Source organism: Ruminococcus bromii (assembly GCF_002834225.1).
Classification (GTDB): Bacteria; Bacillota; Clostridia; order Oscillospirales; family Acutalibacteraceae; genus Ruminococcoides; species Ruminococcoides bromii.
Genome location: NZ_NNSR01000038.1, coordinates 1 through 101,235 on the forward strand (window position 1 = coordinate 1; position 101,235 = coordinate 101,235).

The 101,235-nt window shown below is 41.9% G+C and carries 100 protein-coding genes, 1 pseudogene and 1 other annotated feature; of the genes and pseudogenes, 27 read left to right on the forward strand and 74 right to left on the reverse strand.

Annotated elements, in window-relative coordinates; all coding sequences use genetic code 11:
• Positions 1-262: 262 nt before the first annotated feature.
• The 23 genes from RBATCC27255_RS10425 to RBATCC27255_RS03535 form a co-directional block, all read right to left on the reverse strand.
• Positions 263-424, reverse strand: a complete 162-nt coding sequence (locus tag RBATCC27255_RS10425; RefSeq protein ID WP_169923235.1) for a hypothetical protein — start codon at positions 422-424, stop codon at positions 263-265.
• Complete coding sequence (locus RBATCC27255_RS03425) at positions 417-2,144, reverse strand: phage minor capsid protein (RefSeq protein WP_101028753.1); 1,728 nt, start codon at positions 2,142-2,144, stop codon at positions 417-419. The genes RBATCC27255_RS10425 and RBATCC27255_RS03425 overlap by 8 nt, the downstream gene beginning before the upstream one ends.
• Positions 2,137-3,744 (reverse strand): capsid protein, encoded by a 1,608-nt coding sequence (locus RBATCC27255_RS03430; protein WP_187128351.1) that lies wholly within the window; start codon positions 3,742-3,744, stop codon positions 2,137-2,139. The genes RBATCC27255_RS03425 and RBATCC27255_RS03430 overlap by 8 nt, the downstream gene beginning before the upstream one ends.
• The gene (locus RBATCC27255_RS03435; protein ID WP_101028754.1) at positions 3,731-5,092 is read right to left on the reverse strand and encodes a terminase large subunit domain-containing protein; all 1,362 of its coding nucleotides are present in this window, start codon (positions 5,090-5,092) and stop codon (positions 3,731-3,733) included. The genes RBATCC27255_RS03430 and RBATCC27255_RS03435 overlap by 14 nt, the downstream gene beginning before the upstream one ends.
• On the reverse strand, positions 5,085-5,480 hold the full coding sequence (locus RBATCC27255_RS03440) for a terminase small subunit (protein WP_169923236.1): 396 nt from the start codon (positions 5,478-5,480) through the stop codon (positions 5,085-5,087). The genes RBATCC27255_RS03435 and RBATCC27255_RS03440 overlap by 8 nt, the downstream gene beginning before the upstream one ends.
• Before the next feature lie 155 nt (positions 5,481-5,635).
• Positions 5,636-5,998, reverse strand: a complete 363-nt coding sequence (locus RBATCC27255_RS03445) for a polymorphic toxin type 24 domain-containing protein (protein WP_101028756.1) — start codon at positions 5,996-5,998, stop codon at positions 5,636-5,638.
• 155 nt (positions 5,999-6,153) lie between these two features.
• Positions 6,154-6,564 carry a DUF1492 domain-containing protein gene (locus tag RBATCC27255_RS03450; protein WP_101028757.1) on the reverse strand — a complete coding sequence of 137 codons (411 nt, stop codon included), beginning with the start codon at positions 6,562-6,564 and terminating at the stop codon, positions 6,154-6,156.
• Complete coding sequence (locus RBATCC27255_RS03455) at positions 6,561-6,791, reverse strand: hypothetical protein (protein WP_101028758.1); 231 nt, start codon at positions 6,789-6,791, stop codon at positions 6,561-6,563. Before RBATCC27255_RS03455 ends, RBATCC27255_RS03450 begins: the two co-directional genes overlap by 4 nt.
• A 4-nt stretch (positions 6,792-6,795) precedes the next feature.
• Entirely contained in the window at positions 6,796-7,695 is a 900-nt protein-coding gene (locus tag RBATCC27255_RS03460; RefSeq protein WP_101028759.1) for a hypothetical protein, read from the reverse strand.
• Positions 7,696-7,701: 6 nt separating this feature from the next.
• The gene (locus RBATCC27255_RS03465; RefSeq protein ID WP_101028760.1) at positions 7,702-8,040 is read right to left on the reverse strand and encodes a hypothetical protein; all 339 of its coding nucleotides are present in this window, start codon (positions 8,038-8,040) and stop codon (positions 7,702-7,704) included.
• Positions 8,018-8,236, reverse strand: a complete 219-nt coding sequence (locus tag RBATCC27255_RS03470) for a hypothetical protein (RefSeq protein ID WP_101028761.1) — start codon at positions 8,234-8,236, stop codon at positions 8,018-8,020. Before RBATCC27255_RS03470 ends, RBATCC27255_RS03465 begins: the two co-directional genes overlap by 23 nt.
• The gene (locus tag RBATCC27255_RS03475) at positions 8,233-8,625 is read right to left on the reverse strand and encodes a RusA family crossover junction endodeoxyribonuclease (RefSeq protein WP_101028829.1); all 393 of its coding nucleotides are present in this window, start codon (positions 8,623-8,625) and stop codon (positions 8,233-8,235) included. The genes RBATCC27255_RS03470 and RBATCC27255_RS03475 overlap by 4 nt, the downstream gene beginning before the upstream one ends.
• Positions 8,615-8,863 carry a hypothetical protein gene (locus tag RBATCC27255_RS03480; protein ID WP_101028762.1) on the reverse strand — a complete coding sequence of 83 codons (249 nt, stop codon included), beginning with the start codon at positions 8,861-8,863 and terminating at the stop codon, positions 8,615-8,617. The genes RBATCC27255_RS03475 and RBATCC27255_RS03480 overlap by 11 nt, the downstream gene beginning before the upstream one ends.
• A 299-nt stretch (positions 8,864-9,162) precedes the next feature.
• On the reverse strand, positions 9,163-11,397 hold the full coding sequence (locus RBATCC27255_RS03485) for an AAA family ATPase (RefSeq protein ID WP_423242035.1): 2,235 nt from the start codon (positions 11,395-11,397) through the stop codon (positions 9,163-9,165).
• Positions 11,378-12,988, reverse strand: a complete 1,611-nt coding sequence (locus RBATCC27255_RS03490; RefSeq protein ID WP_101028763.1) for a DEAD/DEAH box helicase — start codon at positions 12,986-12,988, stop codon at positions 11,378-11,380. Before RBATCC27255_RS03490 ends, RBATCC27255_RS03485 begins: the two co-directional genes overlap by 20 nt.
• Positions 12,988-13,539, reverse strand: a complete 552-nt coding sequence (locus RBATCC27255_RS03495) for a hypothetical protein (RefSeq protein ID WP_101028764.1) — start codon at positions 13,537-13,539, stop codon at positions 12,988-12,990. The genes RBATCC27255_RS03490 and RBATCC27255_RS03495 overlap by 1 nt, the downstream gene beginning before the upstream one ends.
• Before the next feature lie 20 nt (positions 13,540-13,559).
• Complete coding sequence (locus RBATCC27255_RS03500) at positions 13,560-14,660, reverse strand: AAA family ATPase (protein ID WP_101028765.1); 1,101 nt, start codon at positions 14,658-14,660, stop codon at positions 13,560-13,562.
• Entirely contained in the window at positions 14,660-14,929 is a 270-nt protein-coding gene (locus RBATCC27255_RS03505; protein WP_101028766.1) for a hypothetical protein, read from the reverse strand. Before RBATCC27255_RS03505 ends, RBATCC27255_RS03500 begins: the two co-directional genes overlap by 1 nt.
• Before the next feature lie 2 nt (positions 14,930-14,931).
• Entirely contained in the window at positions 14,932-16,221 is a 1,290-nt protein-coding gene (locus tag RBATCC27255_RS03510) for an AAA family ATPase (protein WP_101028767.1), read from the reverse strand.
• A gap of 104 nt (positions 16,222-16,325) precedes the next feature.
• Positions 16,326-16,610, reverse strand: coding sequence for a hypothetical protein (locus RBATCC27255_RS03515; protein ID WP_101028768.1), 285 nt, complete (start codon positions 16,608-16,610; stop codon positions 16,326-16,328).
• Positions 16,611-16,612: 2 nt separating this feature from the next.
• A complete protein-coding gene (locus RBATCC27255_RS03520) occupies positions 16,613-16,810 on the reverse strand; it encodes a helix-turn-helix domain-containing protein (protein WP_101028769.1) in 198 nt (65 codons plus the stop codon).
• A 1,280-nt stretch (positions 16,811-18,090) separates the two neighbouring features.
• A complete protein-coding gene (locus RBATCC27255_RS10430; protein ID WP_169923237.1) occupies positions 18,091-18,378 on the reverse strand; it encodes a hypothetical protein in 288 nt (95 codons plus the stop codon).
• Between the two features lie 47 nt (positions 18,379-18,425).
• Positions 18,426-18,629 carry a helix-turn-helix domain-containing protein gene (locus RBATCC27255_RS03535; RefSeq protein WP_101028772.1) on the reverse strand — a complete coding sequence of 68 codons (204 nt, stop codon included), beginning with the start codon at positions 18,627-18,629 and terminating at the stop codon, positions 18,426-18,428.
• Between the two features lie 163 nt (positions 18,630-18,792).
• Here RBATCC27255_RS03535 and RBATCC27255_RS10435 point away from each other — a divergent pair, with 163 nt between their 5' ends.
• The 3 genes from RBATCC27255_RS10435 (at position 18,793) to RBATCC27255_RS03550 (ending at position 22,195) form a co-directional block, all read left to right on the forward strand.
• Complete coding sequence (locus RBATCC27255_RS10435) at positions 18,793-19,428, forward strand: LexA family protein (RefSeq protein WP_169923238.1); 636 nt, start codon at positions 18,793-18,795, stop codon at positions 19,426-19,428.
• A 311-nt stretch (positions 19,429-19,739) separates the two neighbouring features.
• Positions 19,740-20,825 (forward strand): Fic family protein, encoded by a 1,086-nt coding sequence (locus RBATCC27255_RS03545; RefSeq protein ID WP_169923239.1) that lies wholly within the window; start codon positions 19,740-19,742, stop codon positions 20,823-20,825.
• A gap of 170 nt (positions 20,826-20,995) precedes the next feature.
• Positions 20,996-22,195, forward strand: coding sequence for a tyrosine-type recombinase/integrase (locus RBATCC27255_RS03550; RefSeq protein WP_101028774.1), 1,200 nt, complete (start codon positions 20,996-20,998; stop codon positions 22,193-22,195).
• 466 nt (positions 22,196-22,661) lie between these two features.
• On the opposite strand, the gene RBATCC27255_RS10285 is transcribed toward RBATCC27255_RS03550, so the two are convergent.
• From RBATCC27255_RS10285 to RBATCC27255_RS03575, 6 genes are all read right to left on the reverse strand, one after another.
• Complete coding sequence (locus RBATCC27255_RS10285) at positions 22,662-22,826, reverse strand: prolipoprotein diacylglyceryl transferase family protein (protein ID WP_147639958.1); 165 nt, start codon at positions 22,824-22,826, stop codon at positions 22,662-22,664.
• A 21-nt stretch (positions 22,827-22,847) separates the two neighbouring features.
• Complete coding sequence (locus RBATCC27255_RS03555) at positions 22,848-23,549, reverse strand: response regulator (protein ID WP_101028775.1); 702 nt, start codon at positions 23,547-23,549, stop codon at positions 22,848-22,850.
• On the reverse strand, positions 23,542-25,518 hold the full coding sequence (locus RBATCC27255_RS03560; protein ID WP_101028776.1) for an ATP-binding protein: 1,977 nt from the start codon (positions 25,516-25,518) through the stop codon (positions 23,542-23,544). Before RBATCC27255_RS03560 ends, RBATCC27255_RS03555 begins: the two co-directional genes overlap by 8 nt.
• A 63-nt stretch (positions 25,519-25,581) precedes the next feature.
• Positions 25,582-25,836, reverse strand: a complete 255-nt coding sequence (locus tag RBATCC27255_RS03565) for a hypothetical protein (RefSeq protein WP_101028777.1) — start codon at positions 25,834-25,836, stop codon at positions 25,582-25,584.
• A gap of 15 nt (positions 25,837-25,851) precedes the next feature.
• Positions 25,852-26,499, reverse strand: coding sequence for a potassium channel family protein (locus tag RBATCC27255_RS03570; RefSeq protein ID WP_101028778.1), 648 nt, complete (start codon positions 26,497-26,499; stop codon positions 25,852-25,854).
• A gap of 15 nt (positions 26,500-26,514) precedes the next feature.
• Positions 26,515-27,852, reverse strand: a complete 1,338-nt coding sequence (locus RBATCC27255_RS03575) for a TrkH family potassium uptake protein (protein ID WP_101028779.1) — start codon at positions 27,850-27,852, stop codon at positions 26,515-26,517.
• A gap of 178 nt (positions 27,853-28,030) precedes the next feature.
• Here RBATCC27255_RS03575 and RBATCC27255_RS03580 point away from each other — a divergent pair, with 178 nt between their 5' ends.
• Positions 28,031-28,429 (forward strand): recombinase family protein, encoded by a 399-nt coding sequence (locus tag RBATCC27255_RS03580; protein WP_242958570.1) that lies wholly within the window; start codon positions 28,031-28,033, stop codon positions 28,427-28,429.
• A gap of 195 nt (positions 28,430-28,624) precedes the next feature.
• Here RBATCC27255_RS03580 and RBATCC27255_RS03585 read toward each other — a convergent pair whose 3' ends face one another.
• Positions 28,625-29,464, reverse strand: coding sequence for a zinc ribbon domain-containing protein (locus RBATCC27255_RS03585; RefSeq protein WP_101028781.1), 840 nt, complete (start codon positions 29,462-29,464; stop codon positions 28,625-28,627).
• A gap of 408 nt (positions 29,465-29,872) precedes the next feature.
• Here RBATCC27255_RS03585 and thiM point away from each other — a divergent pair, with 408 nt between their 5' ends.
• From thiM to cytX, 5 genes are read left to right on the forward strand one after another with little or no spacing between them, the layout of a single operon-like run.
• Positions 29,873-30,694, forward strand: coding sequence for a hydroxyethylthiazole kinase (thiM, locus tag RBATCC27255_RS03590; RefSeq protein WP_015522707.1), 822 nt, complete (start codon positions 29,873-29,875; stop codon positions 30,692-30,694).
• Positions 30,681-31,325 carry a thiamine phosphate synthase gene (gene thiE / locus RBATCC27255_RS03595; RefSeq protein ID WP_101028782.1) on the forward strand — a complete coding sequence of 215 codons (645 nt, stop codon included), beginning with the start codon at positions 30,681-30,683 and terminating at the stop codon, positions 31,323-31,325. Before thiM ends, thiE begins: the two co-directional genes overlap by 14 nt.
• Positions 31,318-31,980: an HAD family hydrolase gene (locus RBATCC27255_RS03600; RefSeq protein WP_046433653.1), complete on the forward strand. Its 663-nt coding sequence runs from the start codon at positions 31,318-31,320 to the stop codon at positions 31,978-31,980. The genes thiE and RBATCC27255_RS03600 overlap by 8 nt, the downstream gene beginning before the upstream one ends.
• A gap of 26 nt (positions 31,981-32,006) precedes the next feature.
• On the forward strand, positions 32,007-32,825 hold the full coding sequence (thiD, locus tag RBATCC27255_RS03605) for a bifunctional hydroxymethylpyrimidine kinase/phosphomethylpyrimidine kinase (protein WP_021882611.1): 819 nt from the start codon (positions 32,007-32,009) through the stop codon (positions 32,823-32,825).
• The gene (gene cytX, locus RBATCC27255_RS03610; RefSeq protein ID WP_101028783.1) at positions 32,822-34,018 is read left to right on the forward strand and encodes a putative hydroxymethylpyrimidine transporter CytX; all 1,197 of its coding nucleotides are present in this window, start codon (positions 32,822-32,824) and stop codon (positions 34,016-34,018) included. The genes thiD and cytX overlap by 4 nt, the downstream gene beginning before the upstream one ends.
• 55 nt (positions 34,019-34,073) lie before the next feature.
• Here the strand turns inward: cytX and RBATCC27255_RS03615 are convergent, their stop codons facing one another.
• Positions 34,074-35,477: an ATP-binding protein gene (locus RBATCC27255_RS03615; protein ID WP_101028784.1), complete on the reverse strand. Its 1,404-nt coding sequence runs from the start codon at positions 35,475-35,477 to the stop codon at positions 34,074-34,076.
• 283 nt (positions 35,478-35,760) lie between these two features.
• On the opposite strand from RBATCC27255_RS03615, the gene RBATCC27255_RS03620 reads away from it, so the two are divergent.
• Both RBATCC27255_RS03620 and RBATCC27255_RS03625 read left to right on the forward strand, forming a co-directional pair.
• Positions 35,761-36,303, forward strand: coding sequence for a stage V sporulation T C-terminal domain-containing protein (locus RBATCC27255_RS03620; RefSeq protein ID WP_101028785.1), 543 nt, complete (start codon positions 35,761-35,763; stop codon positions 36,301-36,303).
• Positions 36,304-36,462: 159 nt separating this feature from the next.
• Positions 36,463-37,563: an LEM-3-like GIY-YIG domain-containing protein gene (locus tag RBATCC27255_RS03625; protein WP_147639959.1), complete on the forward strand. Its 1,101-nt coding sequence runs from the start codon at positions 36,463-36,465 to the stop codon at positions 37,561-37,563.
• Between the two features lie 425 nt (positions 37,564-37,988).
• On the opposite strand, the pseudogene RBATCC27255_RS03630 reads toward RBATCC27255_RS03625, so the two are convergent.
• From RBATCC27255_RS03630 to RBATCC27255_RS03650, 5 genes and pseudogenes are all read right to left on the reverse strand, one after another.
• A pseudogene (locus RBATCC27255_RS03630) lies at positions 37,989-38,488 on the reverse strand (cysteine hydrolase family protein).
• A gap of 5 nt (positions 38,489-38,493) precedes the next feature.
• Positions 38,494-40,236: an Rqc2 family fibronectin-binding protein gene (locus RBATCC27255_RS03635; RefSeq protein ID WP_101028787.1), complete on the reverse strand. Its 1,743-nt coding sequence runs from the start codon at positions 40,234-40,236 to the stop codon at positions 38,494-38,496.
• Positions 40,237-40,250: 14 nt separating this feature from the next.
• Positions 40,251-40,736 carry a 23S rRNA (pseudouridine(1915)-N(3))-methyltransferase RlmH gene (rlmH, locus tag RBATCC27255_RS03640; protein ID WP_101028788.1) on the reverse strand — a complete coding sequence of 162 codons (486 nt, stop codon included), beginning with the start codon at positions 40,734-40,736 and terminating at the stop codon, positions 40,251-40,253.
• Between the two features lie 21 nt (positions 40,737-40,757).
• Positions 40,758-41,546 carry an MBL fold metallo-hydrolase gene (locus RBATCC27255_RS03645; protein ID WP_101028789.1) on the reverse strand — a complete coding sequence of 263 codons (789 nt, stop codon included), beginning with the start codon at positions 41,544-41,546 and terminating at the stop codon, positions 40,758-40,760.
• Positions 41,547-41,670: 124 nt separating this feature from the next.
• Positions 41,671-42,963: a UDP-N-acetylglucosamine 1-carboxyvinyltransferase gene (locus RBATCC27255_RS03650; RefSeq protein WP_101028790.1), complete on the reverse strand. Its 1,293-nt coding sequence runs from the start codon at positions 42,961-42,963 to the stop codon at positions 41,671-41,673.
• Between the two features lie 719 nt (positions 42,964-43,682).
• Between RBATCC27255_RS03650 and RBATCC27255_RS03655 the strand changes: the two genes are divergently transcribed.
• From RBATCC27255_RS03655 to ilvC, 6 genes are all read left to right on the forward strand, one after another.
• Positions 43,683-44,000: an ArsR/SmtB family transcription factor gene (locus tag RBATCC27255_RS03655; RefSeq protein WP_015523431.1), complete on the forward strand. Its 318-nt coding sequence runs from the start codon at positions 43,683-43,685 to the stop codon at positions 43,998-44,000.
• Positions 44,001-44,010: 10 nt separating this feature from the next.
• Positions 44,011-46,335 carry a heavy metal translocating P-type ATPase gene (locus tag RBATCC27255_RS03660; protein WP_169923240.1) on the forward strand — a complete coding sequence of 775 codons (2,325 nt, stop codon included), beginning with the start codon at positions 44,011-44,013 and terminating at the stop codon, positions 46,333-46,335.
• Positions 46,336-46,533: 198 nt separating this feature from the next.
• Complete coding sequence (locus RBATCC27255_RS03665) at positions 46,534-47,769, forward strand: hypothetical protein (RefSeq protein WP_101028792.1); 1,236 nt, start codon at positions 46,534-46,536, stop codon at positions 47,767-47,769.
• A gap of 196 nt (positions 47,770-47,965) precedes the next feature.
• Positions 47,966-49,588: a biosynthetic-type acetolactate synthase large subunit gene (ilvB, locus tag RBATCC27255_RS03670; protein WP_021883769.1), complete on the forward strand. Its 1,623-nt coding sequence runs from the start codon at positions 47,966-47,968 to the stop codon at positions 49,586-49,588.
• Between the two features lie 12 nt (positions 49,589-49,600).
• Positions 49,601-50,092 (forward strand): acetolactate synthase small subunit, encoded by a 492-nt coding sequence (gene ilvN, locus RBATCC27255_RS03675; RefSeq protein ID WP_101028793.1) that lies wholly within the window; start codon positions 49,601-49,603, stop codon positions 50,090-50,092.
• Positions 50,093-50,173: 81 nt separating this feature from the next.
• The gene (gene ilvC / locus RBATCC27255_RS03680; RefSeq protein WP_101028830.1) at positions 50,174-51,193 is read left to right on the forward strand and encodes a ketol-acid reductoisomerase; all 1,020 of its coding nucleotides are present in this window, start codon (positions 50,174-50,176) and stop codon (positions 51,191-51,193) included.
• A 409-nt stretch (positions 51,194-51,602) separates the two neighbouring features.
• Here the strand turns inward: ilvC and RBATCC27255_RS03685 are convergent, their stop codons facing one another.
• The gene (locus RBATCC27255_RS03685; RefSeq protein ID WP_147639960.1) at positions 51,603-53,438 is read right to left on the reverse strand and encodes a fibronectin type III domain-containing protein; all 1,836 of its coding nucleotides are present in this window, start codon (positions 53,436-53,438) and stop codon (positions 51,603-51,605) included.
• Positions 53,439-53,649: 211 nt separating this feature from the next.
• Positions 53,650-54,807, reverse strand: coding sequence for a hypothetical protein (locus RBATCC27255_RS03690; RefSeq protein ID WP_101028795.1), 1,158 nt, complete (start codon positions 54,805-54,807; stop codon positions 53,650-53,652).
• A gap of 314 nt (positions 54,808-55,121) precedes the next feature.
• Between RBATCC27255_RS03690 and RBATCC27255_RS03695 the strand changes: the two genes are divergently transcribed.
• A complete protein-coding gene (locus RBATCC27255_RS03695) occupies positions 55,122-55,331 on the forward strand; it encodes a ferredoxin thioredoxin reductase catalytic beta chain (protein WP_101028796.1) in 210 nt (69 codons plus the stop codon).
• A gap of 82 nt (positions 55,332-55,413) precedes the next feature.
• On the opposite strand, the gene RBATCC27255_RS03700 is transcribed toward RBATCC27255_RS03695, so the two are convergent.
• From RBATCC27255_RS03700 to RBATCC27255_RS03720, 5 genes are all read right to left on the reverse strand, one after another.
• On the reverse strand, positions 55,414-57,132 hold the full coding sequence (locus RBATCC27255_RS03700) for a sensor histidine kinase (RefSeq protein WP_101028797.1): 1,719 nt from the start codon (positions 57,130-57,132) through the stop codon (positions 55,414-55,416).
• Entirely contained in the window at positions 57,129-57,809 is a 681-nt protein-coding gene (locus RBATCC27255_RS03705; RefSeq protein WP_015522697.1) for a response regulator transcription factor, read from the reverse strand. Before RBATCC27255_RS03705 ends, RBATCC27255_RS03700 begins: the two co-directional genes overlap by 4 nt.
• Before the next feature lie 133 nt (positions 57,810-57,942).
• Positions 57,943-58,341 (reverse strand): CBS domain-containing protein, encoded by a 399-nt coding sequence (locus tag RBATCC27255_RS03710; protein WP_015522696.1) that lies wholly within the window; start codon positions 58,339-58,341, stop codon positions 57,943-57,945.
• A gap of 99 nt (positions 58,342-58,440) precedes the next feature.
• Entirely contained in the window at positions 58,441-58,899 is a 459-nt protein-coding gene (locus RBATCC27255_RS03715; RefSeq protein WP_101028798.1) for a hypothetical protein, read from the reverse strand.
• A gap of 12 nt (positions 58,900-58,911) precedes the next feature.
• A complete protein-coding gene (locus RBATCC27255_RS03720; protein WP_101028831.1) occupies positions 58,912-59,436 on the reverse strand; it encodes a BUD32 family EKC/KEOPS complex subunit in 525 nt (174 codons plus the stop codon).
• Positions 59,437-59,741: 305 nt separating this feature from the next.
• Between RBATCC27255_RS03720 and RBATCC27255_RS03725 the strand changes: the two genes are divergently transcribed.
• Positions 59,742-60,890: a lysylphosphatidylglycerol synthase transmembrane domain-containing protein gene (locus RBATCC27255_RS03725; protein WP_169923241.1), complete on the forward strand. Its 1,149-nt coding sequence runs from the start codon at positions 59,742-59,744 to the stop codon at positions 60,888-60,890.
• A 151-nt stretch (positions 60,891-61,041) separates the two neighbouring features.
• Here RBATCC27255_RS03725 and hcp read toward each other — a convergent pair whose 3' ends face one another.
• From hcp to RBATCC27255_RS03745, 4 genes are all read right to left on the reverse strand, one after another.
• Positions 61,042-62,715, reverse strand: a complete 1,674-nt coding sequence (hcp, locus tag RBATCC27255_RS03730; protein WP_101028800.1) for a hydroxylamine reductase — start codon at positions 62,713-62,715, stop codon at positions 61,042-61,044.
• A gap of 71 nt (positions 62,716-62,786) precedes the next feature.
• Positions 62,787-63,359, reverse strand: a complete 573-nt coding sequence (locus RBATCC27255_RS03735; RefSeq protein ID WP_101028801.1) for a hypothetical protein — start codon at positions 63,357-63,359, stop codon at positions 62,787-62,789.
• Between the two features lie 165 nt (positions 63,360-63,524).
• Positions 63,525-65,129, reverse strand: coding sequence for a hypothetical protein (locus tag RBATCC27255_RS03740; protein WP_101028802.1), 1,605 nt, complete (start codon positions 65,127-65,129; stop codon positions 63,525-63,527).
• A complete protein-coding gene (locus tag RBATCC27255_RS03745) occupies positions 65,122-65,835 on the reverse strand; it encodes an ABC transporter ATP-binding protein (RefSeq protein ID WP_101028803.1) in 714 nt (237 codons plus the stop codon). Before RBATCC27255_RS03745 ends, RBATCC27255_RS03740 begins: the two co-directional genes overlap by 8 nt.
• A gap of 243 nt (positions 65,836-66,078) precedes the next feature.
• Here RBATCC27255_RS03745 and trhA point away from each other — a divergent pair, with 243 nt between their 5' ends.
• Positions 66,079-66,726 carry a PAQR family membrane homeostasis protein TrhA gene (gene trhA / locus RBATCC27255_RS03750; protein ID WP_101028804.1) on the forward strand — a complete coding sequence of 216 codons (648 nt, stop codon included), beginning with the start codon at positions 66,079-66,081 and terminating at the stop codon, positions 66,724-66,726.
• 115 nt (positions 66,727-66,841) lie between these two features.
• On the opposite strand, the gene RBATCC27255_RS03755 is transcribed toward trhA, so the two are convergent.
• From RBATCC27255_RS03755 to RBATCC27255_RS03790, 8 genes are all read right to left on the reverse strand, one after another.
• Positions 66,842-68,638, reverse strand: a complete 1,797-nt coding sequence (locus RBATCC27255_RS03755) for a Na/Pi cotransporter family protein (protein WP_101028805.1) — start codon at positions 68,636-68,638, stop codon at positions 66,842-66,844.
• Positions 68,639-68,888: 250 nt separating this feature from the next.
• A complete protein-coding gene (locus RBATCC27255_RS03760) occupies positions 68,889-70,544 on the reverse strand; it encodes a sensor histidine kinase (RefSeq protein WP_169923242.1) in 1,656 nt (551 codons plus the stop codon).
• A 1-nt stretch (position 70,545) separates the two neighbouring features.
• Complete coding sequence (locus RBATCC27255_RS03765) at positions 70,546-71,217, reverse strand: response regulator transcription factor (protein WP_101028807.1); 672 nt, start codon at positions 71,215-71,217, stop codon at positions 70,546-70,548.
• Between the two features lie 174 nt (positions 71,218-71,391).
• On the reverse strand, positions 71,392-72,039 hold the full coding sequence (phoU, locus tag RBATCC27255_RS03770) for a phosphate signaling complex protein PhoU (protein ID WP_101028808.1): 648 nt from the start codon (positions 72,037-72,039) through the stop codon (positions 71,392-71,394).
• Positions 72,039-72,788, reverse strand: coding sequence for a phosphate ABC transporter ATP-binding protein PstB (gene pstB / locus RBATCC27255_RS03775; RefSeq protein WP_015522687.1), 750 nt, complete (start codon positions 72,786-72,788; stop codon positions 72,039-72,041). Before pstB ends, phoU begins: the two co-directional genes overlap by 1 nt.
• A gap of 23 nt (positions 72,789-72,811) precedes the next feature.
• Positions 72,812-73,648, reverse strand: a complete 837-nt coding sequence (gene pstA, locus RBATCC27255_RS03780; RefSeq protein WP_101028832.1) for a phosphate ABC transporter permease PstA — start codon at positions 73,646-73,648, stop codon at positions 72,812-72,814.
• Positions 73,649-73,730: 82 nt separating this feature from the next.
• Positions 73,731-74,600, reverse strand: coding sequence for a phosphate ABC transporter permease subunit PstC (pstC, locus tag RBATCC27255_RS03785; RefSeq protein ID WP_101028809.1), 870 nt, complete (start codon positions 74,598-74,600; stop codon positions 73,731-73,733).
• A complete protein-coding gene (locus tag RBATCC27255_RS03790) occupies positions 74,597-75,514 on the reverse strand; it encodes a substrate-binding domain-containing protein (protein ID WP_101028810.1) in 918 nt (305 codons plus the stop codon). The genes pstC and RBATCC27255_RS03790 overlap by 4 nt, the downstream gene beginning before the upstream one ends.
• Before the next feature lie 282 nt (positions 75,515-75,796).
• On the opposite strand from RBATCC27255_RS03790, the gene RBATCC27255_RS03795 reads away from it, so the two are divergent.
• Entirely contained in the window at positions 75,797-77,170 is a 1,374-nt protein-coding gene (locus RBATCC27255_RS03795) for a TrpB-like pyridoxal phosphate-dependent enzyme (protein ID WP_101028811.1), read from the forward strand.
• Positions 77,171-77,516: 346 nt separating this feature from the next.
• Here RBATCC27255_RS03795 and RBATCC27255_RS03800 read toward each other — a convergent pair whose 3' ends face one another.
• The 8 genes from RBATCC27255_RS03800 to RBATCC27255_RS03835 form a co-directional block, all read right to left on the reverse strand.
• Positions 77,517-77,939 carry a hypothetical protein gene (locus RBATCC27255_RS03800; RefSeq protein ID WP_101028812.1) on the reverse strand — a complete coding sequence of 141 codons (423 nt, stop codon included), beginning with the start codon at positions 77,937-77,939 and terminating at the stop codon, positions 77,517-77,519.
• A gap of 29 nt (positions 77,940-77,968) precedes the next feature.
• A complete protein-coding gene (gene gatB / locus RBATCC27255_RS03805) occupies positions 77,969-79,381 on the reverse strand; it encodes an Asp-tRNA(Asn)/Glu-tRNA(Gln) amidotransferase subunit GatB (RefSeq protein WP_046431881.1) in 1,413 nt (470 codons plus the stop codon).
• Positions 79,378-80,832, reverse strand: coding sequence for an Asp-tRNA(Asn)/Glu-tRNA(Gln) amidotransferase subunit GatA (gatA, locus tag RBATCC27255_RS03810; protein ID WP_101028813.1), 1,455 nt, complete (start codon positions 80,830-80,832; stop codon positions 79,378-79,380). The genes gatB and gatA overlap by 4 nt, the downstream gene beginning before the upstream one ends.
• Before the next feature lie 12 nt (positions 80,833-80,844).
• On the reverse strand, positions 80,845-81,123 hold the full coding sequence (gene gatC, locus RBATCC27255_RS03815) for an Asp-tRNA(Asn)/Glu-tRNA(Gln) amidotransferase subunit GatC (protein ID WP_015522682.1): 279 nt from the start codon (positions 81,121-81,123) through the stop codon (positions 80,845-80,847).
• 89 nt (positions 81,124-81,212) lie between these two features.
• On the reverse strand, positions 81,213-82,961 hold the full coding sequence (aspS, locus tag RBATCC27255_RS03820; RefSeq protein ID WP_101028814.1) for an aspartate--tRNA ligase: 1,749 nt from the start codon (positions 82,959-82,961) through the stop codon (positions 81,213-81,215).
• Between the two features lie 135 nt (positions 82,962-83,096).
• On the reverse strand, positions 83,097-86,516 hold the full coding sequence (locus RBATCC27255_RS03825; RefSeq protein ID WP_101028815.1) for an FtsX-like permease family protein: 3,420 nt from the start codon (positions 86,514-86,516) through the stop codon (positions 83,097-83,099).
• Between the two features lie 23 nt (positions 86,517-86,539).
• Positions 86,540-87,241, reverse strand: a complete 702-nt coding sequence (locus tag RBATCC27255_RS03830; protein ID WP_101028816.1) for an ABC transporter ATP-binding protein — start codon at positions 87,239-87,241, stop codon at positions 86,540-86,542.
• A 180-nt stretch (positions 87,242-87,421) separates the two neighbouring features.
• Positions 87,422-87,997, reverse strand: coding sequence for a uracil-DNA glycosylase (locus tag RBATCC27255_RS03835; protein WP_101028817.1), 576 nt, complete (start codon positions 87,995-87,997; stop codon positions 87,422-87,424).
• 118 nt (positions 87,998-88,115) lie between these two features.
• Between RBATCC27255_RS03835 and RBATCC27255_RS03840 the strand changes: the two genes are divergently transcribed.
• Positions 88,116-88,685 (forward strand): PduL/EutD family phosphate acyltransferase, encoded by a 570-nt coding sequence (locus RBATCC27255_RS03840; protein ID WP_015522677.1) that lies wholly within the window; start codon positions 88,116-88,118, stop codon positions 88,683-88,685.
• 91 nt (positions 88,686-88,776) lie between these two features.
• Here RBATCC27255_RS03840 and RBATCC27255_RS03845 read toward each other — a convergent pair whose 3' ends face one another.
• Positions 88,777-89,559, reverse strand: coding sequence for an alpha/beta hydrolase (locus tag RBATCC27255_RS03845; RefSeq protein WP_101028818.1), 783 nt, complete (start codon positions 89,557-89,559; stop codon positions 88,777-88,779).
• Between the two features lie 126 nt (positions 89,560-89,685).
• Between RBATCC27255_RS03845 and RBATCC27255_RS03850 the strand changes: the two genes are divergently transcribed.
• Positions 89,686-90,114, forward strand: coding sequence for a DUF305 domain-containing protein (locus tag RBATCC27255_RS03850; protein WP_101028819.1), 429 nt, complete (start codon positions 89,686-89,688; stop codon positions 90,112-90,114).
• 112 nt (positions 90,115-90,226) lie between these two features.
• Here RBATCC27255_RS03850 and pckA read toward each other — a convergent pair whose 3' ends face one another.
• The 9 genes from pckA to RBATCC27255_RS03895 form a co-directional block, all read right to left on the reverse strand.
• Positions 90,227-91,831: a phosphoenolpyruvate carboxykinase (ATP) gene (pckA, locus tag RBATCC27255_RS03855; RefSeq protein WP_101028820.1), complete on the reverse strand. Its 1,605-nt coding sequence runs from the start codon at positions 91,829-91,831 to the stop codon at positions 90,227-90,229.
• 306 nt (positions 91,832-92,137) lie between these two features.
• Complete coding sequence (rplL, locus tag RBATCC27255_RS03860; protein ID WP_101028821.1) at positions 92,138-92,515, reverse strand: 50S ribosomal protein L7/L12; 378 nt, start codon at positions 92,513-92,515, stop codon at positions 92,138-92,140.
• A 53-nt stretch (positions 92,516-92,568) separates the two neighbouring features.
• Positions 92,569-93,129, reverse strand: a complete 561-nt coding sequence (gene rplJ / locus RBATCC27255_RS03865; RefSeq protein WP_101028833.1) for a 50S ribosomal protein L10 — start codon at positions 93,127-93,129, stop codon at positions 92,569-92,571.
• Positions 93,130-93,158: 29 nt separating this feature from the next.
• Positions 93,159-93,297 (reverse strand) — a sequence feature (ribosomal protein L10 leader region).
• A gap of 26 nt (positions 93,298-93,323) precedes the next feature.
• A complete protein-coding gene (gene rplA / locus RBATCC27255_RS03870; protein WP_101028822.1) occupies positions 93,324-94,019 on the reverse strand; it encodes a 50S ribosomal protein L1 in 696 nt (231 codons plus the stop codon).
• Positions 94,020-94,075: 56 nt separating this feature from the next.
• On the reverse strand, positions 94,076-94,501 hold the full coding sequence (rplK, locus tag RBATCC27255_RS03875) for a 50S ribosomal protein L11 (protein WP_015522670.1): 426 nt from the start codon (positions 94,499-94,501) through the stop codon (positions 94,076-94,078).
• 113 nt (positions 94,502-94,614) lie between these two features.
• Positions 94,615-95,142, reverse strand: a complete 528-nt coding sequence (nusG, locus tag RBATCC27255_RS03880; RefSeq protein ID WP_101028823.1) for a transcription termination/antitermination protein NusG — start codon at positions 95,140-95,142, stop codon at positions 94,615-94,617.
• A gap of 44 nt (positions 95,143-95,186) precedes the next feature.
• Entirely contained in the window at positions 95,187-95,444 is a 258-nt protein-coding gene (gene secE, locus RBATCC27255_RS03885) for a preprotein translocase subunit SecE (protein ID WP_101028824.1), read from the reverse strand.
• Between the two features lie 12 nt (positions 95,445-95,456).
• Positions 95,457-95,606: a 50S ribosomal protein L33 gene (gene rpmG, locus RBATCC27255_RS03890; RefSeq protein WP_015522667.1), complete on the reverse strand. Its 150-nt coding sequence runs from the start codon at positions 95,604-95,606 to the stop codon at positions 95,457-95,459.
• Positions 95,607-95,813: 207 nt separating this feature from the next.
• Positions 95,814-96,602: a DUF7674 family protein gene (locus tag RBATCC27255_RS03895; RefSeq protein WP_101028825.1), complete on the reverse strand. Its 789-nt coding sequence runs from the start codon at positions 96,600-96,602 to the stop codon at positions 95,814-95,816.
• A 138-nt stretch (positions 96,603-96,740) separates the two neighbouring features.
• Here RBATCC27255_RS03895 and murI point away from each other — a divergent pair, with 138 nt between their 5' ends.
• The 4 genes from murI to RBATCC27255_RS03915 all read left to right on the forward strand — a co-directional run bounded on the left by murI (position 96,741) and on the right by RBATCC27255_RS03915 (position 100,157).
• Positions 96,741-97,559, forward strand: coding sequence for a glutamate racemase (gene murI, locus RBATCC27255_RS03900; RefSeq protein WP_101028826.1), 819 nt, complete (start codon positions 96,741-96,743; stop codon positions 97,557-97,559).
• Positions 97,560-97,570: 11 nt separating this feature from the next.
• Positions 97,571-98,035, forward strand: a complete 465-nt coding sequence (locus RBATCC27255_RS03905; RefSeq protein WP_169923243.1) for a YwiB family protein — start codon at positions 97,571-97,573, stop codon at positions 98,033-98,035.
• A gap of 1 nt (position 98,036) precedes the next feature.
• On the forward strand, positions 98,037-99,773 hold the full coding sequence (gene argS, locus RBATCC27255_RS03910; RefSeq protein WP_101028828.1) for an arginine--tRNA ligase: 1,737 nt from the start codon (positions 98,037-98,039) through the stop codon (positions 99,771-99,773).
• 189 nt (positions 99,774-99,962) lie between these two features.
• Positions 99,963-100,157, forward strand: a complete 195-nt coding sequence (locus tag RBATCC27255_RS03915; protein WP_278292331.1) for a transposase — start codon at positions 99,963-99,965, stop codon at positions 100,155-100,157.
• Between the two features lie 209 nt (positions 100,158-100,366).
• Here RBATCC27255_RS03915 and RBATCC27255_RS03920 read toward each other — a convergent pair.
• Positions 100,367-101,235, reverse strand: an 869-nt coding sequence (locus RBATCC27255_RS03920; RefSeq protein ID WP_101028655.1) for a leucine-rich repeat domain-containing protein, incomplete at its 5' end; no start/stop codon positions are given.

Below are 101,235 nucleotides of genomic sequence, written 5' to 3' on the forward strand. Positions count from 1 at the left end.
AGCCGTTCTGCCTGTCATTAAATGCTGTTGTTACTCTGATTTTCATTCTGTCACCACCTTTCTAAACCGGTCGAAATCGACGGGTTTAAATGCAATAAAAAAGCACTCTGATTTCTCAAAGTGCTGATTTGATGTATTAAGTTTTGCTTTGGCAAGTTGCAGGCAAGTTAAATAATGCCGTAAACAAGCCGTTTTTCTTACTCTGAACATATTCTCGGCAAGTTAAACAACAAAACCGCCCTTTTTACGGAGCGGTTAAGATTTATGCTGTTTCTCTTTGTGTTCGTTTTATCTTCTCGTTTTTCACAATCATAATTTCTGATTCAAGTCTTTTTATTTCGGCATCTATTTCTTCATTTGTCATATTTTTTATTTCATCAGGAATAATAATTCTATCATCAATGAAATACTTCTTATCAGCCATTATAAGACACCTCCCAAAAATTAATATCAAATGACTGTGATAATTTTTTAATAGTTTTTACTTGAGCTTCCATTTCAGAAAAACCGCCATTCATATATTTTTGAATGTACAAATTATAAAGCTTTGGGTTAATCATTTCATTGGAGTGATACCCGTAAAGTACGCCATTGTGACAAGCCACAAAACATTTAGCATATCCGTTATTAGCACAGGAATTAAAGTCTTCAATGCTTGGTGGCATACTACTTGGGTGTGTATGAATTGTTACAACATTATTATTTGTCTGAATACATTTCTTTATTCTATCGGTATATGTTATTGTTCGTTCATCAGCACTGTCGGTTACAGATAACATAACTCTTCCTGTTTCACCGTCAATCCAATACATATCCTCAAAAGCCGTTCCGCTTCTGTGTTTTAATGCTTTTTTAGCACAATCGTAAAGTGACTTGTTGACTTCTTTATTATCAGTAGCACTATCATACTTGCGTTTATATTCGCCGCTGTCAACATAAGTTTTATTAACAAGCGTACTTTTATTGCGTCCATAACGCTGATTTTCAAGAGCCACAACATCACTTCCTGATTTCATTATAACAGTTTTTTGAGATTTTGCAACAGATTCAGGCAAACTATTCCCTGCTTTTTTCGCCTTTTCTTCAAGCATATCAGCCCTATCGTGCCACTCATCGGCTCGGGTTTGGGCAATGCGTTTATTGTCCTCGTCAAGACTGTATTCGGCACGGCGGTCAAAGCGTTCTGCCTGTCGCTGTGCATACTGCTGTTTTTCCTCAATTCCTCGCTGACGGTCAAGCTCTTTGATTTCATCTTCAGACAACGGTGCGTCCAAATCATCAAGTTCGGGATAATATGTACTTGTGCTGTCCTTACATCTTGGATGAAACAAACCGTTCTTGATTGCGGTTGAGAGGAGCGGATAGTTTCCGTCTGACTTTTTGCCGTTTGAATAAACATCGTCAATAAACACCTTGCCGATATATTTTGCACAATCGGGGCAACCGCCCTGTCTTGAGTTCACAACAACAAGGGATACTCCCCATTCGGCTCGCTTTTCGCCCTCGCCACGAAGATAGGCTCTTTTGTTGGCTGTTTTAACCGCCATATCCGCATAATCGGAGAGCGTGTGCCTTGCACCGTTTTTGTATTCCACACAATTAAGACCTGCGTTGAGCATATCTTTACAAGCCATATCAACGGCTTTTTCGTATGTAACCGCACCCGTGTTCATTGCAACCTGTGCGTTAAAAATCGCCTTGCGGTACTTGTCGTTGCTCATACGCAAAACTGCCGTTTCTGCCCTCTTTAAATCGTCTGTGGTCGATTTTATGAGTGCGTCAAGTTTACGGTCATTCACCTTAAAAAACTCGGCTGTGCTGTGTGCTGACGGCTTTTTCGGGGCTTTGAAACCGTCCTTGACAGCTTCAAGAATTTCTGCCTCCTGACTTGCATTTCCGTCAGCTTTGGCGGTGCGAATCATCTCTTCAACCTTGCTGTTAATGGTTTTGAAACGCTTGCCGAATTTCTTTGCGTTGTGCTTACGGTACTCTTCAAGACTTTTGAGCTGTTCAGCCTGCCATTGTGTCCAGTTGTAACCCTCTTTGGTTTCTTCGGCTCTGTGACGACTGAAATTTCTCATCATGCTGTCAATCAGTTCATCTTCGATTTTTTCAAAGGCTTCTCTGATATTGTAATCACTCATTGTTTACCTGTGTATCATTCTGTTCGGGATTGCTTTCGGTTTTTTCTGCATTATTTTCCGCATTTTCTTCATCATCTGCGTTATTGTCATGTTCTTCTGTGTCGGTAAGGTCCACATCGTCAAGCTCCGATTTTTCTTCTTCGCCTGCAATGCCCTGTTCTTCCTTAATTCTCTGAACCTCTTCGGCTTTCCAATCCTCCGACTTGCTGTCGCCGTAAAGCTCGTCAACCGAGGTTTCAACTGACATCAAACCGCCCTGTCTTGCTTTTGACACGGTTTCAACCTGACTTTCAAAGCTCGGATTTGCATATTCGCCGAAGTTTACGGACACTTCCAAGCCCTCAACAATACCCTTGCCGTTAAGTTCACCGTCTGCATTGAGTACAACTTCAACAAGGCTTTGAAGTGCGTTCTGCGTGATTTTGACAAGATTCTGCCTTGTGTAAAGGGTTGTCTTTTCCTTTTCACGCTGAGCGTCTGCATTATCAAGCTTCTTCGTATCAATGCCGAGAGTTGACGGCGATATAATGCCCTGCAAACAAAGGTCGAGGGCAGTAATGTATGAACTCAAATAGCTTTCGTGCTGAATCTGCGGACTTTCGGTGTAAATCCTGTTGCCGTTGCCGTTTTCAGACATATCGTTGCCCACGGTGATAAATCGGTTGTCAAACGGATTTGGCGATATCGGCTGACAGGTTTCGGGATTTCTCGGAACAAGGCAACCAGGCACATACTGCTTTGTTCGGCAGGCTCTGAGTGCGTCCATCCACTGTGACCACACTTCATCAAGGCTGTCGAAAGCGTCTGTTTTTATGCCGATAATGCCCGCACCTCTGCCCTTGTGGCACGATTTGCCGTAAAGGACAGGTACAGCCCACATATATGATTCGTCAAATGTAACGCCCTTTGAATCAATCCACGAAAGAGCGTCAACCGTGTGCAGGTCAATCTCTTTGCCGTTGTCATCATACAAAGCATAGTGAATATAGCCGTAACCGTATGTTTCTTCAAAACGGTAACGGCGGTGTTTTTGCGTGTAATCGGTGTAAAACTTAACCTCTCGGATTCTGCCGCGCACATATGTAAAGTCGATGTTTTCGGCAGGATACCATTCAACAATCGGAACATCTGATACAGCCGTGTCAAAGCTGACCTTAAAAGCACCGTCACCAACAACACATAGGTCACGGAGCATTTGCTTAACCGTGTCGGACAGCTTGTTCTGCTTTTCAATATCTTCCCAACGCTCTGCATAAGCGGTTGAATTTTTACTTGTAACATCTGTGCCGTTGTAGTCGGCAATTACGATATTCACAAGCGTTTCGCAGATGAGTGCCGGCAAGCCCGTGTGTATTTTACGGATTTCAAGCCCCTTTGTGCTTTTTGCCGCCCAAAACATAGTTTTGTTTGTATCAATCTGCTTGTACAGCTCCGCAAGCTGTCTGCTGTTGCCCCAATACCAAATGCGATTGATAAAGCACTCGGTCAGATGATTGCTTGTTTCGGTGACGGTAATTGTTTTGTCGCTTGCAGGAGTAATCTGCAAAAAGTTTTTAATTCCCGATCTGATAGATTCAGCCATTCTGTTAATCAGCCCCATTTATTTCACTTCCAATAATATTTTTAAACGGCAGCCACGCATATTGACCGCTGTTAATGCAATGGTCGTGACCGTCCTCGGGTGTGTTGTCTTTATCCTCTCGCCAGCTGTAAATTTCAAACTCGGCAATCGTGTTTTTACAATGTTCAAGCACAAAATAACAGTCGGTGGCAAGCCAGCCGAGTACAAGATTGATTCGGTCGATAATCTTCGTTTTCTTCCATGCATTTGCAAAGTCATAGACACAGCCGTGCTGTCGCTTATACTTTTGAAATTCGGTAATAGTCGCTTGGTCGGCGCTGTCAATAAAAGCCGTGCGTGCAAAGCCCCATTCATCACGGTTGCGGTCAAGAAAATCAATAAAATTCTTCACCGTGTCACTCGGGGCAATAGGCGTTTGCATTTCAGCGTTGTTATAAACTCTTTCATCAAGCTGAACACACTTGCCGTGATTGGTAATGCCGTAAAATGTCATTGCGATAGTGTCAGGCGACTTCTGCGAATAGGCGGTATCAAGACCTGCGGTGAACTGAACAAAGTGTTCCGACTTGCGGTTACAGTTCAAAAACTTTCCTGCCCACTCTTTTGATTTGATATGTCTTGCCCTCTCAAAATTCGGGAACACAAGACCTGTTGCTCTGCCTCGCAAACCTAAGATTTTATTTTTATAGAGCTTTGTACATTTCGGTGCAGAGTTCTTTTTCTTTTCAATCTGTTCGGGTGTAAGACTTAAATTGTCGGCAAAAGAAAAGAACCAATACCGCCAATTCGGTACAGGTTCTTCGGTAAGCTCCGCCGTAATCTCGGAAGGAACATCGTTTTCATATTTTTTAAAAGGACGGGAGCGGTTGACAAACTCCTTATACACAGGCAGGCTCGGATCATCGGGATTCAGCGTTGCAAGCATATAGTCATTACGGGTTGACATCTCTCGGATAAACTCGATATCGGCGGTGTTGATTTCGTCAATATAAACGCACCCAAACTGCGCACCGAGAACCATTTCCCACTTATCCCGACTGCTGTAACCGAGAATATAGATAATTTTGCCCTCAAACTTGATATGCGGCAGCTTGTAATCCTTGTCGCCGTTACCACAATAGACAGCGTTGCGGTGCAAGTCGAGAATACCGTTGTCCTGTTGAATTATAGTTTCCTCAGCCTTGCCCGTAGTTTTGGCGGCAATTGCGTGAAGCTTCTTCGGTGACTGCGACACCATTCGCATAAACTTAACGCCTGCTCCGACGGTAGTTTTGCCGGACGCTGTAGTTCCTTCAAGAAATTCAGCCGACACATTCGTTGTGTTGATGAAGTCAATGTATTTTTGCGACAAAGGAAAGCTACTCACTCAAGCCCTCACCGCCTAACTGTCTGAACACATCAGAGAGCTTTTCGGACTGCTCAACCTTTGCGTCAACCTTAACGGTGTATTCGCCCGTCATCTTGTTGAGCGTGTCAATCGCCCTGATTCTGTCGGAGGTGTCCTGCCCGTCATTTCTTGCAATGTCGGACAAAGCAACCTGTCTGTCCTTTGCACTCATAATGCGCTCGTCCTTGAGCTTATCGGAAAGCTCCTTGATGTATTTTGAAACTCCAACATTCTCCAACAATTCATACGCTCTTGCGTTTGCGTAATTCTCGGAATATCCTGCCATAATCGCACTCTGAACGGTGTTACCGTTCTGTGCATAATATTCCGCAAACTTCCTCTGCCTTGCATTTAATTTGTCTTTCACGGTATCACCGCCCTTTCTAAAAATCAGCAAAAGAAAAGACAGCACATTTCTGTACTGTCTTTAAACACAGGTTTCCGGAGTTGCACCGGAATCTGTAAAAACTGTTTTCCTATTTAAACTATCCCCTGCGTTTATAATATTATATCAATAAATTTCTAAATATTCAAGTGTTTTCTTTTTCTTTCCCATTTATTCAATAATACACTTACATATTTCTGTTCTTTATCAGTCAATTGACGATCTCCAATTTCATTATGTTCATAGCCCAAATGGGTATGTGGCATCATTCCATTATGAGGTCTACCTTTAACGTCAATTTGTTTTATCCTTTCGCCGTAGTTGTCATAAAAAGTAACACTTTTGATGTTGCTCTGTTTGTCAAGAGTAGCATACACTCTATTTTTTGTCATAGTTTCCATAGGAGCTTTTATCGAAGTATTACCATTCATACGAATTACTTTTATTTCACCAAATTGAGCAACTGTGTGATATTCTGTACCGCATTTGTCTTTATACATCAATTTCACCTCACAACACAAAACCGCCCTCAAACGAGAGCGGTCTGTGCGATTTTTTATCTTAAGAGAGTTTTTTATATGTCCTGTTTGTCAAACTTTCATAATACCATTATACGCAGGGTAAGGGTGACATTCAATGACATTTCAAAATAATTTTACGAGAAATCGAACTTTTTTCGGAACGCCTGTAACGCTTCGCCGTGCAATCTCAGGGTATGCCTTACGCTCATTTCCATACTCTCGGCAATATCCTCCCACCTCTGACAATTTATGTAATACTCGGTCAAAATTGCAATGTAACGGTAATCGTCAAGTGCATTGATTTTACTGCGGATTTCAGTTTTCAACCGCACAAGATTGTCGATTTCCCGATTGATTTCAGTCTGCAGGTCTGCAATCCTGTCAACAATCCGCATAGGGTCATTCACTCCTGATGTCTTAACAGGCTCGTTCTGCTTAACTGATACCTGTGCAATATTCAGCCTAAGTTTCGACAGCTCGTGTTCTTTCGTTCTGATCAGCTTATCCGAAACCCTGACCGAATATAAATAATCTTTAACCGTCAATCCGTATCACGCTCCTCCTCGTCAAGCATACCAAGTTTCTGTGCCAACGCAATAACAGCGTTTACAATCAAATACAAATCATTGCCTTTAATATCGCACATACGATAGCTGACCTTGATAGTTTCTTCTTCGTTGTCGATTTCATCAAAACCAACAACTACACCTTTATTTAAGGTTTCTATTTCGCCGTTATCGTAATTAACGGTGATATTTTTAATACCTTTCATTCTTCTACCTCACTTTCAATTCTTTAATCACTCTCTCCAACGCAAAATTTGCGTTGTCAGTAAGTTGTCTTTGCCATACACCGTTAGATGGCGACCATCGAAATCCGTTTTGTTTCAGAACGGTTCTTGTATCTGCATCAGGCTTACCGTCAAATCTAAGCTGTAAACGCATAATATCAGCATTTTCAATAACCTCAAATAAATCTGTATTATATGTTTCATTCGTCTGTTCTGTAGCCGTTTCTTTCAGTCTTTCAAGTTCGGCAATTCTTTTCCGAGTGTTTTTAATTTTTGCATTGTTGTTTGTCAACGCATACGGCGGGAATGGTACGCCGTACATACTTTCTTTGATAGCCTTGTCAAGCTCTGTGGCTCTTTCATCTGTATAATCTTTATAGCCTTTCATTGTTTTGTGCTTACGATAATAGGCGTTTGTAGCTTTCATTTCTGTCTGCAATGCTTCGGCTTTTGCAAGTTTATTCCGCAACTGCTCTATGGCATCTGCGTCACCCGATTTAATGATATTAGTACCATTCACAAGTGTTTTAATCTTATTAGGTATCTTCTGGATTTCATTATATAATTGATAGTGCTTATCTCGTGCGGCGTTCTGCTTTTCTTTCTTTCTTACGGGGAAATTACTACCGCCACTAATCATCACGGACGGACACATCATTTCAATTCTGAATTGCTTGTTATACCATTCAGCAAGGCGACGGGCGTATCTGTCTGCCATTGTCGTCCCTTTTTCTTTCAAGTCGTCGGGTAACTTATCAACAAGACTGTAACACTCGTCAACTTTTGCTTTATATTCTGCTGTTTTACTGCCGTGCTGATAATCTCTAAAAGACCAACATTCACGGGCTTGTCTTGCGGCGGTTTCGTTAATTTCATAGTATTTCATTTGCTATCATTCTCCTTCAAAATTAACAACTTTTCCATTGTCGGTATAGTCCCGTTTGTCAAATTCAAGTTTCAGCTTGTCGATGACAACCCTGTCGATATGCTCCCAAAACACTTCGTCAGTGTCGGAGTGTTCGACTATCTCGGTCATCGACCTCAAAGCTTTCGCACATCTGTCACGACCAAAGCCGAAATCCTTATACAAGGCATACAGCATTGTTTTAAATACTCTGCGTGTGATGTCTTTGTTTTCTTTCTCTCGGATCTGTTCATATGCGCTTTTTGCAATCCGTTCAGCTTCCTGTTTAAGCTGTTTCGGAATCTTAGGCGGTATTCTCGCTTTCAATGCTTTCTCTCCTTTCGTCAATCTTATCAAGTGCAGTTACAATCAACGAGCTTTTGGCTTTGGTGTCCATAAGCTCTACCTGATAGTAAAACCGACCCGTTGTATTCCGTCTGATGATACAGCCTTTCAGAACGTATTCTGCACCGTTGTACAGCACGGTTCTTTCAAGGTTGCGTTTAACTTCCGAGATATTCACAGCATTTCCACCTTGATGTAAATACCCGAAACCTCTGCCCAAAACTTTTCACATATCTCACTTGCAACAAGTGCGTCATCAGACCAAAATCCGAGAGCGGTCATACAGTCTTTTAGCATTTTTTGCAAATTGTCTGTGTCGGGCTTTGTTGTACGATATTCGCCGTCCTGATGTTTACCGCGAGGGAAGCACCACTTTGTTATCAACCTGACACCCGACTTGTACGGTTCTGACGGTTTAAACTTTGCCAAATGTGATGTGAGCTTTTCTCTTGCCTGTTTCACCTCGGGCGGATTGTAAAAAACAGGTTTGCCGTTTTTTACCATAACCTTATGTTCCTGTGCAGTTACGGTCGGCGGTATCATCGCCATAAAAAATTCAGTCTTCATTTTCTTCAAAATAATCAACTCCATACCACAACTTTAATTTCGGGTCATAAACTATGTATCCGTTAGCTACTAACTTATCCAACACATAATCAATCAATGCCGGTCGCTTAGAAATCCAATCCATTACCTGATCGTTTTTGTAACTGTAACTTTTATTTGGAAGTTTTCGCCTCAAAGGTGGCATTCCCTTAGCAATTTTCAATCTTTTATCTTTTGAAGTCGATTTGCATTTTGCCATTTTTTACCATTCCTTTCTTAACTTTAAAATTTTGCTTTTAGTCACAGGTCAGGGGAAGGAGTTGTTGTGCGTAAGCTTCGCACAACTACTTCACCCCTGTGACCTTAGGGAACGGAAATACTCCTATATATATAGAATATATATATAGGTTTTTTCTTTCCCTCGGAAAATTTCGAGAAAAAAGTCATTTTCCGTCATTTTTAGAAAAGGAAAATCTCGGGAAATTTTCCCTATTTTCCCTCACGGAAAGGGAAATTCCCGATAAAATTTTCCTTCCAAATTTGACGGAAAGGGAAAAATTATTCGACTTTTTCCTTTTCCCTCAATCCCGTTTTACCGCCGTCAATCCAAAATCCGCCGTGTTCTTTTAGTCGATTTCGGACTGTTTTTTCGGTAACTCCAAGATATGTAGCAATGTCATTTATATCTGCCTGACCGTTATTTTCTTCTGCAGTAAACGCTGTCATAATAGATTCTGAGCGTTCTTTTTTGCGTTCCGATTCACTTTTTTTCTTGCTAAAATTCTTTTTGTAGGGCGAGCCTTTGATGTTAAAATCGCCCTCAAAATTACAGTCTTTCAACACACCTGTTGTATCTGATTTGTGTATCGGATAATCAAACCAAAGGTTAAGTGCATCAAATGCCGGAAACTCTCGCAGAGTACCCTCTATTCTCCACGCTGACATCCCTTTTACGGTTTTTTCGGCACGGGCAACATCTGACATCATCAGCTTAAAAGACTGTTCAGGAAGCGTTTTGCGTGCGATGTCAATCATATTATTTGCCATTACCAAATCGTCCTGCGAACACACTTCACTGATTTTGTTGAAACGACCTATCCAGTCTTTGCAGATTTTACAGGTTCTTTCATCCTTTTGCTGTTTCATCAAATCATCGCTAATTTCAAGTCTTGTAAGGTCAAGAAGTGCGTCGGGGTCACGAGCGAAAACACCCGAGCCCGAAACTCTGTCCATTGACTTTTTTCCGCCCTGAGCACCTTTTGAATGGTGGTGACAGTAGATTACCGCACAACCGATTTCGGTACACACCTTATCAAACTGATTGCAAAAGTGTGCCATTTGGTCAGCACTGTTCTCATCGCCTGTAATAACCTTGTATATCGGGTCAATCACAACAGCTATAAAGTTGCCTTTTAAAGCTCTGCGTATGAGCATAGGCGCTAACTTATCCATAGGCACGGACTTGCCACGCAAGTTCCAAATATCAATTCTGTTTAAGTTCTTTGGTTCAAGTCCAAGTGCTTCGTATACGTCCTTGAATCTGTGAAAACAGGACGCACGGTCAAGTTCAAGATTCACATACAAGACATTGCCCTGCGCACACTTAAAGCCGAACCATTCTGTTCCCTCGGCAATTGCAATACACAATTCGATAAGACCAAATGACTTACCTGCTTTTGAGGGTCCGCCGAGGAGCATTTTATGCCCCTGTCGCAATACTCCCTCAATCAGAGGCGGAGCAAGTTCGGGAGGATTTTCAAAAAAATCTGCGAGGTTGTCAAGGTCGGGCAAGTCATCGTTGATACTTTCCACCCAGTCTTTCCACTCGGCAAAATCGGATTTACCGATATTGGTGTCAATGATAAACTGCTTTTTGCCGTCGCGGATAACACCGGGCATACGGCTCAATCTTGACGGATTGCGGTTCTGCTTGTCGATTTCAAAGCCGTTTTTATGGCATACATTGTAGAGATAATCAACCCTTTTGCGGTATTCGTCATAGTTTGCGGCATCAATCTTAACAATAGCGTGGACTGATTTTCCGCCCGAATAAACAAGCACCGCAACAGGCAATTCAAGTTCTCTGATGATTGCATTTTGTTCTTCAAGAGCCATACAGTCAGATTCCACCAGAGCGTAACGATAATCGGTTACATTCTCGTTTTTAACACCCTTACCGTCCAACGGATTAAACCTTATCCACGCACCTGCTTCAGGCTTGTAATCACCGAATACATTTGATATATCGCCGTCACAATTGTTGAGGGCGGCAATAAGCTCACCTGCCGTACGGTCACAACTGCCTTGTGTTGGCGAATATTTAACCTTGCCGTTGTCATTTTTTTTATAAGTTTCAGTAACATAGCCTACATTTTCCGAGCTATCAAAGAGAGTTTCAATGTAGGTCACAATCTCATTTACCGGGTTCCAGTTTGTAGGCTCGTGAAACTTTACACCCTCACAGGTATTTACACCAATATCGCCCTTATCACCCTGCTCAAAAGCAATTTCATCATTCCAGCCGAGTTCTTTCGATTCACGGAAAGTCATACCTCTGTCTTTTGCCATTTGGACTATCGTGCCTGCTGTGACAGGTGAGGCGGAGCCGTTAAAGCTCTGCCATTTCTTTTCACACTCACCGCTGTGATATCGGCTGTCTGCTCTGCTCCAATCGTCCCAGTCCTTTACGCTGTATCCCTCTTGTTTGAGTGCCATTCCGACATTTACCCAGTCTTGGTAGTCGAGCTCTGACGGACTGATGTATTCAAGTGCATTAAGTAAGTCCAACCGTATTCACCTCGCTTTGCGGTACATATGTTTTCGGGTTAATGTTTTTCGGAGTTCTCCAACCGTTTGCGGCAATCCTTGAAATCAAGGCTGACGCTTCGTCAAACTGCCATTTGCCCACATGCTGAAAACCTCTGCTTTCAAGCATACGGATTTGTTTAGGTGTGGTTAAGCCCTCAATTCTTCGCTTTTCGAGCCTGTCAAGAATAAGTTTTGCTTTGCCGGCACTCTGGATTTCATCGGGGAATATTCCGAGCTTTTCAAGTTTTGCTTTCTGTTTGTCTGTAGGCGGAGAACACTCCCAGCCGAATGCCGGAACATATCCTGCAAGGTCCTGCGCCTGAATTGACATTTCGTACTGCAACGGATCTACAAGTTTGCGTTTGCGTGTTCGCATTTCCGCAAGCTGATTTGCAAGCGCTTCTTCACGCTGAGCAACAACATCTTCACTTGCTTTTTCCTCCGCTTCTTCAATGTCAATCGGATAACCTGCCTGTTCTGATAAGTTTTCTGTCATTTTTTGTGCAACTTCTTCATTGTCGCAAATGAGATGTGCAGGTCTGCAAAGCTCGTGTCGCTCTGTATGCCACAAAAAGTCGAGTAGCAAAAGCTCCGTCTTGTTTGGAGCAAGTCTTGTACCTCTGCCGACCATTTGGCAGTAAAGTCCACGCACCTTTGTAGGTCTTAAAACAACAACGCAGTCAACACTTGGGCAGTCCCAACCCTCGGTTAAAAGCATTGAGTTACACAAGACATTGTATTTATCGTTTTCAAAGTCCTGCAATATCTCTGCTCTGTCCTCGCTGTTACCGTTTACCTCTGCCGCTTTAAAGCCTTTTTCGTTCAAAATATCTCTAAATTTCTGCGATGTTTTTACAAGTGGTAAAAACACAACAGTTTTACGGTCCTTACAGTATTTTTTCATTTCCTCGGCAATCTGATAAAGATATGGATCAAGTGCCGTGTCAATATCACTTGCTTTAAGATCTCCTGCCTGTGTGGCAACTCCCGAAAGGTCAAGTTTAAGAGGTATAGTCACAGCTTTAATCGGTGACAGATATCCCTCTTTGATAGCCTTAGGGAGTGTGTACTCATACGCAAGCGAATCAAATACTGTTCCTAAATTTTTCATATCTCCTCGGTCGGGTGTTGCTGTAACACCCAACACTTTTGCATTGTCAAAATGCTCAAGCACACGCTGATAGCTGTCGCTGATTGAGTGATGTGCTTCATCAATGATGATTGTGTCAAAATAATCGCTGTCAAAGTTTGACAGCCTTTTCTCACGCATAAGCGTCTGTACAGAGCCTACAACAACCCTGTTCCACGAACCTATGCAACTTTGCTCGGCTTTTTCGACTGACGAATTAAGCCCTGTTGCTTTTTGGATTTTGTCCGCCGCTTGGTCGAGCAATTCTCCACGGTGGGCAAGTATCAGCACCCTGTCACCTCGACGGACACATTCTTCGGTGATTTTTGCAAAAACTATCGTCTTGCCACAGCCTGTAGGCAAGACAAGTAATGTTTTTAAATTGCCGCTTTCCCACTCGGAGAAAACGGCATTCTTTGCTTCATTCTGATACGGTCGAAGTTGCATTAAAAGCTACCCGGTGTCCAGTTATTCGGCATCGCAGTATTTGGCGTTGCAGGCTGTGTGTTATACTGTGGCGGATATGTAGGCTGTACATACTGCTGAGGTGCAGACTGTGCTACGGCAGGCGATATCGTTGTCACCTGCTCATCGTATGCATAAAAATACTTGATGTCATTTGTTACGCCCTCTGTGCCGTCATTCTTGGCATATTTGCGGATGATAACCTGACATTTACCTTTCTTGCCGATAATGCCTGTCCAGTCCATGCGGAGCGGTTCGCCGTGCTTTTTCATTGACACGGACAAAAAGAGCTGTGACAGCTTCCATTCAAGCGAGGAGTGCAGTACGAAATTAACTGTAATTTCTCGCTTGTCATCTGCTCCCCACACATCAAAAGTCACTTTCGCCATATTGCATGGTGGCAGTTTACCTTTACCCTGTGAGCGAGCACGCTCAACCTTTGCTACTGTAAAATCATAATCACCCTCGGGGAGCGGTTCATAATTTCCGCCCTCTTCGGTTATTTCGTCGTTCCAACCAAATTCTCTATCCATTTATACATCTTCCTTTCTTATTAAAACGGTAAGTCACGGTTGCTCTGTATCACTTCGAATACCTTATTCCACGCTCCCACAAGGCAACCGTTAATAAATCGTGGGTCATAGTTTGTGATTGGTGTATCGTAAGGGTAGTGTCCCTGTGTAAACACCGCCTGTCTGATTTCGCTTTCATCAACACCGTTAGCTCTCATAAGGTCGGCAAGAGCTTTTGGTATGCCCTCGGGAATATTGACAGATTTATCATTCTGTATCTGAGGTGTTGGCAGCGGTACAGATTCGGGAGTTTTTTCAATTTGCGTAGTTTGTGGTACAGGCTGTGTCACAGGCTCTGCCTTAGGCGGCTGAGGTATCGGATTCTGCGGAGCAGAAGCGTTATTTGCAGGTGCGACATCATTAAAAATATGGGCAATGCCTGCATAGCTAAAGTCCATTTCTTCGGGCAGTCCGTGACGATTCTTTGCGTCCCAGCAGGGATGATGAAGCGTATACATTACTCTTCCTCCGCCTTGCGCTTTGTACTTTCTGCCGTCTTTGTCGGTTGCTACCGCTACTGTTTTATAGTTTGCGAAAAGCACCATATCCGCCCATTCTTTTACAAGCGGAGAAATCTGTGAAGCAGTCTTTTTGCCGAGTTTTAGCTCCCAACGGTCATACTCGCCGATTTCATCAGGCTGTGAAAACTTGCGGAGCTGTGCGTGTGCGGTAAGCACAACATTGATACCTCTGTCAATCAAATCTTCAAGGCTGTTCAAAAATCTGCCGAACTCCTCTTTTTCGTAAACATATCCGTTTCCGTAGCCGAAATCTTCAATGCCTTTCTTGCCGTACTTTGCACAGATGTCATCAATGCAAAGCTGTTCTGCCCAGTCGATTGTATCAATAACAACCGTCTTGCATACAGTCGGATTGCTTTTGATATATTCAAGCTGACTCTTTAGCATGGTCCACGATGTCGGCTTATCCATTCTCGCAACATCAAGGTTTTTTGTGCTGCCCTCCGTGTCGATAAACAGAGGATTCGGAAACTGCGAAGCAAAAGTTGACTTGCCGATACCCTCGGGACCGTAAATTACAACCTTTTGAGCCGACTTGATTTTACCTCTTGTGATGTTCATTATCTTACCCCCTGTACATCTGAAAAATTGATTTTATTGCCGTCAACATCAATGACAACATAGTCGATTGCGTAGTTGAGCAGTTCGTTTGTCAAATCCTGTATTGACTTGCCTGTCATACCTGCAATCAAAACAATTCTTGAATAGTTTTCAGGCATAATCTTGACCTTGGTATAACCGCAGGCAAGCTCTCTGTGCGGATTGCATTTGATTACACATTCATTTGTATTTGTTTTTGCTGTTGTTTTAGCTGTAGTTCTTGTAGCCATAATTAAAACTCTCCTTCTGTCCAAGTCGGTGTTGTAACAGGTGTGGTTGTTTCGGACTTAATATAGCCGTCCTCAATGATTATTGAACATTCATCGCCGTTTGAAACTCTTGTTGCAATAGCCTGCAATCCCTCTGATTCAAGCCATTTTGCAAAGTCTTTGAGTGTGTCGGTATCCATTTGTTCGAGCTTGTCAAGCAGGACAAATCCGCATTCAGGATTGAGTTTGCGAACAATTGCCGTAGCGACACGAAGCTGTTCCGAACCGCTCATGTTGTCCCACTTAAAACCGTTATATGTAAGCTCGCCCTTTTCAACCGATAAGCCGTCAAGGGGCAAGTTCGCGTTATTGAGTAAGTCATATTTAGTTTTGCGGATTTCTTCAAGCTGTGCCGTCATATCGGCATACTTGCCGTAATATTCCTTTGCGTCCTCATCAGCTTTCGCTTTATCGAGGTTGGCTCTGACTTTGCGGTTAATTTCATCAATCTCGGTAATGTTTCTTTCAAGCTCTGCCGTGCTTTCATCGTGCAGTTCGGCAACGGTCTTTCTGCTCCGTTCAAGCTGTGCAAGCACTTTTGTAAGTTCGGAATTGTATTTTCTCAAATCCTCGTTAAGCCTGTTGATTTCGCTCTGCAAATTGTTGGCACGGCTTTCAAGGTTATCTTTTTCTGCTCTCAGGCGGTTATTTTCACCGTTGCGTGCAAGAATTTCCTGTTGTTTATTGATAAGCTCCGAAGCTGACACAGGTTCATTCGGCACGCCTTCGTATTCGGGCATTTCGGCGGCGAACTTTTTCTTTTGGTCTGCAATCTGACCGATAGCACGGCGCTCGTTATACACCTGTGTTTCCTGCGTTTCAAGCTCGTAAACTCTGTTGCCTACACCGATAATCTGCAGGAGCGTGTCAGCCTTTTCCTTGCCGGTTGCATTCATAAATTTCGGCAGGTCAAGAGCAAAGTTACTGACAAATGCGTCAAGCAAAGCCTGTCCGCCTTTGTTGCCTGCGGTGTCAATTACTTTAAGACTGCTGTTCTTACCGCTACGCTCCACAACAATACCGTTTGAGAGCTTGATTTTGAGATGTGGCGGAATTGTTGAACCCTCACGGTACGGAGCAGACGGAGCGAAACGATTACCGCCGAGAGCCCACGCAATTGCGTCAAGAACAGATGTCTTGCCCTGTCCGTTTTTACCGCCCAACACGGTAAGTCCGTTTTCGGTCGGTTCATAAGCAACCGCCTTTACTCTTTTAACATTTTCGATTTCAAAAGCTGATATTTTTACTGACATATTAAAGTCCTCCTTGACAATTCGCTTAAAATTGTCTATCATTTAATTAAGGTATTTTTCTTTGTCCGTTGAGGCTTTGCAGAGCTTCAGCGGATTTTTCTTTTTTAGTTGACATTTGAAACACCCATACATTCAAAATTGAATGCTTCGGATTCAGGCGTTTCAAGGGCTTTGAGTTTTCGGGTAAGCTCTGCGTTTTTCGCTCTTTCGGCAACATATAAGGCTGTCACCTTGTTAAGCTTTGCTTTTGTTTTTTCAAGACGGCTGTTCGCAATGTCACGCTCCTGCTCGGTGCTTGCAAGACTTTTTTGCGTGTATTTAAGCTGGTCTTTGCTGTCACGGTACTTTTTTCTAAGCGACCTTTTTGTTTCTAAATCTTTAAATGCCATTTTTAATGCTCCTTTATGTATTGTCTGATTTCTTCCTTATCAAATCGCCAAAGCTTTCCGATTTTGTGGGCAGGAAGAACGCCCCTTTGTGCAAGCCGCGTTGTGTAATCAACATTAAGCGCAAGCAATCGTGCCACATACGGCACATCAATTATCACAGGCACTTCATCCCAGTTGACTATTGGTCTTTCTCTCGGCATATGTACACCTCCTTAATTTTCGTTGGTAATTTTGTCTGAAACGATTTCGACTGATTCAACATCAGCTACGCTTCCTTTGTGTCAATAAGTTTAAGTTTTGCCATTTTCTCACCTGCTTTTCGATATTTTATTGCTTTACACGACCTTAAATGTTATGATTAACTATGAAAGGGGGTGCAAAGCGTGGCAATTGTATTGCAAATTTTACTTGTTGTATGGGTATTTAGATTGCTTACAAATGTTTTTAGACTATGTGCAACCAAGTTTTATTTCTATCTTTTCAAGAATAATTACAAACATCTAAACAGATGTTCAAGACCTGTTGGAGTTTTATTTAGCAAAGCCAACACTCAACAATATGTAGTTTGCACCGAAAGAAGATATTCGGTAAAAGAAATGTATCAAGATTACATTTCCAATTGTTTGACTGATAGGCATTCAAGCAATAAAATATCCAAAATTTTTAACAATACGATAGGCGTTTACAGTTACAGAATAAGACAAAACTTTTACCCTGTATTTTGGCTGACTGCTCCTGTAAATGCTTTAAACTCGGTTAATGTACATCCGAATACGATTTTATCGGTCCTCATTAACATTTTGTTTTGGCTTATTAACTTTTCCGCAGGATATTTCCTTGAAAAGTTTTTAGACAACAATCTTCCGACTAATCTGCTTTCAACTTTTGATAAGCTGATATAATAAAATTTCTTATACTCTGGCGTTCTTTTTTATTTCTGCAATTGTCAAGTCTGTTTACTTCATTGAACATTGCAGTATATAAAAGAGCGTCAATCTTTTTTTGACTTACTTCAACAAATACAGGTTTTTCCGTCTTTCTTCACCTCTTTTCAGCAAAGTCCGTTTAATGGGACTGTGATTGTGGTATTATTGATTGTGTTGCAAATATCTTTTGCGAATGTTATAATCGAGCAAAGGAGCTGATTATATGTGGGTAATAATTAGTGGTATTTTAGGCATTGCAGGCTTTTTAATATCTTTAATAAACCTGATTAACTATTTTGTTTCGCACAAAGTGAATTTGGAAATCACAATGCTTGAATACGCATACAAATTAGGCGTGCAGGGAAAGAAAAGACTTTTCATTCATTATAAACTTAACAATAAATCGCAACTGCCTATTTCTGTTACCGACATTCAATTAGTTCTGAACGGCATAGAGTACACCGAAGATTACAACACCCACGAAGTTAATTCTTATCATCACAAGGCAAAAGGTGTTGATGAGTATGTTCCGACATACAATGAACATCTGCCTATCAATCTTGAGTGCCTACATTCTCATTCGGGTTACCTCGTTTTTGTAATTCCTGAAGATAATTCTCCAAATCTCGATAAAGGTCTGACTTTTCAAATTCGCACCAATCGGAATAAGGAAGTACAAAAGAAAGTGTCATTGAATGAGGTGGTAACGCTCCGCTCCACTCTACCTTATCAAAAGTATAAAAATCTTTTTCTAAAGGATAAGGCGGAACATAAGGTGCACTGACAGTCTTGTTGACTGTTGGTGCTTTTTCTATGTTGAATAAATTATTAAAAAATCCCATTTTCTCACCCCCTTAGTTTTGGTTGGGTTGCAGTTTCCTTTAAGAAACTACATCAGCAAAAAAATAGACATAATCTTATCTGAATTAAGTCCGAGAATTTTTGCAAGCTGTGCGATTTCTTCCTGCTTGAAACAAGTGACACCATTTATCCTTGTATAAAGTGTCTTTTTATCAATTCCCATTTTTTCAGCAAGTTTTGGAATTGTAAAATTGTTTCTTGCAATTTCAGCTTTAAGATCACTTGTATTCACTTTCTATCACCTCGTTTCCTTTAGGACACTTAAATTATATACTGCTTTCAGTCCTTTGTCAACCACTTTAGGAAACTTTTTTATATTTTTTCGGTTTAGTAGTTGCTTTTTTGAAACTTTGTGTTAAAATATAGTTACAGACCTCTTATAAGGAGAGACAAAAATGGATATAGGAAAAATGATTAACCAAAGAAGAACTGAATTAAAACTAACTCTTGAACAGGTAGGGCAAGCAGTTGGTGTCGGCAAGAGTACCGTCAAAAAATGGGAAGACGGTTATATATCTAATATGAGAAGAGATAAAATAGCTTTATTAGCCAAAGTCTTAAAAATGAACCCTGTTTCTTTTATTACTGGTGAATTTAAAGAAGAAGAAGACCAAGCAACCCCCCTTCCGCAAACAAATGTATTTATGCGACCGGTATATGACAGCATTTCGGCAGGGTTCGGAGTGATAGCTCAGGATGTGCCTGTTGACTATATGCCTACATACATCACCTGCCCCTCAGAACAGGATAAATATATATGGATAAATGTTCACGGTGATTCTATGAGCCCTCTGATTGATGACGGCAGTAAAATTCTTATTAAAAAGCAAACCTCCGTTGACAGCGGTCAGATTGCCGCAGTCCTCGTTGACGATGAAGAGGCTGTTGTTAAAAAGGTCCTTTACAACGATAACACCGTTGAGTTGCATTCAGTCAACCCCTACTATCCCCCACGAGTGTTCAAAAATAACGACGTCACCCGTGTTCAAATCCTCGGTCTTGTAAAAGAAGTCAGTAAATCGTTGCAGTGAGAAAAGCTGTTTTACTGTAACAGTTAAATTTGTAAAAATATATTGATTTTGTGAATTTCTCGGTGTATAATTATACTCAATTCGTAAAAACAGCCTATTTTTACGAATTGCTTTTCTGATATATGCGTATAATTGTTAAATTACGGCATATAATACTTATTGGAGAGGTGATACATTTGGGGTATAAATCTTTAGATAAGCTGTTTTATTCTGACAAAGAAAATTATGAAAAAATTTACAACGAAAGGTATAAAAGCGAATACGCAGTACACTTAGATTTTCTGATACACGATAACCCTGCTTTTTTTGTGATGATACCCGAATTTATTACGAAAATTCGTGACATTTATAAAACCGATAAGCAAATCAAAGCTTTAAGGGATTCATTACCCGAAAAAGCAATTGACCATTTCGCTATCAGATGTTTGGTTGATGAAATTGTAAAGACAAATGATATTGAAGGTGTTTACAGCTCAAGAAGAGAAATTAACAGTGTCTTGTCAGAACTGGAAACAAAGAGCCACGGGAAGCGTTTTATGGGGCTTGTGCAAAAATATCTTATGTTGCAAAAAAATGAAACTATGTCCTTTGACACCTGCGAAGATATCCGCAACCTGTACAATGATTTAGTATATTTTGAAATCGAAGAAGATAACCCGTCTGATTTGCCTGACGGTAAAATCTTCAGAAAAGATTCAACAAGCGTCCTCAGTGCGACGCAAAAAGAACTTCACAGAGGAGTTAATCCCGAAGAAAAAATTATAGAGTGTATGAATAAAGCGTTGGCAATACTTAATGACAAAAGCATTGAGTGTGTTTTCAGAATATCAATTTTTCATTACCTCTTTGGTTACATTCATCCTTTCTATGACGGCAACGGAAGAACATCCCGTTTCATCAGCAGTTACTTGTTGTCAAAAGAATTTGAATCAATTATCGGTTACAGAATGTCTTATTCTATTAAAGAGAACATAAACGATTACTACAAGGCATTCAAGGTGTGTAATGACCCGAAAAACAAGGGAGATTTAACTCCTTTTATAATTATGTTTACCGATATTATTGATGATTCGTTGCACAAGTTGGTATACGCTTTGGAGAAAAGATTAGAGCAACTGATACATTACAGAAAGTGCATTATCTTTCTGCCTAAAGGCGCCGACGAAAAATATAGTAATCTGTATTTTTTGCTTATTCAGGCAAGTTTGTTTTCCGAAAGCGGAATAAGCACAAAGGAACTAATGGATGTTATGAAATTAAGCAGAAGTACAGTTACAAACCGGTTAAACACCCTGTCTGATTACGGTTTAATAATCAAAAAAACTTTAGGCAATATCCGTTGCTGCAGTCTCGACATAGATAAAATAGATACAATAATGGAAGAGATAAATAAATAAATAAAAAAACCGCCCTGACCTGTTGGCGCAAGTCGGAGCGGAAACCACCACACAGGGTGCAGTGATACTACTAAAAGCAATAATATTGTATCACACTCCCCTGAATTTTTCAAGTTTTGAATATCAGGGGATTTTTGCACCCTTTTTTAAGCAAAAGGAGTGTATATATTATGGCAAAAGCAAAACTTAAAAAGCGTGCAGACGGACGCTATCAAAAGTCTGTATATCTTGGCAAAGACGAGGACGGCAAACGCAAATACAAAACCGTCAACGGTTACTCTGTCAAAGAGGTTGAAGAAAAGGCACAGCTTATCAAGTTACAAATCGGCAAGGGTATGGATGTGCTAAACGCAGGAATGAAATGGGGGAAACTCGTTAACTTATGGCTTGCCTACAAAAAATCCATACTTTCCGAGGGGCAGTACAAAACCTATTCAATTTATCTGAGCCACTTCTCTGCCCTGAATGACCGACCGATTAACAAACTTGTCAAATCCGACTTTCAGCAGATAATTCTTGACGAATACGCTTGCAATTCACACACAGGCAAGCCGACCGCAAAAAAGACTTTGCGTGATTGGCGTGGTGCAGTAAGGCAGGTGTTCAATTATGCCATAGAAAACCGTGTAATCGAATTTTCACCTGCACAATACATAGAGATACCCCGTGACGCAAAAACCTCAGAACGACGAGCATTGACCGCACAGGAACAATTGTGGGTGGTATCAACAGAACACCGTGCACAATTGCCAGCTATGATAATGATGTTTGCAGGCTTGCGACTTGGTGAATGCCTTGCCTTGCAATGGCGAGATATAAACCTAACCGAACGAACAATAGATGTTCATCAGAAACTTGTGACCAAAGGTAAGGCGCATATTGAGCAAGGAGCAAAAACTATTTCGGGAGTGCGTACTGTTACAGATGTTCCGAAAATTCTTATTGATTTTTTAAAGAAACAACCTGAGCATAAACCCGATGATTTTGTTGTGACTTCCACAAAAGGTACTCTGATGAGTGATACAGCGTGGCGGCGATTATGGAACAGCTATATGGCAGATCTTAATATTAAGTACGGCGATTTTTCGGACTATGAAAGACAGCCTAAAAGTAAGTATGACCCTAAAGGTGTACCGTTTGTGATTGATAGATTTACGGCTCATTCGCTCCGTCATACCTGCGCTACAAATCTGCTCTACACAGGTCACGAACTCCACTATGTGCAAAAACAAATGGGACACGCTAAGCCGTCAACTACGCTTGACATTTATACACACTATGTCGAATCACTACCGAAACGCAAATCAAATAAAATAATCAGTATTGACACATTGATTAAGGAGTTTAAACCTGCCCAAAAGCAAGCATAAGCGCTATAAAATTGCGTGCATTGCACTAAAATTTAAAAAAGCCGATAAATACTAAGTTTTTCAGTGTTTTATCGGTTTACTCCTAAGCGAAAGGTCGGGGGTTCGAATCCCTTTTGGCACGCCAAAAATTCCGCCGGAAAACCCGGTAAAAAGGCAGGCTCACATAAGGATACTTTCAAAAAGTGACCGATTGAGAGCAGCACAACGCCACAGAGTTTTAAAAACTCTGTGGCGTTGTGCTTTTTTATAGCTAACAGGAAAATGATTATAAAAAATTTTGATCTTTGATTAAGGTTGCGGGCGTAACAGTTACTGCAAAGTGATTTATTCTACAATGGCGGCGTCCGTCAGTCCGGAATAGTAAGCAGTGTATTTCCGTAAAAATAGAAATCAGGTCGTTTTTGTAATTATCCCATTCGAAAATCACATAGTAGGCTCTTGCACAAATAATGCATACGGGGATCAGCTAAAGAGCAAGATCGTATATATGCTCCTTGTTGATGCCGGTTTTTCTGCATCGGCATATCGCCAAAGCAAAGCCAAGCACCATACCGCAGGCGATAATGTGTCCGTACCAAGCGATATTCAGCCCTTCAATTCCGAAAAGATTTTCTATTGCATATCGTTTCAAATCCTTGTTTCCTCGCTTTTCTCAGTCTACCCGCAGCATACGGTAACCGACGCCGATATGCGTCTGAATGTATTGCGGACCGTCCTTTTGCGGCTCCAGCTTTTTGCGCAGGGTCGCCATAAACACCCGCAGAGAAGCAATATCGTTTTCCCAGCTGCTGCCCCAAATCTGCTGCGTGATATAGGTGTGCGTCAGCACCTTTCCGACATTATGAGAGAGCAGACACAAAAGCTTGTATTCAATCGGGGTCAGGTGCAATTCCTCCCCATTTAGATAAGCGCAGCCGGCGGCATAATCGATTTTAAGCTTGCCGTTTTGGAAAACGGGTGAGTCGGCGTCGCCGCTTGCCTGAAGCAGCAGCAGCCGTCTTTGCGTGACCCGAAGGCGTGCCAAAAGCTCCTCTATGGAAAAGGGCTTTGTCAGATAGTCGTCCGCCCCGGCATCCAGCGCCGTGATTTTGTCTTTATCCTCGCTGCGCGCACTGATCACAATAATGGGCATATTTGACCATGAGCGGATGCTTTCGATCACCTGTGTGCCGTCGATATCCGGCAGCCCCAGATCCAGCAGAACGATATCCGGGTTATGGGAGGTCGCTTCTATAATAGCGCTGTGTCCGTTCTCTGCGGTCAGGTAGTGGTAATCGTGAGCCTTTAGCGTTGTTACGATCAGATTGCGGATGGGGCGGTCGTCCTCCACGACGAGTACAAGGGGTTTATTCATTCAGAGTCACCTCGCTAAGCGGTAAAGTAAAGGTAAATATGCAGCCGTGCGGTACGTTATCCGTAAGCGTCAGCGTTCCGCCGTGCAGCTCTACAATAGATTTACACAGGGTAAGCCCGATCCCGAAGCTTCTGCGGCTGTCTGCGACGGTATTTTTTCCGGTGTAAAACATCTCAAAAATATGCGGTTTCATATCGTCTGCAATTCCGTTTCCGTTATCGGTGACTCGGATCACGGCATCCCCGCCCTGTTTTTCCGCACTTACGCAGATTTCGGAGCCTTGTTCGGTATATTTCAAAGCATTATCAATAAGGTTGACAATGACCTGCACGATAAGCTGTGCGTCCATACGGGCAAGGATCAGATCGTCGCACCTTACCGTCACCTTGTGTCCGACGGATTTTTTCTTCAAATGCGAAACGGCTTCGTTGACCACTTCGTCCACAAGCTGGTCGGTAAGCTCCAGCTTCAGGCGTCCGTCATTCAGCCGTGTAACATACAGCAGATTTTCCACCACGCCGATCAGCCATTCGGAATCGTCATAAATATCTTTATAGATCTGCTGCTTGGTTGCTTCGTCCAGGCAGTTTCCGTTATGCAAAAGCGTGTCCGCATTACCCGAAACGGAGCAAAGCGGCGTGCGCAGATCGTGTGAGATCGACCGCAAAAGGTCGGCGCGCAGCTGCTCGCTTTTTGCAAAATCTGCCGCCCGTTCCTTTTCGGCGGCGTTGTGAGCATTATCCATTGCCAGCGCACATTCGTTCACAACCGACAGTACGATGCTGCTCTCAAATGAATCGGGCTTTTCGGGTTTCATCGGTATCCCAATTACACCGTAGACTCTGCCGCCTGCACGGATCGCAAGATAAAGACATTCGGATTTTCCAAACTGTGCTGTCGCTGCTCCTGCACGGCGACCGTTTTGAAGCACCCATTCTGCGGTCTGCCGCTCTGCATCGCTTAGCAGCTTTTCAGCGTATGTATCCTTTTTTTCGGCATACAGCCGCCCGGACAACATTCCGTTTTCGCCTTTCATATAGGCAACAATACTGCGGTCAAGCAGCCGCGAGAGCTGCATACAGGTCACGCTTAAAACATCATCGTTGCTTTTTGCTTTTTGCAGCAGACGGTCAGTGTCAAACAGCACCTGCACACGGAACGCGGAGCGAGCCGAGAGCCTTGCATGATCTTTCAGCTTCGAGGCAAGCGTGCCGGTGAGAACGGAAGACGCCAGCATAACTGCAAAGGTAATGGGATAGCCTACGGCATAGGTCTGAAAGGACAACCTGGGTTCGGTAAGGAAAAATCCGAACAATACAACACTTAGAAGTGAGCCTGCCATACTGCAAAGGTATCCTTTGGTCAAAACGGAGATCATCAGCACACCTAGGATGTATACCGTAACGATATTGGTATCGGGAAAGTCGAGATGGTCGAACAGAAACCCGATCGCCGTACATACGGCAAGCGCCAGGACGGTCACGGCAATATCCCGCAGCGACGGTATCTCTGCACCAAAGAACAGACGGCGTCTGTGCGACTTTGTGTAGTTCAGTGCGTCGGGAATAATATGAATGTCAACATCGGGGGCGGAGGAGATCAGCTTTTCGGTGAGAGTCGGTCTTCCGAACAGCCCTCTGCGTCTGGCACTGCTTTGCCCGATCACGATTTTTGTGACATCGGAAAGCCTGACATATTCCGAGATCTGCAGCGCTACATTCTCGCCGTGCGTCATAACGATCTCGGCGCCGAGCCTTTGCGCGAGCTGTATGTTCTGCGAAAGCCGGGACTGATCCTCATCATTTATGACCGTATCCGTCTGCACATAGATGGCGGTAAATCTTGCATGAAGGACCTTAGCCATCTTTGCGGCGGTGTGTATGATCCTTGCATTGGACGGCGAAGAGGATAGGCAGACAAGGATATGCTCGTCTGTATCGAATTTTGACTGTTCGGTTTGTACTTTCATCGGTTTCACCGCCCTTTTTATTTTATTATTATACAGTAAAACTGTAAAAAAATCTACCGCAACCTAAAAATCATTCTTCTGCCCATCGGAAAGAATAATATCGACATTTCCGTGCGTTTCAAGAAAACGGCGGATCTCACATAATATTTCACTTTCGGACAGTCCATGCGGCAGCAGGACTTCGGAAGGCTCGCAGGATTCGTTTTCCTTTAACAGTGCCTTTCTGTTTTCTTCAAGAAATTGATCCAGCCTGCTCATAAGATAAAATCCGAAAACAAATACGGCAAGCAGGCTGACAATCAGCAATAGCTCAGCCATCCTCATTCACCTCTGTTAAATGCGAAAACACTTTTGCAGTTCTTTGTAAGCACCGAGAACCAAAAGAGTGATCTTGTCCGTAAGAACGGTTTCCGGTGAAACTGCCATATTGATTTTTCCGTTCTCCTTGGTTGCCATAATATTGATGCTGTATTTTCTGCGGATATCCAGTTCTCCGACGGTTTTGCCGATCCATCCCTCCGGCACCTCTACCTCAAAAATGGCATGACCCTCATCAACCTCAATGTAATCCCGAATGTGGTCGGCGGTGTACCGAATAGCAGCCCAATTTGCTACCTGTTTTTCCGGGTAAATGACCTCGTCCGCTCCGTTCCGCAGAAGGAATTTTTCCTGCACATCACGCTCGGCACGGGATACAACTAATTTTGCGCCGAGTTCTTTCAGCAAAGAAGTGGTTTCCAGCGAGTTTTGAAAATTTCCGCCGATGGTGACGATGCACACATCAAAGTTTCCGATGCCGAGCGACCTTAAAAACTCCGTGTTTGTGCTGTCGCCGATCTGTGCATTGGTGACAATCGTCAGACTTTCATTGACTCTTTCTTCGTTGATGTCTACCGCCATCACCTCGTGTCCGAGCTTATTCAGCTGCAAAGCAATATGCCTACCGAATCTGCCGAGACCTATTAACAATATGTTTTTCATAATATAGTAACTCCTTTATCCGACTGTGATTTTTTCGAGCGGCAACTTTGCTCCACTATGATTTTTGTTGGAAACCGCCGCGTAAATCAGGGTAAGTCCGCCGACTCTGCCGAGATACATCAAGACGATCAAAATAAGCTGAGAAAGAACACCGAGCTGCGGTGTGATTCCAAGGGTAAGCCCGACCGTTCCGACAGCGGACGCCGTTTCGTAAAGGCAGGTGCTAAGCGGCAGACCTTCTGCCGTGCTGATAACAATGCCGCCGACAAAAAACAGCAGGAAATACATTACGGCAACGGCTGCGGCGTTTTTCACTGCCGAACCGTCAATGCGCCTGCCGCAGACTTCGGCATCGTCCTTTTTGCGACAGACGGAGAATGCACTCAGAATCAGAACGGCAAGCGTGGTCGTTTTCATACCGCCTGCCGTGGAGCCGGGCGAGCCGCCGACGAGCATGAGCAGGATCATAATTGCCTTGGAAGAACCGGTCATAGCAGGAAGATCAGTGGTATTGAAACCGGCGGTTCTCGGTGTGACAGACTGAAAAAGCGACGCAAGAATCCTTTTGTCGAGCGGCAGCCCCGTAAAATCGCAGAAGAAAAAGAATACTGCGGGAGCGATAATGAGGATTGCCGTTGTTACCAATATGACCTTACTTTGCATAAGGTATTTTTTGAAATGCCACTTGTTTGTGTAAATATCGTCCCAGGTCAAAAATCCAATACCGCCCACAATAATTAAAAGCATAATTGTAATGTTTATCGCCGGATTTCCTATGTATCCCGTAAGTGACGGGTATTTGTTTTCGGCGGTGCCGAGTATGTCAAAACCGGCGTTGCAAAAGGCGGAAACCGAATGAAACGCCGCCATCCAAATTCCCTTAATACCGTAGTTTCCGCAAAATGTCGGCAGCATGACGATCATCCCGATAAGCTCGATCAAAAAAGTTCCCCGCACAATAAAACGAGTCAGGCGGACAATCCCGCCGACCTTCGGGGCAGAGATGGCATCCTGCAAGGTACTGCGCTGCATCAGCGATATTTTTCTGCCGGACAGCATAGCGAAAAATGCCGCAACTGTCACAACACCGAGCCCGCCTATCTGAATCAGCAGCAGTATTACCGTCTGCCCGAAAGCGGACCAATAACTGCCCGTATCCTGCACGACCAGCCCCGTAACGCAAACGGCGGAGGTCGATGTGAACAGCGCCTCGTGAAACGGCGTAACAACTCCGGCAGTCGATGAAAACGGCAGCATCAATATCAGCGCTCCAAGCACTATGACGCCGGCAAAGCCCAAAACGATCAGCTTAAAGGATGACAGCCGCTTTTTTCTATGTGTAATTTTAGGCATATATACTTCTCCTATTTCTACTTGTTTACAAAGAGTATACCGTGAAATATAAAAAAACGGTGTAATGATTCGGCACTCTGTATTAAGATTGCATTAAGGCGCTCATTCTTTAAAAAAACAGCGCAGAGCATAGCAAACGGCACAGACAAATGCGGATCGTTTGTAACCGTTGTGCGGCTTGAAACAAAGCTCAGAGCCACTCTCACAGAACAACAAAAGGCTCTGTTCGAACAAATTAAAAAACGGCTTTGAAAACGCACAGGTGTTTGCGGATGACGGTTACAGCGGAGTGAATTTTGAAAGACCCGCCTTTCGCCGTATGCTCCATCTGATTGAGGACAGAAAAATCGGAATCATCATAACAAAGGATCTGTCCGGACTCGGAAGAAATTATATTGAAGTGGGTTCATATACCGAAATATACTTTCCGAAAAACAATGTGAGGTATATCGCCGTCAATGAGTTCCTTTGCTCTCTGCTCGGAGCATTCAAGAACTTCATTCACAGGTCGGGTTACATAGCCGTTCTGAGCTTGTACTGCCATTCAAGGCGGATGTTTATGTCCCAGCCTTTATGACGGTTGTTGTAGCCGACCCTTGACAGTCTTGAAAAGTATTTATATTCGGGCGGCGGAAAGTCTGAGTAAACAAGCTGACCGTCTATACAATACAGGACTCTTTACGCTTCTCTGCTCTGAATATTCAACCGATAAAAACGGGGCTATCACAGCATTCTGCCACAGCCCCTTGTTTTTAGTTATTCAACATAGTTGTCAGCTATTAACTCTTGTCAGCTTTGTGCCGGCAATATAGAGATTATCTCCGTCAATACCCCATGTATCCGAACCGCCGTTTGCGGGATCATCCGACCATTTGAGTGACTGCGACTGACTTTGATTGATAAAAGACACCTCAAAATTCACCGAAAGGGTCTTTTGGTCATCAATGCTGTATGTCAGTTTAATCATATTAAAAATCTCATCATAGTTTATGAAATCACTGTAATCGGAACTGCCGGCATAACTTGAAATAAGCTTGCCAAGCTCTTTTGCATTCGGAATATTGATTGTACCGTCGGGCTTGAACTCGAGCTGAATTCTTACGCCGTCCTCTTCGGCAACCCATGTACCCTGAATCTGACCCTGAGGAGTCGCCTTGTTAAGATTTGTAAAGATAAAGAACACAGCAATTGCGATAACCAGCGCAACCGCAACTCCGCAGGCAGTGATTATAAACGGTGTCTTTGACTTTTTCTTTGGAATCGGCTGTGCATACTGTGGCTGAACGCCCTGATTGTTATAATCATAAGAATATCCGCCCTGCTGTCCGTTCTGATACTGATTATATCCGCCCTGTGCATTAACGGTCTGATACTGCGGTGCGGCATAATCGTTTGCTGCAGTCTGATTATTAAACGCGTCAGTCTGCTGAACTTCAACAGGCTGTGTCTGCTCATTCCGAACATTCATATCGGCAGTCTGTTCAACCGACTGATTTTCTGCAATCGGCTGTTCGTTCTGTACAGCTGATTCCTGTTCGGATACAGGTGTTCCGCAATCGGCACAAAACTTTTCATTTGGCAGTAACTGCCTTCCGCAATTTTTACAAAACATACTTTCTCTCCTGTTTAATAAATATTTAATCAAAGGTAGCCCCTTTTAACAACAAAAGTCAACCTTATCTTCTGTCATTTTTATTGTACTGTTTTTTCTTCTCCAAGTCAACTGATATTTAAAAATCAGTGTTTTTTACATAAAAGATATACTGAATACAGAAGATTTTACTGAGGACAGATTCGTACTAATCGTTCTCGGTGACTATTTGTCAAGTTTTCATTGACAAATTACGACACAAATTGTATATTATAAGTAAGGGAGCTGACAAGTTAGTCGGCTGAGAGGAGGCTGAATGCCTCGACCTATGACCTGATTTGGATAATGCCAACGGAGGGAAACAGCGAGCCTTTACGGACACACCTTTTGTTGGTGCGTCCGTTTTATTTTTATAAAGGAGAATCCGCTATGATTGGAAATTGTCTTGAAAATGTAAGAAAAAATGTACCGCTTGTACACAACATCACAAACTATGTAACAGTAAACGATGTTGCAAATGTACTTCTCGCTTGCGGAGGAAGTCCGATTATGTCAGACGAACCCGATGATGTTGCCGACATCACAAGCATTTGCGGCGGTCTTAACATCAACATCGGTACACTTAACAAAAACTCAATTGAGGGTATGTTCATTGCAGGCAAAAAAGCTAACGAACTTTCTCACAAAATTCTACTTGATCCTGTCGGCGCAGGCGCAAGCAAGCTTCGCACAGACACAGCAGTTAAGCTTGCAAAAGAAATCAAATTTGATGTTATCAGAGGTAACATCTCGGAAATCAAAACTCTTGCACTCGGAAGCGGCACAACAAAGGGTGTTGATGCCGATGTATCGGATGCGGTAACAGAAGAAAATCTCGATAACGCAGTTGCATTTGTAAAGGATTATGCCAAAAAGTCAGGATGCGTAATTGCAATCACAGGCGCTATTGACCTTGTAAGTGACGGCGAAAAATGCTATGTAATCCGCAATGGTCGTCCCGAGATGAGCAAAATCACAGGAACAGGCTGTCAGCTTTCGGGTATGACAACTGCATTTATCGTTGCAAATCCCGACAATGTTCTTGAGGCAACTGCCGCAGCAGTTTGTACAATGGGACTTGCAGGTGAAATCGCTTTTGCAAATATGGCAGAAACAGACGGCAACTCAACATACCGCAACCGAATTATTGACGCTATCTATAATATGGATGCCGAAACACTTGAAAAAGGAGCAAAGTATGAATTGCGATAAAAAAGATTTGTTGCTCTATGCCGTAACCGACAGGGCATGGCTTAACGGTGAAACACTTTGCAGTCAGGTTGAAAAGGCTATTAAAGGCGGTGCAACATTCATTCAGTTAAGAGAAAAAAACCTTGACCAAAAGCATTTTCTTGAAGAGGCTCTTGAAATTCAGAAACTCTGCAAAAAGTACAATGTTCCCTTTGTAATCAATGACAATGTAGAAATTGCAAAAGAAATTGACGCTGACGGTGTTCATGTCGGTCAGAGTGATATGGAGGCAGGCAATGTCCGCAAGATTCTCGGTGACGACAAAATCATCGGTGTTTCGGCTCAGACTGTTGAACAGGCTCTTCTTGCTCAGAAGCACGGAGCAGATTATCTCGGAGTCGGAGCAGTTTTCAAAACAGGCTCAAAGGACGATGCAGACGATGTTTCACACGATGAACTTCAGAAAATCTGTGAGGCTGTTGACATTCCTGTAATCGCAATCGGCGGAATCAGCTCCAAAAATGTTACGGAACTCAAGGGCAGAGGTATCGTAGGCATTGCCGTTATCAGTGCTATTTTCGCTCAGCCCGATATTACAAAGGCAACAGCAGAGCTTAAAGCACTTACGGAAAAGACGGTTGCAAATGATTAAATCTGCAATATTTGATGTTGACGGCACACTTCTCGATTCAATGAAGATATGGGATGACGCAGGAGAGCGTTACCTCTCGTCTGTCGGCAAAACAGCCGAAAACGGACTTTCCGAAAAGCTCTGTGATATGAGTCTGACGGAGGGTGCGGAGTATATGAAAAAGCAGTATGCTCTTTCCTTTTCAACTGATGAAATAGTTTCGGGTGTGCTGAAAATCATTGAAGATTTTTACTTTTATGAGGTCGGTTTAAAAAATGATGCAAAAGAAATTTTGCAGTTTTTGGAATCGAACAATATCAAAATGATTATTGCAACATCAAGCGACAAAACGCATATTAAAAAGGCATTTGAAAGGCTCGGTATTCTAAAATATTTTACGGACATTGTGACCTGTTCACAAATCGGAAAAGGCAAAACAAGTCCCGACATTTACCTTGCCTGTGCAGATAAACTCGGAACAGCTCCGAGTGAAACGCTTGTATTCGAGGATGCTGTTTTTGCCGCAGAAACTGCTCACAAGGCAGGTTTCAAAACGGTGGGAGTGTATGACGAATCGAGCAGGAATGACAAAAACAGAATAAAAGCCGTTTGCGATTACTACGCAGACAGCTTTGAAAAAGCGGCAGATTGGGGGCACCACCTTTTGTCGCTGTAAAAAATTAATGCAAAGAGGAGATTAAAATGAAAACAGCATTAACAATCGCTGGCAGTGACTGCAGCGGAGGCGCCGGTATTCAAGCGGATATCAAAACTATGATAACAAACGGTGTTTATGCCATGAGCGCAATCACCGCACTTACCGCACAGAACACAACCGGCGTTACGGCAATTATGGAATCCACACCCGAATTTCTGGGTGAACAGCTTGAAAGTATCTTTACGGATATTTATCCCGATGCCGTAAAAATCGGAATGGTTTCTTCATCAAGCCTTATCAAAACAATTTCGGACAAGCTGAAAAAGTACGATGCAAAAAATATTGTTGTCGATCCGGTTATGGTGGCAACAAGCGGAGCAAAGCTTATCAGCGACGAGGCGGTAAGCACTCTCAAAGAGCATCTCTTTCCGCTTGCAACAGTTCTTACACCGAATATTCCGGAGGCGGAAGTTCTCTCTGAAATGAAAATTTCAAATGAGGAAGAAATGATAAAAGCCGCTGAAATAATCAGCGAAAAGTACGGTTGTGCGGTTCTCTGCAAGGGCGGACATCAGATTAACGATGCAAACGATTTGCTCTTTAAAGACGGCACCTACACATGGTACAACGGCAAAAGAATCAACAATCCCAACACACACGGAACAGGCTGTACACTTTCAAGTGCAATAGCCGCTAATCTTGCAAAAGGCTTTGACCTTGACGCTTCCGTAAAGCGTGCAAAGGATTATATTTCAGGCGCACTTGCGGCAATGCTTGACCTCGGCAAAGGCAGCGGTCCCATGAACCACGCTTTTGACATTCAAAGTAAATTTACAAAAGAAAATTCGGAGGCAGAGCAATGAAAAAGCAGACAAGTGTATTTGAAAACAGTTTGATATGGTTCGGAGCAGGCGTTTCAATCGCCGAAATTCTCACAGGTACATACTTTGCTCCGTTAGGTTTTGAAAAGGGCATTTTAGCCGTAATCATCGGTCACATAATCGGATGTGCAATGCTCTTTTGTGCAGGACTCATCGGCGGTAAGTGCCGTAAAAGCTCAATGGAAACCGTAAAAATGAGCTTTGGCAACAAGGGCGGACTTCTTTTCTCTGTCCTCAATGTTATTCAGCTTGTCGGCTGGACAGCCATTATGATTTATGACGGCTCACTTTCCGTGAACAGTATTCTGAATATGGGCGACACAGGCAGGTGGATTGCCTGTATCGTAATCGGCGCATTGATTGTACTTTGGATTCTTGTCGGCATTTCAAACCTCGGCAAGCTCAACACAATCGCAATGGCGGCACTGTTCATTCTCACAATCGTGATGTGTTTCTTTATTTTCGGAAACGGCAACGGTATGGGTGCGGCAGGCGATGACTCAATGTCGTTCGGTGCGGCAGTTGAGCTTTCGGTAGCAATGCCGCTTTCATGGTTACCGCTCATCAGTGACTACACAAGAGAGGCGGAAAAGCCGTTCAAGGCAACTCTCGCAAGCACACTTGTTTACGGTGCGGTAAGCTGTTGGATGTACATAATCGGAATGAGCGCATCTATCCTTACAGGCGAAAGCGATATTGCAAAAATCATGCTTAAATCAGGACTCAGCATTGCAGGTCTTGTAATTGTAATCCTTTCAACAGTTACAACAACCTTCCTTGATGCTTACTCGGCAGGAATTTCGAGTGAGTCGATATTCTCAAAACTCAAAGGAAAATATGTTGCCGTTGCAGTAACAATAGTAGGTGTAATCGCCGCAATTGTTTATCCTATGGATGACATTACCGATTTTCTCTATCTCATCGGTTCGGTATTTGCTCCGATGATTGCCATTCAGATTGCAGACTTTTTCATTCTCAAAAAAGACAGAGCAAACAAAGCCGTTGACATCTGCAACATTATAGTATGGCTTGCAGGCTTTGCGGTATATCGTTTCCTGATGAATGTTGACATTATCGTCGGCAACACTCTGCCCGATATGGTTTTCACAATCATCCTCTGCGTCATAGTTACCAAAATTGCAGACAAAATCACCTCAAAATCCAAGAAAGCGTAATCGCTTACAACAAAGTCAAATCCCCGTCAGATTTCTCCGACGGGGATTTTTACATTTAATTTTCGTTATTATATTTTAAAATATCATCATAAGCAATCAGGCTGACATTTCCGAGTTCATTTGCCTTATCAATGCAACCCTTTGTAAAACCGGACTTTGAAAAAATATAAAAATGCTTTTTGTCGAAATTAAAAAGTTTACTGCGTTCAACAAGTGTTTCAAGAATACCGAGGTCAACACTTTCATTACGCCACTTACATTCACCAAAAAGAGCCGTATTTTTATCTGCCGAGCCGATTATATCAATTTCCTCCTGTTGTCTTGTTTTTGGATTTGTTCCCCACCATCTGCCGATATCCGTAAAATCAATTTCGGAATCACCGTTCAGCAGCCTTTTCCACAAATACTGCTTGCAGATTTCTTCAAACACAGCACCCATATAATCCGACAAATACGGTGCAATTCGACTGTACGCAAGTTCAACCGCACCTCTTGAAATTATCGAAGAATTTTCCGGCACAAAACGATACCAAAATCTGAACATATTATCCTCAATAGAATAAATTGTTTTCTTTGTGGATTTTTCACCGTATGGCACTTCTTTTCTCACAATTCCGAGAGCAACAAGATTCTTGACATAAGCAACACAAGTGCTTGAGGTTTCTCCAACCTTTGTTGAAATCTCCGATATTTTTGATGCACCCGTAGCAATTGCCGTAATCACGGCATTATAAATAGCCGGCTCTCTTACCTCTTGTTTCAAAAGATTGTTAGGTTCTTCATACAGAGCCGATACAGGATTCAGAAAAATATTTTTTATATTATCCTCTATTGAAATTTTATTGTTAATCTGCAAAAGATATTGCGGTGTACCCCCCACAAGCCCGTAGGCAAGCGCCTTATCTTCAGGTGACATTCCGTTAAAATACTCACAAGCCTCGCAAAATTCAAACGGCAAAATCTTAAACTGAGCCGTTCTTCTGCCATACAAGGGTGCTTTGTATGCAAGCACATGGTCCTCAATATATGACATTGATGAACCGCAGAGAATAAGAAACAACTTTGAACTGTCTTTATATTTATCAATTAACATTTGCAGTGTTGAAGCAAGACTTCTTGACGCTCTTGCTACATATGGATATTCGTCAAGGCAAAGAACAAGTCTTTTGTTCTCTGACAATTTAAAAACATATTCAAGTGCCGACTGAAAGTTTGAAAAAGCAGTATCCGTTTTCATCCCTGTTGAAAATTCAAGAATACACTCGCTCAAATTTTCAAGATTTTGCTTTGCATTTGTTTCAACTCCTGTGAAACAAATTGCGTTTTTATCCTTGACAAACTCGTTTATGATAGCCGTTTTTCCTACACGGCGGCGACCGTATATGACGGCAAATTCAAATTTTCCGCTGTTATACAATCTGTTAAGCTGTAAAAGCTCATATTTTCTGCCTATAAACAAAATCCTCACCTCTGACCGTTTGCAAATTACTCATTTATAATTTAGTTATTTACGATTAACTAAATTATAAACCACTGTTTTTGCTAAGTCAAGATTATTTTGCAATTTAGTTGGTTACGATTAACTAAATCGTGATAAAGTTATATTTTTTATATGTTGTAAAAATATGTCACCAAAGAAAATTTCGGTATAAAAAACTGTATGAATCAAACAATATTACTGCAAATAATTTGCTGAATATCTATCAGACAAGGGACAGAACTGTCCGAAGGGAGTTTTAAATATGAAAGCAACAGGAATCGTCAGAAGAATTGACGATCTCGGCAGAGTGGTTATACCGAAAGAAATCAGGCGGACGCTTCGTATTCGTGAGGGAGATCCGCTCGAAATTTATACCGCAACGGACGGCGAGGTTATTTTTAAAAAATATTCGCCTGTCGGAGAGCTTGCGGAGTTTGCGTCACAATACGCAGATGTGCTTGCAAAAATCAGCTCAATGCCGACAATCATAACAGACCGTGACCATGTAATCGCCGCCGCAGGAGTTTCAAAGCGTGAATTTCTTGAGCGCAGGGTAACAGCTGTGCTTGAGGGATATATGGAAAACCGCAAAACTTATTCGGCAACACAGCAGACGCTCGGCGATATTCAGCCGATTGAGGGCATTGAACATTATGCATCGGTAATCTATCCGATTATCGCCGCCGGAGATGTTTCGGGTGCGGTAGTTATGCTCACAGGCGAACAGACCAAAATCCCGTCAAATGCCGAAATCAAGCTTGCACAAACAGCCGCCGCATTCCTCGGAAAGCAAATGGAAGAATGATTTTTAAAAATAGGTAATAATAAAAAATGCGGTCGGGAAGACAGGTGTAAAACCATACACCGAATTTTCCCGACCGTATTTGTATAAATCAAGTACACAAAACAACGCTTTACCGTATTTAACATTTATGGTATCATTAAATAAATTAAGTTGAAAGGTATGTTTCTTATGAATGGCTTTTCCGAAAAGGTAAAACAAAAATTAGGTTACTATGTTTATGCCCTTGCAGATCCAAGAGATAACAAAATTTTTTACATAGGCAAAGGAATTAACAACCGTATTTTTCAACACGAAGAAAAACTCAATAATTCAAATAAGTCAAATCGTATAAAAGAAATACTCTCATCGGGTAACAAAATCAAAAAACTAATTATATCATATGGTCTTTCGGAAAAAGAGGCATTCGTTGCCGAATCGGCTTTGATAAATATAATGAACTACATTGACTCTCAAGCACTGACTAATGTAGTTTCGGGACACCACACAGCACCTGTTATTACAGCTGAAGATTTTGAAAAAATTTACGGTGCCGAAATTCTTTCAAAAGAAGATATTTTCCGCAATCTTTTAATTGTTAAAATAAATTCACTTTATAAATACGATATGTCAGACAGCCAAGTTATGGAATGTGCGAGAGGTCATTGGATAATCGACACCAAACGAGCAGAAAATTGCGACTATCTTATTGCTGTAAATCACGGACTGATTGTCGGAGTTTATGAAAATATGAAGTGGTATTCTTCAGGTGTGGAAACCCCATTCTATCCACGATTGTGCAAAGAAAATCTTTCAAGGTCAAATCGCAAATACTGCACCTGTCAAGCAGTTAATAAGCCGAATATCTACATAAACAAAAACATTGCCGATTTAGTAAATATGACGCAAAATCCTGTTTCATACATAAACGGAAGAAAAAACACCGCTAAGGTGCTAAAACCATACTACGAAAAATTCATCAATAATTCTATGGATATTCATGATTTTGAAATGAATTTCGGTAATGATTTGGTAAAAATGGGATTTAAATTAGGCAGTTTCAATGATTCAAAATATGAATATAATAACAAAAACATTTTAAATATTACCGATTACAAACAGCTTAAAAAAATGCTGAAACATACGGATTACAGCACAGCCACATCATTGTTGATTTCAAAATGGAGATATATCACACATTGGAGTTGTATGGATTATCAGCAGGAAAAAGATTTACCATTTTTCAAAGCTGTTATAGAAAGAATATTTGAACTTTCCGAGTAGCTTCATACAAAAAATTTTACAATTGATTTATTTTGAATAATCTTCAATTTTCTAAAAAACTTGCACATACAAAAAATAAAACTTCAATCTCTTGTAAACCGAAATTGAAGTTTTTTATTGACATAATTATTCATCAATGATAATATATAAGTAAGGAAACGGCTTTAGCTGTTTCGCAAGTTTGAACAATAAAATCAATTAAAGATTAACCGCTCTGTTCACGACACAGGGCGGTTATTTCTTTATGGTGAACACAATAAAAAATGTGAAGATGATTATCACAGCTATGTATTCCACGCAATCACCCCCTCTCTGATAAGGGAGTCGAAACAGCCGCCACCGTTTCCTTACCGAGTAATTATAGCAAAGTATTTTAATATATTCAATATCACGAACTTAAAATCACAATATATTTTATTATTAAATCACACCACATCAATCTGGCACATTTTCATTGTTGCGAGGGCGGAATTATGGGTTTCGGGGGTTACGCCGGCACAGCAAGCCGAATCAACGCTGTTTCAGCGTTCGGGAAAAGTGCCTTTAGAATCAACGCATTTGACACAACGCAGATATCGGTGCAAAGTCCTGCAAGCTCAATTTTTTCAAAGCAGAATTTATCCCAATGAGTATAGCCGAATGACGGTTTGTCAATATGGATTGCGTCGGGAACATCAAGTCCGTCTGCAATCTGCCAGCCGTGAGTATTTTTTACGCAATGTACAACGGGCAGTTTTTTGCCCTCGGGAGTGCTTAGGTAATCTTCACCGTGAGTATCCCTTGTAAAAATAATTTCATCACCGTTTGAACGGTATTCTTCAATCTTTTTGCGTACATTAGGCACAATTTTCACAGTCTCGGCAGTGCCAAGACTGCCGTCAATAAAATCGTTCTGCATATCTATTACAATCAAAGTTTTCTTCATACAAATCACTCCGTTTTTATTTTGGACTGTGACGGCTTAACATACAGCGTCTTGTTATTGACATAAATCACCATACCGGGTTTTGAACCGTTTGGCTTTGATACATAACGAACGAGTGTGTAGTCAACGGGAACCTGACTGCTGTTTCTCGCCTTGCTGTGATATGCCGCAAGCTGTGCCGCCTCACAGATAGCCGTGTCGGAAATCTCTTTGCCGTCCGAAACAACAATTACATGAGAACCGTGAATGTCCTTTGTGTGCAGCCACATATCGTTCTTTGACGCTGTTTTCAAAGTCAGCTTATCGTTCTGACGGTTGTTTCTTCCGACAAGGATTTTAAAACCGTCGCTTGATTCAAATTTGAGCGGCGGCAAAGTTGTCTGACGGGGCTTTTTGCCCTTTTGAACCTTGAGATAGCCCTGCTCGGTAAGTTCCTCACGAATTTGTGCAAGGTCTTTTTCATTCTCCGCACGGTCAACCGTATCAAGAACGGAGTCTATATAATCAAGCTCTTCTCTGCCCTTTTCAAGCTGTTCTTTGAGCATAATTTCGGCATTTTTAGCCTTGCGGTAATCCTTGTAATACTTCTGAGCATTTGCCGAAGGTGAGATTGCCGGATTAAGCTTTATGCGTAAAATTGCGTTGTTCTCATCGTAAAAGTTTTCAACATCAACATACTCCGCACCACGCTCAATGCGATAGATATTTGCCTGTAAAAGGTCACCGCATATGCGAAGATGCTCACGGTCTGCACAGCGTTCAAGCTCACTCTTCTGCTTTGCAATCTTTCGTGCAAGCCTTTCAAGGGTGTTGTTCAAAAGCTTTGTAAGGCTTTGTGATTTCACCCTCATTCTGTCACGGCTGTCACGAGCCTCATAGAATCCGTCAAGCAAATCGGAGAAGCTTTCCTTACTCTCAACCTTTGCAAAATCGCCGTACTGCTCAATATTCATAAAGCAGAAGTCCATAGGCTTGCCGTCCTCACGATAAACCACAACAGGCTTGCCCGAACAATCGCTGCAAACGCTTTTCAGCTTTTCGATTTCAACCGCGAGTCGGTCAAAAAGCACACCCTCAATTCTGTTGGTTGCGCCCTCCATAACCTTGTATTCAATCTCACGGCATACAATCGGAGAAACACCCTCAATTGTCCTTAACAGTGCCTTGTTAAGCGGCATTTCCGTGTCAAGATTTTTTACGGCTGTACACACATCAAGTGCAGTACATTCAAGCAGATTCAGTTTGTTCTGCGATTCGGGAAGTTCGTATTTTATATTTGGCAGTACAAGTCTTTTACTGCTCATTGTAAGATCTACACGCTTGAGCGAGTCGATGATAACACCGTTTGAATCGACAATAATTATGTTGCTGTACATACCCATAATTTCGCATACAACAGTTATCATCACAGTATCGCCGAGTTCGTTCACGCACTCGAAATCGAGCATAAGAACACGGTCGCAACCGTTCTGGCGAAGTCCCACAAGCTTTCCGCCGCCGATTCTTTTTCGCAAAAGCATACAGAACATCGGAGGTTGTGCAGGATTTTCGGGTGTTGAAGAACAGAAGTTCACTCTCGGTGAATTTGCTCGTGCAGAAAGCAACAGCTTTTTGTTGCCGGAAAATGTTCTCAGCCCGAACACAAGCTCCTCTCTGTTCGGCTGATAAATCTGCGACACCCTTGCACCGAGAGCCTCTTTTTCTATTTCAGTTTTAATATGTCTTAAAAAAATTCCGTCAAGCGCCATAGTAACTCCGTAAATTATTTGTGATATTTACCGTTTGATGAAATCTCAAACGCACGGTAAATCTGTTCGCTTAAAATCATTCTTGCCATTTGGTGAGGAAAGGTCATTCTGCTCATGGAAAGACGGACATCCGCCCGTTTTTTAACCGATTCGTCAAGCCCGTAGCTGCCGCCGATTATGAAATCAACGGTGCTTTTTCCGCTTACGGACGCATTGTCAATCAAAGTTGAAAGCTCCTCGCTCGACATAGGCTTTCCCTCAATGCACATTGCAACAACATAATCCGAAGGCGAAATTTTTTGCATGATTCGTTTTCCCTCAGAGAAAATAACCTCATCAATCTGCGACCTATTCGGTATGTTGTTCTTTATGCGTTCTTCCGAAAGCTCAATAATGTTGAATTTACAAAATGCGGTCAAGCGTTTTGCATACTCTGCAATTGCGTCGGTAAAATATTTTTCCTTGATTTTTCCAATGCAGATTATGTTAATTTTAATCATATTTTTCTCGCTTATTTAAGGTTAAAAGATGATAGTTTTTGTTGTGCTGACACTCGGCGCAACATCAAGCGAATAATCGCTTTTATACTTCATTCCGTTTGATGTGAGCAGGTCAACGGATGTTGACATTGCAAGCGGAACAGTGTTATTTTCTTCGCTGAGGTGACCGAGCATAAGTCTTAATGTTCCCTTTTCAACAAGGTTGACAAGCTCCTTTGCGCACGCCTCATTTGAAAGGTGTCCCCTGTTTGAAAGGATTCTCTGCTTTAGCGGATAAGGATAAATTCCGTTTTTGAGCATATTGATATCGTGATTTGACTCAAGCACAACAAAGTCGCTCTGCTCTGCGGCAGTTCTGACATTGGGCAGCATAACACCCATATCGGTTGCTATAAGTGCGGATTTTCCGTCGGGAGCAGTAACACGGTAACAACAGCTTTCAGCCGCATCGTGGGGGGTGTCAATTCGCTGAACACGCATATTGCCGATTACAACCTCGTCAGTTATAACATCTGCATCAGCGTTAGCCTCGATTTTATTGCCTGCTCTCAACGCATTTAGTGTGCCAAGACTTGAATACACCTTAAAGCCGTAACGCTTTGCAAGCACACGCAAGGCACTGCAATGATCTGTGTGTTCGTGAGTTATAAAAACTGCCCCGATACTGCTCATATCAAGTCCGTTTGCAAGCATAGCGTTTTCAATCTGCTTGCATGAACGGCCTGCGTCAATCAAAACGCCCTCGGTTGCCGAACCTATGTAATAACTGTTGCCCTTACTTCCGCTGAACAGCGGCACTGCTCTTGCCAAAACAATCAATCCTTATCATTAGTCTGCCAAATATGATAACACAAATTTTATAATTTGTAAATTTTATCTCACAAAAAAGCCGTTTTCACAAAGAAAACGGCTTTGATTTCTAATTAAGTTTTAATCAGGCACCGAGCTCCTGCTCGTTGTCACCTGTAAAATACACCTTTTTAATGTCTGCACCAAGTCCTCTGAACTTTTCAACAACATCCTCATAACCGCGTTCAATAAACTGTATGTTTGAAATCTCGGTTGTGCCGTTAATTTCAAGAGCGGCAATAATCATAGCCGCACCTGCACGAAGGTCGGTTGCCTTAACGGGAGCCGCGGTGAGCGGAGTTCCGCCCTCAATGATTGCAAGTCTGCCCTCAACGGAAATCTGCGCGCCCATTCTGATAAGCTCGCTGACATACTGATAGCGGTTATCCCAGACATTCTCGTTGATGATGCTTGTTCCGGGAACGCTCATAAGCAATGCGGCAAACTGCGGCTGACAGTCTGTCGGAAAGCCGGGATGCGGCATAGTCTTGATGTTACAGCGCTTTAGCGGAGCAGATGACGCGTCAACCTTGAGAGCCTCATCATATTCCGTAATCTTAACACCCATTTCACGCAGCTTTGCGCTGATTGATTCAAGGTGCTTTGGTGTAATGTTCTTTACCGTAATACATCCTCTTGTTGCGGCGGCGGCACACATATATGTTCCTGCCTCAATCTGGTCGGGAATAATCGAATAGGTAACGCCGTGAAGATATTCAACTCCACGGATTTTGATAACATCCGTACCTGCACCTCTGACATCCGCACCCATTGAATTAAGGAAGTTTGCAAGGTCAACAATATGCGGTTCTCTTGCGGCATTTTCGATAATGGTCTGTCCCTTTGCCTTTGATGCGGCAAGCATAATGTTCATTGTTGCACCAACGGACACAACATCAAGATACACATGTGTACCGACAAGGTTGTCGCATTCTGCCTCTATAATCGCACCGTCAACAAGCTGAGTTGCCGCACCGAGAGCCTCAAAGCCTTTAAGATGCTGGTCAATCGGACGCACACCAAAGTTACAGCCGCCCGGAAGAGCCACCTTAGCCCTGCCGTACTTGCCCAAAAGTGCGCCGAGAAGATAGTATGACGCTCTCATACCTCTTACAAGGTCTGTAACCGCATTGCATGTGCGGATTTTTGTAGGATCAATATATAAAGACGAACGGTTGATTCGCCTTACATTAGCACCCATCTGCTGAAGAATCCTGCTGATGAGCGATACATCGCTGATGTTAGGAATATTTTCAATCTGGCAGGGTTCATCACAAAGAATAACTGCCGGAATAATTGCAACGGCTGCATTTTTCGCACCGCTGATTGTCACTTCACCTGATAATGGCTTTCCGCCGGTAACTACAAACTTCTCCAATTGTTACACCCCAATTATGTGCAAAAGATATTAAAAAAATATCTGAAATATATATCAAATAAGTAAAAGTCAAAAATAACACGAATTTAAAATTCGCAGCAGGAACTAATTTGTTACATTTTATTAAAAATAAACCTGCTCGATTACGCAGATGTAACCTATCAATTCTCTTACAGAAAATGATACTACAAAACTGTAGTAAAGTCAACGGAATAATAAAACTGTAATCTATTTTTGGGCAGGTTGTACTCAATTTATTGATTTCTTGCTGTTTTTGTTTTTATTATAACCAAGCGTCATTTTTTAAATTGATTTTCCTTAAAAAGAAGTAATAACTCAACGGCTTTTTTTGTAAGATTGTTACAAATTGAAACAAGTGTTATTTTCGTGTTATCATCAGGAGTCTGAGCATTTTACAATTCAAATTGAATACAGAAAAATATCATTCTGCCGCTTCGGAATAACTTTGCACCTTTAATTCTTTCTTTTCTCCCTTTTATTTTAAGCTTCACTTCCTATACTATATTATATATACTCTCCAAACGAACACAATAAACAAGCGAGATATTAGGGTAAAAGAACTTGAAAATTATTACATTTTTTCGTGTGTGTCTATTGACTTTTTTAAATGGGAATGCTATATTATAATTAACATATGAGCATATCTTCATATGTTCAAGTATAACTTTTAATCTGACGGAAAATAAAAGGTGACGCCTATGGAAAACAAAGAAAAAACAACCACTCCCGAAATGCCCGACATTGATGTGCTGTTTGAGCTTGCAGACCTTTTTAAGGTTTTCGGTGATTCAACCCGACTTCGCATTATGTACACCATTTCGGAAAATGAAATGTCGGTGCTCAACATTGCTGAAGCTCTCAGCATGGAGCAAAGCACAATTTCCCACCAACTGCGTGTGTTAAGGCAGAACAAGCTGGTGCGTGTTCGCCGTGAAGGAAAGCAGATTTATTACAGTCTTGACGATGACCATGTGAAACGAATCATCGAAATGGGACTTGACCATGTTCTTGAATAAGGGGGAACATATGAGGTATAAATATCAGCTTGACAATCTCAATTGCGCTCATTGTGCAGGCAAGATTGAGGCTAAAATTGCAGAAACAGACGGCTTTGAGGATGTAAGCTTTAATTTTGCGACAAAACTTCTCAACTTCAAAAGCGAAAAGCAGAATCCTGTTTCCGAAATTCAGGCAATCTGCGACAGCATTGAGGACGGTGTAACTGTTGTTGACAAAACTCCGAAAACCAATCTCAAAAAATACACCTACACTTTAGACAATCTCAATTGTGCTCATTGTGCGGGCAAAATTGAGGCTAAAATTACAGAAACAGACGGCTTTGAGGATGTGAGCTTCAATTTTGCGACAAAACTTCTCAACTTCAAAAGCGAAAGGCAGAATCCTGTTTCTGAAATTCAGGCGATCTGCGACAGCATTGAGGACGGTGTAACCGTTGTTGACAAAACTCCGAAAAATGATATCACAACAAAGGCAGAACCCGAAATCACGAAAAAGAAAATCAACCGTGACACAATCTTCCTTGCAATTTCAATTGTACTTGCTGTTGTGTCCGAAATTCTCCATCTTACACTTGACGGTGTTACGGCTGTTCATTATGTTGTACTCGCAGCGTGTTTTGTTGCAACACTTCTTTCGGGTTACAAGGTATTCATCCAGGGTGCAAAAAACATTCTAAAGCTGAGAATTGACGAAACAACGCTTATGGCTGTTGCGGTAATTGCGGCATTCTGTCTTGGAGATTTTGTTGAGGCGGCAATGGTAACAATCCTCTTTTCTATCGGTGAAATTTTTGAGGATCGAGCAGTTGACGCATCCCGCCGTGACATTGAAAAGCTTGCAAACATTCGTCCCGATACAGCAACAATTATTGTTGACGGTGCGGAACAGATTGTTCCTGCCGAAAGCGTTGAAATCGGAAGTATCATTGAAGTCAAGCCATACGAAAGAGTTCCGCTTGACGGCATTATTATCAAAGGTAAAACGACTCTCGACACATCGGCTCTCACAGGCGAAAGCCTTCCTGTTGATGCAGGCGAGGGCAGTGAGGTACTCAGCGGCGCAATCAACGGCAGTAACCTTATTACCGTCAAAACCACAAAACATTTCGGCGACAGTACCGCAACAAGAATTCTTCAGCTTGTTGAAGATGCCGCCGCTCAAAAGGGCAACAGCGAAAAGCTTATTTCAAGATTTGCCTCTGTTTACACACCGGTTGTTGTACTCATTGCAGCTGCAATCGCAGTAATTCCTCCGCTCTGCGGACTCGGAGCATTCAGCGAATGGCTCTACCGTGCGCTTGTTTGTCTTGTAGCGTCATGTCCGTGTGCTATTGTTATTTCCGTACCTCTCTCCTACTATTCGGGTATCGGTGCGGCATCCGAAGTCGGTGTACTCATCAAGGGCGGAAAATATATTGAGGCTCTTGCAAAAGCAGACACATTCGTATTCGATAAAACAGGCACACTCACAAGCGGAAAGCTCAGCGTAAACAAGGTTAATACTGTCGGTTCATACAGTGCTGACGAAGTTCTTGCTCTTGCCGCTGCAAGCGAAAAATATTCTGCTCATCCGATTGCCTCCGCAATCAGAGAGAAGGCAAACGGTCTTGAACTTCCCGAGCTTTCCGACTACAGCGAAAGTGCCGGTCATGGAACAAGCGCAGTTTATAACGGCAAAACTATTCAGTGCGGCGGTTCAAAGATTCTTTCGGACGAACAGAAGAAGATTGCAAATAAAGACGATTCTGTTTTCGTAATTTATGACGGTCAGCTTATCGGTTCGCTCAATGTCAGCGACACAGTAAGACCTGAGGCAAAAGAGGTTATCTCACAGCTTAAAGGGCTCGGTGTCAAGAACACGGTAATGCTCACAGGCGACAGACAACAGCCTGCCGAAAATGTTAAAAACGAACTCGGACTTTCCGAATGTCACGCAGAACTTCTCCCTGCTCAAAAGCTTGAACTTTTCAAGGGCTTGAAATCAAAATCCAAGGGTGCTTGCTTTGTGGGCGACGGCATCAATGATGCCCCTGTTCTTTCGGCAAGCGACTGCGGTATTGCAATGGGATTCGGCAGTGAAGCCGCTATTGAAGCGTCAGACGCAGTTCTCGCATCAGGCACACTCAAACAGCTTCCAAAGGCAATTAAAATTGCAAGAAGTGTTATCAACACCGTCAAGGGCAACATCATCTTTGCCCTCTCAATCAAGGCTCTTGTAATTATCCTTGCCGCATTCGGTCTTGCACAAATCTGGATGTCCGTTATCGCCGACACAGGCGTCAGCGTAGTCTGCGTCATCATAGCCGCAAGACTCCTCAAAAAGAAATATTGATTTTTTTGCAAATCATATCATTTATTATGATAAAGCACCGTGAGCTTTCACAAGTTTCACGGTGCTTTCATTTGCCAAAATTTTTCTAAACATAATCTTATATTATAGTATTTTAAAATCATTGACTTTTATAATTATATAAATTATAATATTTTTGTCAGTGCTTGTAACTGATAAATAAACTTCGGAGAGATTAATTTGAAAAAGATATTTTTATTATTAGTAACCGCTTTATTTTTACTTTCATTATATGGATGTAACACTTCTTCATCAAGCAATAATTCCACTGAACAAACAACCGTAACGGATACCGATGATTTATCTCTTGATTCAGATACAGATTCTGAAACAGAATTTAATTACGATTTGGAGATTTACTATAACGATAAAAAGATTGATAATTTAAATCTTTTCGATGCATTTATGCCAACTGAGGATGGACTCATATATTCAAAAATCAACGAAACTTCTCCGAATGAAATAGAATACTACAGATACTATTTAGACAAAAAGAGCAGTATAAAACTCGGCTCAATAAAAGACTGGACAATGCAAATTAACGATAAAGCGTATGTAAATAATCACTTATGTTTTATGGCAAGCACGGGTGACATTACAGATGAAGAAAACAGAACCCTTGAATTTATTGATATAGACCTTAATAAAAACAAAATGACTACTGTCTTTTCTGACAAAGGCGGTTTTCCCTATGATACCGTTACAGGTGCAGACAATCTTGTCATAATTACAAAAGTATTAAACAACGGTACTTCTTTGGAACTGTATGACACCGAAACGCAACAGTTTAAACAACTGAAATATTTAGAGTTTGATGATAAGAACTGTGTAGGAAAAACTATAAGAAAAGTTTCAATTGACGACAAAACAAAAACAATCTGCCTCTTGGTTTTGGACTGTGTTTCGGAAACAGATGTTTCTTTAAAAATAGAAACCTATGACTATGATATGAATTTTCTCAAAAGTTATGATATCTCCAATATTTCGGATGATTCTAACGAATTGATTCAAGGAGTGCAGTTTTTTGATTTCAGAAACAACTACCTTATCTATCAAAATTTTAGTATGACAAGATGTATAGGTTATATAGGGAACAAAAAATTGCAAAAATCCGATATGATTGACAACATTGACGACACCTACTCTATGGCTCAAACTCCACAAAAAGGATATAATACAGTTTTATCATTTAAAGATGTTGATTTAGAACGCAATATATACTTATTTAATACCATTGACAAAACAATGAAAAAAACAAAATTCAAACCTGAAGAAGAAAACTACTATATCGGCTCAATGTCAAGAACTGGAAAAGATAATTTGATGATAATAACTACTCCTGATAATGCAGACAAAAAAAGTAATCTTAATCCAAAACTATACTTTACAAAACTAAGCGACTTAAATTTTCAGTAAACAGGCGGTAAAAATCAATTAAAATCCATTTTGCAAATTATCTGTCAAAATCCTGCAAAAAATTTAATTTATGGGCAATACTGCTCTTTACTTTTTAAGGTATTTATTGTATAATTAGCGGTAAAGTAAAAAGGTATATTTAATGTTACAAAACACCTTTTGCTCACAATAAAAAGGATAGGAGGGACAAAACATAATGATCAGCGGTGCTGAAATTATGGTAAAATGTTTGGAAGCCGAGGGCGTTGACATAGTCTTTGGTTATCCCGGTGCGGCTATCTGCCCATTTTACGATAAAATTTACGATTCGAGCATTACCCACATTCTTGTTCGTCAGGAACAGAACGCTGCTCATGCGGCAAGCGGCTATGCAAGATGCAGTAATCGTCCCGGTGTTTGCGTGGCAACTTCCGGTCCCGGTGCAACCAACCTCATCACAGGTATTGCGACCGCCTATACGGACTCTATTCCGATTGTTGCCATTACAGGTCAGGTTCGTTCCGACCTTCTCGGCAGAGATGTCTTTCAGGAAGCTGACATCACAGGAGCTTGTGAACCGTTTGTAAAGCACAGTTATCTCGTCAGCAAAACAGAAGACCTTCCGAGAGTTTTCAAAGAGGCTTTCCATATTGCCTCAACCGGCAGACCCGGTCCTGTACTTATCGACATTCCTGTTGATATTCAGGAAAATGAAATTGAAAGTTTTGAATATCCCGAAAGCGTAAACATTATCGGTTACAAGCCGAACACTAAGGGACACGCAATTCAGGTTAAAAAGGCTGTTGAGGCCATCAACGCAAGCAAGCGTCCTGTTATCGTATCAGGCGGCGGCGTGCTGAGTTCGGGTATCAAGCTTAAACTTCAAAAATTTGCAGAAACTACGGGTATCCCCGTTATTTCAACTATGATGGGCATCGGTGTTATGCCCAGCGAGCATGAGCTTTATCTCGGAATGCTCGGCACTCACGGAAAGGCTGTTGCCAACCGTGCTCTTCACGAAGCCGACCTTGTAATCGTATGCGGTGCAAGACTCGGCGACAGAGCTGTTGCGGCTCCCGACCAGATGAGTGAAAACACAAAGGTAATTCACATTGACATTGACCCTGCTGAAATCGGTAAGAATGTTAAAACAGAAATTCCGATTGTAGGCGATATGAAAAATGTCATCAATATGCTGCTTGACAGCATCGGCGATTACAAGGTTACAACAATGTGGAGCGAAACCGTAAAGAACTGGAAAAAAGACCTTTACCGTGAACCTCCCGTATTTGACGGCTTTGTTGAACCGAGAACACTTGTCGGTCATCTCAGTGCAATGTTCCGCTCAAAGGCAATTCTTGTTGCCGATGTAGGACAAAATCAAATCTGGTGTGCAAACAACTTCCGTATTCGTGAGGGCAGATTTCTCACAACAGGCGGTATGGGTACAATGGGTTACTCAATTCCTGCCGCAATCGGTGCAAAGTTTGCAAGACCCGACCGTGATGTTATTGTAATCTGCGGTGACGGCAGTTTTCAGATGGGGCTTAATGAGCTTGCGACTATTGCAGGCAATCAGCTCGGAATTAAAATCATCATTATGAAAAACGCACGACTCGGAATGGTTCGTGAACTTCAGGACAAACACTACGGCGGCAGACACTCCGCAACAATTCTCAACGGTGATCCCGACTTCTTGAAGATTGCCGATGCTTACGGCATTGACCATGCAGAGGCTCATTCAAACAAGGAAGCCGAAAACATCATCAAGGGTATTGTTGATTCGGAAAAACCGTTCATTCTTGTTTGCGATGTTCACCCCGACACTCCGTCAATTTAATGAGGTGATAAAATGCAGTATACATTATCAATACTTGTTGAAAATCAGGCGGGCGTTCTTTCAAAAATTTCGGGACTTTTCTCTCGCCGAGGTTTTAACATCGACTCACTTGCAGTAGGTGTTACTCAGGAACCGTCGGTTTCCCGAATCACAATCGTTGCAAACGGTGACGAGTACATTGTTGAACAGCTTGAAAAACAGCTAAACAAGCTCATTCCCGTCATCAAGGTAAAAAGGCTTAACGAGGGCGAATTTATCAGCCGTGAGCTTGTTTTAATCAAGGTTCACTGCGCCGCCTCAAAAAGAGCCGAAATTGTCAAAACGGTTGAAATTATGCAGGCGAAAATCGTTGATGTATCCCCTTCGTCAGTTACCGTTGAGTACTGCGAATGTGCAAGCCGCGTCAACACGCTTGTTGACTTACTCAAGCCTTATGGTATCCGTGAGATTGTAAGAACAGGTACTGTTGCCATTGACAGAGGCACAGCTTCGGTTTCCGTTTAATCTTACAGTTAGCATATATTTTAATTTATATGCCGCGTTTGCGGTAAGGAGGACTTTAATATGAAAGACTACACAAAAAACATGACAGCACCAATCTACTATCAGTCAGATTGCAACCTTGACCTTCTCAAGGGTAAGAAAATTGCTATTATCGGTTACGGCAGCCAGGGTCATGCACACGCTCTCAACCTCAAGGATTCAGGTTGCGATGTAATCGTCGGTCTTTACAAAGGCAGCAAGAGCTGGGCAAAGGCTGAAGCACAGGGCTTTAAGGTATATACATCGGCAGAGGCTGCAAAGCAGGCTGACATCATCATGATTCTTATCAACGATGAAAAGCAGGCAGCTCTTTACAAGAACGACATCGAGCCAAACCTCGAAGCAGGCAATATGCTTATGTTCGCTCACGGCTTTAACATTCACTTCGGTTGCATCAAGCCTCCAAAGGATGTTGATGTTACAATGGTAGCTCCTAAGGGACCGGGTCACACAGTTCGTTCAGAGTATCAGGTTGGTAAGGGTGTACCTTGCCTCGTTGCTGTTGAGCAGGACGCTACAGGTCAGGCTAAGGATCTCGCACTTGCATATGCACTCGGTATCGGCGGTGCAAGAGCAGGTGTTCTTGAAACAACATTCAGAACAGAAACAGAAACAGACCTCTTCGGTGAGCAGGCTGTTCTTTGCGGCGGTGTTTGCGCACTTATGCAGGCAGGTTTTGAAACACTTTGCGATGCCGGTTACGACCCAAGAAACGCTTACTTTGAGTGTATCCATGAGATGAAGCTCATCGTTGACCTTATCTATCAGTCAGGTTTTGCAGGCATGAGATATTCAATCTCTAACACAGCTGAGTACGGTGACTACATCACAGGTCCAAAGATCATCACAGAGGATACTAAGAAGGCTATGAGAAAGGTTCTTTCTGACATTCAGGACGGTACATTTGCTAAGGACTTCCTCCTTGACATGAGCGATGCCGGTTCACAGGTTCACTTCAAGGCTATGAGAAAGCTCGCTGCCGAAGCTCCTGCCGAAGTATTCGGTAAGGAAGTTAGAAAGCTCTACAGCTGGTCTGACGAAGATAAGCTCATCAACAACTAATGCGAGTGTCTCGCACACAGTTCGTGAAGACAGTTTGATGTATTCAAACTTCCGTCACCCGAGCATTACATAGTACGAATTTAGGGTAGCTTGATTTTCAAGCTACCCTTTTTGCGAGTACCTCGCCCGCACGGCGAGCCGCCGTCCCCAATTCGTGTAGACAGTTTGCAATGTAAAAAACATATTATGCCCGAGCGTAGTGTTGTAGTTGTGTTCGAAATTTTATAGCACGGCTTTTATTGTGTCAAAACATATTATCATAAACATAAATTTTCATCAAGGCAGACAAATAATGCTCCTCACTCATCTAAAAATTTCAATTTTTCGTTTTCAACTTTCAATAAAAATCAGGGTTCAGCTTTTTACGGCTGAACCCTTTTGCAGTTAAAACTTATCAATTTTTAAATAATCAATACTTCTCATAGGAGAAAGAATTATAAGCGTCAAGCAAAGACTGCTTATTCTCAGCGGTAGTTTTCTCACCCCATGCGCTGGTATCACCATAACCTGTCGCAATAAATTCGGTAAACATATGTGCATTTACGCAATTATTAAACTGTTTAAGGTTAATTTCGTTATATTTTGCCCGTGAAATATTTTTGTCATTACCGTCAAAATATCTATAATAAATATTATTTGATTCTTCGACTACGCCTCTTGACGAATACATATTTGCAAAAAGATTCTCTCCGTCGTATGTGATTATTGAATTACCCGACCAATAGTAACCGTCATCTACATTTAAAGATATCTTTAGGTCGTGAACCTCATACTTTTTGGCAGTTTTATTATAGTATATCGAAAAACCGTCGTTAACATTTCCCACTCTTTTTAACTTACCGTCTTCAAATTTGTAAACAACGGAATGGAAACCATACTCTTTGGAATCAGACTTTTGTGCAACAAGTTCCGGAACTCCGTCAAAGTCGAAATCCAAAAACATAACACCTGACAAATTGTGATTACTTCCCAAACTTGGCATCCATTCATCAGTATGATTCATCATATAATTGATAAAAGCGTCCCTTGTTTTATCGGATGTCTTATATCTGTATGTTACACCGGTTGGGTTAAACATCGTAGTAAATTTTTTACCGTCTTTTGAAACACCTCTTACCGTATAAGTGTTACTGCCGGACTTTGCACCCTTGTGAACATAATGGTTGTCATAAGTTTCTGCTATCTTCTTCCAAGAACCGTTTTCTTTAATATAAACACGGAACTTTGGCGCATCTCCCGTCCAATGCATTTCAACACCGTTGTTTACTGCACCAATGCTGTAAATTTCGGGACAATCCTGATGATCGCCAATGGGCTTACCCTTTGAATCGTAGCCGCTTGTAAAACTCTTGGCATCCTTGCTGATACAACGAACCGTGTAATAAATATCATCAATGCTTAAATCAAATTCCTTTGAAACAACATTCATATCAAGCATTGTCGTGCCTGTTGTATCGGCAAGCTTTGTCCAACCGTTTCTGTCCTTGTAGTACACACGATATTTTTCTGCACCTGCTACCTTGTTCCATGTCAGCTTTACACCGTCATATGTGACCTCAAGTTTTGAAATTTTCGGTGTGGCTACATACTTTACCGACTTGCCTGTCGGGTTATAACCGCTTGTGAATTTCTTTGCGTCTGATGTAATACATCTTACAGTATAAGTGTAATTTCTGCCGGATGAAACATCCTTATCGGTATATGAGGTTGAAGTTGTATCAACCATTTTTGTCCAGCCTTTACTGCCCTTGTAGTAAACTCTGTATTTAGTCGCACCGCTTACTTTGCCCCAAGAGATTTTAACACCGCCGTTTACGCTTTCAAGCTTTGAAATTTCGGGGGCAGCAACATATTTTACACTTTTGCCCTTTGAATCATAACCGCTTGTAAACTTCTTGCCGTCTTTGCTTATACATCTGACTGTATAGGTATAATTCCTTCCCGATGAAACATCCTTGTCGATATATGATGTTGAAGTTGTATCGACCATTCGTGTCCAACCTTTACGGCCCTTGTAGTAAACTCTGTATTTAGCCGCACCGCTTACTTTGTTCCATGTTAGCTTTACACCACCGTAAACGCTTTCGGCTTTTGAAATTTTCGGAGTAGCCAAGCTTGCCCTTGCAACCTGTGCATACTGCACGGGTGTGTTAAGCGGTTCAACCGCATTTGCAGGAACTGCCGAAACCGCAACCGCAGACATCGACATCACCGCCGCCATAGCTATAGGTAAAAACTTTTTCATATCTATCCCTCGCTTTGTTCAAATTCTACGCATTATAAAATAATTCATCTGTTTTTTTATGCAAATTAATTGTAACATTTCATAATTAAAAAAGCAATATGTCTTGATTAACTTTTTGAATATTTTAAACAAAACGCAAAATAAAATAACCGCTCACAAAAGTGAAAGCGGTCATTTTTATAAATTTATTTCTGAATAATGTTATTTAATATTATTCAAAACGAGTTCTGCGTTTTGCAAAAATTACACCGCAGCCTGCAAGCATTGCAGCGGCAAGGAATATTGCAACGCTGTTCTGTCCTGTCTGAACTGCACCGTTGCCGCCTGTTGCAGATTTTGTTACTGTATCCTTTGTTGCAGTATCTTTTGTTGAAGAATTGCCCTTTGAAGGAACTCCGTTTGCATAGTAGTTAACCTTGAATGTACCTGTAACCTCTGTTGAATACTCTTCATCTTCGGGAAGATTGAGCCATTCGTTTACATCACCCATAACATAAACTTCAAGATTTGTCTTTGTGTCATCAGGGCGAACATAAACAGTACTTATATATACCATATCTTCCTCTGTGCCGTCAAAAGTCTTTGTGTAAGTTTTGCCTGTAATTTTATCCTTTACAGTAACTTCAAGACCTTTAAATTCGGGATAGAAATATGTTTCATCGTAGTATTCCTTGCTTTCGGGACTTCCGTCATACGGCATATCAGCCTCATAGAAGAAATCTGTATCAGCCTTTGTGTAGTTCACCTTTTCGGGTGCTTTTACGGAAACTACCTCGTAACGCTCATCAAGCTGAGGCACATCGTTAATATTTTTAAATGTAATCTTATAGCTTGTCTGTGCATCCTGATATGATACATTTACAGTATACTCTCTGTAAATCATACCGTAAAGCTTTGAGTTTAATTCAGTAACAATTTTTTCAAACTCATCCTCGGTCATATCTTCTGTAAAATCAGGCATATTTTTCTCATATTCAAGCAATGCCTTAATTGCTTCGCCGTAATTAAACGGATCAGCAAGCTCAGCTTTGCAGTCCTTAGCATCAACCTTTTCGGTTGTACCGTCACTGTAAACTGCCTCAACTTCAATACCTGTGAGGTCAAGCTTGAGTTCAAAATTGAACTGACTAAAATACTTGATTAGGCTTTCTTCTGTTGCATCTTCGTCTGCGATTTTTGATAAATCAATATCAGGATCAATCACATCCTCTGCTGTGTATGTAAGCTTGTCGGGGAGCTTTGTAATTTTAAGCTCTGTTACCTTTTTTGCCTCATCGGGTGACGCTGTGTCGTCTGTCTGTGCAAACGCTGTGAACACGCATGAAAATGCAAGCATCAAAACGATTGCAAAGGACATTACCTTTTTCATAGAATTTTCCTCCTGAAAACTAAAAATCATTGTATGATAAATGTATATACAATCATAACGCTATTGTAGCACACTTTTTTGCAAAAATCAACTGTTTCAACAAATAATTGTCGCAAAAATTCTTCACTTGCTGTTTTTTATGAATTTTTTATATAGTATATTGTTGCATTTGAGATTTAATTATAATTATTCAAATAAATTTGTATTTATTGCAAATTTTCTATTGTAAAATTCTGTCATTGCTGATATAATTGTAGGCGGAATCAAAAGATTACCGAATACCCGAAAATCGGCATAAAACCTACCCAGCAAATATGGTGATTAAATTGAAAATTCTGCTTAATCCAGACAAAGAAATTGTAAAAGAAGTTCGCAAACAGCTTATACGCACGGGCGGTTATTGTCCGTATATGTTAATCAGAAGCCCTGCAACACTGTGTATGTGTGAGGATTTCAGGGCAAAAATTGCCGATCCCGAATTTGAGGGATACTGCCATTGCCTGATGTATTATAAACAAAAATAGAATTTTATACATAACAAAATAACAATAATCGGAACAGCCGTGATTGGGTTTACGGCTGTTCCGATTTTTTAGGCAGAAAAACTCAATCGAGTGAAGTAAATCTGAACTTAAATGTTATAATCCCGTTTTCAAATTCGGCTTTATATTTGAAGCCATGCATTTCAAGGGCGGATTTTACTATTGAAAGTCCTATTCCGCTGCCACTCTTATTATCTCCCTTTGTGGCTCTGAAATAAGGCTGCCACAATTTTGAGAGATTTTCCCTGTCAAATGACGAGCATTGATTGCTGATTGACAATACATCATCCGAAACATTAATTGTGATATCCGAACCGTAATCGGAATATTTTTCGGCATTGTCAATAAGATTTTCAAGCACCGTTTTAAGCATGGCAGGATCAGCCTTAATTTTTGCCTTTGAGTTATAAATGAAAATAATTTCGTGTTCTGTGTGAACATAATAATTTTCAAGAATTTTCTCAATAAACGGTTTAAAGTCAAAAACTTCGCAATTCAGCTTTAATGCGGGCGAATCGAATCGTGACAAATCGAGCATTCTGTGAATAAGGCTGTCCATTTCCTCGGTCTGTTGCTGAATGATTTCTATGTTATGAAGTTTCTTTTCGGTGTCTTCCTCATTTTTAAGATTTTCCGCAAAACCGCCTATGACAAACAATGGAGTTTTGAGATTGTGCGCAATTGCATTTGTCATTTCAAGACGAGTTTCTTCCTGTGCGGTTCGCCTTTTAAAATCTTTCCACGAGAAAATTTCAACCGTAATCACCACCGCCATTATCGTAAACGCAACGGCAAATACCGTTATAAACTTCCATAGGCAATCATTGAGTAAATCTATTTCTTTTAAAGAAACAATCAAATAAGACCCCTGTACAACTTTATATACATAGTCACTATCATCGAGATCACTTATCAAGCGATTTTCTTTGTTGTAATAGTAATCACTGCTCAACAAATAACATTTAAAAATCCCGTCATTTACAACAGCAGGTGATTCGTAAATATCAATATAAGATAAGGCGTTATCTTTAAGAATTTGTTCTACATTCTTTTGAGAATATTTAGGTTTGTCCTTTCCAAGAAAAAAATCTTTATCAATTATATTACGGTGCATTTCGTCATTTTCAAACGGAGTAGCCTCTAATTCTTCTATGGTCAAATAATCATATTTGCTAAGGTCAAAGCTATATGTTTTAACAACTTCATCCTGAACATACCAATCATTCACTTTGTTGGTCTTTACAACCTCAAGCTGACACGGAACATAGCCGTATTTTTCGCTTTCATAAAACTTTTTGCAAATCAAGACATAGTAATTTCCGTCATTATCAGTCGGAGTGTTGAGATATCCGCAAATCTCTTTATACTCATTATCACTGAGCAAATTTTTAATCACATCAAAACTTATATAATTTCTGTTACTCGATATATAATACACCGTAAGAACATTATCCGTAGTTATCGTCAAATTTTTCTTATCAGTAACCTGATAGTATGTATTGCTTTTATCAACATTTTCGTTCAGCAATCCTACTTTGTCATTGTATGGATAAGCTCCATTCACCTTATCATCTTGAGAATCTGTTAAATTTATGCCAAGGTTATGCTCTACATCAATCATCTTCATTTTAAGCTCATTTTCGGCATTGGCAACGAGCAAGTCTTTGGAGCTGTTCAGTATTGCAAGAGAGGTAAAAACCGTTCCCAGCAGACACACAATTATTGTTACGGAAATTATAATGTAATGAAACTTTTTTCGACGTTTGATATATCTTGATTTCATTTTTTATCCTCCGCCTTATACCCTCGCCGTATTACCGTTTTCAAAACAGACGCATTTTCGCCCAATGCTTTTCGGATATTTTTGATATGCGTGTCAAGCACTCTTTCATCAATCATCGTGTCATAGTGCCAAACGGCTGTGATGATTTTTTCACGGGACACAACGCTGTTTTTATTCTCTAACAGAATTTTAAGAATAGCATATTCCTTTGCGGTAAGGGTTACTTCTTCACCGTCGGACACAACAACACCGTTGTTCGGATTGAGCGAAACATTCCCTACCGTAAGCAAATTGTGCCGCACAAGTCCTTTTGAACGCTTGATGAGGGCTTTCACCTTTTCATAAAATACGGGCAGAGCAATCGGCTTCACAATGTAATCGTCACAGCCGAGAGCGTAGCCGTTGAGCATATCAGCCTCGCTTGTTCTTGCCGTGATGAACATAATCGGCACATCGCTGTATCTGCGGATTTCTTTGCAAAGCGTAAAACCGTCCATTTCGGGGAGCATTACATCAAGGAGCAAAAGGTCATAGCTGTTCTCATATGCCTTATCAAGTCCCTTTAAGCCGTTTTCCGCAAGAGTGATATTAAATTTTTCTTTATCTCTTTTTGAAAAATATTCGACAAGCATTTCACGAATATTTTTATCGTCCTCAACCAAAAGAATGTTGTACATTTTCCTCACCGTACTTTGATTGTAATATATTAATCTGAAGTTGATATGTAGATTTCTGTATATTTAAAATTCAGTTTCTGTCATAACTAAAACGGCGGATGCAATTTTCAGCATCCGCCTTGTTTTATGTATCTTATTTATTGACAAAATATCTGATAATATCCTGACGGGTTACGATACCGATAAAAGTACCGAGGTCATCGGTTACGGGGATAAAGTTCTGATTCATTGCCCGTGCAAGAAGCTCGTCCATACCTACCGAAATTTTAACTGCCGGATTAAAGTCGGGACGGAGTATGTCACGGATACGAAATTCTTCCTGTTCTTCAATATCGCCCGAAGTCTTTTTGTCAATTATATGCCACAAAAAGTCACCCTCGCTCACCGTGCCGACATATTTTCCGTCACGGGTTATAACAGGGATAGCGGTGTAGCTGTGAGCACGCATTTTTTCAAGTCCCTGTCTTAGGGTATTGTCCTCATAAATATATTTTAAAGAATCTTTATGCTTTAAAAGCATAATAACATTCATCTTTTCACCTCCAGTCAAAAAACAAATATTTGTCAGCCAAAGGTCATTATAGTACCAAACAAACAATATTGCAATATCTTTTTACAATATTTTACACAATTATTGCATTTTTGATTTTACATACTTGTTTGTAACATAAAGCTGTCCGATAAGGTACACCACGCCTGCCGTGAGCAAAAGCGTTTTAACCTGCAAAAGTCCGCTCATCATAAAAATTACTGCAGTTACGGCTGTAAGAAGATATGCCCATAATTTTGAAAATCTGTTAAAGCATAAAAACCACAAAATAAGTGCAACGACCGTCAGAGCACAGGTTGAGATTATCCAAAAGGTTTCCATAATCGGCTTTGTAAAACCGCCCTCAAGCACGCCGATGTTAATTCCCATAAGAAAAATACTGCAATACTTTCCGATTCTTTCTATGTAAAGCATAGCCCTGTTATCAAAAATTGTTCTGTCTATTCTGTTGCTTTTTATATAGACGATGTCGGGTACAAGCAAAGCAATTGCAAAAGCAAGTCCGTACCAGTTAAAAAGATTTGTACTGAAAAAGTCCATAAGTTCACTCCGTTATTTATTGTTTTCGTGGTATTCACAAAATTCTTTCGTTTTGCTCCAATACTTTATTCCCCAGTTTTCAAAATTCCACTCTTCCATATAATCGTTACATTCGTAGTCGATGTACCACAAAAGTCCGTTGTTTAAAATGAAATTTGTCGGGAAATAATCTATGTTAATTCCTTTTGGATTCAACAATCTGCACATTTCACGAATCTGCTCAATATATTCGGGTTTCATCTCATTCTGCAAAACAAGCTCATATGCGGTTTTGCCGTCAACGTAATCTTTAAGAATCCTCTCGTTTTCTACATCGCAGTCAATAAGCTTCGGCAGTCTGAGCCCGGCATTTTTCAGCCGTTCGTAATCGTTAAGCTCACTTTGAATTTTGTCGTCGAAGGTATAGTATGAACACGGCTCGTGGTGAATCTGCTTTAAAACATAATTGTGTTCTCCGTCTGACACAAGGTAGGAATAACCGCCCTTGCCTTTTCCGAGAAGCTTAATGACGGCAAAAGCTTTTCCGTTCACACTCATAGTATCCACAAGAACACCTCCGCACATATTACCGTATTATTTTATCACAGCTAAAGTTTGGGTGCAAGTTTTAAATTCTTTATGTGTAATGAACAAATGCTAAAATAAGTACATTCGATAAAATAAAAAAGCGTGGATTTATAAATTTATTTTCCCATGCGGCAATTTATTACAAATTTGTTGTTGATTTTCTTATTAAAAAAAAGTATGATTAGGATATATAATTCTGCGCAAATGCCACAGATGTGACATTTGATGCCCGCTACAATTGAATAACAACTTTTAACACACAGGAGAAGATTTATTTGGAAAAGAAAAAATTCAGAATCAGCGGAAAGCTGATATTTAATCTCGCTGTTGTGGCAATCTCGATTTATCTGATCATCTACTTCTTTGTTTCGGAGGACGGTCTGATCGACTTGCTCAAAAAGCCTGACGGCTGCAATATGCTGATTGTCCTTGCGGCTTTGCTGATTTATGATTTGAACATCCTTGTTGACGCTGTTGTCACGCTGATATATGTGCGGTCAAAATATAAGGATTTCAGTTTTATTGAGGCTTTGAAGGTCGCATTTGTCGGAGTATTCTTCAGTGCGATTACACCGTCAAGTACAGGCGGACAGCCTATGCAGCTTTACCTTATGTCAAAAAAGAACATAAGCGTAGGTTTCGGTTCGGCTTGTATGACGCAAAAGTTCATTGTGTATCAGATAGTAATGACCGCTGTCAGCGTTATTGCTGTTATCACAAGGTTCAACTATTTCAGTGATGCTTTTACAAACATCTGGTCAACACTTTTCATTATTTTCGGATTTACCGTTCAGCTTGCAATGACGGCTTTGTTCCTGCTTGTTTCGTTCAGCCGTAAGGTTACAAACAAGCTCATCAATCTTATTTATAAGATTATGAAAAAGTTCAAGTTCATTAAAAATCCAGAAAAGAAGGTTGAAAGACTTCACAAAGAAGTTGATATGTTTCACGACACAAACAAACAGCTTTTTTCAAGCGTAAAACGGCTTGTTGTGATTTATGTGCTTGTATTTATACAGGTGCTTTTAATTCTTTCAATCCCGTATCTCATCTATATTTCATTTGGAATGGCTCCGATTGCAAGAGCGGCAGGTCAGCCGACACTTTCGTTCTATGATTCAATCTGCATTCAGTCATTCGTGCTGTTCACGGCAAACCTTATCCCGCTCCCCGGTGCATCGGGCGGTGCGGAGCTTGCATTCACAATGTACTTCGGTTCATTCTTCAAAATCGGTGCAATAAGCAAAATCAAGCCGGCAATCCTTATGTGGAGATTCATTACATACTACGGAGCAATCCTGATTTCTGCCCCGTTCTCCTACTTTACAAAGGGCAAACGGCGTGACGATGAAATAAAACAAATTGAAGAAGAACTTGAATCGGAAATGGAAAATAAAAAAACGGAAGAAAAAGTAACTCAGTAGTATTTTCATAAATATCTCTTTCAAAAAACGGAGCAGACTGCATTTCGTCTGCTCCGTTTTTTGCTGTATGACAAACCATTAGCCATTTTTTACGGTCAATTGTTGGGAACAATTTGTAGCGGCGAACCGTGTTCGCCGCTACAGTATATCATCAAACATTCTGTTTAAGGCAGGTTTTCAGGTCATCTTCTGCGTTGCTGATTGGACGCAAGCCGAATGTTTCTGACAAATACTGCAACACATTCGGGCTTAAAAATGCAGGGAGTGTCGGTCCGAGGTAGATATTCTTTATTCCGAGGCTTAAAAGTGCCAGCAAATCGGCAACCGCCTTTTGCTCATACCACGAAACAATCAGCGACAACGGCAAGCCGTTTACATCTGTATCAAACGCATCGGCAAGTGCTACGGCAATGCAGATTGCGGAGTAAACATCGTTGCACTGACCGATGTCGAGTAATCTCGGCAAGCCATCGATGTCACCGAATTCGAGCTTGTTAAAGCGGTATTTTCCGCAGGCAAGCGTCATAATTATGCAGTCTTTCGGCACATTTTCGGCAAATTCAGTGTAGTAATTTCTGCCCGGTCTTGCACCGTCACAACCGCCGATAAGGAAAAAGTGTCTGACTTTTCCGCTTTTGACGGCCTCGACAATTTTATCGGCATATGAAAGCGTAGCGTGATGACCGAATCCCACAAGAATTTCGTGCGGTTCAACATCTTCCTTAAAACCTCCGAGTTCAATTGCCTGCTGAATAATTTCGCTGAAATCTTTGTCGCCGTTTTCCTTTTTGCCGATGTGCTTAACGCCCTCCCAGCCGACAACATTTGTACTGTAAATTCTGTCTTTGTACGAATCTCTCGGCCGCATAAGGCAGTTTGTCGTCATAAGAATACAACCGGGGATATTGTCAAACTGCTTTTGCTGATCTTGCCATGCACCGCCGAAATTGCCGATAAGATGCGGATATTTTTTTAAACCGTCATAGCCATGACACGGCAGCATTTCGCCGTGAGTATAAACATTTATGCCCTTGCCCTTTGACTGTTCAAGGAGCATTTCAAGGTCTTTTAAATCGTGACCCGACACAATAATAAACGGACCTTTTTTGATGTGAACATCAACCTTGTGCGGTGACGGATTGCCGTAGGTTTCAGTGTTTGCTTCATCAAGTTTTTTCATAACTTCAAGAGCATTTTCACCCGTTCTCATCGTCATTCTGATAAGCTCCTCAACCGTGAGCGAATCATCCGTTGTCGCCTCAAGTGCAGTGATGTAAAAATCGTCAACCTGATCGCTGAAATAGCCGAGTTCACGAGCCTGATGACCGTAGGCACTTATGCCTTTGAGGCCGTAAACAATTGTCTGTCTTAAAGAGCGGATGTCGGGGTCAAGCGACTTTTCGTACATAATTCCCGCAAGCGGTGCGTCTTTGAGCATTTCCGACTTTGTTTCGGGAAGATTGTAGGTTGCGTGCAGAGTATGATTTTTGATTTCGCCCACAACTTCACGAAGTTTTTCCTTGATTTGCTGAGATTCACGCAAAAGCGACACATGCACATCGGCATCAAAGTTTACATTCGTCAGCGTTGTAAAAAGGCTGTTTTCCACAAAGCGAACAATGTCCTTGTCAATGTGCTGACCTTTTTCAATAAGCACCTTGCCGTAACAGCTTATGCCCTTCAGCTGAAAGATAAGTAAATCCTGAAGATTTGCAATTTCGGGAGTTTTTCCGCAAACACCGAGCCGTGTGCAACCCTTTCCGTTCGCAGTCTGCTCACACTGATAGCAAAACATCTCATAACCCAAGTCCATATTATTACTCATAAAAATTACCTCCGAAACATTCTGCAAATATTATCTGCAAATTTTCGGAGGTTTATTCTTAATTTGGATTTTTAATAAACACTGAATGAAGTGCTCTCACTCTGACCGCCGCCTGAAACGGTTATCGGATAAGTTCCCGATTTTGTTCTTGTGCCGACTTTCCAAGACCACGATGCGTTGCCATTGCTGTCGGAAGTAACATCTTCAAGTCCGCTTGCCGTTGATATTCCGCTGTTATACACAACTGTGATTGAATATGTTGTGTTTGGAGCGCCGTGAATACTAACGCTCGCAAACGAACCTGCACCTACGCTTGATGTAACATTTGTAAATTCGAGCGTTGTTTCAGCCTGTGACGACTTATCCTCATGCTTTTCTACAACCTTTTTTACAGGTTTTTTAGTGGGTTTCTGAGTAGGTTTTTCTGTAGGCTTTTCAGTCGGTTTCTCGGTGGTCAGCTCTTCCGTTGTAGGTTCTTCGGTTGTCGGCTCTTCCGTAGTCACTTCGGCAGTTGTTTCGTCTTCAAAAACAGACGAAACAATGTCATCAACAGTATTGCTTGACTCTGATGCTTGGGAACATCCCGAAAATGTAAGGAGCAATCCCAGTGTTACCGCAACAGCTAATGTTCTAAATTTTCTCATCTATTGTCACCTCATACAATTATTTTATTTAATAATAGTACAATTTGTTTTATTTGTAAAGAGCTTTTTGTGCAAATAATCAATAATTGTTATTTTTTAGAACATAACTGTGTAAAAAAAGAACAGCCAAAAGGCTGTTCTAAAAAAATGTATTAGATTTTTATTTTAAAGATTTGCGAAAACCTTTGTACCTTTATTCTTAATCCAATACCAGATTGGAAGGCTGATGAGGATAAAATAAAATGCTGTGCAGGCGAGGAAAATTTCTGTCAAAATTTTGATTTCAAAGCTGAGAAGAACCGAATACGCAATAACAGGCACACACACGGCAAGGACTGAAATCAACAATGAAAGCATAACGCTTGCACTCTGTTTTACTGCCTCAGCGGTTGTATTCCAGTCAAGCTTTGGCTTTTTCAGGTCAAACATAAGTCCGAGAAGTCCCGAGAACAACGAGAAAATTATCGGAATAAGAATTGTGATAATAATATTAACCGGTTTCATTCCGAGCATTATTGAGAGAACAACCGAGGGTACAAGTGAAACAACACCGTTTACAATAAAGTGCAGTTTCAGCTTTTGTGTAAGCACCTGCAACGATGATACAGGAAGCGACTGCATAAGCCAGAGGTTCTTTGCCTCCATTGAAATTGATGCCGCAGAAATCGGTCCAACTGCAATAACGAATGAAATTATCAGCGGAAGATATACTGAAATAATGTCGGTAAATTCACTCGGAAGTGTATTCACCATATTGAACTGGAACACCGCATAAATTGTTCCGCCTACCATAATTAACGCACTGAGTCCGCTGTTAAGCATATAGGTTGCGTTGCCTGTGAACATCATTCTTTCTTTGCGTAAAAGCGCCTTTGATGCAGAGCTTACTTTCAAAGTTTTCTCTTTATACACGGCTTTCTTCGCACCCTTTTTCGCTGTTGCAAGCTTTATGAAGCTGTGAGAAAGCACCGCATAAACAACTGCAAAGAATGCAATAATTACGACAGCAACACCAAAAAGCGGCAACAAGTCGCCCGATGCGCCAAGTCCTGTGAGATAAAGCGGATATGCACTGTCCATTATATTTGCACCGATACCAATTGAATTTGCAGCGAGTGCTTTTACAAGGTCCTCTGCCTGATAATAAAGGTAAAAATACAGTGCAAAGAAAACAAGTGAAAATACGATTGTCACAACATTTTTATGTCTTGTCCTTGATGTTACAAATGCAATCAGCCAGCCGAGAATGCACGAAACGCTCAGGCTTAAAAGCGGAACTAAAAGCAGAATCACAATCTGACTTACTACAAGCGAAGCCGAAACAGACGCATTTGTTGCATAGGCCGCAAAAGCAGGGACCTGTACAAGTGCACAAAAGAGAAGATTTTGTGCATACAGTGGCAACATTCTGCAAAAGAGAATACTGCGAGGCGGAATAGGCATTGAAAGCAAAAGTTCATTATCCTTTGCCTCATAAAGCTGTGAGAGCGAAAGGAAAATACAGCCTATTGTGCTGATTACAAACGACGCACCCATAACATAGAGAAAATACAACCAACTGAATCCCGATGTTGCAAGCATAGATGCCATCATTCTGAATATATTGTAGAACATAAATGCAAATACAACACCGACAAAAGCGAGAAGAGCAAGATAAACAGCCGGTGAGTTAAACGAACTTTTTTTGCCGTTCTTTTTCTTGTTTGACGAATTTGCGGTGTACCGTGCAAGTGCCTTTTGAAATTGGAGTTTAATTAAGGTTTTAAGCATCTTTCTCCTCCAGTTCAAGGAATACATCTTCAAGCGAATCATCGCCCTTGACCTCATCCATTGTACCCGACTTGATAAGTTTGCCGCTTTTGATGATAGCAACCTTGTCGCAAAGCTTTTCGGCAACTTCAAGCACATGGGTTGAGAAGAAAATCGCACCGCCTTTATCGCACATCTCTCTCATCAAAGCTTTGAGAAGGTGGGATGATTTTGGGTCAAGACCTACAAAAGGTTCATCCATAATGATAAGCTTTGGGTTATGTATGAGTGCGGAAACAATTGCAAGTTTTTGTTTCATACCGTGAGAATAGCCGTCAATTGTCTGAGCAAGTGCATTTTTAATTTCAAACATTTCAGCATATTTACTGATTCTTGCCTGACGGTCAGCCTGGCTGATTCCGAAAATATCGGCAATAAAATTGAGGTACTTAATACCTGTCATAAACTCATACAAATCGGGATTGTCGGGAATGTAAGCAATTTTGCGCTTACATTCGAGAGGTTTTTCTTTTACCGACACACCGTCAACATAGATTTCGCCCTCGTCAAAGTTGAGAATTCCACAGCAGGATTTGATTGTTGTTGTCTTTCCTGCACCGTTGTGTCCGATAAAGCCGTAAATCTCGCCTTTTTGAATATGAAGTGATAAATCGTCAACAGCCTTTTTGTCACCGTATTTTTTAGTTAAATGTTCTATTCTGAGCATGAGCGCTCCTCCTATAGCCAAATAAATTAAGCAAATTATACTACACGAAATATTATTGTGTCAATATATTATAAAAATCCAACAAGTTTGAATTACAAACCAATAAATCTGCGAATTTTGGATAACAGAAACCATTTTTGACGAAATATAAAGTCCGTTGGAATATTTTGCATTACGAATCATCTTGAATATATGCAGGAATGATTTATAATATTATTACAGATTATTTTTTGGAGGTTCATCTTGGCAAAGTTCAAAAGAAAATATACACTCGGGGAAGAAATTTTCAACTCTGTGTCACACGGAATCGGTGCAGGTCTGTCGATTGCGGGAACGGTTGTGCTTATCGTTACGGCGGCAATCCACACAAATGCGTGGGGTGTTGTGAGTTCGTGCATCTACGGTGCATCACTCATCATACTCTACACAATGTCAACTCTGTATCATTCTTTCACAAATGAAAAGGTGAAAGCGTTTTTTCGGATAATGGATCACAACACAATTTTTCTGCTGATTGCAGGAACATACACACCGATTACTCTTTACTACCTCAACGGTGTGACCGGTTGGATTCTGTTCGGAATTGTGTGGGCATCGGCAATTTTCGGAATAGTTATGAACTCAATCAACCTTGAAAAAGCAAGGATTCCGTCAATATTCTGCTACATCGGAATGGGTTGGGTAATAATCTTTGCAATAAAACCGCTTATGGAGCATATGCCGTCAATTTCGGGAATCTTCCTCATCATCGGCGGAATATTCTACACGGTGGGAATTATATTTTACGCAATTAAAAGGGTAAAATATTTTCACTCGATATGGCACTTATTCACGGTTGCGGGAAGTGTGTTCCATTACTTTGCAATTCTTCTCGGATTTTTCCGTATTTAACGGAAGCGAAAGCTGACCGCATAAAAATCCGCAGGTAAATCTTTCACACGCAAAAAAATGGGCTGTCGTAAAACCTTTTGTTTTACGACAGCCCTAAATTTTATAAAAGATTTGTTTAGTTTACGGGAACGCCTACGGAAACCTCTCTTACAGACAGAGCTTCCTTTGGAAGTGTGTACTTCTGCTTGTAAGCCTTGTAATCTGCGTTGTACTGAATATCATCGGAATTTTTGAGTTCGTGAAGATATTCGTGTGCGTCGTAGCCGTTGCGATTGATTTCAATAACACCGATTGCAATGTTTGAGCAATGGTCGGAAACTCTCTCAATATTTGTGATAAGGTCAGAGAATACAAAACCGAGTTCGATTGTACAGGTACCGTTAGTAAGACGCTTAACATGGGCATCTTTAAGCTTGTCACGCAGGCGGTCGATAACCTGCTCAAGCGGTTCAACCTTTGAGGCAAGTGCAAGGTCATTATCAACAAAAGCAACAGTAGCGTTGTTGATAATTTCACGAAGTGCGTCAACCATAACGGCAAGACCTGCTTTCGCCTCTTTTGAGAACGAAATGTTCTTTTCGTGAATTTCCTGAGCAACCTTTACAATGCTTACCGCATGATCGCTGATACGCTCAAAATCACCGATTGTGTGAAGAATGAGCTGAATAGTTTTGTTGTCGTCAGCCGAAGGCTGTTTGGAACTGAGCTTTACAAGATATGTTGAAATAACATCCTCGTAGGAATCAATCATATCTTCGTTTTCATGAATTGTTGCCGCAACCTTTTCGTCATAATGGTCAACAAGTTCAAGTGCGCCGAGGAGCGTACCCTCAGAAAGACGAGCCATTTTTTCAGCAAGTGACTTTGCACGCTCTGTTGCAACAGAGGGAGTGTTGAGAAAACGCTCATCAAGGAACGGAACATCCGAATCCTCGTCCTTGTCCTTGATTGTAAGGCAGGCAAGCTTTTCAAGATACTTGTTGAACGGAAGAAGAATTGCAGTTGCAAGCAAATTGAATGCTGTGTGGATAACCGCAATGTTCTCGGGACCTACGATATCATTAAGGAAACCATAGTTGATAAAGAGGTTAGAACCGTAGAACAATGCACAAATTACGAGTGTGCCGATAATATTGAAGTAAAGATGTACAAATGCGGCACGCTTTGCGTTTTTCTTTGCACCGATACAGGAAATAAGTGCGGTTACGCAAGTGCCTATATTCTGTCCCATAACAATCGGGATTGCCATTGAATAGCTGATTGCGCCTGTTTTGGACAATGCCTGCAAAATACCGACAGAGGCGCTTGAGCTTTGTATAATTGCCGTCAGCAATGCACCGGCAAGAATACCGAATACAGGGTTGTTAAAGAGTGTGAGGAAGCCTGTGAATGTCGGATCATTCGAAAGCGGTTCAACAGCCGCACTCATCTGATCCATACCAACCATAAGAATACCGAATCCGAGGAAAATTGTGCCGAGATGCTTCTTCTTTTCCGAATTGCAGAACATAAGAAGAATAATTCCTACAAAGGCAAACACGGCAGAGAAAGACGACGGCTTTAAAAGCTGCATAACCAAACTATCGCCCTCGATGCCCGAAAGGCTGAGAATCCAAGAAGTGATTGTTGTGCCGACATTGGCACCCATAATAATACCGATTGCCTGGCGGAGCTTCATAATTCCAGAGTTTACAAAGCCGACAACCATAACGGTTGTTGCCGAAGAGGACTGAATCACCGCAGTAACCGCCGCACCGAGAATGAATCCTTTCATGGTGCTGTTAGTCATTTTTTCCAGAGTTTTTTCAAGCTTACCGCCGGAAAGACTCTCAAGACCGTCGCCCATTGAATTCATACCGAACAAAAAGAGCGCCAGACCGCAGAGCAGTTGTAAAACCATAAACAAATCCATAAATACATACTCTCCTTTATCATCAATAATATTAAACTAAAGTCATAGGATTGTCAATGAATTGTAAAGAATTTGTAAAGTCTGAAAGCTTGGCGAATATCTTTGAAATTTGTCAAAACGGAGTATTTTTTATGTGAGATTCGTAAAAGCACATTGCGTGGACAATAAAAAAACGACACTGCACAACACAGTGTGCGCAGTATCGCTTAAAATTTGTTTTGTTTGTAAAATAATGTAAACAGACTTCACATCAGAACCTTGCGGTAAATGTTGTTCCCTGTTCACTGCTTTCAAGAGAAATCTCTCCGCCGTGTCTTTCTGTAATGTGCTTAACAATTGCAAGTCCAAGACCCGTGCCGCCTGTTTCCTTTGAACGGCTCTTGTCAACACGGTAAAAGCGTTCAAACACACGCTTGTGGTGCTTTTCGGGGATACCGATTCCCGTGTCGGCAACTTTAACAAACGGATGTTCATTATCATCGCCCGTTATGATTTTTACCGAACCGTTTTCACGGTTGTAACGGATTGCATTGTCACAAAGATTGTAGATAAGTTCGTAAATCTGATTACGGTTGCCGTTTATGACGGCAGTTTTTGTATCAACAGTAATTGTAATTCCGTGCTTTTCGGCATTTGAACGGAGATCCTCAGCAACCTCGACCGCAACCCCTGCAAGGTCAACAGGGGCAAATTCTTCATCACTGAATTTTTCATCAAGCTGTGAAAGCTCCATAATATCGCTTATAAGGGAGAGAAGTCTGCCCGATTCCTTGTGAATTTTATTTGCAAAATTCGGGATATCATCGGGCTTTACAAGACCGCTTGCAATGATTTCCGCATAGCCCGAAATTGAAGTCAACGGAGTTTTCAGCTCATGCGTTACATTTGCCGTAAATTCACGGCGCATTTTTTCAGCCTTTTTCTTAGCTGAAACATCAATAATAAGACAGATTGCACCGTTTTTTTCGCCGTTTGAATAAACAGGATTGGTGATAATCTGCAATGCTCTTCCTTTTACGGTTGTGTCGCCGTTTTTACTCTCGCCCGAAAGAGCCTTGTCAACGCAATCGTTAAGAACTTCGTTGCGTGAAAACGCAATCAAAGTTTTGTCGGTAACACCGTCATCATCGGCACCGAGAAGCTTTGACGCCGAATAATTGCTCATAAGCACCTTTTTGTCAACATCAATAAGAATAAAGCCCTCCGCCATATTTTCGATAAGCGTTGAAATTTTATCCTTTTCAAACTGCAGTCTGCGCATCTGACGCTTGATTTGTCTTTGCTGGCTTGCAATTTTCTGTGCGAGCGGCAAAAGCTCATCATACGGCGAGCCGTTGCCGTTGTCCGCCATTTCCTTAATCGGTTCAATGATTTTCTTCGTGGAGCGCTTTGCCAGAACTGTGCATACGACAAATACACCTATCATAATTATAAGAATTGACGGAATAACAAAAAGAAAAATTCCGTAAATGCTGTCAATTGTCTTTGCAACACGGATTACAGAACCGTCTGCGGTTTTTTCTGCATAGTAGTATGTTATTTTGTTCAAAGTTTCCGACATTCTGTGGCTTGAACCGTTGCCGTCCTTGATTGCCTGTTCAAATTCGGGGCGGTCGCTGTGATTCGGCATAGAACTAACATCTGTGTCAACACTGTCGGATACGACCGAACCGTCACTTTTTATGAGAGTAACACGAAAATCGCCTATCCCGTAATATTTTGAAAGGTCGATTTCGCTGTCGGAATTATAAACGCCGATGATTTTATCGGTATATTGCCGAACCTCTGCCTCCTGTTCATCGGAGAACACAAACCAGAAAGCGGCTGTTGAAAAAACAGCCGTCAGAAGAATGGACACCACAGCGATAACCGAAAAGTTTTTTAAAAGCTTTTTACTCAGTTTCACTTTATTCCCCCGCCTTATATCCGACATTTCTCACGGTTTTGATAAGGTTTCCGCAGCTGCCGAGTTTTTGCCTGAGGGTTGTAATGTGCATATCAACCGTTCTGCTCTCGCCCTCAAAATCATATCCCCACACATTGAGAATGATATTTTCACGGGTAAGCGCCATACCTTTATTTTTGAGAAGATACTTTAAAAGTTCGTATTCTTTGAAGGTGAGGTTACATTCCTCACCGCAGCTTGTTACAATGTGCTTGGAATCGTCAAAAACAATCTGACCGAGCTTTATTACATCCTGTCTGTCATCAACAGAACATCTGCGGAGGATTGCACGGACTCTTGAAATAAGCTCAAGGACTGAAAAAGGTTTTGTAATATAGTCATCGGCACCCATGTCAAGGCCTTTGACCTTGTCCATTTCACTTCCCTTAGCGGTAACAAGGATAACGGGAACATTTTTTGTCACAGCGTCCTTACGCATTTTTTCAAGCACGGAAAGTCCGTCAAAATCGGGTAACATAACATCAAGAATTACAAGCTGAGGAATTTCGGCTGTACAAGCCTTAAAAAAGCTTTTGCTTTCACCAAAGCTCTGAACCTCATATCCGCTGCTTTTCATAGCATAAGATTCAAGCTCTCTGATATCGGTATCATCTTCAACAATGTAAATTAACATCTAATACTCTCCCTCAACAAATGTGTATTTAAATGCACCGCAAAGGGGCGCCTGCACTTAAATTAAAATCGGAACATCCGCCATAATTATAGACTTTTTTTGCAAAAATGTAAAGTTTAATAAAACAAAAATCAGGAGCATACAGCTATGCTCCCGTTTGTTAAGCAAAATATATCAGTCGGACAAATCGCAGCTGCCTGTAATTGAAAAAGCAACCCACTCTGCAACATTAACCGCATGGTCTGCAATTCTTTCAAGATACTTTGCAATCATAACGATATCGAGAGCCTCTGAGCCGAGTTCCTTATTCTTATGAATGAGTTCAACCGTTTCATTCTTTGAACGGTTAAAAAGTTCGTCAACGATATCATCCTGACGGGCTACCTTTTTGGCAACCTCAATATCGCTCTTAACAAAAGCGTCAATAGCCTCCGTTACCATTTTTGAGGCATTGTCTGCCATTTCCAAAATGTGAGTAAGATTGAACACCTGCTTTTTGTCCTTGATGTAAACAGACACTTCCGCAATATCAACTGCCTGATCGCCGATTCTCTCAAGGTCGGTAATCATTTTGAGTGCGGCGGAAACATATCTGAGGTCGTGTGCAACCGGTGCCTGATGAAGAAGAAGGTGCAGACATCTGCTTTGGATGGATTTTTCCGCCTCGTTAATACGATTTTCGTGTTCTCTTGCGATATCAAGCAAATCTTCGCCGTCAACAATCATCTTCATTGTATTTTTGATTGCCTGTTCAACAAGACCGCCCATTTCAATAAGGCTGTCGTTAAGCTGTGTAAGCTCTTTATCAAAATATTCTCTCATTAGCCAAACCTTCCCGTAATGTATTCTTCGGTACGCTTATCCTGCGGATTTGAGAAAATTGCGTCGGTTGAATTACATTCAACCATTTCACCGAGTAAAAAGAACGCTGTTTCATCTGAAATACGCAAAGCCTGCTGCATATTATGTGTTACCATAACGATTGTATAATCATTTTTCAGTTTAAGGCAAAGCTCCTCAATTTTACCCGTTGAAATAGGGTCAAGCGCAGAGGTTGCCTCGTCCATAAGCAGAACTTCGGGTTTTACGGCAAGTGCTCTTGCAATACAAAGTCTTTGTTGCTGACCGCCCGAAAGACCGAGAGCGCTCTTTTTGAGCCTGTCTTTAAGCTCATCCCAGATTGCGGCGTCACGCAAGGATTCTTCAACAATCCGGTCAAGTTCTTTCTTGCTTTTGATTCCGTGTGTGCGAGGACCGAAAGCGATGTTATCGTAGATGCTCATCGGGAACGGATTGGCTTTCTGGAACACCATACCAACCCTTTTGCGGAGAATATTTACATCCATATCTCCGTAAATATCCTCGTTGTCAAGGCGAATGTCGCCTGTTATCTTACAACCCTCAACAAGGTCGTTCATTCGGTTGAGCGACTTTAAAAGAGTTGACTTACCGCAGCCTGACGGACCGATGAAGGCTGTGATTCTGTTTTTCTTCATACGGATATTTACATCCTTTAACGCATGAAATTTTCCGTAGTAAAGATTCATGTTTTCTATGGTAAATTTATCCATTGTAAAATAATTATCCTTTCCTGTTACTTCTTGTTGTTTCCAAGTTTCTTTGCAACAAATGCCGAGAGTGTATTGATTGCAAAAACAAGTACAAGAAGTACAACTGCGGTACCCCATGCCTGATCTGTATGAAGTCCTTCATTGGTAAGTACATACATATGAACAGCAAGTGACCGTCCCGAATTGAGAGGGCCTGCCGCATAGCCTGTTGCCGAACCGTAAGTATAAATAAGTGCGGCTGTTTCGCCAACTATTCTGCCGACAGCAAGAATGATTCCGGCAAGAATACCGGGCATCGCACTCGGAAGAATAATTCTCATAATTGTTCTGAGCTTGCCCGAACCGAGTCCGTAACTGCCCTCACGGTATGAATCGGGAACTGTGAGAAGTGCCTCCTCGGTTGTACGCATAATTGTGGGAAGCACCATAATTGCAAGCGTAAATGCACCGGCAAGAAGTGAATAACCCCAGTTAAGGGCATACACAAAGAAAAGCATACCGAAAAGACCGTAAACAATTGACGGAATACCGGCAAGGGTTTCTGCCATTGTTCTGATTACCTTAACAAGCTTGTTGCCACGCTTTGCATACTCTGCAAGATAGATTGCCGCTCCCACACCGAACGGTACGGAAATTATAAGGGTTACAAGCGTAAGAACAATTGTGTTGATAATTGACGGCATACACGATACATTGTCGCTGTTGTACTCAAGTGAGAACAGCTCTGGTGTAAGATTCGGAACACCTCGCACAAGAACATAGGCAATGATAAATATGAGAGCCGCCGCAGAAAGTGCCGCCGCAAGACCTACAAGAATGAGCAGTACAAGTGAAAGGGGCTTTCTTTTGTAGGCTTTCATTCTCTGTTTAAACGATACTTTGTTGATTGCCTTAATCTGTGACACATCAACCAAAGCGGCATCGTTTTTTATGTTATCGCTGTTAGCCACGCTTTTCACTCCTACTCTTTATAGCCTGCATTGAAAGTGTGATGAGCAGAACAAATACGAACAGAACAACACCCGTTGCAATAAGTGCCTGACGGTGCAAGCCTGTTGAATAACCCATTTCAAGAACAATGTTTGCGGTCAGGGTACGAAGTCCGTCCGTAACACTGTGCGGAATCTGAACCTTATTGCCTGCAATGAGTACAACTGCCATTGTTTCGCCCAACGCTCTGCCTATGCCGAGAACAACTCCTGCAAGAACGCCTGATTTTGATGCCGGAAGAATTGTCTTGAACACACTTCTTTCCTTTGTTGCTCCAAGTGCCAGAGCACCTTCGTAGTAGCTTTCGGGAACTGCTCTGATTGCCGACTCCGACACACCGATGATTGTCGGAAGAATCATAACTCCGAGTACGATTGACGCCGCAAGCCAGCTTGAACCGTCACCGCCGAAGTTATCACGGATGAACGGTACAACTACTATAAGTCCGAAGAAGCCGTAAACAATTGACGGGATGCCTGCCAAAAGCTCTGTTGCCGGTTTAAGCACCTTGTAAAGCGGTGCAGGGCAAAACCTTGCAAGAAATACTGCTGTGAGAATTCCTATCGGAACACCGATTATGATTGCTCCCGCAGTAACATATATGCTTGCGATAATCATATCAAAAATTCCATATGATGCAGGCACATTCGTAGGCGCCCATTTCTGTCCGCCTACGAAATCAAAGAAGCCTATTTCTGCCATTGCAGGAACACCGTTACAGAATAAGAATATACAGATTATGACAACCGCCGCTATACTTGTTACAGCTGTGAGGAAGAAAACTCCCTGCATTGCCTTTTCACGAAATCTGTTTAATCTCATTTAATTATGTCACTCCAAACAGTTGTTTCACCTGTGTAAATTGATTTTACCTGATCCAGTGTGAGGTCATCACATGTGTTTGCATTGTTTACGATTACTGCGATACCGTCTTTTGCAATTGTTTCAACCTTGAGTGCGCTCTTTTCCTCATCTTTAAGGTCACGAGACGCCATACCGATATCACATGTACCGCCCATAGCCGACTGCATACCTGCCGATGAGTCGGATGTCTGGATTTCAACCTTAGCGTTTGTGTTTACCTTCTGATAAGCCTCGGCAAGCTTTTCCATTACAGGTGATACCGAAGAAGAACCTGCTACGCTGATTTTGCCTGACGGCTTCTTACCGCTGTATGCGGCATTTTCCGAAACTGTTACATAACCGTTGTCCGAAACAATCTTCTGACCGTCTGAGCTCATTATGTAATCAACAAAATCCTGAGCAACATCGCTGAGCTCGCCCTTGTAAGCAATGTTGAACGGACGGCTTACTGCATAGTCGCCTGACTTTACATTATCGGCTGTTGCCTCAACACCGCCGATTTTAAGAGCCTTTACCGTATCGTTGAGTGAACCGAGTGAAATGTAACCGATTGCCGCCTCGTTATCCTTTACATTTGTGATAACAGCCTCTGTACTGTTGATTGTTACAGCCGAAGTTGTTGTGTTGTCTGTCTTGTTGTCGCCGTCCTTAACAAGAACGCCTGTAAGCTCTGTGAATGCGTCTCTTGTGCCTGAGCCTTCTTCTCTTGTTACAACAGAGATTGTTTTTGATGCGTCAAACTTTGCGGCATCCGAACCTGCGTCGGATGAACCGTTTGATGAAGAGCTTGCACCGCCGCAGCCTGCAAATGCAGAAACTGCAAGAACACCGAATAATGCTGTTGTCGTAATTTTTTTAATCATAGATTTCATTTGAATTTTCTCCTTAAATTCATATCATTTGTGTACCTCTTTCGTACAACATCAGTCTATGACTGTTTTGTAAAATACGCTGTTTGTCAATTGTAAAAAGAGTGTAAATAAAAATATAGGTTTTGTATGCTGAAATAAATTTTTACAAATTTGCGTGACAAAGCCTTTTTTTTGTGGTACAATATTACAGAAGTGTGCAGGATGTAAAATAATTCCTGCAAATTTTCAAAGTGAGATTACATTCTGTTTACAGAGAAATATTATTTCAAGGAGGTCATTTTAGTGGCTGAAAACAAAATCCCATACAAAATATACCTTGACGAAAGCGAAATCCCGACAAAATGGTACAATGTTCGTGCAGATATGAAGAACAAGCCTGCACCGCTTTTAAATCCTGCAACACTCAAGCCTATGACACACGCAGACCTTGCTCCCGTGTTCTGTGATGAGCTTATTGACCAGGAGCTTGACGATACAGACGCATACATTGACATTCCGGAAGAAATTCAGAACTTCTATAAAATGTACCGTCCATCCCCGCTTATAAGAGCATATTTTCTTGAAAAGGCTCTTGACACTCCCGCAAAGATTTACTACAAATTCGAGGGCAACAACACAAGCGGAAGCCACAAGCTCAACAGCGCAATTGCTCAGGCTTATTACGCTAAAAAGCAGGGACTTAAAGGTGTTACAACCGAAACAGGCGCAGGTCAGTGGGGTACTGCCCTTTCAATGGCTTGTTCATATTTCGGCCTTGACTGCAAGGTATTTATGGTAAAGGTTTCATACGAGCAAAAGCCTTTCAGAAGAGAGGTTATGAGAACCTACGGTGCAAGCGTTACTCCGTCACCGTCAACAACAACGGAAGTCGGCAGAAAGATTCTTAAGGCTCACCCCGGTACAACAGGAAGCCTTGGCTGTGCTATTTCTGAGGCTGTTGAGGTTGCAACTCATACAGACGGCTACCGTTATGTACTCGGAAGTGTGCTTAATCAGGTACTTCTTCATCAGTCCGTTATCGGTCTTGAGGCAAAGGCGGCGCTTGACAAATACAATGTAAAGCCTGACATTATCATCGGCTGTGCAGGCGGCGGTTCAAACCTCGGCGGTCTTATCTCTCCGTTTATGGGTGAAAAGCTCCGTGGCGAAAATGACTACAAGTTTATCGCTGTTGAGCCGGCATCATGCCCAAGCCTTACAAGAGGTAAGTTTGCATATGACTTCTGCGACACAGGTATGATTTGTCCTCTCGCAAAGATGTACACACTCGGCAGCGGATTTATTCCGTCAGCCAACCACGCAGGCGGACTTCGTTTCCACGGTATGAGTTCAACACTTTCTCAGCTTTACCATGACGGTCTTATGGAGGCAAGAGCAGTTGAGCAGACAAGCGTATTTGCAGCAGCAGAGCAGTTTGCAAGAGTTGAGGGTATTCTCCCTGCTCCTGAAAGCAGTCACGCAATAAGAGTTGCAATTGACGAGGCTCTCAAGTGCAAGGAAACAGGCGAAGAAAAGACAATTCTCTTCGGTCTTACAGGTACAGGCTACTTTGATATGGTTGCTTATCAGAAGTATAATGACGGCGAAATGAGTGACTACATTCCGACAGACGCCGACCTTCAGCAGGGCTTTGACGGTTTGCCAAAGGTTGACTAATGCGAGTGTCTCGCACCCGGTTCGTGTAGACAGTTTCATTTTTCTAAAACTTATTATGCCCGAGCATTACTCGGCACGCACATAACTTTTCAGAATGCGAGTGCATTTTTAGAATTACATAAGAAAGAGGTCAGCAATGCTGACCTCTTTTCAACTGTATTATTTCGGTAACTGTATCTCATTTATACAGTTTATTTTCATCATAAATTTTCTGTCATTACTTGCGGGCGGATATCGTCCGCCCATACGGTTCTAAAAGAAAAATTACAAAAACAAAAAACGGTTGGATTACTTTTTTCGTAAATCCAACCGTTAATTTTTTTATTTGGTAATCTAAAATCCGAACTTATTCTCTGCCGGCACGAACGCTTGCGGAGGCAAGTATATACACAAAACCGAGGAGAATATCGGTTGCTATGTCGAACACTTCAATCACAAAAACAACCTGTCCGTTGACAACATTAAATATGATGTTAAGCACTCCGATAAGCACAAGCACTACTGCGAGTTTGCCCGAAGTTTTCAACAATTTTTGCATATCCGGCGGTGATGTCTTTTTTGAAACGGCTCTCAGTCCCATTGAACCTACTGCGAGCTTCAGCACCATTGAAACGGTAACAGTCACGATTAGCAGATAGTCGAATACCGATGCCGATCCGCCGTCAAATGACGGGATAATCGTATTAACCAGCTTGTATGCAACCAAAATTCCCGAAAATATAACTCCGAGAAACATTACAACTGCCGTTACTTTGATTTTTTCTTTCATAAGGCACACCCCCGTGAAGGTTTAAGTTATCAGCCGATAAGTTCCTTAATTTTTGACTCTGCAAGAGCAGGATCAGCCTTACCTCTGCTGTTCTTCATAACATTTCCGACAAGCGACTTAATCGCCTTTTCCTTGCCGTTCTTATAGTCCTCAACAGCCTTTGGATTGCTCTCAACAGCCTGCTTGCACAAATCGTTGAGTGCGTTTTCGTCAAGACCGCCCATATCGCTTTCGCTGATAAATTCAAGAGCACCCTTGCCGCTGTCAAGCATTTTTTCAAGCGTTGCCTTTGCAAGGTTGTTGCGGATTTTACCGCTGTCAAGAAGTTTTACAAGCTCGTTAAGCTGTTCGGGAGTAACCGCAACATCAAAGATTTCCTTGTCTGCCTCGGTTTCTGTTCTGCGGAAAATCTGACCGATAATGAAGTTTGAAACTGTCTTTGGTGACTTAACGCCCTCGCAAGCCTTGTCAAAATACTCGCTGATTTTGCGGTACTTTGTAAGAAGCTGTGCATCCTTTTCGGGAATTGCAAGTTCATCAATATATCTTCTGCACTTGTCGGCAGGAAGCTCAGGCATTGCAGCCTTGATTTCTTCAACAACATCTTTCGGAACATGAATAGTAACAAGGTCGGGATCACGGAAATAACGGTAATCGTGAGCGTCCTCTTTACTTCTCATTGAAGATGTTGTGTTGGTTGCGTCATCATAACGGAGGGTTTCCTGAACAACACTTCCGCCGTTTTCAATAAGGTCAACCTGTCTTTCAAACTCATACTCCATAGCCTTTGCTATGTTGTTGATTGAGTTCATATTTTTAATTTCGGTTCTTGTACCAAGCTTTTCGCTGCCCTTTGGACGAACCGAAATGTTTACATCGCAACGCATTGAGCCTTCCTGCATCTTACAGTCGGAAATTCCGATGTAACGCATAACCTGCTGAAGCTTTTCAACATACTCTCTCGCCTCGTCAATTGAACGAATGTCAGGCTCTGAAACGATTTCGATAAGAGGAACACCGCCACGGTTATAGTCAACATATGTGTCGCCGTGCTGATGAATGAGCTTTCCTGCATCCTCTTCGATGTGAATGTGGTGCAAACGGATTTTTCTGCCGTTTGAAAGCTCAACATAACCGCCTATAATGAGCGGAGCATAAAGCTGGCTGATCTGATAAGCCTTTGAAAGGTCGGGATAGCAGTAGTTCTTTCTGTCCATTTTTGAAATCTCTGCGATTTCACCGTGAACTGCAAGACCTGCACGGATTGCATAGCGAACTACCTCACGGTTAAGCTTTGGAAGCGTTCCCGGCAGACCGATACACACGGGACAGCAATGGCTGTTTGGCGCACCGCCGAATTTTGTAGTACAGCCACAGAAGATTTTTGTCTTTGTGGCAAGCTCAATATGGGTTTCAAAACCCGCAACTAATTCGTAACTCACAGCTTAACACCCCACTTTGTATCCTTAAAGTTTTCAGCAGCAGCCTGCTGATATTTGTATGCCGCATTAAGAATTTCAGCCTCGCCAAAGCTCTTGCCGATAAGCTGCATACCAATCGGCATACCCTTTGCGTTGAATCCGCACGGAACCGAAACACCCGGCAGACCTGCAATATTGACAGGTACAGTGCAGATATCCGTAAGATAGGTTTCAATCGGATCGCTTACAGCGTGTCCCTTTTCAAATGCTGTCATAGGAACTGTCGGAGCAAGGATTACATCGCACTTTTCAAATGCGTTGTTGAATGCCTTGACGATAGTGCCGCGAAGATTCTGAGCCTTTTTGTAATAAGCGTCATAGTAACCTGCGGAAAGAACATAAGTACCGAGCAGGATTCTGCGTTTAACCTCTTCGCCGAATCCCTCAGAACGGGTACGGCAAACCATATCGTGAGTGCCGTTGTAATGCTCGGTTTTGTAACCGAAACGGATACCGTCATATCTGCCGAGGTTTGAAGATGCCTCGGCACAGGCGATGATATAGTAAACAGGAAGGGCAAATTTGAGTTCGGGAAGGTCAAAGTAAACAATCTCTGCGCCCATTGACTTGTAGATATCGGCAGCCTTTAAGACAGCCTCTTTTACATCGTCACGGACACCCTCAAGATATTCCTTTGCAATACCGATTTTCATGCCCTTGATGTCATTGTTGAGTTTTGAATAAGTGTCGCCGGCAAAGCCCTTTGAGGTTGAATCTTTTTCATCTCTCTTTGAAATTGCATCAAAAACAATTGCAGCGTCCTCAACAGACTTTGTAATCGGTCCAATCTGGTCAAGTGAACTTGCATATGCGATAAGTCCGTAACGGGAAACCGCACCGTAAGTAGGTTTAAGACCTACAATACCGCAGAATGATGCCGGCTGACGGATTGATCCGCCTGTATCAGAGCCAAGGCCGTAAGCGGCAATGTTTGCGCCTACCGCACTTGCAACACCGCCTGATGAACCGCCTGAAACATAGTTTGAATCAAACGGATTCATTGCACCGCCAAAGTATGATGTTTCGCATGAAGAGCCCATTGCGAACTCGTCCATATTCGTCTTGCCGAGCATAACTGCGTTTTCGCCTGCAAGAGTTTCCCAAACGGTTGCGTTATAAATTGGCTTATAGCCTGTGAGAATTTTTGAACAACAGGTTGTTTCAATTCCCTTTGTTGAAATATTGTCCTTGAGCGTCATCGGAACACCCTCGAGCATACCGATTTCCTCGCCGGAGGCAATTTTTCTGTCAACAGCCTCGGCAGTTTTCAGAGCCTCCTCGCCTGTTACATTAACATATGCGTTAAGCTCGCCGTTAGTTTTTTCAATTTCGTCAAGATAGCTTTTTGTAAGCTCGGTACATGAACACTCTTTTGACACAAGCATTTCATGAATTTTTTCAATAGAACCCATTTTTACACCGCCTTACTCTCTGTTTCTTACAAGGAAGTGATCCTCTGCCTGCTCGGGAGCATTTGAAAGGATCTCCTTTGTATCGTAGGACTCAACAACCTCATCCTCACGAAAAACATTTGACAGATTGTTAATATCGTCAAACTCCTCGCCGTCTGTCGGAGCGTTATTGATTGTGTCGGCAAAATCTATGATTTCCTGCATTGACTTTGTAAGGCCGTCAAGCTCCTCTTCGGGAACAAAAAGCTTTGAAAGCAACGCAATGTTTTCAACATCTTCTCTTGTTACCATAAAAACCGTCCTTTTTAAAGAAAATAGGGCAAGTCATATAATATATAACTCGCCCTTTGAGTTTGAATATATGACTGCAAATGCAGTTTTTATCTTAATTTAATATGAACCTCACGGAGCTGCTGTTCTGTTACCTCACCCGGTGAACCGAGGAGAAGATCCTGAGCATTGGAGTTCATCGGGAATGCAATAACTTCTCTGATGTTTTCTTCCTCTGTAAGGAGCATAATCATACGGTCAACGCCCGGAGCCATACCTGCGTGCGGCGGAGCACCGTACTGGAACGCATTGTAGAGTGCAGAGAACTTAGCCTTGAGGTCATCCTCGCTGTAGCCGGCAAGCTCGAACGCTTTCTTCATAATTTCAATATCGTGGTTACGAACAGCGCCTGATGAAAGCTCTACACCGTTGCAAACGATATCGTATTGATAAGCAAGAACCTCTTCGGGATCCTTGTTAAGAAGGCTGTCAAGACCGCCCTGCGGCATTGAGAAAGGATTGTGTGTGAAGATAATTTGATTTGTTTCTTCATCTCTCTCAAACATCGGGAAGTCAACGATAAAGCACATTTCAAAACGGCTTGTGTCGATAAGGTCAAGACGCTTTGCAACCTCTGTTCTGATCTGACCTGCAAGCTTTGGAGCTTCCTGAGCAGTATCGGCGATAAAGTAGATTACATCGCCTGCTTTTGAACCGTTACGGCTGATAAGCTCTTCACGGTCGCCCTCTTTAAGGAACTTGTCAATCGGACCGTCAAATGTGAGGTCATCTCTAACCTTAACATAGCCAAGACCCTTCATGCCGATTGAAAGAGCGAACTCCTCCATCTTCTTGAACCATTTCTTTGACTGACCTGCGGCGTTCGGAACATTGATTGAACGAACTGTCTTCTTGCGGAACGGAGCAAAGTCTGTTTCCTCAAACATATCGCTGATTTCAACAATTACGAGCGGATTGCGGAGGTCAGGCTTGTCTGTACCGTACTTGAGCATACTCTCGGCATACGGAATACGGGCAAACGGAGGCTTTGAAACCTCTTTATTTGAAAACTTCTTGAATGTTTCGTAAAGAACCTCTTCAGCAACAGCAAATACATCTTCCTGTGTTGCAAAAGCCATTTCAAAATCAAGCTGATAGAACTCGCCCGGTGAACGGTCTGCACGGGCGTCCTCATCACGGAAGCAAGGTGCAATCTGGAAATACCTGTCAAAACCTGACACCATAAGGAGCTGTTTAAAAATCTGAGGAGCCTGTGGGAGAGCGTAGAATCTGCCCTTGTGCTTTCTGCTCGGGATAAGGTAGTCACGAGCGCCCTCCGGAGATGAAGTTGAAAGGATAGGAGTCTGAATCTCCGTAAAGCCCATTTCGTTCATCTTGTTGCGCAGAAATGTGATAATCTGCGAACGAATCATAATATTATTGTGAACCTTCGGGTTACGGAGGTCAAGAAAACGATATTTAAGTCTTACTTCTTCATTAGTATTTGTAGAGGTTGCAACCTCAAACGGAAGAACATTCTTACACTTGCCGAGAACCTTGATGTCCTCCGTGTGAACTTCAACGAAACCTGTTGCAATCTTCTTGTTGATTGTTTCTTCGTCACGCTTAACAACAGTACCGCTGAGAGTTACTGTACATTCCTTGTTGATATCTTTAAGGAGTTCATCGTTGTGAACAACAACCTGAAGCACACCGTACTGATCACGGATGTCAAGGAACATTACACCGCCGTGGTCACGGATATTTTCAACCCAGCCCGCAACTCTGACCTGCTGTCCGATATTTTCTTCTCTTAACTCACCGCAGGTGACTGTGCGGTATTCATTAGCTTTTATCATTACTGTAACTATCCTTTCACAGATATTTTGCCTGTCAGCCTATTTATTTAGCCTATTCTTCTGTATTATAACACAATTGCTGTATTCAATCAATATTTTACAAAAGATTTTTTAAGCATACGGCAAAATATTCCGTTATTCAACGCTTTTAAGGCTTTCAACCATATTAACGGCTTTAATCTTAAAGCTCATAACCGCATTTACAAGAATTGAAAACAGGAATGTCAGCCCTGCCGCATAGAGGTATGAAGTGAAATAAATATCTCTTCCGAACATAATGTTGTCAACCTCAACCGTCTGAATGATGAAACCTGTCAAAAGGTTTCCGAGGAACAGACCTACGAAAATTCCGAGGAGAGTCAAAATTATGTTCTCTTTGTAAATGAAAGATGAAGTTTCACGGTTGTAGAATCCGAGAACCTTAAAGGTTGCAATTTCACGGACACGCTCGGCAATGTTGATATTAGTCAGGTTGTAGAGTACAACAAAGGCAAGTGCCGCTGCGCAGATTATCATAACCGTAACAACCATATCAAGAGAGTTGAGCATATTTCGGAATTCGTTCAAGCTTGATGCAATGTAGCTTACCGCCGCAATTTTATCATCGGATAAAACCTGTGAACCGAATTTGTCGCAGGCGGAATCCGAGGTATCTTTGAGTGCGACATCAGCCATATTATAGGTGCAGTCACTGCCGAACAAGCTCTTATAGGCGGTTGGCGTCATATAGACAAAATTGTAAAGGTACTGTTCAAAAATTCCGCTGACCTTGACCTCTGCCTTTTTGCCGTCAACATTCAGTGTGATTTTGTCGCCCGTTTTTATTCCAAGCTCACTGCACATTTTTTCACTGAGCATTACTCCGCTGTCCGAAAGCTTGAGTTCTTCTTTGCCTTTTCTTGTATGCAGAGAAACAATTTCGTCAAACTTTTCGGGATTCTGCGGTACAACAAGATTTGTGTCGCTGTCCTTAATCTTATTACCGTGTGTTACCGTGCATTCCTGCTGTGAAACAAGCATTGAGTGTTTGACATTGCTGTTTTTATCAAGTGTATCTGTCAAAAACGAAAGATTGTCGGCACTTCCGCTGTCTTTCGGAACAACAACGGCGTCGTATTTATAGATTGTTTCAAACTGATCGTGTGTCATCGGTTCAAAGCTGTTGAGCAAACCGAATGCTGCAACAATCAGAGCCGTACAGCCTGCCACACCGATAACAGTCATACAAAGTCTTACCTTGTATCTGAACAGATTTCTTGCGGTCAGCTTTGAGTTAAAGCTCATATGTGACCACAACGGTTTTATGCGTTCAAGCAAAATTCTCTTGCCCGCCTTTGGTGCTTTCGGCCGCATAACAGCCGCAGGCTTTTCGTGCAGAGATTTAGCACACACTACAACCGACACAACAACCGTGCAGACAACTGCGGCAACAATTCCGAAAATTATGCTTGTATAGTCTGGTATCAGCGTTATATCGCCGATGTAGTACATAATTTTGTACGCATCATAAATTACAAACGGCAAGGTGAAAATGCCGATTAAAATACCGATTACACTTCCGATAACAGCCGCAAGCAACGAGTAGATTACAAACTTCATTACAATGCTTGTGTTGCTGTAGCCGAGTGCTTTCAGCGTTCCGATTTCGGTACGCTTTTCTTCAATAAGTCTTGTCATTGTAGTTACGCAGACAAGCACCGCTACGAGCAGGAAGAATACGGGAAATACCGTTGCAACAGCGCCGAGTCTGTCTGCATTTGAAGAAAATGTTGAGTAACCCGGGTTGTCGCTTCTGTCGAAGACATACCACTTTGGTTCTGTAAGAGAATTGATTTCTTCCTCTGCGTCTTTGATTTTATCCTCTGCTTTTTTAAATTCTTCATCGGCTTTTTTAACGCCGTCATCGTATTCTGTCTGTGCATCGGAAAGTTTTTTCTCGCCGTTTTTCTTTTCCTCGGCAAGCTTTGCAACACCGCTGTCATACTCGCTCTGAGCGTCATTCAGCTTGCTTTCTGCCGAATCAAGCTGTGCCTGACCGTCTGCCGACTGTTGTGCAAGTTCTGCTTTTGCGGCATCAAGCTGTGTCCTTCCGCTTGAAATCTGTGAATATGCGTAGTCAAGCTGAGCCTGTCCCTCACTTTTTTTCTGTTCAAAAAGTGCCTTGTTTTCGGCAAGCTGATTTTCGCTTTTTTCAAGCTGTGCCTTTGCGGAATCGTATGCTGCGTTGAGTTCGTCAAGCTTCTGCTGAGCCTGTTCAAGCTGTGCGTTCAAAACAGCAAGCGTTTCTTCATCGGTTGTCTGACTGATTTGATTCTGCAAAGCCGAAACAGCGTCCTCAGCCTGACTTATTCCTGCCAAAAGCTGCGGTTCCTGTTCGGTTTGAAATGTATCCTTTGCCGACTGCAGCTGATATTCCGCATTTTCAATTTCAGCCTGTGATTTTGAAATTTCTTTGTCAAATTCTGCTTTTGAAGAATTATATTGCTTTTCGGCAGAATTAAGCTGACTTTCCTTTTCGGCAATCTGAGCCTGTGCGTCGGCAATTTTTGTGTTATATTCGTTGCGTGAATTTTCAAGCTGTGTCTTGCCGTCCTCAATCTGCTGTTTTGCCGAATCAAGTTTTTTCTGTGCGTCATCGGTCTTGGTTTTCAGCTCTTTTTTGCCGTCATCAATCGCCGTCTTTGCATCGGCAAGCTTCTTTTCGGTTTTTTCTTTATTGTCCGAATACTCCTGTTTTGCATCTGCAAGGTCGCTCTTAGCCTTGTCGATAACCTCAACCGTAAAGCTGTTGCTCCTGTTCTCTCCCACCTTTTCAAAATCGGTGGCTTTATCCTCTATGGCATTATCATAATCGTCCGTGTATGCCGGGAATTTATCCGAAATATCGGTTTTTACATAAAGCTCCGTGTAGCGTTCAAAGGCGAAATCTTCGGGGCAAATGTAGAAATAGTCCGAGATTTTTCCGTTGCCGACCGTCGTAGTTCCTCGCTGATATGCTATGTAAAGAGGTGACTGCACAAGACCGACCACCGTGTATTCAAGGGTTTTAAGTTCGGTTGAAGTATCTGTATCGCCCGTCTGTTTTGCAAATCTGATTTTGTCACCGATTTTATAACCCTCTGCCGTGAACGAGCTTGAATCGGCTGCAATTTCACCCGACTTTTCGGGAAGTCTGCCTTCCGTCAAAACAAGCTTGTTCTGAACGGAATTATCACCGTATTTTTCGGGAAGCGCAATGACTCTCATAGTCCTGCCGCCGCTGTCGGCATCGGTCTGAACATCGCAGAAATATGACGGCATAACAGAGGTTACTCCGTCCGTATTTTTTACCGCCTTTATGTCGTCCTCATCAAATCCGACCGTTGACACAAGTCGGTAATCCATAAGCTCCTGCTCGTCCGTGTAGGTTCTTGCAAGGTTGTACATTGACGGAACAGTTGCCTTTATTCCTGCAAAAAATCCCACTCCGAGGGCGATAATCGCCATAATTGAGATAAATCTTGCTTTTGTATTTTTAATTTCTCTGAATGTGTTTTTTATCAAGGATTTAGTCATTGTGACACCTCCTTTTCATTTTTTTACCACTCAATTTCCTCAACATTTTTCGGATTTTCATTGTAAATATCTTCAACAATTTTTCCGCTTTTCATTCTTAAAATGTGATCCGCCATCGGCGTTATTGCTCCGTTGTGAGTGATGAGAACAACGGTCATTTTGTCTTTACGGCAGGTTTCCTGCAACAATTTCAGAATCTGTCTGCCTGTGTTGTAGTCAAGCGCACCTGTCGGTTCGTCACAAAGCAAAAGCTTCGGTCTTTTGGCAAGTGCTCTTGCGATTGAAACTCTCTGCTGTTCACCGCCCGAAAGCTGTGCGGGGAAGTTGTTTGCCCTTTCAAGCAAGCCCACGCTTTCAAGGGCAGTTTCGCTGTCAAGAGGATTACTGCAAATCTGAGCGGCAAGCTCAACATTTTCCTTTGCCGTAAGGTTATGAACAAGGTTGTAGAACTGGAACACAAAGCCTATGTCGTGCCGTCTGTACTCGATAAGCTGTTTGTCCTTAAATTTGCTTATATCCTTTCCGCCGACAATGATTTCGCCCTCGGAACAGCTGTCCATTCCGCCGAGAATATTCAGAACGGTTGTTTTGCCTGCACCGGACGCACCGACTACAATTGCAAACTCGCCCTCCTCGACCTTGAACGAAATGCCGTCAACCGCATTGATAACAACCTCACCCATTTTGTATCTTTTGTAAACATTATTAAATTCTACAAGGCTCATAAAATCACCCTTTTCATATGTTTCTTACAGAAAAAATCACTGTGCTTTGCATATTAATTATACCAAATTAACACCGCAATATCAACAGAAATCTTACCGTATTCGTCATCTGTATGTACAATATTTTGAAATTATACATATAAAAGCAGCAGAGGTCACACTAAACCTCCGCTGAAAAAATTATTCATAAGTACGGTCACAGACCTCGTTGATTTTGTCACGAAGCTTTAAGAAATCGTCAAAAGCGTCGGGCTTTCTGCGCGGATCACGCAAAATTGCCGCAGGGTGAAGCATTGCCATCATAAGCACACCGTTTTTCTCAATCCACTGACCGTGTTCCTTTGTGATTTTGATATCCGATTTAATAAGCCTTGCCGCCGCAATTCTGCCGAGACAGACAATAATTTTCGGCTTGATCATTCTCACCTGTGTTCTGAGCCACTCAATACACATTTCCTGTTCTTCGGGCTTTGGGTCACGGTTTTTCGGCGGACGGCACTTTACCATATTGGCAATGTAAATATTCTTGTTTCTGTCAAGGTCAACAGCCGCAAGCATTTTGTCAAGCAGTTTGCCTGCTCTGCCGACAAACGGTTCGCCTTGAAGATCCTCGTTTTCGCCAGGACCTTCACCAATGAACATAACCTCTGCATTTTCGTTGCCGATGCCCACAACAACATTTGTGCGAGTTTCGCAGAGTTCACACCTGTGACAGTTTTCACAAGCCGATTTTAATTCTTCCCAGGTATTATACATAATTTTCTCTCCCAAAATAAAGATTTAAATTTATCAAAAATGTTGAAATTCCAAGAATAAAGTAGTAAAATAAACACGAAGCCGTACGGCAAATTCTAATTGAATGGTGGTACACAAAATGAAAGTAATGGTTGAAACATCAGCGCATCATGTTCATGTTACCAAAGAAACTCTTGAGGCTCTCTTTGGCAAGGGCGCTACTCTTACAAACAAAAAGAATCTTTCACAGCCCGGACAGTTTGCCTGTGTTGAAAAGGTAACTGTTGTAGGTCCGAAAAGTGAAATGAAAATGTCAATTCTCGGTCCCGAAAGAAGTGCAGATCAGGTTGAAATCTCTCTTACAGACGCTCGTAAGCTCGGCATTGCCGCTCCTGTCAGAGAATCTGGCGATATTGCAGGCACACCGGGCTGCAAGCTTGTCGGTCCCGAGGGCGAAGTTGAAATCGAATGCGGTGTAATTGCCGCTAAAAGACACATTCACCTTGATCCGAAAACTGCCGAGGAGTTTGGTCTTAAAGACAAACAGCTCGTTTCGGTTAAGGTTGGCGAAAATACAGGCAGAGCAACAACATTCGGTGATGTTGTAATCAGAGTAAACGCAAACTACGCTCCTGCAATGCACATCGACACAGACGAATCAAATGCCGCAGGTCTTGGCGGTACGGTTGACGGCGAAATCATCGCATAATTTCGATTTAAACCAAATCACATTTCTTGGACAGTCTTAAAGGCTGTCCTTTTTGTTTTGCCAAATTTTTAATACCGACAGATATTTATCATCAAAGTCTGCTCAAAAATGTGTGGAGAAAATCAGGGAAAATTTCTCGCCACGATTTTTCATTGTGTGCGTTTTCAAAAAGAATGACCTCGTTCATTCTGTCATACGGATAGAAGCTTTCTTCCAAAAGTTCGTAGAGCATTTCGGTGCTTTCAAAAATCATCTCTTCAAGCTCGTCACCGTTACCTGTATAGATGTAGAGGTACGGCATATTTTCAACAATTTTTGTCGAAAGATATTTCGCCCAATCCTCTCTTGTGTAACAGAGAAATGCAGGAGAAAATACACCTGCGTAGCCAAATTTTTCGTGGTGTTCAACAGCCGAAAAAAATGACATAAGTCCGCCAGATGAGCTTCCGCAGACGGCAACATTCTGTCTGTCGGTGCATACTGGGAAATTATTTTCAACATACGGAATGACGGTATTCATAAGAAAATTGTCAAAGATTTCGCCCTCGGGTTTGAAATCCTCGCAGAACAATTCAAGGTGCTGAACCTCACCGATTGATTTCGGAGTAAGTTCGCTGTCACGCCAAACATTACCGTTGTCAATACCTACGATTACAGCGTTGCCGACACCGCTTTTCTGCTCGTTTTCAACGGCTTTTACAACCTCCCACGAACCGTGCGGAGTTGAATTATCGTCAAAAAGATTCTGTCCGTCTGTCATATAGACTACGGGAAGTTTTTCACCGTCGGAATGTGACGGAACATAAATCCAGACGGTTCTGTCGCCCTTGTCGGGATACGGAAGTTTTATTGTATGTAACTTTGCGTCAGCCATAAAATCACCTATTTTTTAATATCTAATAGATATTAAACCATAAAAACGGCTGTGTTGCAACCTAATTTTTTACGGTTGCATAAACACAAAAATTCCCGTAAATAATATCTACAGAGGTGATTTGTTATGACTAACGATATTGAAATGCTCAACTGCGTTTTGCAGAATGCCGAAATGGGCTGTCAGGGAATTACGAGCGTGAGGAAAAGTTTGAAAGACAGCAAGGTTGACGGTGTTTTGTGCGAACATCTTATTAAATACGGAAAGCTGTATCATTGTGCAAATAAAATGTTGCAAAATCGTGGTGCAGAGCCACACAGAGTGAGTAATATGACAAAAACAATGACACGCTATGCCGCACAAAGGGATTTAAAGCGTGACTCGTCATCTTCGCATATTGCCGAAATGATGATAAAAGGCAACACAATGGGAGTGAATAAAATGTCACGCAAAATAAGAGAATATAACGGCAATGACCCCCATGTCAGCCTCCTCGCCAAAAGAATGTTAGAAACCGAAGAAGAAAACATAAAAGAAATGTCCGCATTTTTGTAAGTATAATCTCAATAAAAAACACCCGAAAGGATTTTTCAAAAACCTTTCGGGTGAAATTTTTATTTAGATAAAGGTTGCATCAATTATGATGCGTTAAGCACAGTCGGGCAAATTAAGCCTTAGGACCTGCTTCAACGAGAGCCTTACCAGCTTCGTTGCCTTCGTACTTAGCAAAGTTCTTAACAAAACGGCTTGCAAGATCCTTAGCCTTCTCTTCCCAATCAGCAACATTTGCATATGTGTCACGAGGATCGAGGATGCCTGAATCAACGCCGGGGAGCTCTGTAGGAACTTCAAAGTTGAAGTGTGGAATTGTCTTTGTAGGAGCCTTTGTGATAGAACCGTCAAGGATAGCGTCGATGATACCACGAGTATCCTTAATAGAGATACGCTTGCCTGAGCCGTTCCAACCTGTGTTTACGAGGTATGCCTTAGCACCGCTCATTTCCATCTTCTTAACGAGCTCTTCAGCATACTTTGTAGGATGAAGCTCGAGGAATGCCTGACCGAAGCAAGCTGAGAATGTTGGAGTTGGCTCTGTGATGCCACGCTCTGTGCCTGCAAGCTTAGCTGTGAAGCCTGAGAGGAAGTAGTACTTTGTCTGCTCAGGTGTGAGGATTGAAACAGGCGGAAGTACGCCGAAAGCATCAGCTGAAAGGAAGATTACATTCTTTGCAGCAGGAGCTGAAGAAACAGGGCGAACAATGTTGTCAATGTGATCAATCGGATATGATACACGAGTGTTCTCTGTTACAGTCTTGTCGTTAAAGTCAATCTTGCCTTCCTTGTCAACAGTAACATTTTCAAGAAGAGCGTCTCTTCTGATAGCGTTGTAGATGTCAGGCTCTGACTCTTTGTCAAGGTTGATAACCTTAGCATAGCAGCCGCCTTCAAAGTTGAATACGCCGTTGTCGTCCCAGCCGTGCTCGTCATCACCGATGAGGAGTCTCTTAGGATCTGTTGAAAGTGTAGTCTTACCTGTACCTGAAAGACCGAAGAAGATAGCTGTGTTCTCGCCGTTCTTATCTGTGTTGGCTGAGCAGTGCATTGATGCGATGCCCTTGAGCGGGAGGTAGTAGTTCATCATTGAGAACATACCCTTCTTCATCTCACCGCCGTACCATGTGTTGATGATAACCTGCTCACGGCTTGTGATGTTGAATACAACAGCTGTTTCTGAGTTAAGGCCGAGCTCCTTGTAGTTTTCAACCTTAGCCTTTGATGCGTTGTAAACAACGAAATCAGGCTCAAAGTTCTCAAGCTCTTCAGCTGAAGGAGTGATGAACATATTTGTTACAAAGTGAGCCTGCCAAGCAACCTCAACGATGAAACGAACAGCCATTCTTGTGTCCTTGTTAGCACCGCAGAAAGCATCTACAACATAAAGCTTCTTGTTAGAAAGCTCTTTCCTTGCGATTTCCTTAACTGCCTTCCAAGTTTCCTCAGATGCAGGATGGTTGTCGTTCTTGTACTCGTCAGAAGTCCACCAAACAGTGTCCTTTGAGTTCTCGTCCATAACGATGAACTTGTCCTTAGGTGAACGACCTGTGTAAACGCCGGTCTTAACATTAACTGCGCCAAGCTCAGTTTCCTGACCAACTTCATAACCCTCGAGTTCGGGTCTTGTTTCTTCTTTGAAAAGCTCTTCATAAGAAGGATTGTGAACGATTTCGGTGGTACCTGTAATACCGTACTTTGTTAAATCAATCTTTGCCATTTCAGTATCAACCTTTCTATGTTTTCTGAATTCACATAGATAGTGGAATTGCGACAAATACCCCTTGTCAGCGTTAATATCCAACACCCTATGTTCGTTAATAGTTTATCACAAAAGAATCGGCTCGTCAAGCAAAACAGCAATCAAAAGCAGTTAAAACAGACATTGTGATTATATTGTCCATACTCATTTATTGTAAGATGAAAAATCAAATTTATGCTAAATCAAAAATGACAAATTTTACCAATAAACGCAAAAAAGTCCGACAGAAATCTGTCGGACTTAAAATGCAAGCTATAAGTAAAATTACTTAAGTTCTACTTCAGCGCCGGCCTCTTCGAGCTTAGCCTTCATAGCTTCAGCGTCTTCCTTAGAAACGCCTTCCTTGAGAGCCTTAGGAGCACCGTCAACGAGTGCCTTTGCTTCCTTAAGACCAAGACCTGTTATTTCACGAACAGCCTTGATAACAGCAATCTTGTTGCCGCCTGCAGCCTTAAGAACTACATCGAACTCTGTCTGCTCAGCAGCAGCAGCGCCACCGTCAGCAGCAGGACCAGCAACTGCAACTGCAGCAGCAGCTGATACACCAAACTCATCCTCTACAGCGTGAACGAGCTCTGAAAGCTCAAGAACTGTGAGGCCTTTTAATTCTTCAATAATAGCAGTAATTTTCTCTGATGCCATTGTAATTTACCTCCAATATGATAATTAGTAAAATTTTAATTGATTGCAGCCGATTATTCTGCTGCGGGAGCTTCTGCCTCTGCAGGAGCCTCTTCTGCTGCCTCAGCAGCACAAGCTTCAACGCCGCCCTTGTCAACGATAGCCTGTACGGCACGCGCAAAGGATGCGATAGGTGCCTGGAATGCACCAAGAACATTTGCGAGAAGTACTTCTCTTGTCGGGAGCTTTGAAAGGGCAACGATTGTGTCCATATCAATTACAGCGCCGTCAAGATAAGCTGACTTAACCTTAAAGTTGTCATGATCCTTAGCATAGTTGCAAAGGATTCTTGCAGCAGCAGCGTACTCGCTGTCACTTGTAGCAATAGCTGTTGTACCCTCAAGAACAGGCTTAATGTCTTCAAGACCTGCTTCCTCACAAGCACGGGAAAGAAGTGTGTTCTTTACTACTGTGTACTTAACATCGTTCTCACGAAGCTCTTTTCTGAGCTTTGTATCGTCCTCTGTGTTGATACCCTCGTAGCTTACAACCACACCTGTAATTGAGCTTTTGAGTCTTTCCGAAAGCTCTGCAACGATTGCTTTCTTCTGCTCTAAAACACTTTGACTTGGCAAGATAAATTCACCTCCAAAATATTTGTAACGCAGTTCATAAAAAACAGCCGTCCGTTTTACCTCGGACGGCTGCAAAAATACAAAAGTATAATTTGCATCTTCCTCGGCAGGCAGGATAATCCTTTACGCTTACGCACCTGCTGTCTTTAGAACAGCGAATTTATATATTCACACTACCGTGTAAATATCTTTAATTAAGCACCAAACTTTGCAGGGTTGATGCGAACGCTCGGACCCATTGTTGAAGTAATGGCAACTGAGCGGATATACTGACCCTTTGAAGCAGCAGGCTTAGCCTTTACGATAGCACCCATGAGAGTGTCAAGGTTTTCACCGAGCTTCTCAGCGCCAAAGCTTGCCTTACCGATTGGGCAGTGAATGATGTTTGTTTTGTCAAGACGGTACTCAATCTTACCTGCCTTAGCTTCTTTAACAGCCTTAGCAATGTCAGGAGTTACAGTACCTGCCTTTGGGTTTGGCATAAGACCGCGGGGACCGAGGATTCTACCGAGACGGCCAACAAGACCCATGCAATCGGGAGTTGTAATAAGAACATCAAAGTCCATCCAGTTCTCCTGCTGAATCTTCTGAGTCATATCCTCAGCACCGACAAAGTCAGCACCTGCTTCCTTGGCAAGCTCTTCGTTAGCGCCCTTACAAATTGCAAGAACTCTAACCTTTTTACCTGTACCGTTAGGAAGAACAACCGCACCTCTAACCTGCTGGTCAGCATGACGGCTGTCAACGCCGAGCTTTACATGAAGCTCAACTGTTTCGTCAAACTTAGCAACTGCAGTCTTGATAACTGTGTCAAGTGCCTCGTTTGTATCATATAATTTAGTTCTGTCAACGAGCTTAGCAGCGTCAACATATTTCTTACCGTGTTTCATCAGTCTTCCTCCATTGTTAGGTGGTCAATCGGAATTATCCTCCCACCCGGAAATAATTAGTCAACTACTGTAATACCCATGCTTCTTGCTGTACCGGAAATCATGCTGATAGCAGCATCAAGTGAACCTGCGTTGAGGTCAGGCATCTTCTGCTCTGCAATCTTTGTGATCTGCTCACGAGTGATCTGAGCTACCTTTGTCTTATTAGGTACGCCTGAACCGCTGTCGATACCGCAAGCCTTCTTAAGAAGAACCGCAGCAGGCGGAGTTTTTGTAATGAAAGTGAATGAACGGTCTGCATATACAGTAATTACTACCGGAATGATAAGACCGATATCATTCTTTGTACGCTCATTAAAATCCTTTGTGAACGCAACAATGTTTACACCGTGCTGACCGAGAGCCGGACCAACAGGTGGTGCCGGAGTAGCCTTTCCGGCGGGAATCTGCAGCTTAATTAAGCCTACAACCTTCTGAGCCATTGTGTTTGCACCTCCAAAATTCGTGGTAAATTGCGGGACGCCACTGTGTAGGGTCCCTCCCACAGGGAGCGTTACACTCCCAATAAAAAGCCAATCGGCTGATTATTATTTGATTAATCTTCTATCGGTTCAGCCTGAGCAAGCTCAAGTTCAACCGGCGTTTCGCGTCCGAACATAGAAACAACTACGCGGACATAATCTTTATCGGCGTCAATTTCTTCAACAACACCGACAAAATCCTCAAGCGGACCATCTATAATGCGAACTGAATCGCCGACAGAATAGTTAAGCTTAACGCTTCGTGTTTCAACACCCATTCTGTAAACCTCCGCGTCTGTGAGCGGAACAGGCTTTGAACCCGGTCCGACAAATCCTGTGCAACCTCTGATGTTGCGAACAACATACCAGGTTTCATCAGTATAGACCATCTTAACAAAAACATAGCCGGGAAACAGCTTGTTTTCAACCTCTTTGGTTTTGTCACCGACTGTTTCGGTTACAATCTCAACAGGAACCTTGACATCAATAATCATGTCCTGAAGATTTCTGTTTTCGGCTGTGGTCTTAAGATCTGTTGCGACCTTGTTTTCGTAACCTGAATAAGTATGAACAACATACCATTTTGCTTCTGATTCTGCCATAACAGCTTTCTCCCTTTCGTAAATCAAGTAATGTCAGGTAGGAATCAGGCGGTTGTGTTCATAAAAAGACCCACAAGTGCGTACAAGCCCTGATCAAGAGCAAATATAAATACGCCTACGATGGCTACCATAGCGATAACAATACCGAAGTTCTTTGTTGTCTGCTTTGGAGTCGGCCATGTGATCTTTTTGATTTCACCCTTACAGGAGCCGAGGTACTTTGCAAGCCTTTTAAAAACATTAGGCTTCTTAGCAGGCTTCTTAGCAGTTGCCTTTGCGGTTTCAGACTTTTTCTCAGCCATTTTGTACCTCCATTATTTTGTTTCCTTGTGAAGAGTGTGTTTTTTACAGAAACGGCAGTACTTGTTCATTTCAAGTCTGTCAGGACTGTTTTTCTTGTTCTTCATTGTGTTGTAATTACGCTGTTTGCACTCTGTGCAGGCCAATGTGATTTTTACTCTCATAACGGCACCTCCCGGTTTTTTCGGAATATTTTAGCCTCCCTCAATAGGGCACAAAAAAATAAGCCCCTTTCAGAGGTAAGGATATTCTACCATATATCAAGGCTTTAGTCAAGCCTTTTTTGAATTTTTCTGCATAAATTACGCATTTATTGCAGCATTCCGTAAATTCCGCCTTATTTGACGGAACTTACGGTAATCACAGATAAATCATTTGTCGGACAATGTGTTTGCCTTAGCTTTAACCTTTTTAACCTTTTCAGGCTTTACTGTCTTGCCCTTAAAGGCTCTTGCATTTGTTGCGGCAACCTTAAGGTCATCGCTGAAATGGTCATAAAGAGCGTTGTAATCGTCATCATCAAGTGAATTGAGAAGAACAATTGTAATAATTGCCCGTGTGTCAACATCGCCGTTGTTATACTGAAGATTGAACACGCCTGCAAACTTTTCCATCTCATTCTTATTTGCACGCTTTATATATGTCGGAAGCTTTGGAGCAATATGCTCTTTTGCAAATGTTGCTCCCCTGAACGGGAAATAGCAATCCTCTTCATTCTTAATTTCCTCACGAAGCTCCGGAAAATATGTTACAAAACGCTTTGCAAGAAACTTTGGGTCTGCATTGCCGTCATCGTCTTTTTTCTTTTTCTGCTTAACCTGCTTTGCTCTTTTGATTGCAAGTGTACCCGACACCGCCTCAACAAAATCGTTTGCAATGCTGTCTGCATCCTTCTGTGTGCCTACTGTTTCATCATAGAGCCATGTTGCAAGTGTTTTCCATTCATTATCAGGTCCTTCATCTGTCATTGTACATGAACGAAGCACCATCTGTTCTTTGTCTTTATAATATACTACCGAATAGGCAAGAGTTGTGCTTATAAACAGAGATACAAGCTCGTTGTCATTTTCGGCAACTACCTTCTGCTTTGTATAACCCTGCTTTACAAGTTCTTCTTCCACCTTGCCAACGATGTAATCAAACGCTTTTTTGAATTCCAACTTAATCTTCCTCTCGGATTAGTCTGTTAAAATTCATTATACAATTAAATAACAGATTTGTCAAAGGTTTTGACTTGCAAGACGCACATTATTGTGTTATTATTTAAGCTGTATACTAATGTAAAAGAAGGTTTTATTATGTCTTGTCAAGATGCTATCGGAGTTTTCGACTCCGGATTAGGCGGACTCAGCGCTGTGAAAGAGTTTTTACATGTGCTGCCAAACGAGAAAATAATATACTTTGGAGATACGGGAAGAGTGCCATACGGCAACAGAAGCCGTGAAACAATTTCAAAGTATGCCTTTCAGGACGCAAGCTTTTTGTTGAAACACAATGTTAAGACAATCGTTGCAGCCTGCGGCACGGTAAGCTCTGTTGCAGGCGATATGCTTGAAGAAAGGCTCCCTGTTCCCTACACAGGCGTTGTAAATCCAACCGCATTCATTGCAGACCGAAAAACAAAGAACGGTAAAATAGGAATTATCGGCACTGCCGCAACAATTTCGAGCCACAGCTACAAGCTCCGCCTTGAAAAGCTAAACCCAAAATACAAGGTTTATGAGCAGGCTTGTCCGCTTTTTGTTCCGCTTGTTGAAAACGGCTTCATCTGTCGTGACGACCAGATTGTAAGGCTTGTCATCAGAAGATATCTTTCCGAACTCAAGGAAACAGGCGTTGACACTCTTATTCTCGGCTGTACTCACTATCCGCTTTTGCGTGACGCAATTGCCGACTTTATGGGTGACGGCGTTACTCTTGTTGACTCCGGATACGAAACTGCAATATATTGTGCAAAAATTCTCAGAGAAAATAAACTGCTCAATACAAGCGGTGAACATTATACGCCTGAATTTTATGTCAGCGACACTCCTGACGGATTTAAAAGCGTTGCAGGTCTGTTTTTGGGAAGAGATATGGAGCATACTGTTACACAGATTGACATTGAACAGTATTGATGAGGAAAACTATGGGAGATAAGGAAAAGAATAAAGGTAAATATATGATTTCCATTCTGGGAGAACAGATTCTTGACGATGACAGCGACAGAATTGAGGTTCTCACAGAGGGAAATTTTCTGATGAAAAAAGATCATTGTTACATAGGCTATAAGGAATATGACGAGGACGCGCCGCAGAGCTTTTATGACAATCTCATTAAGGTTCAGGGCGATGTGGTTACAATCACACGCAAGGGGGCTATGCGCTCACAGCTTATGCTTGAAAAAGGCAAAAGGCATCAATGCCTGTATCAGACGCCGGCAGGCGACCTTATGATAGGAGTTTTCACAAAAACAATGAACAACTCTCTTTCAAAAAAAGGCGGTACGCTTGAGGTCAGCTACACGCTTGATTTCAACAATGACCTTGTGAGCGAAAACAAGTTTAAAATTACGGTTGAAGAAAAAGAAAAGTTTGAAAATGAGGTAGATTGATATGGATACATACGCACTTGCTGTACAACAGCTAAAAAAAGCAATTGAAAACGCTATTGAAAAGGCAATATCAAACGGTGAACTTCCCCATGCGGAGGCCGCTCCGTTTATCATTGAAACACCTGCCGACAGAAGTCACGGTGACTTTGCCACCAACGCGGCAATGGCAGGCGCAAAGGCATTCCGTATGCCGCCTTTCAAAATTGCACAGGCTATCACATCAAACCTTGACCTTGAGGGTACAATGTTTGACCGCTTTGAAACAGCAGGTCCGGGATTCATCAACTTCTTCCTCGGCACTGAATTTTATTCGGCTGTAATCAGAGAAATCCTTGCCAATCCCGAAGCATACGGCAGAAGTGAATACGGCAGAGATGAAAAGGTTATGGTTGAGTTCGTATCCGCCAACCCGACAGGTCCTATGCACATGGGCAACGCAAGAGGCGGTGCTCTCGGCGACTGTCTTGCCGCTGTTCTTGACAAAGCAGGCTACAACGCATGGCGTGAGTTTTATGTAAACGACGCCGGCAATCAGATTGAAAAGTTCGGCTGTTCACTTGAAGCAAGATATCTTCAGATTTTCAAGGGCGATGAAATAGAGTTCCCCGAGGACGGCTATCAGGGCGAGGACATCAAAGACCTTGCAAAAGAATATGCAGACCTGAACGGTGACAGCCTTGTTAATGTAAGCGCAGAAGAACGCAAAAAGGCTCTTGTTGATTTTGCACTTCCGAAGAACATCGAGAAGATGCAGGCTGATATGGAAAAATACAAGATTTTCTATGACAAATGGTTCTTTGAAAGCGAGCTTCACAAGAGTGGTGCTGTTAAGGCTGTTGTTGACCTTCTCACGGAAAAAGGACTTACCTACGAAAAAGAGGGAGCTGTTTGGTACAAGAACAAAGAGGTACTCACACAGAAGCTTCTCAAAGAGGGCAAGTCACAGAAATACATTGATAACCTTGAATTAAAGGACGATGTTCTCATTCGTCAGAACGGCAACCCGACATATTTTACAGCCGACATTGCATACCACAAGAACAAATTTGACCGTGGATTCACAACTCTTATTGATGTTTGGGGTGCAGACCACCACGGCCATGTTATGAGAATGAAGGGCGCAATGGACGCCATAGGCTATGACGGTGACAAGCTCAATGTTGTCCTTATGCAGCTTGTTAAGCTTGTTAAGGACGGCGAGCTTGTAAAAATGAGCAAGCGTACAGGCAAGGCTATTCAGCTTGGCGATTTGCTTGACGAAGTGCCTGTTGACAGCGCAAGGTTCCTCTTTAACACCAAAGAGGCTAACACACAGATGGACTTTGACCTTGACCTTGCGGTAAGTCAGGACAACCAGAACCCTGTTTATTATGTTCAGTACGCACACGCAAGAATTTGCAGTATCTTCAAGTCACTTGCAAAAGAGGGCATTTCTCCAAGAGAATGTACAGACGCAGAGCTTGCACTCCTCACAGCTCCCGAAGAAAAGGAACTCATCAATCATCTTGCGTCATACACCAACGAAATCATCAGTGCGGCAAAGGATTACGACCCAACCAAGGTTACACGCTATGTAACACAGCTTGCAACACTTTTCCACAAGTTCTATAATGCCTGCCGTGTTAAAGGCGAAGAAGAAGGTCTTATGCAGGCAAGACTTGCACTTTGCAACTGTGTAAGAGCCGTTATTAAGAATGTTCTTACAATGTTCAACATCTCCTGCCCCGAAAGTATGTAAGCAGCGTGTCGCTTCACCTTCTTTGAGCAGACAGTTTGAGTGATATCAATTTTCTTGATGTTTTCAATTAAAATGTCTTGCTATCCGATCTTGCAATCCTAAGAGTTTTTCTGTAAAATATCTGTAGAGCATATTTTTCCTCCGTTTCAGGTTTTTAAGCAATTCTATTTTAACGGATTTTGGTAAAATATGCTCTACTTTTTTTGCTTTTTATTTGTAAGCTCTTTTTCTACCCAACTTTTATTACAGAGCCGCAACAACAAAATCAAAGTTCTCAAAAGAAATGCTTACGGCTACAGAAATTTCAAGCGTTTTCGTAACCGCATCTTACATATGTTTTCCAACAAACATATCAGTTCTGCAACAAAACAAGCGACAGCTTAATTCGCTGCCGCTTGTAATTCTCATATATTCTGTTTTTTCGGGTTACCCCAACTATTGACATTGAGCCTGTTTCTATAAATCATAATTGCCCTTTCTGCTTTCAACGCAAAAGGGCAAAAAATAATGCCGACAGGTAATAGCATTAAAAGCTATAACTTGTCGGCATTTAAATTCTAAAATTTGACTTTATTTAATCTCCGCAAATATAATCAGTCAACTATGTTATTCAATTCTTCAAAAGGTATATTGTGTTCATTTGCATATTGTTCTGCATATGAGCCTTTTATTCCATAGATTGTGAGCTTATCACAACCTTCAAAGGCATTATCCGCAATATCTTCTGCCTTATCGTAAATGATAATTTTCTCCAGCAAGGTGCAGTTTTCAAAAGCACCCCATTCAATGCTCTTAATATTTTTAGACAAAACTAACTGTTTTAAGGATATGCAATTACTAAATGTATATCGTTGTATTGCAGTAATATTATCGGGAATATTTATACTTTTTAGTGATGTGCAACCGGAAAAAGCACCGTATGCTATACCACGATCAGCAATATTATCCGGAATTACAAGCGTTTCTAATGAAGAACAGCCTGAAAATGATAAACTTTCAATTTCTTTTACATCACCATTAAAATTAACATTTTTCAGACTTTCACAATTCGTAAAAGAGAATTGTTTTATAGTACTTGGGAGTTGTATGCTTTCTAATGAAATACAATGGTCAAAACATCTGTTAAATATATACTCTATCCCTTCAGAAACAACAATCTCTTTTACTATATCGTTATCCTCAAACATTCCTTTCCTTTCTGCTCCCCACAAATTGTATCCTGTAACATATCCGCCTAAAGCATTTACTTTATGGAAAAATATTGTTGAAGGAATTACAACTTTCTCTGACGGGTAGTTTATCTTTACAATTGTTGCTGATTTATTTGTATATCCATCGGTTTCATATGTGTACCCAAACCACCAATGTTCACTTGAACAGCTTTGCAGCAATATAAGTATCGCTATCACTACGCACAATATCCCGATAGGTAGTTTATATTTTTTTATTTTTTTCATCATAT

Excerpts from the sequence above, each read along its gene's own strand:
- nusG (WP_101028823.1), bottom strand. The coding sequence starts at position 95,142 with ATGGCAGAATCAGAAGCAAAATGGTATGTTGTTCATACTTATTCAGGT.
- rpmG (WP_015522667.1), bottom strand. The coding sequence starts at position 95,606 with ATGAGAGTAAAAATCACATTGGCCTGCACAGAGTGCAAACAGCGTAAT.
- RBATCC27255_RS03545 (WP_169923239.1), top strand. The coding sequence starts at position 19,740 with ATGATACCCGAATTTATTACGAAAATTCGTGACATTTATAAAACCGAT.
- RBATCC27255_RS03845 (WP_101028818.1), bottom strand. The coding sequence starts at position 89,559 with ATGGCTGACGCAAAGTTACATACAATAAAACTTCCGTATCCCGACAAG.
- RBATCC27255_RS03555 (WP_101028775.1), bottom strand. The coding sequence starts at position 23,549 with ATGAATAAACCCCTTGTACTCGTCGTGGAGGACGACCGCCCCATCCGC.
- RBATCC27255_RS03835 (WP_101028817.1), bottom strand. The coding sequence starts at position 87,997 with ATGTATAATACCTGGGAAGAATTAAAATCGGCTTGTGAAAACTGTCAC.
- RBATCC27255_RS03575 (WP_101028779.1), bottom strand. The coding sequence starts at position 27,852 with ATGCCTAAAATTACACATAGAAAAAAGCGGCTGTCATCCTTTAAGCTG.
- RBATCC27255_RS10435 (WP_169923238.1), top strand. The coding sequence starts at position 18,793 with ATGGATATAGGAAAAATGATTAACCAAAGAAGAACTGAATTAAAACTA.
- pstA (WP_101028832.1), bottom strand. The coding sequence starts at position 73,648 with ATGAAAGCCTACAAAAGAAAGCCCCTTTCACTTGTACTGCTCATTCTT.
- murI (WP_101028826.1), top strand. The coding sequence starts at position 96,741 with ATGTCTTGTCAAGATGCTATCGGAGTTTTCGACTCCGGATTAGGCGGA.
- RBATCC27255_RS03790 (WP_101028810.1), bottom strand. The coding sequence starts at position 75,514 with ATGAAATCTATGATTAAAAAAATTACGACAACAGCATTATTCGGTGTT.
- rplA (WP_101028822.1), bottom strand. The coding sequence starts at position 94,019 with ATGAAACACGGTAAGAAATATGTTGACGCTGCTAAGCTCGTTGACAGA.
- pstC (WP_101028809.1), bottom strand. The coding sequence starts at position 74,600 with ATGAGATTAAACAGATTTCGTGAAAAGGCAATGCAGGGAGTTTTCTTC.
- RBATCC27255_RS03700 (WP_101028797.1), bottom strand. The coding sequence starts at position 57,132 with ATGAAATCAAGATATATCAAACGTCGAAAAAAGTTTCATTACATTATA.
- RBATCC27255_RS03740 (WP_101028802.1), bottom strand. The coding sequence starts at position 65,129 with ATGCTTAAAACCTTAATTAAACTCCAATTTCAAAAGGCACTTGCACGG.
- RBATCC27255_RS03915 (WP_278292331.1), top strand. The coding sequence starts at position 99,963 with ATGCTCTACTTTTTTTGCTTTTTATTTGTAAGCTCTTTTTCTACCCAA.
- RBATCC27255_RS03710 (WP_015522696.1), bottom strand. The coding sequence starts at position 58,341 with ATGAATGTTATTATGCTTTTAAAGCATAAAGATTCTTTAAAATATATT.
- rplK (WP_015522670.1), bottom strand. The coding sequence starts at position 94,501 with ATGGCTCAGAAGGTTGTAGGCTTAATTAAGCTGCAGATTCCCGCCGGA.
- RBATCC27255_RS03490 (WP_101028763.1), bottom strand. The coding sequence starts at position 12,988 with ATGCAACTTCGACCGTATCAGAATGAAGCAAAGAATGCCGTTTTCTCC.
- RBATCC27255_RS03455 (WP_101028758.1), bottom strand. The coding sequence starts at position 6,791 with ATGAAAGGTATTAAAAATATCACCGTTAATTACGATAACGGCGAAATA.
- RBATCC27255_RS03550 (WP_101028774.1), top strand. The coding sequence starts at position 20,996 with ATGGCAAAAGCAAAACTTAAAAAGCGTGCAGACGGACGCTATCAAAAG.
- aspS (WP_101028814.1), bottom strand. The coding sequence starts at position 82,961 with ATGATAAAAGCTAATGAATACCGCACAGTCACCTGCGGTGAGTTAAGA.
- ilvC (WP_101028830.1), top strand. The coding sequence starts at position 50,174 with ATGACAGCACCAATCTACTATCAGTCAGATTGCAACCTTGACCTTCTC.
- RBATCC27255_RS03625 (WP_147639959.1), top strand. The coding sequence starts at position 36,463 with ATGTTTCTTATGAATGGCTTTTCCGAAAAGGTAAAACAAAAATTAGGT.
- RBATCC27255_RS03765 (WP_101028807.1), bottom strand. The coding sequence starts at position 71,217 with ATGTTAATTTACATTGTTGAAGATGATACCGATATCAGAGAGCTTGAA.
- RBATCC27255_RS03840 (WP_015522677.1), top strand. The coding sequence starts at position 88,116 with ATGAAAGTAATGGTTGAAACATCAGCGCATCATGTTCATGTTACCAAA.
- thiD (WP_021882611.1), top strand. The coding sequence starts at position 32,007 with ATGAAAACAGCATTAACAATCGCTGGCAGTGACTGCAGCGGAGGCGCC.
- gatC (WP_015522682.1), bottom strand. The coding sequence starts at position 81,123 with ATGGTAACAAGAGAAGATGTTGAAAACATTGCGTTGCTTTCAAAGCTT.
- RBATCC27255_RS03705 (WP_015522697.1), bottom strand. The coding sequence starts at position 57,809 with ATGTACAACATTCTTTTGGTTGAGGACGATAAAAATATTCGTGAAATG.
- phoU (WP_101028808.1), bottom strand. The coding sequence starts at position 72,039 with ATGAGAGAATATTTTGATAAAGAGCTTACACAGCTTAACGACAGCCTT.
- RBATCC27255_RS03475 (WP_101028829.1), bottom strand. The coding sequence starts at position 8,625 with ATGAAGACTGAATTTTTTATGGCGATGATACCGCCGACCGTAACTGCA.
- RBATCC27255_RS03850 (WP_101028819.1), top strand. The coding sequence starts at position 89,686 with ATGACTAACGATATTGAAATGCTCAACTGCGTTTTGCAGAATGCCGAA.
- RBATCC27255_RS10425 (WP_169923235.1), bottom strand. The coding sequence starts at position 424 with ATGGCTGATAAGAAGTATTTCATTGATGATAGAATTATTATTCCTGAT.
- cytX (WP_101028783.1), top strand. The coding sequence starts at position 32,822 with ATGAAAAAGCAGACAAGTGTATTTGAAAACAGTTTGATATGGTTCGGA.
- RBATCC27255_RS03460 (WP_101028759.1), bottom strand. The coding sequence starts at position 7,695 with ATGAAATACTATGAAATTAACGAAACCGCCGCAAGACAAGCCCGTGAA.
- RBATCC27255_RS03495 (WP_101028764.1), bottom strand. The coding sequence starts at position 13,539 with ATGGATAGAGAATTTGGTTGGAACGACGAAATAACCGAAGAGGGCGGA.
- rplL (WP_101028821.1), bottom strand. The coding sequence starts at position 92,515 with ATGGCATCAGAGAAAATTACTGCTATTATTGAAGAATTAAAAGGCCTC.
- RBATCC27255_RS03570 (WP_101028778.1), bottom strand. The coding sequence starts at position 26,499 with ATGAAAAACATATTGTTAATAGGTCTCGGCAGATTCGGTAGGCATATT.
- RBATCC27255_RS03500 (WP_101028765.1), bottom strand. The coding sequence starts at position 14,660 with ATGAACATCACAAGAGGTAAAATCAAGTCGGCTCAAAAGGTTGTAATT.
- RBATCC27255_RS03715 (WP_101028798.1), bottom strand. The coding sequence starts at position 58,899 with ATGGACTTTTTCAGTACAAATCTTTTTAACTGGTACGGACTTGCTTTT.
- hcp (WP_101028800.1), bottom strand. The coding sequence starts at position 62,715 with ATGAGTAATAATATGGACTTGGGTTATGAGATGTTTTGCTATCAGTGT.
- RBATCC27255_RS03445 (WP_101028756.1), bottom strand. The coding sequence starts at position 5,998 with ATGTATAAAGACAAATGCGGTACAGAATATCACACAGTTGCTCAATTT.
- ilvN (WP_101028793.1), top strand. The coding sequence starts at position 49,601 with ATGCAGTATACATTATCAATACTTGTTGAAAATCAGGCGGGCGTTCTT.
- RBATCC27255_RS03620 (WP_101028785.1), top strand. The coding sequence starts at position 35,761 with ATGAAAGCAACAGGAATCGTCAGAAGAATTGACGATCTCGGCAGAGTG.
- RBATCC27255_RS03430 (WP_187128351.1), bottom strand. The coding sequence starts at position 3,744 with ATGGGGCTGATTAACAGAATGGCTGAATCTATCAGATCGGGAATTAAA.
- RBATCC27255_RS03655 (WP_015523431.1), top strand. The coding sequence starts at position 43,683 with ATGGAAAACAAAGAAAAAACAACCACTCCCGAAATGCCCGACATTGAT.
- RBATCC27255_RS03905 (WP_169923243.1), top strand. The coding sequence starts at position 97,571 with ATGGGAGATAAGGAAAAGAATAAAGGTAAATATATGATTTCCATTCTG.
- RBATCC27255_RS03660 (WP_169923240.1), top strand. The coding sequence starts at position 44,011 with ATGAGGTATAAATATCAGCTTGACAATCTCAATTGCGCTCATTGTGCA.
- RBATCC27255_RS03635 (WP_101028787.1), bottom strand. The coding sequence starts at position 40,236 with ATGGCGCTTGACGGAATTTTTTTAAGACATATTAAAACTGAAATAGAA.
- RBATCC27255_RS03505 (WP_101028766.1), bottom strand. The coding sequence starts at position 14,929 with ATGGCTACAAGAACTACAGCTAAAACAACAGCAAAAACAAATACAAAT.
- RBATCC27255_RS03565 (WP_101028777.1), bottom strand. The coding sequence starts at position 25,836 with ATGGCTGAGCTATTGCTGATTGTCAGCCTGCTTGCCGTATTTGTTTTC.
- RBATCC27255_RS10430 (WP_169923237.1), bottom strand. The coding sequence starts at position 18,378 with ATGGGATTTTTTAATAATTTATTCAACATAGAAAAAGCACCAACAGTC.
- RBATCC27255_RS03800 (WP_101028812.1), bottom strand. The coding sequence starts at position 77,939 with ATGAAAGAAAAAATCAAAGTAACGGCAGTTGTAATGTTTCTCGGAGTT.
- ilvB (WP_021883769.1), top strand. The coding sequence starts at position 47,966 with ATGATCAGCGGTGCTGAAATTATGGTAAAATGTTTGGAAGCCGAGGGC.
- RBATCC27255_RS03685 (WP_147639960.1), bottom strand. The coding sequence starts at position 53,438 with ATGAAAAAGTTTTTACCTATAGCTATGGCGGCGGTGATGTCGATGTCT.
- argS (WP_101028828.1), top strand. The coding sequence starts at position 98,037 with ATGGATACATACGCACTTGCTGTACAACAGCTAAAAAAAGCAATTGAA.
- RBATCC27255_RS03690 (WP_101028795.1), bottom strand. The coding sequence starts at position 54,807 with ATGAAAAAGGTAATGTCCTTTGCAATCGTTTTGATGCTTGCATTTTCA.
- gatA (WP_101028813.1), bottom strand. The coding sequence starts at position 80,832 with ATGGGTTCTATTGAAAAAATTCATGAAATGCTTGTGTCAAAAGAGTGT.
- rlmH (WP_101028788.1), bottom strand. The coding sequence starts at position 40,736 with ATGATTAAAATTAACATAATCTGCATTGGAAAAATCAAGGAAAAATAT.
- RBATCC27255_RS03755 (WP_101028805.1), bottom strand. The coding sequence starts at position 68,638 with ATGGATTTGTTTATGGTTTTACAACTGCTCTGCGGTCTGGCGCTCTTT.
- RBATCC27255_RS03720 (WP_101028831.1), bottom strand. The coding sequence starts at position 59,436 with ATGAGTGTGAACGGAAAAGCTTTTGCCGTCATTAAGCTTCTCGGAAAA.
- RBATCC27255_RS03510 (WP_101028767.1), bottom strand. The coding sequence starts at position 16,221 with ATGTCAGTAAAAATATCAGCTTTTGAAATCGAAAATGTTAAAAGAGTA.
- RBATCC27255_RS03830 (WP_101028816.1), bottom strand. The coding sequence starts at position 87,241 with ATGAGCCTTGTAGAATTTAATAATGTTTACAAAAGATACAAAATGGGT.
- RBATCC27255_RS03425 (WP_101028753.1), bottom strand. The coding sequence starts at position 2,144 with ATGAGTGATTACAATATCAGAGAAGCCTTTGAAAAAATCGAAGATGAA.
- RBATCC27255_RS03695 (WP_101028796.1), top strand. The coding sequence starts at position 55,122 with ATGGTGATTAAATTGAAAATTCTGCTTAATCCAGACAAAGAAATTGTA.
- pckA (WP_101028820.1), bottom strand. The coding sequence starts at position 91,831 with ATGGCAAAGATTGATTTAACAAAGTACGGTATTACAGGTACCACCGAA.
- thiM (WP_015522707.1), top strand. The coding sequence starts at position 29,873 with ATGATTGGAAATTGTCTTGAAAATGTAAGAAAAAATGTACCGCTTGTA.
- RBATCC27255_RS03585 (WP_101028781.1), bottom strand. The coding sequence starts at position 29,464 with ATGTTTTGTAAAAATTGCGGAAGGCAGTTACTGCCAAATGAAAAGTTT.
- RBATCC27255_RS03825 (WP_101028815.1), bottom strand. The coding sequence starts at position 86,516 with ATGACTAAATCCTTGATAAAAAACACATTCAGAGAAATTAAAAATACA.
- thiE (WP_101028782.1), top strand. The coding sequence starts at position 30,681 with ATGAATTGCGATAAAAAAGATTTGTTGCTCTATGCCGTAACCGACAGG.
- RBATCC27255_RS03600 (WP_046433653.1), top strand. The coding sequence starts at position 31,318 with ATGATTAAATCTGCAATATTTGATGTTGACGGCACACTTCTCGATTCA.
- pstB (WP_015522687.1), bottom strand. The coding sequence starts at position 72,788 with ATGGATAAATTTACCATAGAAAACATGAATCTTTACTACGGAAAATTT.
- RBATCC27255_RS03520 (WP_101028769.1), bottom strand. The coding sequence starts at position 16,810 with ATGCCGAGAGAAAGACCAATAGTCAACTGGGATGAAGTGCCTGTGATA.
- RBATCC27255_RS03745 (WP_101028803.1), bottom strand. The coding sequence starts at position 65,835 with ATGCTCAGAATAGAACATTTAACTAAAAAATACGGTGACAAAAAGGCT.
- RBATCC27255_RS03560 (WP_101028776.1), bottom strand. The coding sequence starts at position 25,518 with ATGAAAGTACAAACCGAACAGTCAAAATTCGATACAGACGAGCATATC.
- RBATCC27255_RS03735 (WP_101028801.1), bottom strand. The coding sequence starts at position 63,359 with ATGAGAAAATTTAGAACATTAGCTGTTGCGGTAACACTGGGATTGCTC.
- secE (WP_101028824.1), bottom strand. The coding sequence starts at position 95,444 with ATGGCTGAGAAAAAGTCTGAAACCGCAAAGGCAACTGCTAAGAAGCCT.
- RBATCC27255_RS03515 (WP_101028768.1), bottom strand. The coding sequence starts at position 16,610 with ATGGCATTTAAAGATTTAGAAACAAAAAGGTCGCTTAGAAAAAAGTAC.
- RBATCC27255_RS03480 (WP_101028762.1), bottom strand. The coding sequence starts at position 8,863 with ATGGCAAAATGCAAATCGACTTCAAAAGATAAAAGATTGAAAATTGCT.